The sequence below is a fragment of the Clostridium sp. genome, from assembly GCF_018372875.1.
Classification (GTDB): domain Bacteria; phylum Bacillota; class Clostridia; order Clostridiales; family Clostridiaceae; genus Clostridium.
The window spans coordinates 1-90177 of sequence record NZ_JAHAIF010000017.1; the positions used below are offsets into that span (position 1 = coordinate 1).

Sequence of the window (90177 nt, forward strand, 5' to 3'; positions counted from 1 at the left end):
CTCTTCCATTTCAGCTTCAAGTAACTGTTGAATTACATCCTTTAATAGCTTTTGCATAAGACCATTTTTACCTACGACATCATCCATTGTCTTACACTTTTTTATTTCTGCCTTGTAATCAATATTAGGTATTTCAATTTCTTTCATTTAGAATCCTCCTTAAATTTATAAGTATATTATTCCAAATCTACCACTTAATCATACAAAAAGGACTGTAGTAGATTTGTATTTACACAAATCTATCTACAGTCCCGAGAAGTTCATCATTTCCTTAGCCATATCAACATCTCTTACTCTTGATTCAGCTGCTGTTAAGTTTTCTGAAGTGTTGTTTAATTTAGCAGTTGTATATTCAAGTCTATTTTGGTATGCACCTAATTTAGATCTTTCAGATGAAACAGTATCAATAGCGTTTTGAATAGTTTCTATTGAAGATTCTGCTAACTTATTTGTATCTACTTTTATATTACTAACACCTAATGCACCCGCACTCATATCACCAATTGATAACTCCATGCTTTGATTTTTATTTGCACCTATTTGTAGAGATAATGTTCCATTTCCAACAACAGAAATATCAGCTTCTCCACCAGTTAATCCATCAGCAACTACAAATTCCAATCCTTTATAATCACCTTCTGTTATTTTAATAGTATTACCATTAGCAATAAATTCAGCACCTGTTATTTTAGCATCTTTACCAACCCCAGACAATGTATCGGTATTAGTTCCATCAGCAACTTTAACATCTAACTTAGAATAACTACCAGTCTCTGTTGAAGTAAATTTAAGTTTATTTGTATCTGCACTAACCGTAACATTCATTCCTAATTCTTTAAATTTATCATTCATTTGATCTATTGTCATATCTTTAGCAAAAGTAACACTTTGTCCATTTACACTTATTGTAGTATCTTTCGCTAATTTATCTGTTGCCAAATAATCTTCTGTTGAAGTAAGTTCTGCGCCAGTAGCTGAATTAATACCAGTAAGACTTAGTGATGCCCCATCATTAACTTTAGTATCTGATGTTCCTGCTGTTACGTTTATACTACTTGCATTTGCACCTGTAACATTAGTCTTAATACCAGCAGCACCATTTAATAACTTTTTAGTATTAAATTCTGTAGTTTCAGATATTCTATCAACTTCTTTAGTTAATTGATCAATTTCCTTTTGAATTTGTCCCCTATCTGCAGTATTGTTAGTATCATTTCCTGCTTGCACTGCTAATTCTCTCATTCTTTGAAGAATGTTGTGAGTTTCATTCAAAGCACCTTCTGCAGTTTGAATTAATGAAATACCATCTTGAGCATTTCTAGAAGCTTGATCTAAACCTCTAATTTGCCCTCTCATCTTTTCAGAAATAGCTAATCCTGCAGCATCATCACCAGCTCTGTTTATTCTTAAACCTGAGCTTAATTTTTCCATTGACTTCCCAGCTGAGTTAGTATTAGCTGTCATATTTCTGTGTGCGTTTAACGCATTCATGTTGTGATTAATAATCATAGTAAATTCCTCCCTGAATTTTAATTTTCGCCATCCTTGGCTTTTTATTTATAAAATACTCTTAAGAGTTTTTTATGCTTAAGCTTTATATTTATATATTCGGATTAAAAGTTATTAACTTTATACCTTTTTACAACTTTTTTACTTTTTTTCTTAATAGTACATTTTTATACTTTTGTATTAAAGAAATTCATTTTACCTATAGCATTACCATAGCTTTTATTAGCTTGCTTTTGTTTTTTTAATGTTATAATTTCTTCTTTCACCTTTTGCTTTTCATCATTTAAAACCTTATACGCTTCTTTCTCAAGATTTAATATATCTAATTCCTGGCAGATTTTTTTTAAATCACTTTTATCAAAGTCACAACCTTTAATATCCTCTAATAACTTTCCCCTATCCTCTATAAAAACTTCACCTGTCTCACCACTTTTTATAGCTTGTACAAGCATTTCTGTAGTCTTTTTATATTCCTCTAATATTATTCTTAAACTCATATATTAAGCCATTCCTAACTGTGATAATAAATAGGATTGTTGGGAATTTAATTGATTCATCATAGTTTCTAAAGTGGCATACTTAGAGTATAAAGCTTGTTCTTTTTTGCTAAAGGCCTTTTCCATATCTTCCATTTTTCTTTCATACTTTTCAATACTCTTAGTAAGCTCATTATTTGTTACAGTAGTAGTTCCTTCGTAACCAGCTTTTTTAAGCAACCTAGCAGATACTGTCATAGTTTCATCATACAATATACTCTTTAATCTTTGAGCTATTCCACTCTTACTATTTTTCTCTGCTGATGTTAAATTTTTAGAATCAGTTGGAGTTTCAGTAAATAATCTCATTACTTTATCTGTATCTTCTTCTAATGCTGCAGTTAATTTATCTTCATCTATTGTAAATGTTCCATTTTTAACCCCACCATAGTCCGATATAGGCTTAACCCCAATATCCTCCAAATTAATATCTATTCCATCTACCATTGTAGTCATAGCACTTTTTAAAGAATTTATTATTCTACTTAAATCAGAATCTCTACTTAATTGGCCTTTTTCAACTCTTTCATTCCAAAGTTTTATTTCACTTTCTGACATTTCTTTCTTTTGTTCATCTGTTAATGGACTATAGCTTCTATCTCTCTTCTCCATTGTAAGGGTATTTAGCTTTTCCATAAGTTTGTTATAATCATTAAAGAAATTAACTACCATTTCCTTTGTTTTAGTTACATCCTTTGTACCAGTAACTTTTATTCCATCAGCTGGTATTTTCCCATTAAACTTAAAAGTAACTCCATCTAGTGTTACAGTATTACTATCCCCCTTGTGAGTATAAACTCCACCTTTACTATCTTCTATTATAATATTAGCATCTTTTCCTTGAATAACAGGAATAAAGCCTGCTGCAGGTTTTTCAACTACTATTACATCTATACTTTGACCCTCTCCATTTGCTTTAGAAATTAAAGATAATTTCCCATCCTTTATTTCTGCTGAAACATTTAGTTTCCTTTCTTCTAATAAACTATTAAGAGCATCATTGTCTATTGAGCCATCTTCTTTTAATGGTAGTTCTATTTTAGATCCATTAATAAACAGAACCTTTCCTTCCACATCTGATAAGTTCATTGATTTAACTAAAGGTGTGGCATTTTTCCCATTTTCAAAAGTTCCTTTTACAAGAGAGCCACTCTCTAAAGTAATTTCTAAAGTTGGTAAATCAGTAAGCTCACCACTTTTAGCACTTACTAAAGTAACATTATTATCCTCATTTGCTTTAGCTCTAAAATCTATTTTTTCCTCTTCAAGCTTCTTATTTAACTCACTAATTAGTTCATCCTTAGTATATTCCTTTGAAGAATCTAGGTTTAAACTAATAACTTTATCACCAATCTTTATTTCTTTTGAGTCTTTTATATTTTCAATAGTTATTCCAGTAAACTTAGCTTCTGTTGCATTACTTCCCTTAACTTCTTCTATATTTACCGCTTGTATACTTCCACCTAGTGTAAAAGTTCCTTTCTCTCCCAATACTGTAGACTCAAAAACTAAACCTTTTTTATTTTCTCCATCTACACTTCCTGCAAAATCAGTATAGGATACTGAAACTTTTATACCTGCTTTTTGCAGTTCCTTATTTAGATTAGAAGCTCTTTCCCTATCTGTACTACCACTTAGAGTAAATTCTTTACCATCTACTACTATTTTATCTCCCTCACCTATTCCTTCAGTTAAAGTAGCTTTTGTAGCAGTAGCTGAACTCCCCTTTATTGTAAAGTTTTTGTTTGTAGCTTCACTATTGGCTGAAACCGACACAACATTACTATCAGAAGATTCAAATTTAATTGTGCTCCAATTTTTACTTAATATTATGCTATCACTTTTTGACACATCAAAATATTTATTATAAAATTCTCTGCTATCCTTTAATACATCTCTATATAACTTTTGCTTTATTTCTACTATTTCTTTTTGCTGTTGCTGCTGCTGAATTTTAATCCTATATGGCCTCATACTTTCCTTTATGACTTCATCCATATCTAAGCCAGTAGCTAACCCAGTTATTCTCATTTTATCACCTCATTCTCTTATTGCCCCGAAGCTTTTGTTTTCTCATACACTTCATACCACATATTTCTTATATCTTCTATAAAAGGCATAACCTCATCTATCTCTTTTAAATCCTTTTTCAAATTAGCTTGTCCTAACTTATAATTTATAAACTCATAAACCTTAAATATTTGTTTTGCCCATTCTCCAGCTCTTGTATCAAGACTTGCCATAAGTTCTACAAATATATCTTGAGTTCTTGTAAGACTTTCATGTGCTTTACCTATATTTTTCTCTTCAATAGCTGCTCTTCCTATTTTTGCATATTTAACAGCTCCATCTACTAGCATTAAAAGTAGTTGTTCCTTTGATGCATAATTAACACTATTGTTTTTATAAGCATTATATCCGTTGTTGTACATATTCCCCTCCTATTTAACACTATCAATTACATTACCAATAGGCACTTTTTCAATATAATTTTCATCTCTTTCTGCATTTATGGTAATTTTTTTGGTACTTTCCAATGTTCCTTCTACTGTTATATATTTTTTAGATCTATTTCTGTCATTTTTATCTTCAGTATCTAACTCTACAAAAGGTTTCTTAACTTTATTATCTATCTCAGGTCGAGTTTTGCCATTCACTTCTTTCTCTTTTACCTCTTTAGCAAGTTTTCTTCTAATATCAGTATCAATTTTATTCAATCTAAATTCCATGGTTTAGGCCTTCTTATCAAAAACCACACCTGATATTTCACAAAGCTTAGCTATCATGTCAAGAATTTTCTTTGGAGGTACTTCAACCAAAACTTCTTTAGTATCCTTATCTACAATTTTTATCATTATATCTCCAAACTTTTCATGAACATTATATTCTGCATAAGCATTATCATCCTTTAAGAAACCATTAAGCTTTTTTATTGCCTTATTTAAGTTTTCCTTAGTATATCTGTTCTCATCTTCAGAATTTGTGTTTAATTCTTTTTCTACATTATTAACTTCCGTGTTTGGTTTAATAACATTAAGGTTAGTTTGTCCTCCTTGACCTATAACCCTCATATCCATTTTACTTCACCCCTATTTTTTTAAGTTCTTAAGTAAATCTAGATTAACTTTTGCTGCCTCTATATTTTCTTTTTCTACTTCCTTGTATAATTCTTTTCTTAAAATAGACATTTCTCTTGGAGCTTGTATAGCAATTTTTACGCTTCCATCCTCAATTTTAGAAACTGAAATTTCTATATCATCTCCAATTAAAATTGACTCACCTTGTTTTCTTGTAACTACTAACATAAAATCACCCCTTAAATATAGGATGCTTTATTTTATATTTTTCATTCTCTGTAATTAACTGTTCTGCTAACCCAGTATGTACATTAATTAAAATTGGCGCCCTTAAATTTACAGTAATTTTCTTTGGATCTGAATTCAAAGTAACTGTTGAATATACTAGTACATCTTCTGGTGATGTTATACTTAAGTTCTTTATAACTTCATCAGTTATTTTTATTTCATATTCTTTTTCTATTTGAAATGGAGATATAATCACTAACCCAAGTTCTTCTTTTTCATTACATTGAAGCAACTTGAATTCTTCTCCACCCTCTATTTCTTTTATTTCATAATCGTTATATTCCTCTAATCCTGGCAAACCTTTTTTAAATGTAACTTTCATTATTTCACCTCAATTTTATAAATAATCTAACAGGGATGGCGGTAAAATCTTTGCGCTAACCTGTAATGAAGCAGTATAAACTGTTTGTGCCATACTAAACTCTATTGTTTTTTGTGTAAAATCTATATCTTCTGTTTGAGATAAAATATCTGTCATATTAAAATTTTCATCTTCATTCTTTTGTTGAGCTGATTCCATTCTGTTTTGTTTAGCTCCAACCTCTGACCTTGTTTTTAACAGGTTAGTTATAACATCATCTATTGCTGATAGGTTTTCATTTATAAGTTTATTTGAATCTAACTCATCACTTGATTTTAAATTACCAACTATATCTCCAAGTAAATTTAATACATTAACTTCCTCTCCTCTTTCGTTCTTAAAAGAAAGTAGCTCTTTAGCAGTAACGTTATATTCAATAGTAACTCCTTGAGAAACTTCAACATTCAGCTTACTTCCAAGCATATCTAATTGACTTTTCATATATACATCGTCACTGTTTAAATCTAACTTATTGCCCTCTTTGTCAATGAATATTATGTCTTTATTTCCTGTTATAGCATCTGTTACTATATCTACAGGCTTTGAAGAAGCTTTTGTACCTCCAAATATATATTTACCGTCAAAGTTTGTATTCATAATTTGAGCTAGTTCTTCTACTCTTTCATTCATTTCATCTGCTATAGCATTTCTTTCATCAGAACCATATGCCGCATTTCCTGATGATACTAATAATTCTCTAATTCTTTGCATTGTATTAGTTGCTTGATATAATGCTTGATCTGTAGAGTCTAACCAATTTATAGTATCCTTTATATTTTCATTGTATTGCTTATTTGTACTTATATCTGTATTAAGTTGCATACTTCTTGCTGTTTTATATGGATTATCTGATGGCCTACTTATTTCTTTACCAGTGCTAAGTTGGCGGTTTAATGTTTGCATATTAGTTAAGTTTTTATTCATATTCCTTAAATAATTGTTTGCAAGCATTCTATTAGTAACTCTCATATCTTCACTTCCTCATTAACTTAATATTTATTAATTAATCTTATCTTTTAAGTCCATTTATTACCACATCAAGTAATTCATCTATTGTTGAAATGATTTTTGCATTTGCATTATAAGCATGTTGATATTGAATTAAGTTGGCCATTTCCTCATCAATGGAAACTCCAGACACCTGTGCTCTACTATTTTCTAATTCGTAGAACAAGTCTTCTTTAGTTGACACCTGTCTAGAAGCTTCTTGAGCCTGTACACCTAACTTATCTATAATATCCTTAAAATAAGAATCTAGTTTCATACCACTAGTATCACTTTCAATAGTCATTCCATAATTAGATAATTTTAAATCTGCTCTAGATGTTATTGTTGAACCAAAATCTTGAACTCTAAGTAGACTATCCCTTAATTGTGCTATTGCAAGAGCTCTTGCCCCATCGCCTTCCCCATCTACATCATTACTTGAGGTATAATCATAATCATTATCATGAGTTTTTGTTTTTAACTTCATAACATCATATAAAATCTCTCTATTAATTGTTATATTCTTAGCAGAAATATGGCTTTCTTGAGTTAGAGTATTATCAAGATTTATCAATATATTATTACTGTTATATTCAGCCACACTCTTATTTACAAAGAAAGGCATATAATCTCTATCTGGATTGCCTCCTGTATATAATGGATCAGAAATTCCACTATGTATGGCATTTACTGAAAATGCTATTGCTTTAGCAAGCTTATCTAGTTCATCCATATATACTTGAACATCATCTTGAACAGTAATATTTCCAGCCACTTCACCATCTGATGGTTTAAATAACTGTAATTCTGATGCATTGATAATATCATTATTTTTTATTGGATATCCATCACCCTTTACTGCTTGTCCTTCTTGATTGGACCATATTATCCTACTAGAATTTAATTCTTTTACTTGTGCATCATTTAATCCTGATACCCTAATTGTCTGTGTACTATCTGGATTATTCATATCCCCTAACTTATGATATGTTATAACATGAATATTAGGATATGTAGGATCCTTTTCCACCTTTGATATATAGGATAATCTTAGTGAATCAGTATTAGGTGAAGCTGATACTAGGTTAGCAACTTTCATTCCATTAGTATCAGTTGGTCTTATATCGATTCCTTCAAATTCTTTTGTATCTACTGTAATATTAAACTTATAGCTTAATTCATCTAAAAGAGTATCTCTTTGATCCATTAAATCATTAGGCATTTGCCCTGAACTTTTCACACTCATTATTTGCTTATTTAAACCATCTATTTGACTTAATAAACTGTTTATATCAGTCACATTTGATTTTAGCGCAAGCTTAGCATTTTGTTGTAATTCTTCTAGCTTTGTATAAGTATGATTTAAAGCATCTGTTAAAGCTAAAGTTTGTTGAACAGTAACAGTTCTCGCGTTGGAACTATTAGGCTGCTTAGATAATTCTTGAAATGAATCAAAGAATTTCCCCATCAAAGTTGATATTCCTGTATCTGATGGTTCATTAAAAATATTTTCTACCTCATATAAAAAATTACTTCTTATATCACTTGAACCTAAACTACTATTTGCTCCTCTTAACTGATAATCAAGAAAACCATCTCTAACTCTCTCTATAGCTTGAACTTGTGAACCTGTTCCTACTTGCCCGTACCCAGCTGTTCCAGTCATAGGTCTTGAAGTAACTATTTTAGCTCTTTGTCTTGAATATCCAACTGTATTTGAATTAGAAATATTATGAGAAGTTACATCAATGGTAGCCTGCGATGTATTAATTCCTCTTTTAGCTATATTAAAAGTTCCAAACAATCCTGTCATGTAACTTCCTCCTATCTTGAAAGATTTCCATATGAATTATATGTCTTAATTTCTCTTCTTGGATTTATTATATTTAATATTTGATTATTAAAACTCATTTGCTGTCTTATCAGCAATTCATTAGTTTCTTTTTGTTGCTTTACAGCTAATATTATCCTGTTAATTTCTCTATATGAGTTATCAAGTTCCTCATCATTAGAAGTATTCACAATTTCTCTCATACTTCTTTGCCCAACTAGTTTTCTTCTCTCAACCTCTGCTTGAGCAACTTCTTTATTTACCAACTTTATTTCATCAACTAAAGCATCTAGCTCAAAAACTTCCTTTTTCATCACATGCTTATATTGTTTTTCTAGTAATGATAAAAGCTTCTTTAGAGCTTCTCCTTCATTTTTTATAACTATAGTTAACTCATTAATCATTTAAACCGTTCTCCTTAATTGTATCTAGAATACTTCTAGCAGTTAACTTAGCATCAACATTATAAGTCCCATTATTAATTTGATTTTTTAGTTCCTGAATTTTTTTAGAATTATCTACATTTACTCCTTCTAATGTATAGTTAGTCAAACACTTTCCTAACTTAGATATTTCTATTCTGTCAGAAACATTATTTACTTTCTTTGTTTGAGATACTCTATTTTTATTTTTTGAATAAAGATTAATAACATTATTAGAATTTATCCCATTAATATTCATAATACCTACCTCCCAAGTAGCTCCTATATATTTATTATCGAATATACGACGATATAATTTATAGTTTTATGTCAATTTTAGCATTTGTTTTTACAATTATTGGAACACAATAAAAGCTACATTGATTTTAATCAACATAGCTTTTATTGCATCATTATTTCTTTAATGAATTTATTCTTTCAGTGTTACTTACTATACTTGTTATTCTAACACCAAAGTTTTCATCTACCACAACTACTTCTCCTAAAGCAATTGTTTTTCCATTTACAAGTACCTCAACAGGTTCTTCTGCTAATTTATCCAATTCTATTAAGGAACCTGTAGAAAAGTTTAATATGTCTTTTATACTCTTTTTTGTTCTACCAAGAACCACAGAGATATCTAATGGAACATCTAGAATTAAATCAATATTTTTATTAGATACTCCAGAACTTTTACTTTCTACTAAAGGCTCAAAACTAGCTTTATGTACTTCCACCTGTGGTTGTGGAGTTTCAATTATTGTTTTTTCTGATACAGGCTGATTTACTTCATAAACCTCTTCATATGATTTATTATAACTTTCAACTGAAATCTCATTATTTACAGTACTATAATTTTGTTTAGAAGCATCGCTATTTTCATCTTCTTTACCTATCATTATAGATACAATTTTCTTTGCAGTCTCAACAGGAAGTATTTGCATTATATTACTATCAACTAAATTTCCTATTGTCATTCTAAAACTAACTCTTACAATTGCTTCTTCCTCTGGAATTTCACTAGAAAGCGGCTCTTCATTATTATTCCATATCTTAGATATGGGTGGTGATATGTTTACTTCTCTTGAAAACATAGTAGCCATTGATGTAGCTGCAGAACCTATCATTTGATTCATAGCTTCTTGTACAGCACTAATTTCTATTTCTGATAGTTCATGATTTTTAACAACTCCATCGCCGCCCATCATTAAATTAGCTATAACAGCAGCATCTTCAGTCTTAATAATAAGTATATTTCTTCCTATTATTCCACTTGTATATTCTACATCTAATACAACAGTTGGTGTTTCAAAGGTCTCTTTGATTTCCTTTAATGTTGTAATTGAAACAACTGGTGTTGTTATATTTACTTTTTGATTTATTATTTGATAAAGAGCTGTTGATGCAGATCCCATAGATATATTTCCTACTTCCCCCAAAAGATCCTTCTCTATATCACTTAACAAATTAACTGAGTTATCATTAGCCCATGCATTACTTGGAGAGTCATCACTTCCATTTAATAGTGAATCTATCTCTTCTTGAGATAAAAAACTGTTACTCATACTCATTCACATCCTTATCTATTATATCCAATACTGCAATCCCCAAATTCTTACCAATAATTCCTGGTCTTGCATAATAACACTCTTGATTTTCTACATATATCTTTATAGGACTAGTACATTTATTATCTAATCTTATTATATCTCCTCTAGATAAATTTAAGAAATCATCAATTGTTAAATGAGTACACCCTAATTCTGCTGACATTTCTATCTCTACCGTATTAAGTCCCTCTTCAATCTTTTCTCTTACCTCATCACCTGATGCATCTTTTTCATTTTGGAACCAATATTGAACAACTAATTTATCCAGTACCTTTTCAATACTTAGATATGGAATACATATATTAATAAATGTATTACTCTTACCCATTTCTACAGAAAAAGTAACTAAAGCAACTGGTTCATTTGGTGCTAATGTTTGATTTATAGCTGGATTTGTTTCTAAAGATTCAACTTCTGGTTCAACACTTAATATGTCTTCCCATGCAAGCTTCAAATTAGAAATCATTCCTGAAATAATTTGCATCATTATGTTTTTATCTATATCTGAAAATTCCTTACTAACCGTATTTCTTTCTCCCGTTCCCCCTAATAGTACATCTATTATTTTAAAAGAGAATTGTGGATTCGTTTCAAATAATATAGTTCCTGTTAGTGGTTGCATTCTAAACATAGTCATTATTGTTGGATTTGGTATTGAATGTATAAATTCCTCATAGGTTATCTGCTCTACAGTTTCTATTTTCACTTTAACGTTTTTTCTTAATTGTGCTGTTAAGAAATTAGATATTATTCTTGCATAATTATCATGAATTAACTCTAACGTTCTAATATGATCTTTTGAGAATTTTTGTGGACTCCTAAAATCATATATTTTTACCTTATGTTTTTCTTCTTCTTTTTGAAGCTCATCCGGTTCTAACGATCCTGTAGATAAGGCAGACAACAAGGCATCTATTTCGCTTTGTGATAAAACATCTGCCATACTTGTCCCTCTTTTCTATATATTTAATAGTTTGTCTATATCAATTATAGTAAGAAGTTTTTCATCATGTTTATAAATGCCCTTTATATATTGATATTCAACTTCTGTTTCTAGTCTCTGGATAGAAGTTTCTTCTATATCTAAAACCTCTTCTACCTCATCTACGCAAATTCCTATTTCCTCTTCTCCAACATTAAGAATTATTATGTTTTCTTGATTATCAGATGTATCTACATTTAAAAGTAGATTAATATCAACCAATGATTTTATACTCCCCCTCAAGTTAATTAACCCTTTAATATAATTAGGCGCTTTAGGTACTAGAGTTATACTCATCATATCATTTATTCCTTGAACCTTTTCTGTTGCAACAGCAAAATGTTCATCACCTAACTTAAATACTACTATTTGCATTTGTACCCCTCCTATAATTAGGATAATTAGCCTATTACTTTTTTAATTGCTTCAAGTACTCTATCTGCTTGGAAAGGCTTAACTATAAAATCTTTTGCTCCTGATTTTATAGCATCCATTACCATTGATTGTTGTCCCATAGCTGAACACATTATAATCTTTGCATTAGGATCAAATGCTCTTATTTGCTTAACTGCTTCAATACCATCCATATCTGGCATTGTTATATCCATAGTAACAACGTCTGGCTTCTCCTTTTTATATAAGTCTACTGCAACTAGCCCATTGCTAGCTTCTCCAACAACATCATATCCATTTTTCTCTAAAATGTCCTTTATCATCATTCTCATAAAAGCTGCATCATCAACTATTAATACTTTATTTGCCATATCTTTAACCTCCAAATTAATATACTCCAATTGATTTTAATATCTTTTCAAACGAACCAGGAACAGGTATGTAATAAAAATGTGCTCCTATATTACTATTTAATTCATCTGAAAATACTGTTTCTATATCTAATATATTTTCGTCATACTGACCAGACTCCACGAAAGTTGTTGCTAAAATTGCACCCAACATATCATGAGCTACAGCTGGTACTGATGGTATAACACATAATCCAGTGAATTGCGTTATTGCATTCATATATGATCCAGAAAGAATGTTTCCTATTTCACATAGGGCTGAATCACCTAATTCTGATATCTCATTTTCTTTAACTCCAGTTAACATTTCCACAATATCGTGAGCTACACTTTCTTTAAAAATAATTAATATATTTCCTTGAATATCTCCAAGTACTCTAACTACAATTCCACAGAACAAAGATTCTGCTTCATCATTGTACATTTCACTCAACTTTATCATATTAACTGAAGGTACAGTCATGTCAATCTTTTTTCCAAGCATCATTGATAATGCAGTTGCTGCATTTCCTGCTCCTATATTAGTAACTTCTTTTAATGCATCAAGCTGTATATTGCTTAAATTCACATGATCCATTACGTACCTCCTAATATATTTTTTATATCAAGGCTCCTACATCAAGAATTAATGTAACTAATCCATTACCTAATATAGTTGCACCTATATACTCTTTTAAAGAACTTAATGTTTTACCTAATGGCTTAATTACTATCTCTTGTTGTCCCATTAATGAATCAACAAGAAGTCCAATAGTCTTTTCACCAACCTTAACAATAATTACAAACTTCTTCTCTGTATCTACAGATTCTATACTTAATCTTTCATTTAGTCTAACCAATGGTATTACATTATCTCTATATATTATTACTTCTTTACCATTGCTCTTTTTAATATTATCCTTCTTATAATCAATAACTCTATCTATAAATCCTAGAGAAATTGCTAAAGTTTCATCACCAACAGTAACTAGTAATGCTTGTATTATTTGTAATGTAAGTGGCAACCTAATTACAAATGTTGATCCCTTACCTTCTTCACTAATTAAATCTACAGTACCTCCAAGAGCTGAAACTTTTGCCCTAACAACATCCATTCCTACTCCTCTACCAGATATATCTGTAACAACTTCATTAGTGCTAAATCCTTGTGCAAAGATTAAATTTTTAATATCATCATCACTTAAGCCTTCTGTATTAATACCAACTCTTTCAGCTTTTACTTTTTCAACATTTATTCCTGCACCATCATCTATTACTTTTATTAAAGCTTTTGTTCCTTCTTGATATGCAACAAGCTTAATTGTACCTACTGCAGGTTTTCCTTTAGCTATTCTTTCTTCTTTAGTTTCAATTCCATGATCTGCTGCATTTCTTAATAAGTGTATTAATGGCTCACCAATTTCATCTATAACAGTTCTATCTAGTTCTGTTTCAGCACCTTCAATAACAAAATTAATTTCCTTATTTAATTCCACTGATATATCTCTAATCATTCTTGGGAATCTATTAAATACAGTATCTAAAGGAAGCATTCTAATTTTCATAACTAAATCTTGAAGGTCTGTAGTTGTTCTTCCCACTTGCTCCAAAGTTTCTGTTAGGTCAGATGATTTATGGTCTACTACTATTTGCTCAAGTCTTGTCCTATATATAACTAATTCAGAAACCATATTCATAAGTTTATCTATTCTTTCTAGATCAACTCTTACTGATTGATGTGATTTCTTGCGCCCTTCTTTTTTTATATTTTTTTTCTTCTCTTGAGAAACCTCTTTGGAATCCAGTTTAATCTCTTGGGGCTTAACTGCACTCTCTTCTATCTTTTGGAACTCTATTAATTTAGTCTTAACCATTCTAACTTCAGAAATATTTTCAACTAACTTCTTAACTTCATCTTCTGAGCTTGTAGTAATTAAAACGAAATCTAATTGAAGTTCAAAATCCTCATTCTCTATATCTTCTGTAGATGGTTTAGATTTAATTATCTCACCAATCTCCTCTAAATCCTTTACAATTAAAAAAGCTCTAGCAGATTTTAATAAGGTATTTTCACTTAATGTTATACTCAACTCTATAGCATTAAAATCTTTTTCTTGGGCTTGTTTTATTATTGACACATCATAATCATTTAGTTCCATACTACAATTATCTTTTTCTAATGTAACTAAAGTTTCTACCTCTTTGTTTTCAGCTACATCTTTTACCTTCGAAATATTATGTAAAGATTTTATTATTGCATCTATATCTATATTAGAATCTGTGCCATCTTCAATATTACTTACCATTCTTTCTAATGTATCTAGACAATCAAATAATACTGTAATAACTTCTTGAGTAACATTTAACTGACCATCTCTGAATTTTGATAAAACATCTTCCATCTTATGAGTTAATTCAGCTATATCATTAAACCCCATTGTTGCAGCCATTCCCTTAATTGTATGGGCCACTCTAAATATTTCATTAATCTTATCAACATCATTAGGATTCTTTTCTAATTCTAATAATGATTCATTTAATGTTTGAAGATTATCCATGGATTCTTCTAAGAACATATTCATATATTGTGATGTATCCATTCATATCCCCCCCCTATAGCTTTTTATAAATAAATGTAGACACTCGTTCTAGACCAATTTTATTATAGTCATATATACTCTCTGTGCCTCCTACAAATAAGAAACCACCCTTATTTAAGGCATCAGATAAATTACTATACACTTCCATCTTAGCATCTCTTTTAAAGTAAATAACTACATTTCTACATACAATTAAATCAAACCCACCCTCATACTTCTCTGTTATTAAATCATGCTTTCTAAAAGTAACCATTGATTTTATTTTTTTACATACACAATAATTATCGTCTATTTTTTCAAAATATTTATCTAAATCTTCTTTTTTTACATTTTTAATTTCATCAAATGTATAAATTCCTTTTCTTGCCTTAGCTAATGCATTCCTATCTATATCTGTAGCAATTATTTTCACATTATTTTTAACGGATAACTTGTCTAACATTATTGCTAAGCTATAGGGTTCACAACCGATGGAGCAAGCAGCACTCCATATTTTTAAGCTTTCATTTTTATGTATTAATGACTTTTTTATTATCTGTTCTAACTCCTTAAAAAGCTCAGGATTTCTAAAAAACTCAGTTACATTTATCGTTATAAAATCGAAAAACCTCTCTCTTTGCTCTTTATCACTAACTATTACTTTTTTATATTCATCTAAGCTTGAAATATCCATTCTTCCCATAAGACTAGATATTCTTCTATTTAACTGCTCTGACTTATAAGCAGATAAATTCATCCCATACTCTCTATGAACCCACTTATGAAAATCATTGAATTCCATAATACTTTTTATCTCCCTCTCTAAGTTCATCTTTAGTTCTAATTAACTAAAGCTTTCATAAAATATATGTATTTTATATAGTTAATACTCCTTTTCCTATAATTCTAATTGTAACCTCTCCATTATTAGAATCAATTATCATTGTTCTCCCTTTGTTACCTCCAGTTTCCTCAGCTAATATAGGAATTTTATGTAATTTTAATGACTGTTTTACTGCTTCTGTATTCCTTTTACCAATATCACTAATCATTGTTTTATCACTAAAATTAAACATAGATGCCCCACCTGCAATTTTAGCAACTATATTTTTTCTTTTGCATCCTTTTGATACCATTTTTTCTATCAATATTGGTATGGCTAAATCTGCAAATTTTAAAGGTTGCGTTACCTTTCTAAATTGGGTACTATCAGGCAACATTATATGTGCTAATCCTGTTACCTTAGATTCTGACTCATAGAGTCCTATTCCCACACAAGACCCTAACCCTATAGTTATAATTTTCTGAGGAGGAAGAACTACATTCAAATCTGATATTCCAACTTTAACTTCAGTATATTCCATAAATCCCCCTAAAATATTTGATCACTATCTTCTTTTGATAAAATCCTTTCCATATCTAAAAGAATTATTATTTTCCCATCAATCTTGACTAACCCTTTTATATAATTATTGTTTTCCGATAAAGTTATAGATGGCACTTTTTCTACCATTTCATTACTAACATTGGAAACCTCATATACATTATTTACAATCACACCAAATTTTCTATTCTCTCTTTTTACCACAATAATTTTAAAGTCTTTAAAATCATTATTGCAACAATCCAAATTAAACTTTTTGCATAAATTTATAATAGGTATAACATGTCCCTCATAATTTATTACCCCTTCAACAAAGTTTGGTGAATCTGGAATATGTACGGTTTCAGTATATTCTAATATTCTTTCTATTTCACTAATATTAGTAGAATAAAGTTCTTCTCCTAGCCTAAATATTAGTATTTTACTTTCTATATTATCCATATACGCCTCCTAAAATACAAACTTTTCTACAACTATTTCCCCATCTTTATCTAGATAGGCTTTTATGTTTTTTGAATGAGCTTCTAATATATATTGTCTTTCTTCAAAACAGAAAACTGTATTTTGATAAGCTACAATATTTACTGGTATTATTGTTTCCAATTCATTAACTTCAACTTCTTTTTCTATAGCTCTAATAAAATCGTATAGCTCATTGACAAACTTAATTTTTAAAGGCCCTAATCCAATAAGTTTTTCCTTAATAAAGTCATATATATATATTTAGAGGCATTTCCAAAGCTACTTGATATACTCATTATTAGAATAGAAACTCTAATAACAGAATTAAATTTAGTTTCAATTAATAATTTAATAATTTCTCCATCTTCTTTTTCCGTACCTATAATACTACTTTCTTTTATTTGTTTAACTGAAGAAATTAACAGTTCTAAGTCCCTCTTTAAACTTCTCAAGTTATCTATATATAACTGCCTATCTAAATCTTTAGTTCCTGCAGTTACATTGGAACTAATTACACTTCCATATATTCTTAATTTTCAATAGAGTTTTCATCTCTACTACTTTTGTAATAACACTTTCATTAATACCATAAACTATTTGCCTTAAAGACAACACTTCTAATATATCTTCTTTAGTGTATTTAGGAGGAAACTCTCCATCCTCAAATTCCTTTTTCATTTTAATTCTACTTGCAACATTTTCATACTTTAAAACATGCCTATATTCTGGAGTATATAAAATAAATATTTTAGCTTGTACTTTATCTGATGTGTCCATTTTTATTTCTCTTTTTGCTTTTACTTCTATAATTATTTTGTTATCCACTATATCTATTAAATTACTATTCTTACTTTTCTCTATAACTTTTATTTCACAATGTTTCCTAAATATACTTTTCTCTTCTTTTATTATCTTATATACAAGTTTATTCCTTGGGATAGATGATTGTCTTTCTGCTTCACATAAACATTCTTCTAGGTTTTTCCCCATAAAGTTACAACTAATATACATCATCTCCCATTTTACCCTTTTATTAAGTATATCATATAAGAATACTTTGTAAAATATATGAAAATTATTTAGTTTATCGTATTTCTACAAATTAATTCATCGAATAAACTCATTAATTTTCTTAATAAATAATTTTCAACATCAAACTCTAACTCATTTACCTTTCTTATTGGTAAAATATTAGGTGATGTTCCCGAAATAAACAACACATCAAACTTTTCTAAGTCAGTATATCTTATATTTTCCTCTATAATATTAATGTTATTTTCTTTTGCCACCTTAATTATTTCTGTTCTAGTAACTCCAGGTAAAACAGCTTCAACCTTAGATGTATAAACATTAGAATCTTTTATAAGAAAAATATTTGACCTACTACCTTCTGTTATACATCCATTTCTATCAACAAGAATGGCTTCATGAGCATCATTTTTCTTTATTTCTTTATTTACCTTTTCCCTAAAACTATTATTAATAACCTTTGCATTTGGATTTTCTCTTTCTCCAAAATACAGTATCGTTTTTACCCCCTCTTTATACATTTCGTCTGTAGGATAAGAATGCTTTATAAAAAATATTTTAAATTCATTAGAATCAGTATTAAAAATTATTTTTATGTTTCCTAAAGTATTACCATTTGATATTACTAGGTCATTTATATAATTCAACAATTCATCATATGTAATATCATTTTTATAGTTATTTAATTTAAATGAGTTTATCATTCTGTCATAATGTTCTTTATAAAATAGTGGTTTCCCATTAATTATTCTAATAACTTCATATATTAGTTTTCCTTTCTCCTCTTCTCTCCATTCTTCTACCTTTCTTAATTGGCCGTTATCAATATAATATTCATTAATAGCTTCAACCATTTTTTATTCCTCCTTTTAAATCCATTTTAATATTTCTATCTCATGCTTTTTCTTATAATTAATTAAATAAGGTTTACCAACCAAATCTAAAAGTGGTTTGTCTGATAAAGAATCTGAAAACATATATGATTCTTTAAAATCCACTTCAATATTTTCTTTTGATAACACTTCCTTTAACCTTCTTACTTTTTCTTCACCTTTGCAATTGCAGCCTAACATCTTTCTAATAAATTTTCCTTCTTTAAATTCAAACCTAGTTCCAATAACTTTATCTACAACATCAATGTTATAAAACTCATTTATGTAAAATTCAGGGGATGCAGATATTAAATAAATATCATATCCTTCCTTTTTTAATTTATACATCATATCTACTGCATCTTTATATAATATTTTACTTAGCCTATTCTTATAAAATCTTTTCACTAAATCTTGTAATTTTTCTTCTTCAATATTATCAATAAACTTTAAAAAACACTCCTTAACCCTTTTCTCATCATATATACCAACACCATACATTAAGCCACTATATAAAGCTCTTGGTAAAAACCTAATATTTTTTATATCTTCTTCTAAAGAATATTTATAAAATTCCATTAATGTTTCTTTCTTTGTAATAGTATAATCAATATCAAATATAGCTAACTTTTTCATTTTATTCCTCCATATATCTTTGTGTTTATTATATAATATCTATTCAAAAAAATAAAAGGCGGCATAGCCACCTCTTTACTTTAATTTATTTAAGAAACTTTCAATTCTGTCTAAACCTTTTAATATTAATTCTTCTGAAGTCGCATAAGACAACCTAATATACTTGTCTAACCCAAAAGCAGATCCTGGTATAACAGCAACCTTTTCATGTTCTAAAAGTTCTCTTGAAAAATCTACTGAGTTATTAATGACATTCTCATTTATACTCTTTCCTAAATAATTTTTCAAATTAATCATTACATAAAATGCACCTTCTGGTCTAATTACGCTTAATCCAGTAATGTTTTTAATTCTATCTATCATTAAGTTTCTTCTCTCTTCAAACTTCTTAACCATTTTTTCAATTTCATCTTTTGGACCATTTAGAGCTTCAACTCCTGCATATTGAGCTATTGAATTAGTATTAGAAGTAATGTGGCTTTGAACACTAGTCATTAACTTAATCACTTCTGCATTTCCTGCTGCATATCCTAATCTCCATCCAGTCATTGCATAAGATTTAGAAAAACCATTTATTACTATTGTTCTATTATAAGCATCTTCAGAAAGAGAAGCTACACTTACATGTTTTTTACCATCATATATTAACTTCTCATATATTTCATCAGATATAATTATTAAATCATGTTTTTGGGCAAACTCAGCTATCTCTTTTAGCTCTTCTATAGAATAAACAGTTCCTGTTGGATTGTTAGGACTATTTATAATAATTGCCTTGGTATTATCGTTAACTACTTTATTTAAAGATTCTAAAGTATATTTATAATCATTTTCCTCTTTGCCTTCAACAAAAACAGGTACCCCGTCAGCAAGTTTTATTAATTCGGGATAACTTACCCAATATGGAATTGGTACTATAACCTCATCTCCTGGATTTAAGATGGCCATAAAAGCATCTGCCAAACATTGTTTTGCTCCTGTAGAAACAATTATCTCATTAGAATTATAGGACAAATTATTATCCTCTTTAAGTTTTTTACATATTGCCTCTCTTAACTCTATTATTCCAGAAGTAGGGGTATACTTTGTTTTCCCTTCTTCCATAGATTTTATAGCTGCATCCATTATATTTTTAGGTGTGTTAAAATCAGGTTCTCCTGCCCCAAAACTTACAACATCAACTCCCGCCTCCTTAAGCTCTTTAGCTTTGGCAGTAATTGCAAGGGTTATTGATGGAGTTATGTTCATAGCCTTTTTTGAATAATTCATTTTATCTCCTCCATTTATTGCTTTTGCTTATAATTAATTTATCTAAAAGTAGTTCATTTATCCCCTGTGTGCCTAATAAAATAGGTTTATTACAAGATCCATGAAAATCACTACCACCTGTTATCAACAATTTATATTTCTTACTTAAATTATAGAAACTATTTATTTGTTCTTTGCTATGACTTGGATGATATACCTCTATTCCATTTAAACCATAGCATTTTAACTCTCTTACTACATTCTCTATTTCCATACTTCTATATATCTTACCAGGATGAGCTAGCACTGATACTCCTCCAGCTTCATTAATAACCTGCATTGTTTCTTTATAGGAAAGTTTTTCACCTTTCACATAGGCAGATTTCCCTTTTATTAAATATTTAGAAAATGCTTCTTTATAATTTTCAGCATAGCCTTTGTCTACAATTGCTTTTGCAATATTCCCCCTACCTATAGATGAATCTTTATCAACTGCTATTTCATCTATATCAATATATACTTTGTTTTCTTTTAACTTTTCTAAGATTTTGTATGTTCTCTCTACCCTTGATCTTCTTAATCCACTTACAACTTCATTTAACCTTCTATTATTTATATCAATAAAATACCCTAGAATATGTATCTCTAAATCATTATATTCCGTACTAAATTCAATTCCAGGTATAATATTCACACCAGTATTATTTTTATTAATAATATACTGAGCAGAAATAGAGTCGTGATCAGTTATTGATATATATTTAATCCCTTGATTTTTAGCTAACTCTACTATTTCCTCTGGTGTTAATACTCCATCAGAGTAGGAAGAATGAATATGTAAATCTGCATATTTCATATTGTACACCTTCCTTCCTATCTATAAAAAATATAGCATTAATGAACTACCTTGTAAATCATTTATTATAATTTTCCATTTAGTTTTCTATTGTCTCAATAGTTCTTTTTTAATACTTTTATAGTTTTTAACATATGAATATAAAATATTTTAATACCTTATACTTTTATAAATAAAAAATGTGGAGTAAATATTTATTTTGCTTGTTCCGTCGCAAACTCCAAGTCACAGAAAAATAAATATCTATTCCCTTCGTACTAAAGGTAAGGAAATTATAAAATTATTATCCTTGATTTTATATTTTTTAACATGAAAGTGTAATAATACCTTAGATTTATAGCTGATTAAAATTTTATAATGTCCTAGACATTAAAAAAAGAGTGGTTTTACCACTCTCTTTCTACTTTTCTACTAATTCATCATTGTAATAAGTAGCAACTCTGTCGAACTCTTCTTCTTCAGGTACTACTAACTCTTCTCCATCAGCTCTGAATAAGTATACAGAGTCATCTTCTGGGCTTTGAGCTAAAACATATTCCTTATCTTCAAATTCAAAAGCATCTATAATAGGACAAGATATTACGTTTCCGTTATCATCTTCTAAATCAATTACAAAGCTTTCATGCTCTTCACATCCACAACCATGTTCATCATGATCGTGTCCACACCCACATCCTTCATGGCCGTGGTCATGTCCGCATCCACATTTATTTAATTCATCACTCATTTTCAAATCCTCCTTTTAAATAAGTAGTTGTTTTAATTTTACCCTTATTTCTTATAAATTAAAAGCTAAATTTTAAAATAAATAGAATTTTATTTTATGTAATTAAAAACATTAGCAAATAAACTAAATATTATTGAATAAAAACTTACCAATACACCTTTACTGGTTTTTAATTTTTCACAAATTCCGTATGTGATAAAAAAGTTACTTTTGGTATTCTGTGGTGTCACTATGATTTTTATTTTTAATACCTTAACACATTTTCACCACTCAAACTCTGTATCCATAAGGTTTTGCTACTCAAAATTTTCATAACTGGTCTAGATGTTAAAAAAAGCTGTATCATAAAATGATACAGCTTTTCATATTTAAAGAAATTATTCTTGTTCAGCTAACTTCTTATATCCTGCTAATCTTTCCATAGCATCATTGTAAGTCTTTTCAAATAAAGCATCTGCTGCTTCTGGGAATGCCTTAGCTAATGAAGCATATCTTACTTCACCCATTAAGAATTCCTTGAAGTCTGCCTTTGGTTCCTTAGAATCTAAAGCAAATGGATTCTTAGTTCCCTTTAATTGAGGGTTGTATCTGTACATAGCCCAGTATCCACAATCAGTAGCTCTCTTAGCTTCTTGTTGGCTGTTACCCATACCAATCTTAATACCGTGGTTAATACATGGAGCATAACCGATGATTAATGATGGTCCTTGGTAAGCTTCTGCTTCAGCAATAGCCTTAAGAGTTTGGTTCTTATCTGCACCCATATTTACTTGAGCAACATATACATAACCATAGCTCATAGCCATCATTCCAAGGTCTTTCTTCTTAGTCTTCTTACCTGAAGCTGCAAACTTAGCTATAGCAGCTGTTGGAGTAGCCTTAGAAGATTGTCCACCTGTATTAGAGTAAACTTCTGTATCGAATACGAATATATTTACATCTTCTCCAGATGCTAATACGTGGTCAACCCCACCGTATCCAATATCGTAAGCCCAACCGTCTCCTCCGAAGATCCATTGAGATCTCTTAACGAAGTAGTCTTTTTCATCTAATACTTTCTTAGCTAATTCTGAATTAACTGTAGCTAAAGCTGCTTCTAACTTTTCAGCTCTATCTCTAGTTCCTTCACCATTGTTCATATTAGCTAACCAGTCTTCAACAACAACCTTAACGTCGTCATTTACACCTTCTTCTAATAATGCATTTAAGTTATTAGCTATTCTTTCTCTTATAGCCTTAACACCTAAGAACATACCTAATCCGAATTCAGCATTGTCTTCGAATAATGAGTTAGCCCAAGCTGGACCATGTCCTTTATGGTTAATTGTGTATGGAGTTGAAGGAGCTGATCCACCCCAGATTGATGAACATCCAGTTGCATTAGCAATCATCATTCTGTCACCAAATAATTGAGTTATAAGCTTAGCATATGGAGTTTCTCCACAACCTGCACAAGCACCTGAGAACTCAAGTAATGGTTGCTCGAATTGGCTTCCCTTAACTGTATTCTTATTCATTGGGTTCTTCTTAGCTGAAACTTCTTCAACTGCATAATCCCAAGCTTCCATTTGATCATGTTGAGATTCTTGTGGCTTCATTATTAAAGCTTTTCCTGGAGCTGGACAAACTTGAGCACAGTTTCCACATCCAGTACAATCTAATGGAGTTACTCCAATTGAGAAGCTTAATGGTTCTTCTGTCTTTAATGCCTTAGCAGGAACTAACTTCATTGATTCTGGAGCAGCTGCCTTTTCAGCATCATTTAATAAGAATGGTCTAATTGCAGCGTGTGGACAAACGTAAGCACATTGGTTACATTGAATACACTTTTCTGGAACCCATTCAGGAACATTAACTGCAATTCCTCTCTTTTCGTAAGCTGCAGTACCAGCTTCAAAAGTACCATCTTCCATTCCCATGAATGTAGATACTGGAAGAGAATCTCCTTCTTGTCTGTTCATTGGGATAACTATATTCTTAACGAATTCAGTCATCTTGTGGTTGTTTTCAACTTCTTCGTCTTTAGCATCCTTCCATGATTCTGGAATATCTATCTTAACGATTGATTCAACACCCTTATCGATAGCTGCGTTGTTCATATCAACAACCTTTTGTCCCTTCTTACCATAAGAAGTTACAACTGCATCCTTAAGGTACTTAACAGCATCTTCAACTGGGATAATGTTAGCTAACTTAAAGAAAGCTGATTGCATTATCATGTTGATTCTTCCACCAAGACCTATTTCTTGAGCTATTCCAACAGCATTGATAGTGTAGAACTTAATGTTGTTGTTAGCTAAGAATCTCTTATATGAACCTGGTAACTTTTCTTCTAATTCTTCTGGAGTCCAGATAGTGTTTAGTAAGAAAGTTGAACCTGGCTTTAATCCATCAAGTACATTGTACTTATGAACGTATGATTGGTTAGAACATGAAACAAAGTCTGCCTTGTTTATTAAGTATGGAGACTTGATTGCCTTCTTACCAAATCTTAAGTGAGATACTGTTATACCACCTGACTTCTTAGAGTCATAGAAGAAATAACCTTGAGCATACATGTCTGTATGGTCACCTATAATCTTGATAGCACTCTTATTAGCACCAACAGTACCGTCTGATCCTAATCCCCAGAACTTACATGCTGTAGTTCCTTCTGGAGTAGCATCTATATCTTGATGAACTTCTAATGAAGTATTTGTCACGTCATCAACGATTCCTATTGTAAATCCATCCTTTGAATCTTCCTTTGCTAAGTTTTCATAAACTGCAGCAATGTGACCTGGGTTTGGATCCTTAGAACCTAGACCGAATCTACCACCTACGATAACTGGAGCATTTTCCTTACCATAGAATGCATTCTTAACGTCTAAGTATAATGGTTCACCAGCTGATCCTGGTTCCTTTGTTCTATCTAATACAGCAATCTTCTTAGCAGATGCTGGTATAGCTTTCATTAATTTTTCAATTGAGAATGGTCTGTATAATCTTACTTTAACAACACCAACTTTTTGTCCATTAGCATTTAAGTAATCTACAGTTTCTTCACATACGTCTGTTACAGAACCCATAGCAATGATTACTCTATCAGCATCTGGTGCTCCATAGTAGTCGAAGCAGTGATATTCTCTTCCTGTTAACTTAGTTATTTCAGCCATGTATCCTTCAACTATATCAGGAACTGCTTGATAGAACTTGTTAACTGCTTCTCTTTCTTGGAAGTAGATATCAGCATTTTGTGCAGTACCTCTAGTTACTGGATGGTTAGGATTTAACGCTCTAGCTCTGAAAGCTTCAACTGAATCCCAATCAACTAGGTTTGCTAATTCATCATATTCAAGAACTTCGATCTTTTGAATTTCGTGAGAAGTTCTGAAACCATCAAAGAAGTTAACAAAAGGTATTCTAGACTTAATTGCAGTTAAGTGAGCAACTGCTGATAAATCCATAACTTCTTGTACTGATCCTTCTGCAAGCATTGCAAAACCTGTTTGTCTTGCAGCCATAACGTCTTGGTGGTCACCAAAAATATTAAGAGCTGAAGTAGCTAATGCTCTTGCTGAAACATGGAATACTCCTGGAAGCATTTCACCAGAAATCTTGTACATATTTGGAATCATTAATAATAAACCTTGAGATGCAGTATAAGTACTTGTTAATGCACCTGCTTGTAATGATCCATGAACTGCACCAGCAGCACCTGCTTCTGATTGCATTTCCATAACTTGTACAGGTTGACCGAATATGTTCTTTCTTCCTTGTGCTACCCATTCATCAACGTGTTCAGCCATTGGTGATGATGGTGTGATAGGATAGATAGCTGCAACTTCAGTAAATGCATATGATATATGAGCAGCTGCAGTATTACCATCCATAGTTTTCATTTTTCTCATCGCGTAGACCCCTCTTTCTTTATATAAAAATTAATAAGAAACATGTTTGTTTAAACTGTAGAGTGTATTTTAACATAAAAATACACCGAATTATTCATTTAATTTAGTAATGGGTATTAAATATATTAATAACCACATTGTTAAAAAAATAACTTTTGTATCTCCTAGTAAAACAAACCTACGTATATAATTATATATCAGAATATCAATTTTGCAAGGGAATTGTAAATTAAAAACATTTAAGTAATATTATAAATTTTCTGCAAATTGTACTACTTACTCATAGCTTCCATAATTGTCTTTATCACAGCAGGGGTTCCAACCTCCCCTTGTTTAGCATTCATTTTACTAATTAACTCCCTCTTTCTAGTCCTTAATTCCTCTAAATGTGATAAAAAGCTTTCTTTAGTTATCTCTTCTTCCTCAAGCACTAGAGAATACCCTTCCTTTTTGAAAGAATTTGCATTTAAAATTTGATCTCCTCTACTAGCTTTTCTAGATAATGGTATTAGTAGTGTTGGCTTTTTTAATGCTAAGAACTCAAAAATAGAGTTAGCTCCTGCTCTAGAAACTATATAATCTGCTGCTTTCATTAAATGAGGTAGCTCCTCACTTACAAATTCAAATTGTTTGTATCCAATATAATTTTGTAATTTACTGTCTAAATTTCCTTTTCCGCATATGTGAATAACATTAAACTTTGTTAAAATTTCATCCAAATTTTCTCTAATTACATCATTTATAACCTTTGATCCAAGACTCCCCCCCATAATAAATAAAATTTCTTTTTCATCTTTAAATCCACATATTTGCTTTCCTTGTAACTTACTTCCACTTAATATTTCGCTTCTTATAGGACTTCCCGTTAAAACTCCCTTATTATCTTTTACAAAACTTAAACTTTCTCTAAAAGTAACACATAGCTTATCGCAAAATGGTGCTGATAACTTATTAGCAAGTCCTGGAGTTATATCTGATTCATGAGCAACCACTGGTATTTTCTTTATACTAGCTGCAATAACTACAGGTACTGCAACAAAACCGCCTTTAGAAAAAACTATATTAGGCTTTTCATTTGTTAATATTTTTTTAGCCTCAAGTATTCCCTTGAATACTTTAAATGGATCAGTAAAATTTTTAATATCAAAATACCTTCTTAACTTACCTGATGATATTCCATAGTAAGGAATTCCTTTTGATTCTATTATTTCTTTTTCTATTCCATCCTTACTTCCTATATATTTAATTTCAAAACCAGCTTCTTTTAAACTTGGTATTAGCGCTAAGTTTGGAGTTACATGCCCTGCTGTACCTCCACCTGTCATTATAATTTTATACTTACTCAAAAAATCAACTCCTAAACTTTTATTTTATAAACAACTTGTATAGCTTTTCCACCTTTCCCTCTAATTATATAAAATAATCATAAAAAAATTACACAAGCTATGATTACAAAGATGCGGATAGGTGAATTTAAATATCAAACCAATCATTAGTTCCAGAATAAAAACAAGAATTAGCTAAATTCAAAAACGAAGTTGCTAGTGCAATGAACGTACCTTTCTCTGACTACAACGGAAATCTTACATCTAAACAATGCGGTAGTGTTGGTGGAGAAATGGTTATAAGAATTGTGGAACAACATGAAAAAGGGCTTTAATTTTCTCTAATCCTTAAAAATCAAGGATAGCTTCAAGCTATCCTCTTCAAATTATAACCTAAAGTTCTTAACATTAAGTTGTATATTTCTTTTTCCATTAAACTCATTAATACTTGGATAATAAATTATATCCATATAAAAATCTGCATATCCACTATCTACCAAGTGCAAAAACTTTTCTTCCCCATACTTATCTGTAAACATATCTTTAAAATCTTCATATTTATCAAAGTTTAGTCCTTCAACATATCCAAATGTTCCTGGAACAACAAATCTAAACTTCATAAAATTCTTCTCTTTTCCTATGAAAAACACTCTTGAAACCTTGATATTTTTCACAGCAAACAATGGACTACCATTGCCTTTTCCAAAAGGTCTTAAATTTTCAATTTTCTCTACTAAGCCTTCATCTAAATATTTAATTTCTAGTGGAGAATCTATTTTTATAACTGGAATAATATCTTCATCTGAAAGAGTACATTTAGAATTAAGAGCCTTCCTTAAAAGAGATATATTCTCCTCCTTTACAGATAGACCTGCTGCCATAGGATGGCCTCCAAACTTCTCTATATATTCTTTACACTTATTTAATTCTTCAAACATATTATATCCTTCAATACTACGAGCAGAGCCTTTTGGCATATCTTTTCCTCTTGTCATAACTATTGTTGGCAAATTAAATCTTTCTCTCACTCTACCTGCTACTATGCCAGCTATACTTTCATGTATCCCCTCATCATATACAAGTATAACCTTTTCTCCATTTGTTATTTCTTCCTCAACCTTAGAAATAACACTTTCAACGCTATCAAAAGTTAATTCTTGTCTTTCTACATTTAATTCATAAAGCTTTTTAGCTAGTTCTTCTGCATATTTCTCATCTTCAGTTATTAATAACTCTACTGATAAATCTGCTGTTTCTAATCTTCCTGTAGCATTTATACATGGTCCAAGTACAAATCCAAAGTGGTACTCACTTATATCTTTTCCGTCTAGACCAGTTGCTTTTATTAATGCTTTAAGCCCTATACTAGAGGTGTTATTGATTAGCTTTAATCCCTCTTTAACAATTATTCTATTTTCACCTAAAAGCTCTACAACATCACAAATGGTTGCAATAGCTGCATATTGGAACAAATCATAAAATTCCAAAAAGCTTCTTCCCATTTCATTAACTAATTCCATAGAAAATTTCAATGCAACTCCTGCTCCACAAAGTTCTTTAAATGGATACTCACAGTTTCCTTGTTTAGGATTTATAACACAATCACTATTAGGAACAACATTTATTCTGTTACCATCTTTTTCAATATAAGGTATATCATGATGGTCTGTGATAATTACAGTGAGACCTAGTTCCTTAGCCACTTCAACCTGCTCCATAGCAGATATTCCATTATCACAAGTTAGAATTACTTCTGCCCCTTCTGATTTAAGCTTTCTAATTCTATCACTATTCATACCATAACCTTCATCTTCTCTGTTAGGTATGTAATAATCAAAGTTTGCTCCTAGTTTCTTTAAGGTTCTATAGAGAATAGTTGTACTACATACTCCATCACAATCATAATCACCATAAATAACTATCTTTTTCTTTTCTTCTATAGCATCCTTAATTATAGATACTGCTTTTTTCATATCCTTCATCAAGGATGCGTCATTTAAATCATTAACTGTACCTTTTAGAAAAAGAGAAGCTTCTTTTTTATTTACAATTCCTCTATTGGCCAATAATCTTGCTATTAGTGGATTAATTTCATATTCACTAGTAAGTTTTATAAAATCTTCTTTTTTATTAATTACCATCCACTTTTCTTTCAAAGCTTCTCCCTCATTTCTTCTCTATTTCATTAAGGAGTTAAATAACATTCCCTCACTTAAGTTTTCCCATTTATCACATTGTAATAACTCTAAAATTTTATAGGCAAATAGCATAGCAGTTGCCGGACCTCTACTTGTAATAATATTACCGTCAACAACTACATGATCTTCTAAATAACTTCCTTTTACTAGTTCATCTTCAAATCCTGGATAGGAAGTTACCTTCTTTCCTTCAATAATTCCTGCTTTTCCAAGAACAATAGGAGCGGCACAAATTGCAGCTACTATTTTTTTATTATCATTAAACCATTTTACTAAAGCAATTATCTCTTCATTATCTCTTAGATTAGTAGCACCAGGCATTCCTCCTGGAAGCACTATTACATCATATTCCTTAACTTCTTCACTTATTAGTTTATCTGCTTTAACAACTATATCATGAGCACCTTTTACTTCCATACCAGATATACTAAACATATCACAAGTAATATTAGCCCTTCTTATAATATCTACAACTGTTAAAGCTTCAATTTCCTCAAAACCATTAGCTAGCATTACAGCTACTTTTTTCATAAGAATCCCTCCTAAAAGCCATATATTAGATTATATTTATACTCTTTATTTCATCATCAAGAGAAACTAGCATAACACCTGACCCTCTACCTGCTCTATTTTGAAGTTTAACATCAGATAATTTAATTTCTGCTGTCTCCTTATTCTTTGTAACTAATTGGAACCTATATTCTGATAATGATGAAATAGCAATTTCTCCATTTAAGTCCTGTTCTATATTTACAAAGCATTTACCATAAACAACTTCGTCTTCATCCTTTAAGCTTATTCCTGTAACACCTGATGCTATTTTACCCATTGCATTAACATTAGATACAGGGAATCTTATAGCCATCCCCTTTTTAGTAAATAATACAATGTGACCTATTTTTTCATTAGATATATCTATGCTAACCACTTCATCATCTTCATTCTTAAATTTGTACGCTTGTTGTATTAAGTAGTCTCCTGCAAACTCACTAAGAAGTGTCTTTTTAACTAATCCCTTATTAGAAATTGTATATACTGCATATTCTTCGCTATAAGATTTTATAGAGTATATTGCAATTACTCTTTCTTTTTTACCTAGTCCATAAACTAAATCTTCAATAGAAATTTCACTATTTTTAATTGCTTCTTGAAGCATAAATGATGCTATTTTTATAACGTTACCTTTATTAGTAAACATTAATAATTCAGATGAAGAGTCTGTAGTTACTTTTAATGAATCATTTTTATTGGCTCTTGCAAAAGTTTTTAATGTTCCCTTAGCTGTAACTCCTAAAGTATATTCAACAAACTCCATACTTTCTACATATTCAGCATTTATAACCTCATCTTTAGAAGATAAGTTAAATAATTGAGTTCCTAATATATTTCTAGGTAAATCTTCTAATTGTGGTATTTCCAGAGTAAAGTCTAACCCTAACTTAGTTGAAATTTTTAAGAATTTATTTTCTCCTTCTAAAATATCCGTTCTAACCACTCTTTCTCCATCTCTAAGCTTAACAGCTTGAACCTTTGAGTAATTAGTTTGGAATTTATCTAAAGAACTTCTCTTAATGCACCCACTATTTGTTACAAATTGTACAAATCTATCTGATGACATTACATTAACTGAATTAACTCCAATTATTTTTTCCTCATCAAGGTTAAGAGCTTTGATTAATGTATCAAGCCTTTCACCTTTCTCTTTCCACTTTCCTTCTGGAACATTTATTCCTTTAAGTTGATACATTATTCCTCTATCTGTAAATATAAGAATATTATCAGTAGTATTAGACTTAACTAAAAATCTTAGTTCATCCCCTTCTCTATATTCAATTTCAGAAGGTTCTGCATTTGCTCTAATGTAATTTTTATACGGAATTCTCTTTATAAATCCATCCTTTGAAATAGTAAGCATAACATCTTCTACAACTATTAATTCTTCAAGATCAATCTTTGCCTCACTATCATCTTCAACTATTTGAGTTCTTCTAGGATTTCTGTATTTATCTGTTATTTCTTTAAGTTCAGATTTCACTACTTTTAGAAGTTCTTTTTCTTCTGATAAAATCTTCTTAAACTTCTTTATTTGTTTTTCTAATTCTTTATATTCCTTTTGGAATGTACTTATTTCCAGCCCTGTTAATCTGTATAGCATTAACTCTAAGATTGCAGTGGCTTGCACATCTGTAAAACCAAACTTATTAATTAAGTTTTCCCCTGCATCCTTCTTAGACTTAGATTCTCTAATAGTTTCAATAACTTCATCTAAGATATTTATTGCCTTTATAAATCCTTCAACTATATGAAATCTCTTTTCCGCTATTTCTAATTCTTTCCTTGTTCTTCTTGTAACTATTTCTTTTTGGTGATTTATATAATGACCTAAAATAGTCTTAAGTCCCATAGTTTCTGGCTTACCATCTGCTAAAGCAACCATATTAAAGCTTATATTACATTGTAAATCAGTCTTTTTAAATAAATATTTTAAAATCTTGTCTGCAGTAGCTTCATCAGCAGCTTTCTTTAGTTCAATAACTGCTCTAATACCACTTCTATCAGATTCATCTCTTATATCTGTTATCGCTTCTAATGCCTTTTGATGTCTCTTATCACCAGTCATTTCAGATATAGTTTGTAGCAGTTTTGCCTTATTTCTTCTATAAGGGAATTCTGTTATTACTATCCCTAATCTTCCGTTTTCTAATTTTTCTATAGAAGTTTTAGCTCTACATGTTACCTTACCTTCACCTGTTTCATAAGCAGAAATCATAGATTTTTTTCCAATTAAAACTCCACCTGTAGGTAAATCTGGTCCTTTAATATAATTCATTAACTCTTTTGTAGTAATTTCAGGATTATCTATGTATGCAAGAACACCGTCAGTTACTTCTCCAAGGTTATGTGGAGGTATATTAGTAGCTAAACCTACAGCTATACCGAAAGACCCATTAACCAAAAGATTAGGATATCTGCTTGTTAAAACTCTTGGCTCTAATTCACTATCTGAATAGTTAGGTACCATATCCACCGTGTCTTTATCAATATCTTTTAGCATATCCATTGCAATAGAAGTTAATCTTGCTTCAGTATATCTCATAGCTGCCGCACTATCACCATCAATAGATCCCCAGTTTCCATGACCGTCTATTAAAGGTTCTCTTGTGGAGAAGTCTTGTGCTAATATTGTTAATGCGTCATATACAGAACTATCTCCATGTGGGTGAAATTTACCTAAAATATCCCCAACTATTCTTGCTGACTTATAGTATGGTCTATCTGGAAAGGCTTTAAGTAAATATGCACCATATAGTATTCTTCTATGAACTGGCTTTAAACCATCTCTTACATCAGGAAGAGCTCTTTCTTTTGCAACCTCTACCGCATAAGGTAGGTAGTTGTCTGGCATAGCTTCTTCAAGAAGTACTGGAATTATATTATTATCTTTTGGAATATTATTATTAACTTTTTTAGCCATAAACTATCCCTCCCTTTCTAGAACTCTGCGTATTTGTACATATATTTTTTCCTTGGTTCAACCACATCTCCCATAAGTAGAGATATCATTCTTTCAGCCTTTGCAGCGTCCTCTATAGTTACTTGAAGTAAAGTTCTTGACTCTGGGTTTAATGTAGTCTCCCATAATTGATCTGGATTCATTTCTCCAAGTCCCTTATATCTTTGAATAAGAGCCCCTTTACCTATTTCCTTCTTAACTTGTTCTAATTCTTCATCACTATAAGCATACTTTTGAACCTCTCCTTTTTTAGTATGTTTATATACTTTATACAGAGGCGGTTGCGCTAAATATAAGTGCCCATTAGCAATTAAAGGCCTCATATATCTATAAATATAGGTCATCCAAAGCGTCCTAATATGATAGCCATCTACATCGGCATCACTCATAATAATTATTTTATTATATTTCAAATCATCTTCATTATAATTATCTAATGTACCTGTACCTACAGCAGCATTAAAAATCTTAAGTTCTTCAGATGCTAATACATTTTCAAGCTTTTGCTTTTCAGTATTCATTATTTTACCTTTTGAAGGCATTATTGTTTGGAATCTTCTATCTCTAGCTTGTTTTGCAGAACCACCAGCGGAATCTCCCTCAACTACTATAAATTCATTTACATCTTTATTTTTCAAAGTACACACCGCAACCTTACCTGCAAGAGGTGCTGTACCTTTTCCAATCTTTTTCTTTTCTGCATCATTAATCTTTTTTATTTTTTCTCTTCTTTGAGCAGCAGCAAGAGCATTGTTTATTATCATTGTTGCAAGCTCTTTATTATCCTCTATCCACTCACCAAGCTTAGTGTAAGCTAAATCATTCATCATAGTATAAGCTTCATTATTTCCTAGCTTTGTTTTAGTTTGTCCTTCAAAAACAGGATTAGTTATTTTAATTCTAACTATGGCCGTCATACCTTCTCTTAGGTCATCACCTTCAAATTCCTTGTCTTTTCCCTTTACTAACTCTAGCTTTCTTGCCCATTCCTTAAAAGCTCTAGTCATACCAGTTTTAAAACCAGTTTCATGGGTTCCAGCTTCTGTTGTTGGAATATTATTAACATAGCTTGCAATATAATCTGTAGTTGAATCAGTAAATTGAATACATACTTCTCCATACATTTGAAGTCCACCAACTTCTCTCTCACCCTCAAATAAAATAGGTGCTTCATGAAGCTTAGTTTTACTTTCATTTAAATAATCTATAAAATCTAAAAGTCCTCTTTCAGAATAATATTCTTTTCTAACTTCTTCATCTTTTCTATTATCTATTAATTCAAGCCTAATACCTTTATTTTGGAAAGCTAATTCTTGTAATCTCTCATCAATTACATCAAACTTAAAATCTATTGTAGAAAATATTTCTCCATCTGGCATAAATGTAATTTTAGACCCAGTCTCCTTACTTTTACCTACTATATCAAGTTTTGTAACAGGGGTACCTGGCATATCTCTTTTTAGCTCTTTATCATATGCATATTCAAACCTTTGACGATAAATATTTCCGCTTTGATAAACTTCAACTTCAACCCATCTCCAGAAGTTTTATAATTCTTATTATTAAATTTTCCTCCTGTGTGAAGCTCTGTAAATACCATTTCCACCCCACTTTTTTTCTTAATTGGGTGAATTCCCGTTGGTATTCCTCTTCCATTATCTTTTATAGTAACACTCTTATCTTTATTTAAAATAACTTGAGCCTTATTCCCATATCCATTAGAAATTTCATCTATAGCATTATCTAATATTTCCCATACACAGTGATGTAAACCCTTACTTCCGATTGAACCTATATACATACCTGGTCTTACTCTAACAGGCTCTAATTTTTCTAAGGAAGTCAAATCAGTAACATCATAAGTAGTATTATTCTTCATAAACTTTTGCCCTCCACATATATTTTCTATCTCTATAGTTGTCTACATTAAAATATACTTATTTTTATTTACTATGTCAAAATTTATTTATTATAAATGTTTTTTTAGTTTATCCATATTTTTTAAAGATATTATAAAAATCACAACAACCATTATGTATCTATGAAAATTTTTAACACTCTATCCAACAGTGCAATTCTTTAAAGAACAAAAAATGGAAGCTAATATTCTTAACTTCCACTTTAAATTTATTAAATATTTACTTATCTAAACATCACAAATTTCAACATTTCTTACATGCTTAGTTGGATTCCACTCCTTATTATTCTTTCTTAATATACCTTGGATTGTAATTGGCACCCAAGTAACAGTATATAGAGCATATAATAAGAATCTAAAGAAGAAAACTAAACCTTTCTTCCCACAGAATATAAATGTGGCAACTAAGAATATTGCATAGAACCCAAAATTAGCTGCTGTAATAATTAATCCATCAGTAACACCTTCTAATAAAATAGGCATTATAAAAATATTAGTAGAGAATAATACAATCAACGCAAAAAGTCCTTTAGATATCTTTTTATCTAATATTAATACTAATGGTGTTATAACAAACTGAACTAATGTTATAGCTTGATATCCAGCACTTCCAAGAAGATCACTCATAATAAATATATTAGCTCCTTCTGGCGCATTTGCTTGAATTAAAGTCAATATTGCTGATATAGCCATTAATAAAGTTGCAAATGGTTGTAAAACATATAATGCGCAATCAAATATATACCATTTTCTTTCCTTAATAGCCTTTTTAACAAGCTTAAAGAAATACCTTGATGCAACATCTGTAAACCCTTGCATCCATCTTCTTCTTTGAACCCAAGAAGCTTTTAATCCTAATGGCTTTTCATCATAAATTTTAGCATCATGTGCCCAACCTATTTTTCCACCATTTAGAACAACCTTACATGTAAACTCTAAATCTTCTGTTAAACATGTAGCTCCCCATCCAAATTTCTTTAAAGTATCAAAATCAATTGCAAATCCAGTACCACCAATTTGATTAGAGAATCCAACATTATTTCTTGCAAGTTGGAACATTCTATTTTGTGACCAAAATGCTATTGAATATGAAGTGGCAATCCATGAATCTTCAGGATTTTTACTATCTATATAGCCTTGTACAACTTTATAGCCTTCCTTCATCTTAGAGTTTATTTCTTTTAAAAAGTCTGGATGCACTAAGTTATCTGCATCAAATATACAAATGGCATCAAACTTTTCATCCATATTATAAATTTTATCGAACATCCACTCTAATGCATATCCTTTACCTCTTTGGTCTTTATTAAACCTTTCAAATACTTTTGCTCCTGCTTCTTTCGCAACTTTGGAAGTATTATCATCACAATTATCAGCTATTACAAAAACTTCAAATAATTCCTTTGGATAATTTTGTCCTAATATACTTTTTACTAATTTCCCGATTACTACCTCTTCATTGTGTGCAGCAACAATCATAGCAAATTTACGCTTAGGAGCATAGTCCTTTTTTTCTTTTTTTCTATAGGTTCCAAATAACCCCAATATCAAGTAATAGCATAAAACTACAAATGCGAACACTTGAAACACCGCTATTGCTGTATACATTACTTTTTCCATTATTTTCACTCCTAATATTAAATGAGAAATTCCCATTATATTATTGTTGTCTTTTTTTCTCGTTAATGCGTTCTTATTAATACTAGTTCAATTATATCAAAAAATCAAGGGCAAAAATCTTAATTTTAAATTAATGTTAATTTCTTGTATTTTTCCTTATATTTGTTTTTTGTCTTTCATTATTAAGTTTCCCTATTTCTTATTACTATATAAAAATTTTTAGAGGTATATTGAAAAAAAAAAGGAAATCTTTTTTGTTAGATTTCCTTTTGAAAATAAACTTATTTAATTAAACAATTCCTTGAGCCATCATTGCATCAGCAACCTTCATAAATCCAGCAATATTAGCTCCCATAAGAATATTCTTATCTTTTCCATATTCCTTAGCTGCAGCACTTGCATTCTTATAAATATTCTTCATTATTCCTTGAAGCTTTTCATCTACTTCTTCAAATGTCCAAGATAATCTCATACTGTTTTGTGACATTTCAAGAGCAGAACATGCAACACCACCTGCATTAGCTGCTTTTGCTGGACCAAACATTAATCCATTGCTTTGGAATACTTCTATAGCTTCTAATGTTGAAGGCATATTAGCACCTTCTGATACAGCAATTGTTCCGTTAGCAACTAATATTTTAGCTGCTTCAGCATTAACTTCTCCTTGAGTTGCACAAGGTAATGCTATATCACATTTTATAGTCCAAATTCCTCTGCATCCTTCTGTATAAGTAGAACCTGGAACTCTATCTGCATATTCCTTAATTCTTCCTCTTTTAACTTCCTTAATATCTTTAACTACATCAAGATTTATTCCATTGGGATCATAAATATATCCATTAGAATCACTTAATGCTACAACCTTTGCTCCTAATTCAGTCGCCTTTTCTGTAGCATATATTGCAACATTACCAGAACCTGAGATAACTACTGTTTTCCCTTCAAATGATGTTCCATTGTCTTTTAACATTTCTTCAGTAAAATAAACCAATCCATATCCAGTAGCTTCTTTTCTAGTTAAGCTTCCACCATATGTTAAGCCTTTTCCAGTTAAAACACCTTGGTCATTAGCTCCTCTTAACTTCTTATAATATCCATACATATATCCTATTTCTCTAGCACCAACACCAATATCACCTGCAGGAACATCAGTGTCTAATCCTATATGTCTATATAACTCAGCCATAAAACTTTGACAGAACTTCATTACTTCATTATCAGATTTTCCTTTCGGATCAAAGTCTGATCCACCTTTTCCTCCACCTATAGGAAGACCAGTTAATGAATTTTTAAATATTTGTTCAAACCCTAAAAATTTAATAATGCTTGCATTAACTGATGGATGAAATCTTAAGCCACCTTTATAAGGTCCTATAGCACTGTTAAATTGAATTCTGAAACCTCTGTTAACTTGAACATTTCCTTCATCATCTACCCATGGAACCCTAAACATTATTTGTCTTTCTGGTTCAACCATTCTTTCTAATAGCCCCGCTTTTATGAACTCAGGATGTTTATCAAATACAGGCACTAATGAATTTAAAACTTCAGTAACTGCATCTAAAAACTCTTTTTCTCCCTTGTTACGGCTTTCCACCTTCTCTAGAACAGATTCAACATATTGCTTACCGTTCATTTTTCCATCCCCTTTTTAATTTTAATTTAACTTAATAATACATTATTTTCTTTATAATTACTACAAAAAAATATTAAAAGGACTGTTTTTTAACGAATTTCATACTTATTTAATAATTTATTTAACAAAATATCAATTTAATAACAAGATGCTTTCCCTTTATATTCTTTTAATAAATAACAAATACTAATCTTAGAAGAAAAATAACAAAGAGGTGATAAATTGAAAATAGGATATGCATGTACGCCTTTATCAACATCATTAAAAACTACGAGAAAATTTACATTAAACTCATATAATGAAGACATACTTAAAACTACAATATCTCATAATTTATTAGATTTATACAAAATATTAGAGTTTAATAATAAGCTTGGAATAAAACTATTTAGAATTAGTTCAGATATAATTCCCTTTGGAAGTCATAGTATAAATACCTTCAATTGGTCTCAGTATTTCTCTGACGAATTAAAGTCCATAGGTGAATTTATTAAAAAAAATAATTTGAGAGTTTCTATGCACCCCGGTCAATACACAGTTCTCAATTCTACTAATGATGAAATAGTTCATAAGGCAATTGAGGATTTAAATTACCATACTTCTCTATTAGATTCTATGGGATTAAATGATGACCATAAAATTATTCTTCATGTAGGAGGAGTATACGATTCAAAGATTGAGTCAACAGAAAGATTTATGAATAACTATACTTTACTTTCTAAATCAATAAGAAATAGATTAATTATTGAAAATGATGAGAAGAATTATTCATTTAGTGATGTATTAAACATTTGTAAAACTATTAATGCCCCTATGGTCTTTGATAATCTTCATAATGAATGTTTTGGAGATAATAACTATACTCTAGATAAACTATTTGAACTAGCAAAATCAACTTGGACAAATGAGAAGTGTAATATGAAGGTACATTATAGTCAACAAGATATAAAAAAGAAAAAAGGCTCCCACTCTCCCACTATCTTTATAGAGGACTTCTTTAAATATTATTCAGTTGCAAAAAATTATGATTTAGATATTATGCTAGAGGTAAAAGATAAAGACTTTTCTGCTATTAAAATTATAAATCTAATAAAAGAATCCCAAAATACTTTAACAGAAATTGATATATTAATGGAAATTGAACGTTATAAGCTATATTTTACAGAAAAAGGAGAAGATACATTTGAGAAAGCTAAGGACATAATTTTATTTAATAGCATAAAAGACTTCTATCTATATGTAGATAGTCTTTATTATAAGAAACCAACTTCTACTTCATCTAATAAAGCATTAGTTGAAGGCTTTAAATTAATTGAAGAAAATATAAATTCTCGTGAGACAAATCACTTTTTCAAATTAAAAAATGAAAGAAACTATAGTAAAGCTAAAGAATATCTTCATAAGCTTGCACAAAAATATCTTTGCTATGAGCTTTTAAACTCATATTTTTTTTATAATTAAATTTATATTATTTTTATTTTTTATATTATAAAAGAATATATATTATTCTTATTTTAAAAGAATATATATTCTTTTAAAAAATATATTCCTTATGGTATAAAAAATGTGGTTTGGATATTTATTTTGCTTGTTCAGTAGCTACGCTCCAAGTCACATCAAAACAAATATCCAAACCACTCATACTAAATGTAAAAAAAGAAGCACCAATAACGGCGCTTCGTTTACTTCATCTCATTCATTATGGCTTGAATAAATTTTATATTCTTAAACTTAATATGTATATAAATAAATGTGCAAGAAATCATTCCTCCAATAGTTCCGCAAATAATATCCCACATAGTATCATTTAATGATCCGTTTTGAGCTGTTAATCCAAATATACTATCAGTTGCAAACTCCCATAATTCCCATATACCTGCACAAGCAACAGAAAATAAAAATGGGAATGCCACTAAAATTATTTGGTTAATAGATTTATTGCTATGATCTCCACATAGATACACACAATAAATAAGTCCATAGAATGCTAATAATATTCCAGATGTAAAATGTAAGATCTTATCATATGATTCAAATGCATAAAAGTTCATTACATTAGCTAAATACATTGCAAAGAATATAAATACTAATGTAACAACATAAGCCCCTTTAGATTTTCTTAAAAATGTTTTTGAAAATAAAAATCTTGCAGCAAATATAGTTATATATATTAGCCCAATTCGCCATAACTTTTCTCCATCTCTATAGAAATAATCCCATACAAAAGTAACTGCTAAAAGTACATAAAAGATATATGTACATAATAAATGATAACCTAACCTCTTCTTCATATCTAATCTCCTATATTTCTATTACATTTATATAATAATGTATAAAGGTAATTTAAACAACTTTTCCTTGCTTCTTTAATAGGATATAAATCAAGTAGGATGATATTCCTCCAATAACTATCCCACCAATATGTCCATAATTATCTATATTAGGCATACTTATCCCAAATAAAAGATTAATACCAATAACAAATAGTAAATTTGAAATTACTCCTTTTTGTATTCTTCCTCTTTCATTATAAGCATATACTAAAAGCGCACTCAACAAACCAAATATAGCTCCAGAAGCACCAACTGATAAAGATGTTGGAGCTAAATAATAGCTTAATATGCTACCTCCTAATCCTGATAATGAATAAATTATAATATATGCTTTTTTACCGTATAAATCTTCTATTTGCTTTCCTATAATGTATAGTGCATACATATTAAATACTAAATGCAATATTCCTCCATGTAAGAAATTACAACTTATTAATCTCCACCATTCATTAGTAAAATACATAAGAGGCCTATACTTTGCTCCCATCTCTAATAATACGTAAGGATTTATATCAAAAATATTTCTTGATTTTAAAGCACATATAATAAAAAGAGCTACATTAATAATTATAAGTGTATATGTTATATAATATCTTTTAAACTCACTCACTATCTTTTCATCATTGCCTGTAGCATTTCTTATTATTCCTACAATAGGTTCACACCCTTGATCACAATATAAGATTTTCTCAGATGAATAATCTACTACAACTTTATTAGTAATAGAATATGAAGGATTATATATACTCTCACTTGTAAAAACTATAGTATGTAAACTAAAAGCCTCCCCCTTTTGCTTAAGGTAATATAGGGCTTCGTTATAATCTATATTTTCATACTTATCATCTGTTAGTATTATTGCATAAATACCTTGGGGAAATCTTTTTAATGCAATAGTCATTTGGGTATTCCTATACTGACTGATATAAAATTCTACATAAAAACCTTCTTTAGCTGTAATATAACTAAAGAACTTATCTTTCAATCTATTCATATTCCTCTCCTCATCACTTTATTATGTAACACTTTTTATATAATTATATAATAGATCTCCTTTAAGGAGAATATATATCAAAATAAATAAACTTAATAAAATATTTAAAAATATACTAATACTCTATAATATATTTTCACATTTAGCAGCTTTTTTATTTTTCTTGAGAAAGAACGTATATTCGTATATAATATTAGTTAATATAAGAACATACATTCTCACTTAAGGAGGTACCTTTTCCATGGACCTTATGGATAAATTAAAAATTCTTTCTAACGCTGCTAAATATGACGTTTCATGTTCCTCTTCTGGATCAAAAAGAAAAAACAAGATTAACGGTATTGGTAATGCATCAGAAAGTGGAATATGCCATAGTTTTACACCTGACGGTCGCTGTATATCTTTATTAAAAATACTTTTTTCTAACGATTGTATCTATGACTGTAAGTACTGTATAAATGGATATTCCAAAGATTTTCAAAGAGTTAGTTTTACACCTAATGAGGTGTGTGACTTAACTATAAACTTTTATAGAAGAAATTATATTGAAGGATTATTTCTTAGTTCAGCTATAGTTAAAAATCCAAATTATACAATGGAGCTTCTTTTAAAAACAGTAAAAAAGCTTAGGTTAGAAAAAAACTTTAATGGCTATATACATTTAAAAGCTATTCCTGGAGCTGATGAATACTTAATTAAAGAGGCAGGTTTATATGTTGATAGAATGAGTGTCAATATAGAATTACCATCAAGTAATAGCCTAAAACTACTAGCTCCTCAAAAAAGTAAAGAAAAAATACTTTTGCCAATGAAAACAATTAAAAATTCTATCATTAGCCATACAGAATTAAAGAAGAGTATTAAATCTACTCCTCTTTTTGTTCCTGGAGGACAGAGTACTCAACTTATAGTAGGTGCTACTCCTGAAAGTGATTATAAAATACTAAATTTAACTCAATCTTTATATGATAGATTCAAGTTAAAAAGAGTATATTTCTCTGCCTATGTACCAGTTATAAAAGATAACCCACTTTTGCCTCAAATCACTCATCCTCCTATGGTTAGAGAGCACAGGCTTTACCAAGCTGATTGGTTATTACGATTTTATGGTTTTAAAGCCAGTGAATTATTAAAAAATGAGAATGATAACTTTGACTTAAATTTTGATCCTAAAACCTATTGGGCATTAAATAACTTTAATGAATTTCCTGTAGAAATTAATAAAGCATCTTATGAAACTTTACTTAGAATCCCTGGAATTGGAGTAACATCTGCAAGAAGAATAATTAAAACCAGAAGGGTTTGCCGATTAACTTATGAGGATTTAAAAAGATTAGGAATTGTTTTAAAAAGAGCTAAATACTTTATAACCTGTTCAGGTAAATACTATGGAGATATAGCCTTTGATGATTATAAAATAAAGAAAAAATTATTATCTCAAAATATAAAGAAAAATTCACCTGAGCCAAATCAAATTTCTTTTTTTGATGACTATAGTCATGATAATTCCACATCATCTGGAATTATTCTTCCATCAACTAATATTGATATATTAAGTGATAAATTATCATCTTTTAACGGGGAGTTATAATTTATGAAGACATTTTTATATGATGGTACCTTTGAAGGATTATTAACAGCTATATATGATAGCTTTTACTCAAAAGTTCCTCCTATTGGTATCTTTAAATCTGAAAACTACAGCGCTCTATTATTAGACGAAATTATTTATATAAAAACTGATGAAATCAAAGCCAAAAAGGTAATGAATGCAATAATAACAAAAATTGATTCTAAAACTTTACAAAACTTGTATATAATATTTCTTAGTAATAACAAAGATGCTAGTACTATAGCACTAAAATACACAAAAACTGCTTTTAAGCTCGGAAAGGATATTCATGCTTTTCTTAATTTAGATATAGTTAAAATGGTAGAAGATATTAGAAGAAGGGTTTATCTAGAAGCTCATAGATTTGAAGGATTTATACGTTTTTCTTTAATTGAAAATAAATTCTTATATTCTTCTATTGAACCTGATAATGATATCTTAGAACTAATTGCCCCCCACTTTAGTTCTAGATTTTCTAATGAGTATTTTATAATTCATGACATAAATCGTGAAAAAGCTTTAATATATAACAAAAGATCCTGGGAAATTACTCATATGACAGTAGATGACTATAATCTTTTTAAAAGCACTAAAGATGAATACGTAGATTTATGGAAGTGCTATTTTGAATCTACTACAATAAACGAACGTAAAAATCCAAAATTACAAAAACGTATGATGCCTATAAGATATTGGAAACACTTAAGTGAATTCCAATAGAAATGATACTAAAATAATACTATAATAAACTATAGTTATATAATAGAAAGGGATGTTTTTATGTTAAAGATATCTTCTATAAAAGGAGGAAATAAAATGTGGATAGTTTTTGCTTTATTATCTGCCCTTTTTGCGGCATTAACCTCCATTCTAGCTAAAATAGGTATTGATGGTGTAAATTCTAATTTGGCCACTGCAATTCGTACAATTGTTGTACTTGTTATGGCCTGGGGACTAGTTTTCCTTACAGGTGAACAATATGGAATTAGCAATATTACAACTAAAGGATGGATATTCTTAATATTATCTGGAATAGCAACAGGTCTATCTTGGTTATTTTATTATAAAGCACTTCAATTAGGAGAAGCTTCAAAAGTTGTACCTATAGATAAATTTAGTGTTGTTATCAGCATGGTTTTAGCCTTTGTAATCCTAAAAGAAGCCATAACAGCTAAAACTTTAATAGGTGGACTACTTATTACCATAGGTACTTTCGTTCTTATATTATAATATTTCTTTTAAGAATGGATAAGCTATTAGTGTACAAACTTTTAGCTGTTCTAGGAGGAAATTTTATGGATAATAATAAAAATAGGCTTAAAGATCATCCTAAATCTAATGCTGAACTTAGAAAAATGTATTCTGAAGCTGGATCTGAAATAGGTATCGAAAATGGTAAGAAAATAGGTGCCCATGCTAATGGTAAAAAATACACTAAGAGATCTAAGTTATCTCATAATAAATAGGAGGAATCAATATGTCATGTAATTGTGGTTGTAAACATAAAAAAACTAAGTCTGACCCTACTTCATCAAACTATTCTAAAGAAATGAATAATAAGGCTCATCAAAAAAGTCCTTTCGGAGAAGATGAACCTTCAACTCACACAACATATAAATAATATAAGGGATGTAGATTATACTACATCCCTTATATTATAATATTATTTCTAACTACTTTTCTCTGTTTTCTTGTAATATTTTCTTTAACTTGTTTTGAACTAGCCAAAGACTTTTTTGCTTTCTATTATAAGCCACCATCCTATTTTTATTATTTCTATTCTCTTCTAATAATCTCATATATTCATTATCTGCAATTTTTAAAGCATCTTCTATAACCAAAAGTTCTTCCTTACTAAACATAAAAATCCTCCTTATGAATATGAAAATCTTTAGATATTATATCATATACATTAAGGCTATTGAATTTTTATTTTATATACTTTGATATTTCCCCTTCTCAATATATATATCCTGCTTTTCTACATTTCTATAGTTTCTGTAGCCATTCTATATACTCACTATCATCACTATTTTTTAATATCAGCTCTTTTCTACAATGTTCAAATTCTGTATTCATATCATATATTTTATATACTAATGGCATCATTTTCTCTGATAATCCAATTTCATCCTTCTCCTTAAATAAGGTTAAAACCTGATTTTTCAATTCTAAGTATATTGAAGAACCATATTCCTTAGCAGTAGCTATGCCAGATAACAAAATAAGCTTAAAATGTGGATAATCTCTATTTTCAACTGCTTTATTCAAGTACAAGTTTAGAATATTTCTTTCTCCCCATAAGGAATCCTTTTTACAGTATTCATTTCTCACTAAATTTTGGCTTAATAATTGAGCTAATGATTGTATATATAGGCTAACTAAATTATCTTTTGGAGTTTTGTAATTCTCGCTATAATTTCCCCCCCCAACCTTTAAGCTATCTATTATTTCCTTAATCATCTCATTAAATTCACTACCAAAGCTCATCTTTTTTAAATTCTTATTTATTTTAAGCTTATTTTCAAACTTATCATAAATATAACTTTCTATATAAATAGAATCCTCTTCTTCTCTTATGCCGCCTGTTACTATATAATCACCATCATTTTTAGACAATAAATCCCTTATATAATTATCCTCATATACTTTTCTTGATACTACCGGTCCCACATCTTTTATTGTAGGTATTATAACATTTAAGGATAACTCTGTTTCATATTGTATTTTTTCTCCTAAATAAAATGGAAGAGCTCTTGTTAACCTTCCTATTGAGTCTTCTCTTTGAATACGACCTTTACTTTCCTCTTTTATTCCTTCATTTGCATAAGATAAAACTACAACCTTTTTGCAATCCTTAGATTTTTTAGGAAGTAACCAAGTTGGATCCCCTAAAGAGTAGTACCATAAAGGAGAAACATATGTTAGTAAAGATATAGATATTTCACCTAACTCTTCTCCTGTTGATTCACCCTTCATTTTTTCAAATTCATTATATATATTCATAAGATAGTTCTTTAAATCAGGTCTTTCCAACTTTAAAAGTGTGCTTAAAAGTTTCTCTCCATTTTCAATATCTTTTGTAACTAAATAACCTCTTAGCAAATTCATTCCCAAATCAATCCCATGAATATCTAATTTATATATTGGAGATATCATTCTAACCATAATATCAGCATATCCAGAAGCCCCTAAATCACCTGAAATCATAGAAAGGGCATAACCATTATCCTTTACTATTTCCATTATGCTCTCATATTCCTTTAATGCTTTATCTATTTCTTTATTATCTAAGTACATTTTCCCTTTTAAAACTTGAGGAAACCAACTTCCACTTACCTTACTTACCTTATCTAAGACTTTAATTTCAGCTTCCTTACCTTCTTTTTCATTATAAAGCGCTTTAAGCCACATTAATCCATTAGTTTGATTAGGATCTAAATATATACCTTCCCATAAAGTATTTAATCCCTTATCTTCATACCCTTGTCCATAATATACTTTTGCTAAGTTAGTAAGTATAGTCCCTGTCTTCCCATACTTATCTATATACTCTAGTAATACCTTCTCAGATTTATCATATTGTAATAACTTCATATATACTATAGCTAAAATAGTATATCCTCTTTCTTTTATCCTATCTATTTCTTTTAAATGTTCAGCAGACTCAACTACTTCATCTATAAATCCATCATTTATAGATGATAGTATTATATTGTATAGTGCATTATCATCATCTTTGTATTTCTTTAACTGATCAGGTAATATTTTAGTTCTCCATTCATTCTTAGAGATAACTATCTTTCTTCCATAAGCATCATAACACTCTATTGTTTCTTCTTTTATGCTTCTCTCCCCTTTTACTTCTTCCTTAATATTTTTCCTCTTTTTTAACTTATCAATTATTCCCATAGTATCCTCCTATATAAATTCTCATTATTATTTTACCATTAATTGATTATATAAAAAAAGTTGGGTAGATATTTATTTTTCTTGTTCCGTCACTGCTCTCCAAGTCACATCAAAACAAATATCCCCCCACTCATACTAAAAGTAAGAAAAAAAGAAACTGCCTTAACAGTTTCTCAGAATTTATTAAATATATTACTTTCTATCTTTGGAACATTTCTGCTCTTCTTTTCTTAGCTACATAATTAGTTATTCTCATTTTTATTCTTGCAAATTCCTTAACTTTATAAAATGCTATTACATCTCTTGTAAATAATAATGCATCAAATAAAAAATATTTTAAATCTTTTATATTATCATCCTCAACTTCTATAGCATTGCATTTATCAAACAGATACTCTAAATTACTCTTGAAAGATGACAACATATTAATTACTGTTTCTTCATCTTCACCTTCAAACTCTTTTTTAGCTAAATCTTCTACATAAATAACTAACATATTATTTAAATTATTATATTCATTATATATTTCTGCTATGTTCATCTACTTCTCCTGCCTTATTATTAAACTAAAAAAAGTGTAGCGGATATTTATTTTGCTTGTTCCGTCGCAAGCTTCAAGTCACATCAAAACAAATATCCACCCCACGCGTACTAATGGTAAGGAAATTATAAAATTACTATCCTTTATTTTATATTTTTTAATATGAATATGTAATAATACCTTTGATTTATAGCTAATTGAAATTTTATACCTTCCTAGACAGTGAAAAGGTGTTACAAGATTATCAATCATTTTGTAACACCCCTTTATTATTCTTGACCCTTATCTAAAACCTTCTTTAACTTTTCTAAACCAAGTATTAATCCTCCTCCTAATAAGAAGAATAAAATACTAAACTCCCCAAATCCCATTGGAGCTTCAGGAATTTCTAAGGTAGTTGGTCCCATAACAACTGCGTATAATGACCCAATCATTAAACCAATAATTGTATATATTACTTTTGATCTATGGTTTGCTAATAAATATCTAAGAAGTCTTATAATACTTACTATACCTGTAATTACTCCTAGTCCAAAAACTATAACTATTGGTAAATAGCTAAAATCAAATTTAATAACACTTTTTACAGCTGTCATAATTGGAGCATATATTCCAAATATCAGTAATAGTGTTGAACCTGATATACCAGGTAATATCATGGCACAAATTGCTATAGCTCCAACTACAAATACATAAGCTATTAACCCAATATTTAAATTGTCTAATGAAAGATTTGTACCAGTTCCACCACTTGTTGCTGGATTAAAATATGTTATCGCAGCAACTACTAAAATACCTATTACTGCGAAAATTATATTCTTGTACTTACCTACTATTTCTGACTTTTCTTCTCTAAATATTAATGGTAGAGAGAAAATTATAAACCCTAAAAATAAAGAACTTATTTTATAAATATGTGTTGTAAACACTGATGATATAAATAGCACTGCTAGTACCATACCTACAGCCCATCCGATACCTATCTTTATTAAGAATTTTAATGACTCTAATTTTTCTTCCTTATTACTCTTTGTTGAAACTAAAGAATTTAATGAATTAATAAACTTATCATAAAATCCTAATATAAATGCTATAGTACCACCTGAAACCCCTGGAACACTATCAGCTAGTGCCATACAAAAGCCTCTTATAAAATTAATAATGAACACCTCTTACTTCCTCCGTTACTACTATTTTTACATATTTTAAAATTTGTCACTAGCTTTAATTATATTGTCAAAATTTAAAAATTACAATTCATATTTGGAATCTTAAAAAAGTTTTAATATAACAAAGCTCACATTTATAATCTGCAAGCTTTATTATTAGTTTTAATTTTATAAGTTTTTATAATATTTTATTAACTCTTCTTTAGTTTTTATCCCTTTGGCTTGTGGTATCATTAATTCACCTTTATCTCTTCCATTAAGATGTCCATTAACTAAATATTCTTTTCCTACTAACTTTTGTCCCCATTCAATAATCTTATCAACAGTTGGAGTTTTAACATTACACAGTTCAGCAAAGGCTTTAATTATGCAAAGGCCAAACTGAATATCTTCAACAAAATATCTAGAATTTTTATTTGGAATAAACCCTCCTTCTACCTTTACCATTGGTGAATCTATTCCTTGAAATCCTGGAGCTGTATTTATTTTTTTAGACAATTCTTCAGCTATAGATATTCCGTATCTCTTCTTTATTTTTTCCATATCTTCTTCATAAAACTCATTATTATAATTTAATGAATTAAAAATTTCTGTTAATTCATCATCTAAATCTAATAATGTTTGAGAAGCTAAAGTTCCCCACTCTTCATAAAAATATGGATTTCTTGGATATACCTTTTCTCCTTCAACATAATCATTAAACAATTCATATAATCTTGATGGATGCATTGTTGGATTTGATGGGGACAATGTTATAGCTAAATAATTACTTAAAGGTAAACATGGAATATCAATAAAGCTTGTCATAACCTCACATACCTTATCAGAATACTTGCTTGGTATAACTCTTAACTTCATAAATTCATTTTTTTGCTTTAACAGAACACACTCACCGTACTTTTCTAATCTAATAATTGAAGGTACTCTTTGACTTCCAAAGAAAATACAACCTTTCTCTAGCAATTCATCTATTAAATATTCCTTACCTCCAAACCCTGGTATAACTCCAACTACAGTTCCTTTATTTAAATATGGAATTATTTTTTTTAATGTTTCTTCTATCATAAAAGATGGATATGTTATTAATACATAATCTGCATTTTTAACTGCCTCTTCATAACTTGATGTTATGGAATGCACCTTAACATTATGTCTTAATTTTTTTCCTCTTCTACTAAAGTTATTTCTTCCTTAAAAACTTCTGGCTTAGAGGTATGAAGCCATACCTTATTTCCTTCTTTCATAGATATATACGTAGCTAAATATGTACCTATATTTCCTGCTCCAACAATACAAATATTCATAAAATCATCCTTCCTAATATTGTGAATATATCTTAATAACAAATAATAAAAAGGGACGCTATAAGAGCCCCTTTTTATATAATTAATATTTCTTATTAAAACTCCTCTAACATATCTAACAATTCATTAAATCTATGAATTGTAGCTTCAAGGGGCCCTGATGTTGTCATATCAACTCCTGCATCCTTCAAAATATCTATTGGATACTTACTTCCACCAGCTTTTAAAAATCCTTTATATTTTTCTACTGCATTTTCTTTACCTTCTAAGATAGCATTTGCAAATGCTGATGCTGCTGCATATCCAGTAGCATATTGATATACATAGAAGTCTGAATAGAAATGAGGTATTCTTGCCCATTCCATATCTATATCTTCATCAACTACCATATCTGGTCCAAAGTAATTAACATTTAACTCATGCCATTTTGCTGAGTAATCTGCAGCTGTTAAAGCTTCCCCTGCATTTAATGCATTATGTGTATATAGTTCAAATTCTGCAAACATTAATTGTCTAAATACAGTAGTTCTAATTTGCTCTAATTCTTGGTTTATTAAATAAAGCTTCTTTTTCTTATCTTGTTCTTTTTCAATTAAATAATGAATTAGAAGTGCTTCATTTGTTGTTGATGCAACTTCTGCACAGAATAAAGTATACCCTGCATAGTAATATGGTTGAGTCTTTCTTGAATAATATGAGTGTAGTGAGTGTCCCATTTCATGTACAAGAGTTGAAACATCATTTAATTCGTTATGGTAATTTAGTAGTACATATGGCATGGTGTCATATCCACCCCAAGAATAAGCTCCACCTCTTTTACCCTTATTTTCATATTTATCAATCCAACCACTATTAATACCTTCATTAAATAGATTTAAATATTCTTCTCCAAGTGGCTTAAGACCTTCATTAGCAAGCTTAACACCTTCATCAAATGATATCTTTTCTTTCTCCACCTCAATTATTGGTACATATAAATCATACATATGCATTTCTTCTAAACCTAAAAGCTTTTTCTTTATCTTTACATATCTATGAAGAGAACTTAGATTATCATTAATAGTCTTAATTGCATTTTCATAAACTGATACTGGAATATCATTAGGAGAAAGTGATGCTTCAATTGGTGATGAATACTTTCTCACCCTTGCACTAAAGTTAAAACTCTTAACTGATGAAGTTAATGTAGTAGCTAATGTGTTATCAAACTTTTTATATTCACCAAACAATCTTTTAAATGCAGCTTCTCTAACACTTCTATCCTTACTCTTTATAAAACTTGAGTAATTGCCTTCTGTAAGCTCTACTTCATCTCCATCTTCATCCTTTATGTTTCCAAAAGTCATATCTGCATTAGTAAGCATATTATGTATGCTTGATGGTGCATCTAAACAATCAGATGCTAATGCAAGTAATTCTTCCATTTCCTTAGTTAATATATGTGGCTTTTCTTTTAAAATATCCATTAACATAAACTCATAAAGCTTAAATCTTTCGTCATTCTTTATAAGATCTTTAATAAATCCATCAGGTAATGCAAGTATCTCTGGCACAAAGAAAGCTCCATAACTTGCAAACTCAGCCATAAAAGCATCAATTTTATTCATATATGATTGATACTTTTGGTTTGAAGTATCTTCATCTGATTTCATATGAGCATAAACATATAATGTTTCTCCAAGTCTTGATACCTTTTCATTTAACTCTAGATATTTAAGAATTTCTTCTTTATCATTTAATTTTCCAGCAAACTCTCTTAGCTTTGGACTTTCTTTCTTTAAGATATTAAAATCCTTTTCCCAAGCATCCTCATTTGCATAAATTTTTTCTAGTTTCCACTTATCTTCTAAGTTTATCTCTTCTCTTTTCTTTACAACTTTATTATCTTCCATATTTTCGCCTTAAATTAAAGGCTACCTCCCTTCATATATTACCTTCTATATGTATTCTTCTTCCTTGCCTTCTATAGCTAAAAATACTTTTTTCATTTCTTCATTGATTAATTCTACAACCTTATCTAATACATCTTTCATTTCTAAATGTTCTTCTTTATAAGGGAACTTAAGAATAAACGTTGGGTTATATTCATCTAATTCCTCTTTAATTTTAAAACCTTCTTCTTCAAATCTTTTTATATTAAAAAGATCATATATTGCTGAGTATTCCCATTCCTCAACATCTTTATTTGTATCAAAATATAAATTCACTTCATTATCTAAAACAAATAGCTTTTTAACATATAAAGCTCCTTCATTAACTTCAAAGCTTCCAAGCTCTTTAGTTATAAATCCTGTTTCCTTATCTTTCTCCATTAAAACTAAACTTGAAAAATCCATATAATTTCTTCCTTTCAATTTTGCTTACATTATATTATCTTCCTTTATTATAGAGTTTATTAGTCAAATTAGGCAATAGTACCAATAAAAATATGATAAAAATCCAACTTTTTTAAAAGATACTCGAAATAATTGTTAAATATTGAAAAATATTTATCATTTCATCATTTGTAAAAATATGGTAATATTTTCTTATGCAACAATTAGGAGGGTTATTTATGGAAAAACAACAAAAAGTAATAAAAAATAATATATCAAGAGTAGCTAGATTAAAAAAACAAAAAAGAAAAAGAAGAATATCCTTATTAATATGTGGTGTATTAGTTATTGGAATTGGATTCTTTATAGGTTATAAACTTTACATAAAAAATAAATGTAAAGACCTTGGATATGCTGTTGAACACTATCTTACTTCAAAAAAAGCAGATAACGGATTACTAAGAGTGCAAAATATGACTCTGGTTTTCTCTGATGATACTACAGCAATAGTTAAAGCTTATGGTCTTTCAAAAGAAGAACCACATGAAAAAAGTGCTGTTGAAGGTATGTTTAGGAAGGACTCTCTAGATTCTTGGGATTTAGAGAGCACAACTTTATTAAATACTCTTAGTTAGTATTTGCAAACAATTCGCAAATAGGTGTATAATAGGGTTAGTTAATCCAATTTATGCGTATTTATAGACCAATAATGCATAATATATAGCATATTGGTCTATTATTTTGTTAAGAAAGGATATTATGGGAGCTGATAACTTGATAAAAATTGATAATTTAAGTTTTGCTTATAGCAAGAATACTCCTCCACTATTAAAGGATGTAAACTTAGATATTCCTAAGGGGGTATATCTTTCTATAGTAGGAGAAAACGGTAGCTGCAAAACTACACTAATAAAACTAATACTAGGACTACTAACCCCTATATCTGGGTCAATAACTGTAAATACAGATAATATTGCTTATGTACCTCAAAGATTAGATGGATTTAATTCACAATTTCCTATTTCAATTTATGAAATATTAAAAATACATGCAAAATCATTAAAACTAGATCCTAAATCATCTTCTATGGATGTTTTAGAAAAGGTTAATATGGTAAAGTTTAAGGAAAACCTAATTGGTAACCTATCAGGAGGACAACAACAAAGAGTTTTTATAGCAAGAGCTCTTATAGGTAATCCCGATTTGATAATCTTAGATGAACCTTCTACAGGTGTTGATATTAAAAATCAACAAGAAATATACTCTCTTTTAAGTAAAATTAATAAAGAACAAGGGACAACTATAATTTCAATTGAACATAATATGGACATAGCTTTAAAATATTCTACACATATATTAACAATAAACAATGGAAAGTTAACTCTTCAATCTAACAAAGATTTTAGAGAAAACTATACACTTCCAGGGGCTTAATTATGTTTGAATTTGATTTCATGAGAAATGCCTTTATGGCGGGAGTAGTTGTTTCAATTTTATGTCCAATCATAGGTTTATTTATAGTACTTAGACGTAATTCAATGATAGGTGACACCCTATCACATTCATCCTTTGCTGGAGTTGCTATTGGGCTAGTTTTTGGTATGAATCCAATTATATCAGCATTTTTATTCACTACTATTTGTGCAGTTATAATTGAATTTTTAAGAGGATATTATAAAAAATATGCTGAACTAGTTATGTCAATAGTTTTAACCTTAAGTTTAGGTATAGCAATAATTTTAATTAGCACAGGAAAAGCCAATGCTAATGTTAATTCATATTTATTTGGTAGTATACTAACTGTTTCAAAAAGTGATTTACTTATTATAGCTACAGCCGGTATTATTTGTCTATTAATACTTAAAGTAATTTATAATAAACTTATTTACATTACCTTTGATGAAGAAGGTGCAAAAACTGCTGGTATTAACGTTAAATTTATTAATTACTTATTTACTATTCTAGTAGGTGCAACAATTTCTCTTTCTATAAGAATAATGGGTATATTAGTTATTTCATCAATTATTGTTGTTCCAGTTGCTACAGCTATTCAGCTAAAAAAGAATTTTAATAAAACTTTAATTTTATCAGTATTATTTGGATTAATTGATATTCTACTTGGATTATTTTTATCCTATCATTTTGATAGTGCTCCTGGCGGTACTATTGCATTAACATCAGTAATAGTTTTAGTAATTACCTTAATACTAAAAAGAAATGATAATTAAAAAAATAAGGCTACTTTGAAGTAGTCTTATTTTTTTGTTCCAATTTATGTAAACATATGTTATATTCTTATTGAGGTGAATATATATGAACGACTACTTTAACGAAGACTTTTTAACAGATGAAGAAGTAAAAAAATCCAAGAAAAAAGTTCTTATTGGTACACTAGTATCTTTATGTATATTAATATCACTTATCATATTTGCACTATATGAACTAATATCAACTACCGTTAAAATGTTTCCTCAAAATGAAGAGTTACTATCAGAATCCTTTTCCCCTGATAATAAATATAAAGTTGAGGCCTATTTAGTTGATAGTGGAGCTACAACAGATTTTGGTGTGAAGTGCATTTTATTTGTAGATAATAAAAAATCTAAAACTATCTATAGTGATTATCATATTAGAGATGCCAATATAGAATGGATTGATAATGATACAGTTTCTATAAACTCTCATATAATCGACTTGCCTGATGGAAAATATGATTGGACCATTGATAAAACAGGAACTGATTAACAGTTTCTGTTTTTTTAGTTCGCTATATTTTTTTAATATGAAATTGTACTAATACCTTTTATTTATATCTAATTAGAATTTTATATTTTGCTATACAGCAAAAGAAACCGCCTTTGCGGTTTCATACTTACTTATGCCTTTTACATTCCTCGCATACACCTTTCATAATTAAATTATGCTCTGTTAATGTAAATCCTGTTTCGCTTTGAACTAACTCTTCTATTTGTTTCATAGGACATGGAACTTCAATCTCTTTATGGCAAACACTACATTGAAGTAAATGCTTATGTTCATCTCCTTTAATTCTATATGAAAATCTTCCATCATTTAAGGAAAACTTGTCTATAATTCCCTTTTCTTCAAAGGCCTCTACCCCTCTATAAACAGTACTTAAATTAATATCCACACCAAACTTCTTACATTCTTCTAATATATTTTCTACACTTAAGCTTCTATCTGCCTCATATAAAACTTTTAAAATTGCTATTCTACCTTTAGTAACCTTTAGTTCCTTACTCTTTAAAAAGCCATCAAAATTCATCATCTCACCTACGATTCAAGAATAATTAGTATATTTATTATATTATATCATATGAATATATTTTTTTATTTAAAAAAATATCATCTTTATAGCAAATAATATTAATGCTATACCCCCTAAGAAATTTGCATACTTTGAAATAAAACTTATTTTTCTTAAATATCTACATGAAAAAAATGCAATTGTACAAAAAAATAATGTTATTAATCCAATAAGAACAGAGTTTATAAGTAGTATAAGCAAGCTTCCTAACTGATGGAATGTAGTAAAACCAATTATCAAAGCGTCAATACTTACCGAGATACCAAGTATCACCACCATACTATTTTTTATCAAAAGAGAATTTCCCTTTTCTTTAACTCCATCCATTATCATTAGTATACCAATAGCACCTACAATAATTCCTCCAAGTACAGAAGGAATAGGCAATATGTATGTATCAAAATAATATCCCCCTCCTCCTCCTATCAAAGTAAATAAAAATTGAAAAAAACCAAAAGACAATATATATCCTATTTTCTTTTTCCTAGTTATTATTGAGTTAACTCCTATTCCTATACTAATACCAAAGGCATCCATAGCTAAAGCTATCCCTATTACAAAAACTCCAAAAATACTCATTTCCTCAACTCCATAATTTTATCTATACATTCTATAAATAGTTACACATATAACTTATTATGCAAAAAATTTTAAAAAGACTTTATTATTACTACTTTTTATTGTATAGTATTAAATAGAGTAGATGTTTTATTAAATAGTATATCACATTTAAAGATATTAGTATAAATTTATAGATATAAGGAGAGTTAATATGCCAAATTGTATAATAGCCCAATCAGGTGGACCTACCTCTGTAATTAATTCTAGTGTTGTTGGATTAATTAGAGCTAACGAAGAATTCAAGATATTCGATAAAGTTTATGGTGGATTAAACGGAATTGAGGGAATTTTAAATAAAAACATTATTGATTTATCCCAAATATCTTCTGAAGATATAGATATATTTAAACTTACTCCATCTTCTGGATTAGGTTCTTGTAGATATAAAATGAAAAACATAGAGGAATCTACTGAAGAATACGACAGACTTTTAGATATTTTAAAGAGTTTAGATATAAAAGCCTTCTTTTATGTTGGCGGAAATGATTCTATGGATACTACAGCTAAACTTGGAAAATACGCTAAAGAAAATGGACTAGATATAAACTTTATAGGTATTCCTAAAACAATCGATAATGATTTAATGTATACCGACCACACTCCTGGATTTGGTAGTGCAGCAAACTTTATTTCTACAGTTGTTTTAGAGACATATTTAGATTCTTCTGTATACATAAATAATGGTATATTTATAGTTGAAACTATGGGTAGAGATACTGGATGGCTAGCAGCTTCTGCTTGTACAGCTAGATATAATGGTAAACCTGTAGCAGATTTTATTTATCTTCCAGAAAAAGCTTTTAATGTTGAAGACTTTTTATGTGATGTAAGAGCTAAATTTAAGGAACAAAATCAAGTATTTATAGTTGCTTCTGAGGGTCTAAAAACAGAAGATGGAAAATTCTTATCAGAAATGAACGTAATTTCTCAAGATAACTTCGGTCACTCTCAACTTGGTGGAGTTGGACAACACTTAAGACAATTAATACTTGATGCTGGAATAACAACAAGAGTTAAAGCTTTAGAATTAGGAGTTCTACAAAGATGTGCAATGCACTGTGCATCTCAAATAGATATTGATGAAGCATTTAATGCTGGATATGAGGCTTTAAAATATGCAGCTGAAGGACATAATGGATACATGGTAGCAATAAATAGAGAAAGTAATTCTCCTTACTCAACTTCATTCTTTTTAGTAGAAGCAAATAAAATAGCTAACAATGTTAAATACTTCCCTAAAGAATGGATAAACGAAAAAGGTAATGGAGTAACAGAAGAAGCTTATGAGTACTTTATGCCTTTATTAAATGGTGTTCCTACTTTATACAGAACTAACAACGTTCCACAGTATAAAGTTTTTACTAAATAAATACCACATATAATTTGAAGAGGATTTATTAATCCTCTTCATCTTTTTCTTTATAAATATATAAAAACACTGGCAAGTAATATACGGAAATTATAGCCCATACAATTTGAATACATAATTTACTTATAATTTTCAAGGGAAGTATCCAAAAGATTACAGAAAGCATTAAAAAAAAGCTTAGAGTTACAACTTTACTTAAATCTGTAGCCACTAGTTTTCTACCACAGTTAGGACATATAATTTCGTTAACTTTTTCTTGTTCTAATACTTGGGCAATACTTATATTATACAGACATCTCTCACATTTCTTTGTCATACCCCTCCCCCCAAAAAATTTTAGCTTCTATTTTTTCATAGAAATATCTTCTACTGCATTTAAAAAATAATCAACTTCACTAATATCATTATATATTCCAAAACTTGCTCTTATCATTCCTGGCATTCCTTTATCTTTATCATTCATCAACATCAAAGTATCTTTTTCGCTTATATTCATTAGTCTTCTACAATAAGGATGTGCACAGAACCAACCTTGTCTTACTGATATACCATAATGTTTTGCTAGTTTTTCTGCAACTTTTTGATGATAGATGGAATCTATATTAAATACTCCAATACCTAATCTATCTTCCCTATTTACTATATCCCCATAGGTCTTAACTCTTGGTATAGAGCACAATCCACATAACAACCTATCTCTTAGATGAATTTCATGGTTCTTTATATTATCAAAACCAATCTTATCAAGTTCTTCTAATGCTTTTGTAATTGCTATTACTCCAAAATAATTTGGAGACCCTGCTTCATCTTTTTCTGGGGGAGGTAAATATTCTATAGATTTATCTAGTACTATATTTACAGTCCCTCCACCTTCATTATCTGGAACTTTTTCTTCAAACTCATTCTTCAATCCAACAATTACACCAGATCCAAATGGTGCATATAATTTATGACCTGAAAAAACTAAAAAATCGATACTTTCATCTTTATCTTTTCCACTCATATCCACCCTAATATGAGGAACCAGTTGTGCTCCATCAACTATTATCTTTGCTTTATATTTATGGACAACTTGTGCTATTTTATGAATATCATTTATATATCCTGTTACATTTGATGCTCCAGTTACTGTAACATACTTTACTCTACCTTTATATTTTATAAGCTTTTCTTCTAACTCATGAATTTTTAACCTACCAAGTTCATCTACTTCAATGTAGTCTACCTTGCACTGTCTTCTCCATGGTAAATCGTTAGAGTGATGCTCCATTCTTGTAGATATAACAACATCATTTTTATCTTTAATTAAAACTCTTGCCAAAGTATTAATACCATCTGTTGCATTATTTACATATATTACTGTATATTTTTCTTTATCTTTTATATTAAAAAAATCCAATAGATACTCTCTAGTTTCATTATAGATTCTAGTTGTAACTTCAGCTTTTTGTCCTGCACCTCTGCCTATGGACCCATAATACTCACTTAAATTAATAATAGAATCTAAAACACATTTAAATGGCGGAGTTGTTGCTGCATTATCAAAATTTACCGCCCTAATTTTAACCCCTCCTAGGATTTCCACCTTAGAGTCTACTCCCATTAATATATCATGAAAGTTAACCACTTTTTCATTCATATGCATCTCCTCCACTATATCTTATTCAAAAATCTATATTTAGGTTCTATGTTCTATGAAAGGTTACAAACTCATAATATTTAAGGTAACAAGTGACTTTTTAAGTCATATAATTATATTAAACATTCTTTTGGAGGTAAGAAATGAAACCCGATGAAAAATATATGCCATCCAGTTATAGAAAATCAGATGATGACCTGACTTTTGTACCTTTTACTGCTCCTTCTCCACTAATTGGATGGACACCCCAGAATCTGTTTGATGGTTCATCAGTTAATAATATTCCTAATAGTATGATTATGACACCTCAAATGAATTCTCAATTAAATCTTCCTAATTTAGGAGTTAATCCAAATATGAATATGCAACCTCAGCAACCTAATTTATATCCTAATCAAAATTATATGGGATATAATAAACCTATTAATACATGGCAATTACCTAGTCAATCAATAGATACCAACCCAAGTAGTATGAGCTATGGTGAACAACTTTCTGCTTACTATAATCCACAAAATAATACTCCTACCAATCAAGGAATAGATACAAATCCAAGTAGCATGGGGTATGGTGAACAACTTTCTGCTAATTATAACAATAATTATTCTAATCAATCTAACAATAATACTAATAGCTATGCTGGTGGATTACCTTCTTCAAAATATAATGCTAATAATATGAACACCATGAATTCACAAAGTCAAGGTACTGGTACTAACCCAAGTTATGCTAATAATTCAGGCTATACACCAAATCTTATTAATAACCCTAACTCTCCTCAAAACAAGGATTTAAGTATTCAGTATCCTGATGATACTAGTTCAGATATTTTGTATTCTTACAATAATTCAAATGTAAATACTACTGATACATCAAATAATACGCCTAATACATCTACTAATAATATGAATAACAATATCACCAATAACACTAACGTTAAAAATCCAGCTGAGTTACTAAGAAGCTTGAATTTAGACGTTGATGAAGATATTGATTTAATTAGATGTTGTAAGGATGATGATATTAATAAGCTATACAAAGAAATTGAAAATGACTGTCCTGGAATATTATCTTTGCTTGAAGCCTATAATATTCCCTCGCCAATTGCTAAACTAATCATAAGGCGTATTATTAAAATAACAATGCGTTATTGTAAAAAGTAGGTGAAAGGTTATAATTATGTTTAATGAATTTCTTCCTAGAATAACATCTACAATTAGACTATTACACGCTGCACCCGGTGCAGGCAATATTGATATTTATAGTAATGGTAACCCACTTGCTATGAATATATCTTTCAGCAATATAACTGAATATTACAACATTAATCCTGGAAATAATGAGATTCAAATATATAAAGCTGGTACCTATGACAATCCTATATATACTGAAACCATAGATATAGAACCTAATACAACCTCAACACTTTGCATTGTATTACTTGAAAGTACATTACAATTACTAAAACTAAAAGATGGTACTCCAACAAGTTCAGCTAATGAATCTTATTTAAGATTCATAAATTTATCACCTGATTCACCTTTACTAACATTATCTTTACCAAATGGTGATACTCTATTCAATGGTGTTGAATATTTAGAGACAACAGGATATTATCTACTATCTCCTGGTATATATAATTTTAAAGTTGAAGCTACTGATGCTACAGCATTAAGTAAGTTCATAAGTGAAACCACATTAACAGATGGTTTATTTCACACCTTATTTATAATAGGATTATTTGATGACACTCCACAAATAGGTTCTTTATTTGAAAAAGATGGTACAAAAAAATAGTAAAAAAGAAGTTCGCTTTGCGAACTTCTTTTTTACTATTTTTTCTTGCTAACTCTTATTCGTATTTTTTCCTTTCACAATAATTATTTCCTTTTACTTTGTTATATCTATTATTTTTATCTTTCTTATCGTTATTAATATCTACATAATATTTATTGGTAAATAATTAGGCCCTAAAGAAAAATCTGTAGGGCCCTAATAATTTAAATTACTTTCTTTTTTTTAGTACAAATCCAGAACCAAGAAGTAATGCTGCACTTACTACTAATGCAAATGTCGAGCTATCACCTGTTGCAGGCAAGTTATCATTAACATTATTATCACTACTATCATTATTAGTATTATCATTGTCTGTATTTCCGCTATTATTATTGTTATTTCCTTGTGCTAATTCTAAACTACCTAAAGCTAACTCTAAGCCTTTTAACGCTTCATCTACTTCTTGTTGAGTAGCTTCTTTATTATCTAAAACCTTAATAGCTTCTTTTATTTTTTTATTAGGCTATGTTAGCTAACTTTGTGATTAATTATATCTAAAATAGGCTATAATATAGGTATAGACTATATTTCAACTAATTTACAGAAAGGATACCTAATATTATGTCAAAAATAGATATAAAAGCTATGATAAAAGATTTAAAAAAGAATGAACTTACAGAGTTAATTTCAGTAGCACAAGAAGTATTAAGTACTTTATTTAATTCTTCTGAAATTAGAGATAATGTTAAAGAAAGTAGATTTTCTAAAGGATACGAGTGCCCAAAATGTCAATGTAAAGATGTAAATAAAAATGGGAAATCTAATGGAAGACAAAGATATATATGTAAACGTTGTCGTACAAGTTTTGATGAGTTTACTATGTCCCCATTCTCTAATACAAAATTAGGGTTAGATAAATGGATAAAATACTGCGAATTAATGATATTAGGACTTTCTATAAGAAAATGTGCTGAAGAAGTAGGAGTAGGTGTTAAAACGTCTTTTTACATGCGTCATAGGATACTTGATGTAATCAATTTATCATTAAAAAATGATAAAGTTGAAGGTATAGTTGAAGTAGATGAATGCTTTATTAAGGAGTCTTTTAAAGGGAATCATTCTAAAAGTACTACATTTGTAATGCCTAGAAATCCTAGAAAAAGAGGTAAAGGTAAAAATGATAAGAAGAAAAGAGGAATATCAAAAGAGCAGATTTGCATAGAGACAGCAATTGATAGAAAAGGAAATATCCTTATGAGTGCTGTTTGTAATGGCAGAATTACAACAAATCAAATAATTAACTTCTTTGACAATAAAATATGTGAAGATGCTACTTTTTGCGTAGATTCACATAAATCATATATGGCAATAAAGGATAAGTTGAATATAGAGTTAAAGCAAGTTCCTAGGGGAAAATCAATGATAGATAGTGTTTATCATTTACAGCATATAAATGCTCTTCACAGTAGCTTTAAGAGATGGTTAATGACTTTTAATGGTGTATCCACAAAATATATCAATAATTATTTGGCTTGGTTTAAATTTCTACAACTAAGTAAGAAAAATAAAAAGAATGACCGAATTAAAGATATGCTAGTGAATGTAGCTACTAAGGATACTTATGTAACTAGAGCCACTATTAGAAATAGATTCATTGAGTTAATATAAAATAAGGAACTTTACTTAGAATTAATGAAACCATTTTATAATTGGAAAATAATCGAATACTTTGTATAATATAATTAAGTTCACAATTGTTATATAATGTGAAGTGAAGATATTATTAATATTATATATAAATAGAAATTTCTAGAGGTGATAAAGTGATTGGAATAAATGATGCTTGTGAAATATTGAGTTGGGCATATAATAATAATATAGAAATATGGTTAGATGGTGGTTGGGGTGTAGATGCTTTACTTGGAAAAGAAACACGTCAGCATAATGACATTGATTTATTTGTAGAAGAAAAAAACTATAATAAATTTATTGAAATAATTAAAAATAAAGGATTTAATGAAATTGTAGTGGAGTATACAAGTGAAGTGCATACTATTTGGTCTGATAATAAATTACGAATTATTGATTTACACATGTTTAAAGATAACTGTGATGGAACCATATGTTATGAAGGCGAAGTTTTTCAAAAAAATATATTCGATGGTGTTGGAAAAATAGGAAATATTATGGTTTCTTGTATAAATGCTAAAAATCAAGTCTTATTTCACTTAGGGTATGAATTTGGAGAAAGTGATATTCATGATGTAAAATTATTATGTAAAGAATTTAACATTCCGATACCTAAAGAATATGAAAATTTTTAAATTAGCGATAAATTATAATCTTTAGATTTAATAATATTACTATATCACGAAGAATTTATAATAAGTCATAAAAACAACCACATCTTATAATTCAATGTATTGAAAAATCTAAGGCGTGGTTGTTTTTATGTCATATCTATCACGAAGATAGCTAACATAGCCTTTTATTAAGTTCATCAACACTTTCCTTAGTATACTTAGATGTGTCTATTAACTCAGCTTTATTTATTAATTCTTCTAACTTAGATTTGTCTGGTAATATTCTTAAATCTAAATAAGCTTTAATTAACTTATTGTACGCATCTTTTACTTCTGCTTCCATTGCATTTTCATCTAATATTACTTTATTAGCTTTTTCAAGTTCAACTTGAAGTTTAGACCAAGTTGATGGTATATATCTGCTTTCATTTAAAGCTTTTATTATTGTAACTAATTTTTCAAGTTGTTCTTTATCACCTTTCTTAAACTCTAGCATATTAATTACACTAACTAATCTCTTTGAAGCCTCATCAACTTGAAATTCTGTAGCACTTTTATCTGCTAAAACAGCTTTAGCATTTTCTAATGCCTCTTCAAACTCTTTACCTACTGCTGGATCAACATCTTTAAGAGCTCCTTTTGATTTCACATCCTCAGCATAATCTATAACCATTTCTAATACTGTCTTATCAGCTTCTACTTGAGTATCATCTTTAGGAACAAGGTTATCCATTGCTTCCTTTAATTCAATTATTGCTAACCCAATTTCACTATAAGTAGCTTTAGTATTTATCAATACCTCTTTTGATCTTTCAATAGCTCCCTTAAATATTTTTACACTCTCAGTAGTATATAAAGATTCATCAATTGCATCTGCCTTCTCTATTAATTTTTCCAACTCAGCAATTAATTCCTCTATTGGTGCTTTACTTATACTTTTCTCAAATTTAGCATCTGCCCAATTAGCGTGATCATATCCATTATTAGAACCTGCATCTGCAACTAATGTAATTTTATTTACATTAGTTATATCAAGATCGATTTCTACCGCTGCCGAATCTCTCCTCATCTCTTCACTTATCCAAGCTGGTTCAGTATTTTCATCAAAATAAACCTTAAATGTTACTGAACTTGTAGCTATTGGATTCTCATATTGATAATAATCTATTCCTACAAAACTCTTAAACCTTGTATATCCTTTACCTTCAATATTATAAACTAACCTTGATGTTGCATGAGCTCCTAATCCCTTTTCATAAGATATGGCATTTCCATTTTCATCTGGCAATCTAATTGTTCCACCGCTACTACTTTTATCAAGTTCTAAATTGCCATAGCCAACTTCAACGAAATCTGCTTTTAAGTCTGACAAATAATGATATCCATTTGCATCTACAACTATAGTATATGTCTTAACCGTATTATTAGGTGAGGTTACCTTAACCAACACATCATTCAATCCTTCGTATAACTTAATTGTTCCAGTTACTGAAGATACACCTTCAAACTTTTCTTTACCAGCTATAATCTCCACTTTTGCATCACTATGCTGTGTTGTTGCTGTAAGTTTAAACTCTTCTTTATTTGTTTTAGCAGTATAATTTAAATTTTCTGGATTAAACTTAGGTAAAAATACTATATCATCTGAAGTAATATCTAGTAAATTAGCATTTTCTTCTGATTCAACAATAATATTTAAAGTATAATTAGTAGTTGTAACTAAGTCTTCTGCCTTTACCGAAATAACAACAGTATTTAACCCTGATTTAAGGTTATCTGCTAATCTACTTTCCCCTTCAGTTCTTACTCCATTAACTGTAATGCTTGTCATAACATCTTTATTAGTAACTGCTGATGCATCTATTAATAATTCCTTTGCTTCTTCAGAATTAATACATACTCTATATTCTGTCTTATCTTTATCAAATCCTTCTATTAATTTACCATCTATATTTATACCTGTTAAATAAGAATCGTTATATCCTGAACGGAATACATGCACTCTATGTCTTCTAACAAAACCATCTTCAGCTGTAACATCAATATTAAAGATATTTAACCCACTATATAAATCAATATCTTCTGTACTATATTTATTTCCTTCTAATATTCCACCTATTGGATTCATATAGAACGAACGATATACTTTAACATCATTAACTCCATTATCTACATCAAAGCTTAATTTCTCTATATTTCTATCATCTGATAAAGAAACAAAGTAACTATCTACATTTTCTTTAATTACTTCAGCTTTCTCACCAGCTATAGAAGGGTTTGAAATACCTGCTTTATTACTTAAATATGATACAAAATTAATTACATAAGTTGCTTTTACTACATCTCCATCTAATCTTAATATCTTAACAATTTTATCTTCCGGTAATGTATAAGCTCCATTCTTTTCAACTAAAGGGATACCATTCGAATCTACAACCTTAACTGTTCCTAAGGATTCATTAACAAGATCATACGACAAATTAAACTTCTTTACCTCTTTAGGAATATCATAGTTATATTTATACTTATCTTTATCAAATTCTTTTATTGCATTGCCATTAATACATAAAGATTTTAACAAATAGCTTTCTTCTGAATTTTTATTAACTTCAGTTACTAAAGTTACAGCTTCTTTATTTGGTTTACCATATTTATCTGTAACATAAATTTCACACTCTAATTTACCTAGTGCTTTTGTCTTAAAGCTCGGAGTAAATGTATATTCAGTGACAGTACTACCATTCTTTGTATATGTCCACGCATATAAAGATGATCTATTGTCATGATTTTCAACATCAACATAGTCATAAGTTACATTTACTGTATCTCCAATAACTGGATTTCTAGTAATAGTTTCATTTTCTATAGTTGGTGCGTTATTAATCATACCTTCAAATATAGCAACTCCATCTTGAACTTCTAAATCTTCTGTATCTACTTCTGAAGCTACTCCAACCTTTAAATTTGAGAAGGTTGCTACCATTGGAACTACATCTTTAGTCCATGCTACGAAAGCAATTTTATAGTCATCCCCAAGCCCAATATTTTCTCCTACTGTATATTGTGATGACCATTCTCCATTCCCATCAACATCTTTATAACGCACTTTAATTTTTCCATTTAATTTTTCAATTTCAAACGTAGCCTTTCTACCGGTTAATTTTTGGCCAAATGTTGATTCTATATCATTTGCAGCAATTTCATTATCTAATGCAATGTTACTTTGATGACCTTTTGTTCCTACCCTAACATAGTTATCGTTATCTTTATATAGCAATAGTCCTGCCGAATTATAACTTTCTCCATTTTTAGGTAATCCATCTATTGTTACTTGTACCCTTATATCATCCTTCGGAATATTGTCTGGGATATCATAAGTTATAATATTCTTAGCACTATTGTTACCACCATAAAGATCTCCCATTTCCCCAGTGATTACCACTTGATCTTCTTCTCCATTACCATCCCATTTTGATGAATTTTCTCCAACTACATTAAATCCTTCTTTAAGAGCTACATTATTTTCACCCTTTATACCAAAACTATCTGGAAGTGATACTACAACAATCTTAGTATCATTTACTCCTGCTACTGAAGCTTTAACTTTATATATACCATCTTTATAACCAGTTATAGTTCCATTTTCATCTATTGAAGCTCCATTAGTATTCAGTCCAGTTATAGCATCTTCTACTGACCATTTTATATTTTCTTCCCCTGTATAATCTGTAGTAAGATTAATACTTGCATTTCGACTATTTATCAATTTATCGCCAATAATTGTAAGAGAATCAATCTTTGATCCACCTACTACATTTATTTCTATTGGCTCTGATTTTATTAAATGACCTTCCCAATTATAATAAGCAATAAGCTCTGCAGTCCCTTCTTTTAATGCTACTGCATTTTTATCTTCATCTATTTTAACTATTTCTGGATTTAATGAGGCTAATTGAATTTTATCATCTACAGTAGTAATATTAGGAGGACCATTTACAGAAAGCTTATCTCCTTTAATTTTAAGTTCGTTGATATCCATTCCTTTAAGTTTAACATTCATATTTATACCAAAATCATAAGTATTATTTTCTATATTGATATCTTTACAATTTTCAAATATAAATGCATCTACATCTAAAATTGTTTCATCTGCTACAGCCTGTACCTTTGTTGATTCTCCAACAGCTAAGTTATTATTGTCAGCAGATAATTCTAACCCCATGCTTGCACCATCACGAACTATTTTATTATTAGTGAAATTCATCCCCTTAACACCTTTTGCTGTTATTAAATTAAATGCAGCCATATTAAATGTATTTCTATCAATTGTAATATTTTGATGTATAGGATCTCCTTTTACCTCTGGTAGCGTATATCCTGGAGCTGCAACAGCCTGATTTACTACAACCGGATCAACAAATATCGGACTTACTGTTCCCCATTCCGTTTGACCAGTAGGCTTTACATTAAATGTATTATTTCGAATTGTCATATTTCGAATAGGACCAGATTCATACCAATAATCAGCATCGTTTGAAAGATATATACTAGCCATAGCAAGACTTTCAAAAACATTGTCTTCAATTATAACTTCGTTTCTAGTTGTACATAATATACCTCTTGTTGGTATAGATCGCATAACATTTCCCTTTATATGAACATTTGGAGCATAAGTTACATTTTCAGCAACATATAATGGCTCCACATCTACATTCGCATTAGGATCTGTTCCTCTTTTTATTTTGACTTTTAGTGAATTTAATACCTCTTCATTAAAAGGCTCATCAAAAATTACAACTGATTCCCTCATACTTAACTTTTCACCATTATAATCTTCACCTGGATTAATCACATCTTTTACAGTAAAAGTATCACCTTCATTTGCACCAGTCGGAACTTCTAAATTTAGTCTACTATAAAACGCCACTTCATCTCCTGGAAAGTATGGTTGGAATCCACCTTGTTGGGAATGTATATATTTTAACTTTAAAGTTTTATTATCTATTACCTCCTCAACACGAAGGTATGTCCCATGTACGTTTATAGGATCATCATGTGCCATAGAAAAATTACAACCTATTACATTAAAATATCCACTAGCGCCAGCTACATGAATTTGATCAGCATTACTTGTAGTATACTTCCCAGTTCCTTCTCTAGGTAGAAAATCAACTCCATTAAACTCAGTATTTTCACTCATTTGAGTTAGCCAACCAAATCCACTTAAATAATGAACATCTATATCTTTAACTAATGTATCTTTACTTTCCCAAATAAATGCCCCTGCTGTTCTTCTTCTAGCTGAATTGCTAAGCAATGCTACATTACCTGACTCTTGATCATTTGGTCTTCTATCTTTATATTTAAATCGTAATATATTTTCGCCTTGTTCAACAATTTCTTCTAATCCTACAAATGGATCCGCATCAAGATATTCTTTTCCCTCATATATTACTTTAGTTTGATGTCTTCTTACAGTTTCATCATAGCCCTTATATATAACTAGATACCCACCAAGAGTATCTTGGTCTGACCAATAAGGTTTCCCTGTATATGGACTATTTTCACTTAACCATGTTATATGCTTTCTATCTTCAGAAATTTCATAATTATAATTTGCCGGAACATAAATATCAGTATACGGTTTTCCATCTTCTTCACCTTGTCCAACAAATGTAATATCCATCGTATCAGGAACTTCATAGTCTAATACAAAATTCTGTAAAACAACATTTTCTGAACGAACAACAGCAATTGCCATTATGTCACCATGCATATTAAAAAGAGATCCATTTCCCTCAATTGTAAGATCTTTTTGATCCTCAATTAAAATACCAATCCATTTTGTCGGATTATCTAAACTACTAGTGTTGGATGTATGATACTGACGTTGAGATGCATAATCCTTATAAAAATCATATTCTCCATGTGGAAAACTTAAAGTAACACTTCCATCGATTTCCTTTGCCGCTTCTAAAGCTTTCTGAATTGCGATAGTACTATCATTTTTACCACTTGGGTCTGCACCAAAATCAGTAACATCTATTATCGTAGTTTTTTTATCTATAGTACTTGCAGACACTCTATCTATAAATATATTCATGCAAATATTAATTACCATAAAAAAAACTATAATAGATGCTATTACCCTATTATTCTTTTTCATAAATTACTCTCCTTCCCAACATTAAACATAATTATTTACCTTCACCACTTGTGTAATATAGTTATAATTTTCCTAATAAACTCCCCCCTAATAATAAATTTTCCCACTTAATGTTTATGTAAACATTTACTAAATTGTATCATTTATCTAACAGTTAATCTATATAAATTTATTAACTAATATATCAAATTTTTTAATCAAAACATTCTTAATATGTTATTATAAAAATCTCCTTAATCAAATCTTTATATTAGCTGAGGGGATTTTAAATTTAAAATTACTAATTTATTTTTATCTTATCGAGATAATTATCATAGGTACCTATAATCATGAAATATTACTTTATTTCATATAAAAGATTAATATTTTATATTTCTTAAAACTACGCCTGCTCCAATAATTACAACTGCTAATCCTCCAACTGCTACTGATGAAATTTCTCATTATAAATGAAATTGAACTAATAAAAAATCCATAGTGGATTATTCTGTGTTATGATTTAATCGCTAAACCAAAACATACACTAAGGATAATCACTATGAACCACTTAAATATTAACTAAAATTGATATAGTTAATGTAAAAATACAGATTTACCAATAAAACCACGCAGAAATAGAGAGCCTTCTAAAGTAAATAAACGCAAGAAAAAACTTTGCCCTAGCATATCTGAAGATTCATTAGATATAGATGCCGTGTAGAATTTGAGCCTTAGGAGATAGATAATGTTATTGGAGCAAAAATCCAATTTTGCTACTTTATCCACAACTGAAACAATGAAAAAATATACTTTACTCATCCATAATCTTCTTTTGAGAATTATATATTTGTATATAACTTAAGACTGCTGACACTTTGTCAGCAGTCCAGAAAGAAGTTCACAAAGCGAACTTCTTTTTACTAATCTTCTCCAAATATTAAGCTCTTAAGCCATGCAAAAAAGCCTTTCTTTTCTTCCTTAACTTCCTTCTTTTCTTCTTTTGCTTTATCTTCTACTTTTACTTCATCTGTCTTCATAATGAACTTAACACTTCCGTCCATCTCTTCTCCCTTACCTGTAAAGGAAGAAAACTCTTTTGAAGCTTTAACTAATTCATCCTTTACTGCAATTACATCATCTATTGAAGATATAGTATTATTACCTTCTGTATATAATTTATTTATTCCATTATCATGGAAAGTCTTCATTCCATCACTTAACTCTTTACTTCCTATAGACAATTCACTTATTCCCTTTTCTAGTGATGGTAGTGCAGAAATTAAATTTCTTGCTTGGGATACATTACCGCTCCTTAATGCATCATTAGTAATTCTTAATATATCCTCACTATTTTTCAAATCATTTTGCATAGACATTAATTGTGAAGATAAGCTTCTAATTTTTTCAACATCGCTAGGCTTTGTATCTTTTAATAGTCCCTCTAATTCTGAAATCAATTCACTAGAGCTTTCTATATCAGCTTTAAACTTAAACAGATTATTTTTTAATTCAGTATTATTACTTAATCCACTTACCAATTCAGTTATATTTTCAATATTAGACTTATTAGTTTCCAAATCCTTTGCTAAATTATCTATATTATTTAATGTTTCTCCTATTGCAGATAAATCTTCATCCGATAAGCTCATTATTCCCTCCCCAAAGGACTTAATTAATCCTTGAGTTGTTGGGTCATTAACATCATTAAAGAATTTACCTAGAGCATTAACACTATCTTGATTTGATAGTACACTACTTGTAGTATCTATTAATGGTTTCATACTCTCCATAGACTTTACACCTTGAACAAGAGAAGGTAGTATTGAATTATATTCATTAATTTTTGCTCCATCTTGTGCTAAAGCATTAGAACTTACAGAAGATATATTTAAACTATCAATGTAGTTAGTTAATGATTTTGCAACTTCTGTACTACTTTGAGAATATACAACATTAATCATATATTTTAATTCCTCTTTCTTTTGGGCAAATCCTGTTTCTCCACCTTGTGATGCAGCAGCTGCTAACTGAGCTTTTAGTATCATATAAGATGATGCATATGCTGTCATATCTCCTTGCAAGCTTTCTAATTTGCTAGAACTATCTATAAGTGATGATGCTGTTTTTAAATTCTTATTTAACCCATAAAGGTAATTTGAGGTTCCTCCTGCACTCTTTATCTCTCTACTTATCTCTTCTATAATAGGAGAAGTAGCTGTTTTAGCAGCATTAACATCTACTAGTAATCCTTGTACAGCCTTTATATTTGTAGGATTTATTTGAAATAAAAGTTGTTGTATCTTTATCTTTGTAGTTTGGTCAATGCTATCATATCCATCTTTTGTCTTAATTATATCTGACATTAATCTAGTAAAATTATTATCCTTTTCTAAATCTTCTACCATATTTAAAGTGGACGATAATAGTTCCTTATTCTCTTTAGTTGCAAGCCTTTGATAGTCTTCCATTAGTATCATAGCTTTATTAACATTTTCAGCATTTAACATAGAAATCAATACATTTGCTTGATAAAAATCTATATCTTTAGCAAAATATGCATCCTTTATTAATTTCCTAGCTCTTTCAGTTTTATCTTCATTAGTTATTAATGATATTTTTTCTTGTAAACTTTGAGTTTTTAACAAATTACTAGCTGTAATAAGTTTTGTCTTTGCTAGATCTATTCCATCTTTTAACTTTCCAGTTCCATCTAATAACTTATCACTACCATCTTTTAATTGATTCAATGAATCTTTTAACTCATCAATAGAGTTAGCCTTGTCTAGTGCACTTAAATCTGGTAGTTCAGGTGTTGCAGTTATCATTATTGGACCCATTTCAAAATTATCTACATCTGCTTCTACAACTAATTTATCCTTTAAGTCTACTCCAATATCTAAATTATCTATTCCTAGACTTTCTTGCAAGCCTGGAAATGCAACAAAGCCAATTATATTATTATTTCCTTCAGAAATTATTACACCACCATCACTTTTAACATTCTTAAACTTATCCACTGGCAATATAATAGAAGATGCTGTTGTAAAAGGTGTATATATCTTTCTAGTTTTACCATTTATGCTTGTCTCTTTATAAATCTTATTCTTTATTTCTAATTCAATTTTAACCCTACCTGATTTTCCTGCTAAATCTTCTGCTTTAATTTCTTCTCCATCTAATGAATACTTTATACTTACATCTAAAGGTAACTCTTTGTCAGTTTTTCCTTGATAATATATATCACTGCCCTCTACCTTCCAAGTTAAATTTTCACCATCTTTAACTGGTTCATCATCAGTCTTTACATTTTTTATATCACTTAAAGAAGATTTGTCTTTAACCTCTAAATTTGACTCGCTTGAATGTATCCAATTAGATACTGTGCTCTTTTCTAATTTTCCATCTGAACTTAAATTTACAAATACAGACTCATCCTTTTTTATTTCTACTGCTGGTACTACTGTTGTACTCATTATTGTTGCTGCCACTACTAATGCAACAACCTTCTTAGACATTGCTTTTCTCATATTCAATTCCTCCCTACATAGCAACTTTCTTTGGCTCTATAGAGTCAAGTTTATTAATTTTCCAACCTTTTGTTGTCTTATCAATAATGCCTTCACTTATTAATAACAGTGCAGGTAAAACAAATATTATAACTATCATACTAATAATTGCTCCCCTAGCCATTAAGAAGCATAAGCTCTTAATTAATGCCATATCAGATACTAATGCTACACCACCTGTAGCTCCAAAAAATGTTAATCCACTTGTTACTATAGACTTCGCTGACTCTTGTACTGCTATTCTCATTGCTTCTTTCTTTTCATATCCATTTCTCATTTCTTCCCTAAATCTAGAAGTTAACAAAATAGCATAATCAACTGTAGCCCCTAATTGAATAGTTCCTATTACTATACTGGCTACAAATGGAATAACTGTTCCTGTGTAGTATGGAATACCCATATTTATAAATATTGCAAATTCTATTGCAGAAACTAGTAAAACTGGTATTGACACTGATTTAAACACAATTAAAATAATTACAAATATAGCTGCTATAGATGCAACTGATACATTCTTAAAATCTTGATCTGCAATTGTAGTTAAATCTTTAGTTAATGCTCCCTCTCCTGTTACCATTGCACCTTCATCATAACTCTTAACTATATCTGTCATCTCTAAAATTTGATTGTTAAGTTCATCTGATGCAGATTTATACTCAGAATTAACTAGCAAAAGATTATATCCACCTTGTTTAAATATTTCTTTTATATCTCTTGGAATAAAATCTTCTGGAATATTAGGTCCAATAAATTTATCATATGATAATACTGTAGTTACACCTTCTAAATTTTCTATTCTATCTGTCATCTCTTTCATCTTATAACTCTTAATATCATCTTTAACGATTATAAAATGTGTAGATGTCATATTAAAATTATCCTTCATTTTATTAAGAGCAACTATTGAAGACATATCAGGTTTTAATGTTTCATCTAGGTTATAATATACCTTTGCGTTTGCTTGTCCAAAAAATGCTGGAAGCATTATTACCAAAAATGCTACTATAAATGCTTTATGATGCTTTGTTACTAAGGTTGATACCTTTTTAAACTCTGGAATTATTGTTTTATGCTTGAATTTATGAATTGCTTTATCGAAAACTAAAACAAATGCAGGTAATATTGTAATTGCACATATTACGCCAATCACAACTCCTTTCGCCATAACAAGACCTATATCTTTGCCCAATGCTAAGTCCATTGTACAAAGAGCTAAGAATCCTGCTATTGTTGTAAGGGAACTTCCTGATATAGAAGTCATTGTTGCTTTTATAGCTTGGGTCATGGCCTCTTCTTTAGTACTCCACTTACCTCTTTCTTCATCATACCTATGCATCAAGAATATAGAGTAATCCATAGTTACCCCTAATTGAAGTACAGCTGCTAGTGCTTTAGTTATATAAGATATTTCACCTAGAAATAGGTTAGTTCCTAAATTATACACAATACCTATTCCTATTGAAACTAAGAATATAATTGGTACAACTGTAGATTCCATTGAAATTAATAAAACTACAATTGACAATGCTACTGCAATTAAAACGTAAAATGGAGCTTCATGTTCGGCAAGCTCTTTTGTATCCTCCATAATTGCAGACATTCCACTAAGAAAACATTGCTTATTTAATATTTTTTTAACTTTAGAAATGCCATTTATAGTTGAATCGGATCCTGGTGCCCCATCAAACTTTATAACAAACATTGTTGAATCTTCATTATAAAGTTGATTTTTTATCTCATCAGGTAAAATATCCTTAGGGATACTTTCATCTAACACATCAGTTAATCCTAATGTTGTAGTGACACCATCCACCTCTTCAATTTTATCTTTTAAAATGTTAATATCTTTATTTTCCATTCCTTCTACTATAACAATACCTATCGACGCATCGGAATAAGTTTTGTCCAAGATGTCCTCTCCCTTTGTTGAATCTAAGTTCTGAGGTAAATAACTTAATAAGTCATAATTTACTCTTGTATTTATGAAACCTATCACTGATGGGATTAATAAAAGTAATGAAACTACTATGACTGATTTAGCATGATCTGAAACAAACTTACTAATTCTATTCACCCTTAACATCCCCTTCGTTTTTAGTAACTTATCATAGCTAAAACTTTCTTAAAGAGAATTGGCTTAATTTCATCTATAGTTGTAGGCTCTTCTAAAATTATAGAGCTATAACAAACACTACCTACTAACTCAAATATCATGAACAATGTCAATTCCGCTTCATCTAAATTCATATTTTTTTCAACTAGATTTCCTATAAAGATTTCTACTATCCCCTCCATTTCTTTATATTGCTCCGGATTTCTTAATGCTCTTCTGAATAGTCCCCAGGAGAAATTTTTATTAATTAACTTTAACATAAGCTTATTTTCTTTAAAGTAATTAATAACATAATCAATAAAAAATAATGTTCTGTCTTCAAACTTCTCTAATTTTTGTTCTTCCGTTTTTTCTACTGCTTCTTTTATAACTTGAGAACTTTTTTGAAGTATAAGTCTATTGATTATGTCATACTTATCTTTAAAGTATAAATAAAATGTTCCTTTTGCTACCCCTGCTCTCTTAACTATGTCATCTATTGCTGTATTTTGTGTGCCTTTTGTAGTAAACAGTTCATATGCAGCAGAAAATAGTTCTATTTCTTTTTTTCTTTTCTTTTCCCCTACTTTACTGCTTACACTTTTATCCCTCGTCATTTCTTCCTCCTTTATGACTATCAGTCATTTTATATTTCTATTATATTCCTTTATGACTAACAGTCAATTTATATTGTGCTATATTTTCTTTTTGTTTAAAAAGTTTGCTTTTTGTTTAAAATTGCTATGATTTAAGTTCAATAGTATAATTAATTAGGATGTTAAGGTTAATTAATTTACTTATGTAAACTTTCTTCTATATTAGTTTACCCAATAAAATTCCGGAGGAAAAGATTATGATTGTTTTAAGTTGTAAAAATATTAGCAAAAGCTATGGAATAGATGAAATATTAAAGGATGTTACTCTATCAATTAATGAAGGGGATAGGGTTGGTATCATAGGCGCAAATGGAGAGGGTAAATCAACTCTATTTAAAATTCTCTCTAAACAACTCTCATTTGATGATGGTGAAATATTTATAGACAAGAATAAAACTTTAGGTTACTTAGCGCAACACCTGGATTTAGATACAAAAAATACAATATATAATGAAATGCTTTTAGTTTTCTCTGACTTAACAAGGTTAGAAGAAAAACTTTTAGATTTAGAAAATAAAATGAATGAACCTTATGATGAGAGTAAAGCAGATTATCACAACAAGATAATTAATGATTATAATACTTCACAAGAACTATACTCACATAGAGGTGGATATACTTACAAAGGAGAAATAAATAAGGTATTAAAAGGTTTAGGCTTTTCCGAAGAAGACTTTGATAAAGAAATTTCAAAGTTAAGTGGTGGCCAAAAAACCAGAGTTGCATTATGTAAATTATTATTACTTTCACCAGATATATTACTTTTAGATGAGCCTACTAACCACTTAGATTTAGAAGCAATTGAATGGCTTGAAGAGTATTTAAAATCTTATAAAGGTACTATTTTAGTTATTTCCCATGATAGATTTTTCCTTGACTCTGTAACTAACAGAACTTTCCAAGTAATTAATGGTCATGTTAACTGCTACAATGCTTCTTATACAAAATTTTTAGAACTTAGAGAAAAAGATTATGAATCACAGCTAAAGGCATATAATCTTCAACAAGCTGAAATAAAGAGACAAGAAGCAATAATTGAGAAATTTAGATCTTTTAATAGAGAAAAAAGTATTAGAGCTGCTGAAAGTAGAGAAAAAGCCCTCGATAGAATGGAGAAAATAGATGCTCCAGATGAGGAAAAGGGACCAGCGAAAATTAAATTTGAGACCTCAGTTAAAAGTGGATATGATGTTTTGCATGTTGAAAAGTTAAGTAAGAGCTTTGGCGATAAACATTTATTCTCTAATCTTTCCTTAGATTTAAAGAGAGGAGAGAAAATCGCCTTAATTGGTGAAAACGGTAGAGGTAAGACTACTTTCTTCAACATTCTTATGGATAAAATTAAAGCAGATAGCGGTGTAAAAGTATTAGGTACTAACGTAAACATAGGATATTATGATCAAGAACAATCTAACTTATGTGAAGATAAAACTATAATTGATGAAGTATGGGATGACTTCCCTGAATTAACAACATCACAAGTTAGAGGGGCATTAGCAACCTTCTTATTTACTGGTGAGGATGTATTTAAAACCATTAATAAACTTAGTGGTGGTGAGAAATGTAGAATCAACTTGCTAAAGTTAATGCTTTCAAGATCCAACTTATTATTACTAGATGAACCTACTAACCACCTAGATATTTTATCTAGAGAAGCTTTAGAAGAAGCTATATTAAGCTATGATGGTACATTAATAGTAATTTCCCATGATAGATATTTCTTAAATAAAGTTATAAACAGAATTGTGGAGCTTCAGGAAGAAGGAACTACTGAATATTTAGGGAACTATAGTTACTATGTTGAAAAGAAGCTTAATCCATTAAGATTTGAAACATATGAAGAACTAGCAAATGGTAAAACTAAAACCCAACTAAAAGAAGAGAAAAGAAAAAAACGTGAAATGGAAAAAGAGGAAAAAGCAAAGAAACTACAAATTAAAAAGTTAGAAGATGAAATAAGTAAAAATGAAGAATTGCTTTTATCCCTTCAAGAAGATTTATGCAAAGAAGAAATATACTCTAATCCTTCAGAAAGTGAAAGAGTAAATAAAGAAATAAGAATTCTTGAAGAAAAAATAGAAGACCTTTATATGAAATGGGAAGAAATTACTGAATAATATTAGAAAGAGAAATTGCTACTGCAATTTCTCTTTAACTTTATTTCCTATATTATCCTTACTTAGCTCCTGTACTTCCAAATCCGCCACGATCAAGATTTCCAAAAGACTCTACTTCATCAAACTCTATCTCGGGCATTACTTCCATTATTCTAAATTGTGCTATTTTATCCCCTTTTCTTATCCAAGTACCCTTTATTTCTTCTCCATCTATACTCTCTGTATTTTTTCCTTCTAAACAGTACACAGGCATGTGCCATTGATCATTATCACCTATATATGTATCATCAACTACACCAACTGAATTTGTTTGAATTATTCCCCAAGTTTTAAATGTTGAACTTCTTGGAGCAAGATGCGCTTCCCATCCTCTTGGTAATTCTAATGCAAACCCTAGCGGAATCATAGCTCTTTCATTAACTTTTACGAATACATCCTTATTAGCATACACGTCAATCCAGTTACCTTTTGCTATCTTTTTCAACTTAGTTGACTCTTCAAAATACTTTATTCTTATTTTCATAATTCATCTTCCATTCCTTACTCTTTAGACTATTTTAATATAATTATAACAATAACAGACATATATTTCTACAAAATAAAAAAGGCTTATTCTTCAAAGCCTTTTTTATTGATTAATTAACTATCGTCTACATTTTCTTTTATTCTTAACTTTATTAATTACATAAATACAACTTTCTGTTGTACATTCATCAATAGTGACCTCATTCCAATTTATATATTGAGGTTTTTCAAAGTATCTCTTATCAATTAATTCTATAACCCTATATGCTCCCTCAGGAACATTGCAAAATACAACTTTACCATCACAATCAGTAACCTTTGAATCTACTAGCTCTGGACATATTCCATTAAGTTTATAAAGATTAACTTTTACGCCCTTTATTTTTGTTCCTTCTTTACTATGCAAAACTGAAATTACAGTTATAACTCCCTTTACCTCTTTTTTGCATTTATATTTCTTATCCTTAACTGAGTATCCGCAATTATTATTTTCACTCCACTCATCTTCACAGTTTAACCACTTTTGACTTTCATACTCTTCATAATATTCACTAGTATTTAAATTGCACGGCTGTTGTTTTACATGTTCTTCCTCTTTACACTCATTGCAAATATGATCATCTTCTGACGCATCATATTCCTTTTCTGTAACATTTATGTCTGCATCACTATAATAGCACTTCATTTCTTCTGCTTCTATCTTGCTATTAATACAATTATCATCATTTTCTCCAAAAACATAACTTTCTGACCCACAAGTATGAGTTTCGCATCTACCATCTGGATATGATATATCAAAATTTACTACTATATCTTCTGTTTTTCCTTCTTGTTTTACCTCTTCCTTTTCCTGTAAATATTCTTTCATAAACTTCTCTATAATAGGGTCATCATCTTGCATGTTAGTACAATAAACTCTTTTCCCCTTTTCTTCGCTCACAAAAAAACCTCCTTAGTTTTCCTATATTAATAAAATATGACAAACTAAAGAGATATGTGATTATTTTACCTGTTAAATACTAGCCTCTTATCTTCTTCAAAACCTTTAACTAACTTATCGAATCCTAAAGGTTTACTAAAATAATATCCTTGAATTATATCGCAATTAACTTTTTCTAAATAATTAAGTTGGTTTTTAGTTTCTACACCCTCTGCAACAACTTCTAAATTAAGCATATGAGCTAATTCAATAATTTTTTCAATTATAAATTCACTTCTTAAGTCAATTCCTATATCTGATATAAAGCTTTTATCTATTTTAACTTTATCTATAGGTAACCTTTTTAAATAATTTAAAGATGAGTATCCTGTACCAAAGTCATCTAAAGCTATAGTTGTACCTAACTCTTTTATCTTTCTTAACATCTCTATATTACGCTCTGCTGATTTCATTATAATACTTTCAGTAACTTCAAATTCAATGTTTGCAGGGTCTATATCATACTCATAAATCTTTTGCTTTATATATTCTAAAAGTTTCATATCTCGTATTTGTACTTGTGAAAGATTTATTGCCACTTTAAATTTATCATCTACAATACTAGTTAAATATTTACACTTTTTAAATGCGTCATCTATCAGATATTTACCTATATCAATTATAGCTCCCGTACTTTCTGATGCAAGTATAAACTCATCTGGATACACATAACCTAATTCACTACTTTTCCATCGTGCTAAACATTCAAATCCTTCTATCTTTTTAGATTTACACCAATACTTAGGTTGTAACTCAAAATATATTTCTCCATTATCTAAGGCATTTCTTAGGCAACGTTTCACAGCTAATTCTCTATTTATTTCATCTGAAACTTCCTTGTTAAATACGCAGAATCTATTTTTTCCATTAGCTTTCGCTTTATACATTGCAATATCAGCTTTCTTCAACAATGCTTGTACAGTTTTTCCATCAGTTCTGTAAAAACTAACTCCTATACTTACTGTACAATAAATTTCTTTACCTACCACTTTCAAAGGTCTATTAAATGTATCTAGTATATCATTAAGTATTTTTACTACTTCTTCTTTTGCTTCTATATCTCCTATTGCTATTATAAATTCATCTCCACCAAACCTAGCTAATAAACATTTTTCATTTACAACACTATTTAAACTATCACAAAAACTATTTAAAAGGTTATCTCCTGCATCATGTCCAAAAGTATCATTAACATATTTAAAATTATCTAAATCTAAAAAAACAATTGCAAAATCCTTTTCATCTCTCTTAGCCCGAATTAGCATTTTTTTAGATTTTTCTATAAAATATCTTCTATTTGGTATTCTAGTAACTTCATCAAAATGACTCATATAATATATCTTCATTTCTTTTTCTTTGCTATCACTTATATTACTAATAGAACCATATATGTATAGTCCATCATCCTCTAATATCCTTTTCCCTTTTTGTTTTATCCATATAATTTCGCCTTTTTTACTTTCAACCCTAAACTCTACTGAAAAATATTCTTTCTCTTCTCTCAAGAATTCTTCATACCTTTGTATATAAATCCCTCTGTCCTTTGGTAAAATACAATTTACCCAACTCTCATTTGAGATTTTACATTGAGCTTCATGATTATTAAACAATAGACCTTCCCTATCATTTATAATATACTCTCCTGTATCAACCTTTAAATAAAACATTATATCTTGACTACCTTCTAAGGCTCTCCTATAATTTCTTTCACTTATCCTTAGTAATTCGTCTTGTTTTTTCTTTTCTGTTATATCAATAAAAATACCATTTAACTCATATTTGTTATCTTTTATTTTTCCTTTTCCTGAACATTCTATATATAGTTGTTGCCCCTCTATATCTATAGTCTTAAATTCTAATATAAATTCATCCTCAATTTTTTTATCTATCATTTCTGTAAAAAAGTTTTTTATATATTCCCTATAACTATTATCTATAAACTCATATAACCTATCGAATGAGTCAATATTATTTTCAGTCTTAAACACTTTTTTATATCTACTAGATATAAAAAGTAATTTATAGTCATCAAACCATTCCCATACTGCTCCATTTAAGGCACCTAATGCTTTTTCGTATTTTCCATGGTCTATAGATAACTTAAGGAAATGAATTTTTCTATAAATAAAAAATTGATAAGATAATATACCTAACAGTATAAGATTAAAAATTGTATTTCCTTTATATAAAGTTATAGCAGTTACTATAATAGTTGTTGCTACGAGCATATTAAAAGTTTTATCTAAGTCCCTCATAAAGCCCTCCGTAATATTGAACTTTCCATTCCCTTAATTAAATTTTACCATATCACAACTTTATTTTATATACAAATGTGTTATATAAAGGTAATACTTGATAATAATTAATCAAAAATAAAAGTCTTGAAATTATTAAATAATCTCAAGACTTTTATTATCAAAACTATTATTTATTTCTATTTAACAAATTGCTTATCCATGTTAAAACTAAGTTTAATATTACTCCAACTAATGCTGCAAAGCTTAATCCTGTAATAGCTACTTGTTCAGTAATCTTAATTCCTAAAATTATATTGTAATTAGTTTCTACATATGAAGCTCCTAATCCTAGGAATAATATAACAACCATAACTATTATGTTATTCCATGAAAATTTAACTTTTTCACTCTTTATAGTCTTAGGTCCTACTATTGCAATCATTGTAAATAACATTAAACTTATTCCACCCATAACAGCTTCTGGTACAGTTCTTATTGCAGCTCCAAACTTAGCTATAAAAGCTAATCCTATTGCAAATACTGCTGTTATTCTAAGAATAGATGGGTCATAGTTCTTAGTTACTGCTAAAACCCCTGTATTTTCACCATAAGTTGTGTTAGCTGGTCCACCACAAAGTGATGCAGCTATAGTTGCTAATCCATCTCCAAGTAATGTTCTATTTAAACCTGGATCTTCTATAAAGTTTTCGCCTACAACTTGTCCATTAGTAGTAATATCACCTATATGTTCCATAAATACTGCAAGTACTACTGGTGCAATAATCAGTATTGCACCAACATCAAATTTTGGTAATGTAAATGATGGTACTGATAATACTGCTGCGCTTGCTATTTCAGCTGTTTGAACTTCTCCCATTATTAAAGCTACTATATATCCAACTGTTACACCACATAATATTGCAATCTGCTTTGTAAATCCTCTTCCAAAGAATTTTATTATTAAAGTAACACCTAATGTTATAATTGCTAATGTCCAGTTATTTGCTGCCATATCTATAGCTGTTGGCATAAGATTTAATCCAATTACCATAATCATTGGTCCAACAACTTGTGCCGGTAATATTGCTTTTATTTTTCCAACTCCAACCTTCTTTATTATTAAAGATACTATTACATATATAAGTCCTGCTACAAACATACCACCTTGTGCATAACTTAAATCACCATATGCATCGCTAACTGCTTTAATTACTGGTATAAATGCAAAAGATGATCCTAGAAATACAGGAACCTTTCCTTTAGTACATAAGTGAAATATTAATGTTCCACATCCTGCTGTAAATAGAGCTACTGATGGGTCTAATCCAGTTAAAAATGGTACTAATACAGTTGCTCCAAACATTGCAACTAAATGTTGTAATGCCAAAATGCATCTCATTACCTTTTCCTTTAAGGTTCTACCTTTTGATTTTTCAATTGCTGAAAGTATCATTTCTGACATCTTTTTACCTCCTTAATATTTATAAGGAGAAATTTCTTTCTCCCTTTTTCAGTCTCTCTGGACTTGAATTAAAAGGTTTTAATAAAATAAAAAACTTCTTACATGGCAGTAAGAAGTTATAATATGCCTATATAACCATAATTTTTTCTTCTTACTAGCCTCTCTGGACCATTTTAAAGAATTTTAATTTTTTATTTAAACTTCCATAAGTATATCATAGTAACCCAAGTAATTCAACAACAAAATATTACACTTTTCTTTAATGGATATTTTTTTTTTATAGGAACATACTAAGTAATAAATATTTATAGAGGGTGATACATATGAAAAAAAATAAATACTCTTTTCTAGCTTTTGTATGTGTTTTTATTTTTACATTAAGCTTTTTTTCAATTTATACAATGGCTGAAGAAGAAAAGGTAATTTATCTTACTTTTGATGATGGGCCTGGTGGTAAAGTAACCACTGAGGTACTAGACATATTAAAAAGAGAAGAAGTTCCTGCTACATTCTTTTTAATTGGTGATCAAATAAAAGGACAAGAAAAACTAATTAAGCGTATGGTTGATGAAGGACATTCACTTGGACTACATAGTATGTCTCATAGTAAATCAAAGCTATATTCTTCAGATAAAGAGTTTTTAAAAGAAATGTTAGAGTGTCAAAAAACCATAAATAATGCATGTGGTATTAGTCCTTCTATATTAAGATTTCCTTTTGGTTGCAATAACAATTCTTATCATTTAAAGAAAACACTTGTTGACTCATTACATGAAAATAACCTAAAAATTTACGACTGGAATGTAGATAGTACTGATGGTGCTAATCACAATGCTAGCCCAAGCACTTATATAAAACATGCTAAAAGTGATAAAAATAATATAATTTTGCTTATGCATTGTGGTTACATGAATAAAAACTCTGCAAAAGCTTTACCTGATATAATAAAATACTATAAAGATAATGGCTATACATTTAAAACAATTTCAAGTGATACTGATGAAATGTTTCATTTTATGAAACATTAATAGAAAAAACCTAGAATAACTTCTAGGTTTTTTCTAATTAACATGAAACGTTAGAATTATCTATATATTATATTTAGTAATTCTCATAGCTTGTTCGACTATCTTATATATAATCATTCCTGCAATAACATTTACCACTGCTGTAGGAACTACCACTGCAAATATAGTTGTTAATATAGCTCCTTCCAATCCTGATATAAGTGCTAACGAGGTTAAAAATACAGTCCCACTTAATAATGTTCCAAAAACAAATAGTACTATCCCTTGAATATTATTGCTTACTTTCTCCCTTAATGGAATCATTAATAAATACATTACATTACAAGTTATAACTTTATCTATAATATTAGGTAATTGCCCACCTGGTGATTTAGTTGTTAATGCAGTAAATATACCTATTATTATTCCTGCAAATATAGTTGTTTTATAATCTCTATTAATTAACATTATTATAAAAAGCATTGCTAGTGCAAAATCCGGTTGAGCTGGTAACCCAAAAGATGGGCTTATTGCGTGTAATATTACTCCTATTGCAATTAAAATTGCGTTTAATACCATTTTCTTTGTATCCATTTTAAATTCCCCCTAATTTTAAATACTTCTTATCCTGATTTCCACTCTTCATTTCATAACATATCAATCACGCCCCAAACTTATTAAATAGAATAAAAAAACCGCCCTAAATTAATAGGACGGATATGTTCCGCGGTACCACCTAAATTGTGTATAACACCTCTCTAATTTCAAGTACTAACATACTCTATTTGCTGTAACGTGCAACCCACGGCTTAACTACTCTCTCTAAAGATTTCATCTTGCTCCTCAAAGGCCCATTCACCATTAGCTACAGTACTGATATTCCACCACCATCAGCTCTCTTTAACCTTGCACCTGGTTACTATCCCTCTTCAAAGGATTTATCTTAATATTATAATATGCATCTTTTGTATTTTTGTCAATATATTACACTTGCTTTTAGTAATTCTTTTAACCACTACAATATTAGAATTTATAATACAACTTTTTATTTTTTCTGTAACCTAATTATTGTTTTCTCCTTGTGCTTTAGTTTTTTTATCATTAACTAATGATGCTATTAAAGCTGCTGATGCTCCTAAAAGTACTAAAACTTTTCCTGTTTTTTTCATATTCATACTACGACCCTCCAAACATAAATTTTACCTATATTAGTATTATAACCCATAGACTTGCCTATATACTATAGTTTGAAATTTTTAAATATTTTTTATCTAAATTGATTTATTTCTCTTATATAAGTACATCCAATAGTATTTAATTTTTCGCAAATTTCTTTTTCTGAAATATCTATATCTTCACATAGCTCTTCTAATGAAGAAAAAGTATCTCTAAGTTTCATATTTATAACACTTAATAAAATATTAGGGTCCATAGCCATTATTGATTCTCTATCCATTCTTTCACCTTCTTAGTTTAACTATATAATTTATATTTTACATATACAAAAAATCATTTCAACTTTTATTTTTGTAGATATATAGATTTATCTCTCTTTATGATAATAATTGTATATATCAAAGTGATGCTTTCAACTATTGGTACAGTTAACCATGCCCCTGTTAATCCCATAATATATGACATAATTACTATTACTATAGAAATTAATATAAATCCTCTAACTAAAGATATTATAGTTGATACCTTTGACCTTTCTATAGATTGCATAAACCCTATAGATACTATATTTACCCCCATTACAATAAAGGATAAAAAATATATTCTTATTCCACTACAAGTAATATCTAGAATCCCCTCTATATTACTAGAAAATATTCTCGCTATAAATTCAGGATTAGATACCCCAACTATAAAAAATACAACTCCAGAAACAAATGAAATTTTTCTAGCCAACTTAAAAGCAGATATAACTCTATCTATCTTTTTTGCTCCATAATTCATACTTATAATAGGTTGAATCCCTTGAGAAATTCCATTAAATATTGCAGTAAAAATTAATGCTACATTTGAAATTATACTATAGGCGGAAACTGCCTCTACTCCACCTATTTTTACCAAAACTATATTAAATATAAAAATAACAACTCCTGCAGACATTTCATTAACTAAGCTTGGTATACCATTTAAGATAATTCTTTTTGAATATCTTAATGACTTTTTGTATTGTAATATATGTAAATGTATAGAATTCTTTTTTAATATAAAATGTAATAATAGTATACTTACCCCTACTAATTGAGCTATCGATGTAGCTAGAGCTGCCCCCCTCATTCCTTTATTTAATGGAAAAATTAATACATAATCTAAAATAATATTAGTTAGATTAGTACAAATAACAGCCCACATTACCAATTTGGGATTATTATCGTTTCTAACAAATACAGAAAGAGTTTGTATAACAATAAAAGCTATTCCAAATGATAATATAGCTGCTAAGTATTCTTTTACTAATGGTAAAGTTTCTTGTGACGCACCTAAAAATAATGAAAGTTGCTCTAAAAAAATAATTCCAAATACAGATAATATCGCCCCTGATATAAATGATGATATTACTGAAAATGTAAAAATACTGTTTGCTGAATCCAATCTTCCTTTTCCTATTGAAATTGAAAGTGCAGTGGCTCCTCCAACTCCAAATATTAATCCTATACTATTAAATATACTGTACATAGGAATACCTACATTTAGTGCTGCTAAACCTAAGTTTCCTATTCCTCTTCCTATAAACATAGTATCAAAAAATATACACATAGATAACCCAAGCATTCCTAGAACACTCGGAATCATATATCTTACAGCTAAAGATCCTATACTGTCTTCTAATAAATTAATTTTCTTCATATGTACCTTCCTTACTATCTTTTGTAATCAATTTTCCTAAACTCTATATTAAACCTTTCATCATCAATATCAATTACTGCAAAGCTTATCTTTTCATCGTATGATAACCCTAACGATCCAGGATTAATCATAACTTTGCCTTCATAAAAGGATAAATAACATTGATAATGAGTATGACCAAATAATACATAATCCCATTCCCCATTATAATCACTTAAAAATTCTTCTAATATCCTTCCATTATATAAGTAAGGTATATCCGTATTACTATTCATCCTGCTATGTACCATTAAAAACCTTTTTCCTGCTACTTCTTCTACTCTTTTTAAAGGTATATTTTTTATCCATCTTAGCTCTTCTTTTGAAAGCTCTTCATCTATATAATATAAATTACTCTCATGATTACCACATACATTTATGAACCTGTTGTCATTCATTATTATCTTCAACACCTCTTTAGGATTAGCTCCACCCATTATATCACCTAAATTAAGAACAGTTTCTATATTATTCTCATCTATATAATTTATAAAATATTTTAATGCTTCTACATTACCATGTACATCAGATATTATAGCAACCTTCATAATAAAATCACCTTCTTAAATACTATTATCTTTATATTATAGTTTTTTGATACTTATTTTTCCATATTTAATCCCAACTTTAATCTAATACATTTTGGGATAAAACATCATGTAGTCCATATACTTTTTTATCCAAAAATAGTACAATATAAATATAACATTTTTCGTAGGGGGACTTTTTTAATGAAACTAATTGCAACAGATTTAGACGGCACGCTACTTCAACCAGATTCAACCATATCAAAATATGACTTAGAATGGATTAATAAAGCTGAAAATTCAGGTATTAAAGTCATTGTAGCTACAGGAAGACAATACACTGCAGCTCTTGAACTTTTATCTAAATCTAAATTCAAACCTGATTACATAATCACAGATAATGGGTCATGTGCTTACTCAGTTAGAGATAACAAAAAAATTTGCTCATATCCAATAAAAGAAGATACAGTGAAGGAAATACTAGATTTTTTAGAATCGAATAATTATCCTTATAGCCTTTCTTCGGATGAATATAGAATACACTTTAAAGATATTTCAAAACGTCTTACTGATGAATTTCACAGAAATAAATTAGTTATTCCTGACTTAGATAGAAATCATTTAGATTCTCTAGTAAGTTTAATCGAAAAGGATGGTAAAGATGTACTATTCGTAGATTCATATAGGGATATATTAAATCTAAATACTGATTTATTTAATATATCTGCTCTTTCATTTGATCCTAATAGAATAAAAAATGGAATTGCTGAATCCTCTAAAATTAAGGGGGTAAATGTTGTTTCTTCAGCATATAACAACTTTGAATTTCAAAACCATGAAACTTCTAAAGGGAAAGCATTGTCATTTATTGCAGACCACCTTAATATCTCTTTAGATGATACAATGGCAATTGGCGATAACTATAATGATGTATCAATGTTTGAGCATGCATATCATAGTGTTGCAATGGGAAATTCTAATAATGAAATAAAAAGCTTATGCAAATACACAACGCTAACTAACTTAGAAAGTGGTGTTGGACATGCTATTAAAACTTTCGCTTTAAATAAATAAATAAATAAAAAAAGGTGGAGTGGATATTTATTTTGTTTGTTCCGTCGCTACGCTCCAAGTCACATCAAAACAAATATCCCCCCACTCATACCAAAGGTAAGGAAATTATAAAATTACTATCATTGATTTTATATTTTTTTAATATGAAATTATAATAACGCCTTTGAGTTATAGCTAATTAAAATTTTATACTTTTCTATACATCAAAAAAGAAGTCATATATATGGCTTCTTTTTTTACATACAACTATTCTTCAAAACGCTCTAAAAATGAATGCTTTTCTCCATCTACTTCCCATCCCAAAATAGAATCCATAGCTACATTTTCAGCAGCTTTGAATATAGACTTATCTACATCGTTAAAGTTTTCCTTTAGATTTGCAATAAGCTCTTTTATTTCATATCTCTTACCGCCTATTTTTTTTGCTGCTACCATACAAGCACAATTTAATGGCCATATTCCACTATAATTTATAAATCTCTTTATAGCTTCTTCTTCTATAAGATATAAAGGTCTTATTAACTCTATGCCTTCAAAGTTTTGAGATTTAAGCTTTGGTAACATTGTTTTAAAGTTACCTGCATAAAGAATATTTAACATAGTTGTTTCAATTACATCATTGTAATGATGTCCTAAAGCTAATTTATTACACCCAAGTTCCTTAGCCTTTTCATAAAGTGATCCTCTTCTCATTCTTGCACATAAATAACATGGGTAATCTTGTGCTTTTTTATCTATAACTTCAAATATTTTAGAATCATAGATATGAGCTGGTATTCCTAAATAATCTAAATTTTCTTTATGTAAAGCCTTTATTTGTGGATGATATCCCGGATCCATAGCTATAAATTCTAAATCGAACTTAACATCACTATATCTTTGAAGCTGCTGGAAACATTTAGCCATAAGTAGGCTATCTTTCCCCCCTGAAATTGCTACAGCAACTTTATCTCCATCTTGTATTAAATCATATTGCTTTATAGCTTTTATAAACTTTGACCAAATTGGCTTTCTATATCTTTTTATAATGCTCTTTTCTATTTCTTCTAAAGGTTTCTTTTCCTCTGTTGGAATTATTCTTTCACAACCTGTTCCTGCTATTCCACTCATCTATATCACCTCGTACACATGATATTATATCATCACATAATATTTTTTCAATTGAAATAATATTATCTTTGTTTCCAAGTAGCTTTTTACTATATATTTATATATTTATATATTTTTATATTTACATGTTTTTATATTTATATATTGTCGCACAATTTTAAATGGTGTTAGTATATTTTTATGGACACATTTTAGATAAAACAATTAAACTATAAATAGAGAGGTGTGTTCAAAGATGAGAGAAACAGGAAAAAGATATACTGATGATTTTAAAAAGATGATTGTCG

General features: G+C 29.4%; 82 protein-coding genes, 3 pseudogenes and 1 other annotated feature. Of the genes and pseudogenes, 19 read left to right on the top strand and 66 right to left on the bottom strand.

The window, feature by feature from the left end:
• The 32 genes and pseudogenes from KIB46_RS07340 to KIB46_RS07495 all read right to left on the bottom strand — a co-directional run.
• Positions 1-147: pseudogene (locus tag KIB46_RS07340) on the bottom strand (IS256 family transposase); the annotation flags it as partial.
• A 96-nt stretch (positions 148-243) separates the two neighbouring features.
• A complete protein-coding gene (locus tag KIB46_RS07345; protein WP_291671306.1) occupies positions 244-1509 on the bottom strand; it encodes a flagellin in 1266 nt (421 codons plus the stop codon).
• Positions 1510-1676: 167 nt separating this feature from the next.
• Positions 1677-2006 carry a hypothetical protein gene (locus KIB46_RS07350; protein WP_291671307.1) on the bottom strand — a complete coding sequence of 110 codons (330 nt, stop codon included), beginning with the start codon at positions 2004-2006 and terminating at the stop codon, positions 1677-1679.
• 3 nt (positions 2007-2009) lie between these two features.
• Positions 2010-4076, bottom strand: coding sequence for a flagellar filament capping protein FliD (gene fliD, locus KIB46_RS07355; protein WP_291671308.1), 2067 nt, complete (start codon positions 4074-4076; stop codon positions 2010-2012).
• Positions 4077-4093: 17 nt separating this feature from the next.
• The gene (gene fliS / locus KIB46_RS07360; RefSeq protein ID WP_156563343.1) at positions 4094-4477 is read right to left on the bottom strand and encodes a flagellar export chaperone FliS; all 384 of its coding nucleotides are present in this window, start codon (positions 4475-4477) and stop codon (positions 4094-4096) included.
• A gap of 9 nt (positions 4478-4486) precedes the next feature.
• Positions 4487-4774, bottom strand: coding sequence for a hypothetical protein (locus KIB46_RS07365; RefSeq protein WP_291671309.1), 288 nt, complete (start codon positions 4772-4774; stop codon positions 4487-4489).
• Positions 4775-4777: 3 nt separating this feature from the next.
• Complete coding sequence (locus KIB46_RS07370; RefSeq protein ID WP_156563345.1) at positions 4778-5122, bottom strand: flagellar protein FlaG; 345 nt, start codon at positions 5120-5122, stop codon at positions 4778-4780.
• A 12-nt stretch (positions 5123-5134) separates the two neighbouring features.
• A complete protein-coding gene (gene csrA / locus KIB46_RS07375) occupies positions 5135-5350 on the bottom strand; it encodes a carbon storage regulator CsrA (protein ID WP_156563346.1) in 216 nt (71 codons plus the stop codon).
• Between the two features lie 4 nt (positions 5351-5354).
• Complete coding sequence (gene fliW / locus KIB46_RS07380) at positions 5355-5732, bottom strand: flagellar assembly protein FliW (RefSeq protein WP_291671310.1); 378 nt, start codon at positions 5730-5732, stop codon at positions 5355-5357.
• Positions 5733-5747: 15 nt separating this feature from the next.
• Positions 5748-6740: a flagellar hook-associated protein FlgL gene (flgL, locus tag KIB46_RS07385; RefSeq protein ID WP_291671311.1), complete on the bottom strand. Its 993-nt coding sequence runs from the start codon at positions 6738-6740 to the stop codon at positions 5748-5750.
• A gap of 40 nt (positions 6741-6780) precedes the next feature.
• Positions 6781-8571 (bottom strand): flagellar hook-associated protein FlgK, encoded by a 1791-nt coding sequence (flgK, locus tag KIB46_RS07390; RefSeq protein ID WP_291671312.1) that lies wholly within the window; start codon positions 8569-8571, stop codon positions 6781-6783.
• Between the two features lie 11 nt (positions 8572-8582).
• Positions 8583-8993 carry a flagellar export chaperone FlgN gene (gene flgN / locus KIB46_RS07395; protein ID WP_291671313.1) on the bottom strand — a complete coding sequence of 137 codons (411 nt, stop codon included), beginning with the start codon at positions 8991-8993 and terminating at the stop codon, positions 8583-8585.
• Positions 8986-9270, bottom strand: a complete 285-nt coding sequence (flgM, locus tag KIB46_RS07400) for a flagellar biosynthesis anti-sigma factor FlgM (protein WP_291671314.1) — start codon at positions 9268-9270, stop codon at positions 8986-8988. Before flgM ends, flgN begins: the two co-directional genes overlap by 8 nt.
• Positions 9271-9424: 154 nt before the next feature.
• On the bottom strand, positions 9425-10576 hold the full coding sequence (gene fliY, locus KIB46_RS07405; protein WP_291671315.1) for a flagellar motor switch phosphatase FliY: 1152 nt from the start codon (positions 10574-10576) through the stop codon (positions 9425-9427).
• Positions 10569-11564, bottom strand: coding sequence for a flagellar motor switch protein FliM (gene fliM / locus KIB46_RS07410; RefSeq protein WP_156563353.1), 996 nt, complete (start codon positions 11562-11564; stop codon positions 10569-10571). Before fliM ends, fliY begins: the two co-directional genes overlap by 8 nt.
• A 15-nt stretch (positions 11565-11579) precedes the next feature.
• The gene (locus tag KIB46_RS07415) at positions 11580-11978 is read right to left on the bottom strand and encodes a chemotaxis protein CheW (RefSeq protein WP_156563354.1); all 399 of its coding nucleotides are present in this window, start codon (positions 11976-11978) and stop codon (positions 11580-11582) included.
• A gap of 26 nt (positions 11979-12004) precedes the next feature.
• Entirely contained in the window at positions 12005-12367 is a 363-nt protein-coding gene (locus tag KIB46_RS07420) for a response regulator (protein ID WP_156563355.1), read from the bottom strand.
• Positions 12368-12383: 16 nt separating this feature from the next.
• Entirely contained in the window at positions 12384-12983 is a 600-nt protein-coding gene (locus tag KIB46_RS07425) for a chemotaxis protein CheC (RefSeq protein WP_291671316.1), read from the bottom strand.
• Between the two features lie 22 nt (positions 12984-13005).
• A complete protein-coding gene (locus tag KIB46_RS07430; protein WP_291671317.1) occupies positions 13006-14985 on the bottom strand; it encodes a chemotaxis protein CheA in 1980 nt (659 codons plus the stop codon).
• Between the two features lie 13 nt (positions 14986-14998).
• Positions 14999-15766 carry a protein-glutamate O-methyltransferase CheR gene (locus tag KIB46_RS07435; RefSeq protein ID WP_291671318.1) on the bottom strand — a complete coding sequence of 256 codons (768 nt, stop codon included), beginning with the start codon at positions 15764-15766 and terminating at the stop codon, positions 14999-15001.
• Between the two features lie 73 nt (positions 15767-15839).
• A complete protein-coding gene (locus tag KIB46_RS07440; RefSeq protein ID WP_156563359.1) occupies positions 15840-16328 on the bottom strand; it encodes a chemotaxis protein CheD in 489 nt (162 codons plus the stop codon).
• Between the two features lie 8 nt (positions 16329-16336).
• Positions 16337-16789: a chemotaxis protein CheW gene (locus KIB46_RS07445; RefSeq protein WP_291671319.1), complete on the bottom strand. Its 453-nt coding sequence runs from the start codon at positions 16787-16789 to the stop codon at positions 16337-16339.
• A gap of 9 nt (positions 16790-16798) precedes the next feature.
• Positions 16799-16951 carry a hypothetical protein gene (locus KIB46_RS07450; protein ID WP_291671320.1) on the bottom strand — a complete coding sequence of 51 codons (153 nt, stop codon included), beginning with the start codon at positions 16949-16951 and terminating at the stop codon, positions 16799-16801.
• A gap of 77 nt (positions 16952-17028) precedes the next feature.
• Complete coding sequence (locus tag KIB46_RS07455) at positions 17029-17262, bottom strand: hypothetical protein (RefSeq protein ID WP_291671321.1); 234 nt, start codon at positions 17260-17262, stop codon at positions 17029-17031.
• Between the two features lie 55 nt (positions 17263-17317).
• A complete protein-coding gene (locus KIB46_RS07460) occupies positions 17318-17824 on the bottom strand; it encodes a hypothetical protein (RefSeq protein WP_291671322.1) in 507 nt (168 codons plus the stop codon).
• A gap of 65 nt (positions 17825-17889) precedes the next feature.
• Positions 17890-18693: an aminotransferase class IV gene (locus KIB46_RS07465; protein ID WP_291671323.1), complete on the bottom strand. Its 804-nt coding sequence runs from the start codon at positions 18691-18693 to the stop codon at positions 17890-17892.
• Positions 18694-18708: 15 nt separating this feature from the next.
• Positions 18709-19347, bottom strand: coding sequence for an HAD-IB family hydrolase (locus KIB46_RS07470; protein WP_156563364.1), 639 nt, complete (start codon positions 19345-19347; stop codon positions 18709-18711).
• A gap of 75 nt (positions 19348-19422) precedes the next feature.
• Positions 19423-20616 (bottom strand): pyridoxal phosphate-dependent aminotransferase, encoded by a 1194-nt coding sequence (locus tag KIB46_RS07475; protein ID WP_291671324.1) that lies wholly within the window; start codon positions 20614-20616, stop codon positions 19423-19425.
• 1 nt (position 20617) lies between these two features.
• On the bottom strand, positions 20618-21451 hold the full coding sequence (locus KIB46_RS07480) for a PHP domain-containing protein (RefSeq protein ID WP_156562164.1): 834 nt from the start codon (positions 21449-21451) through the stop codon (positions 20618-20620).
• 400 nt (positions 21452-21851) lie between these two features.
• Positions 21852-22178 carry a DUF1292 domain-containing protein gene (locus tag KIB46_RS07485; RefSeq protein ID WP_156562166.1) on the bottom strand — a complete coding sequence of 109 codons (327 nt, stop codon included), beginning with the start codon at positions 22176-22178 and terminating at the stop codon, positions 21852-21854.
• Positions 22179-22555: 377 nt separating this feature from the next.
• Positions 22556-26068 (bottom strand): pyruvate:ferredoxin (flavodoxin) oxidoreductase, encoded by a 3513-nt coding sequence (nifJ, locus tag KIB46_RS07490; protein WP_156562168.1) that lies wholly within the window; start codon positions 26066-26068, stop codon positions 22556-22558.
• Between the two features lie 272 nt (positions 26069-26340).
• A complete protein-coding gene (locus KIB46_RS07495) occupies positions 26341-27414 on the bottom strand; it encodes an undecaprenyldiphospho-muramoylpentapeptide beta-N-acetylglucosaminyltransferase (RefSeq protein WP_291671325.1) in 1074 nt (357 codons plus the stop codon).
• A 131-nt stretch (positions 27415-27545) separates the two neighbouring features.
• Between KIB46_RS07495 and KIB46_RS07500 the strand changes: the two are divergent.
• Positions 27546-27728, top strand: a pseudogene (locus KIB46_RS07500) (alpha/beta-type small acid-soluble spore protein).
• A gap of 51 nt (positions 27729-27779) precedes the next feature.
• On the opposite strand, the gene recJ reads toward KIB46_RS07500, so the two are convergent.
• The 6 genes and pseudogenes from recJ to gdhA form a co-directional block, all read right to left on the bottom strand.
• Positions 27780-29549: a single-stranded-DNA-specific exonuclease RecJ gene (gene recJ / locus KIB46_RS07505; protein WP_291671326.1), complete on the bottom strand. Its 1770-nt coding sequence runs from the start codon at positions 29547-29549 to the stop codon at positions 27780-27782.
• 21 nt (positions 29550-29570) lie between these two features.
• Positions 29571-30122 carry a DJ-1 family glyoxalase III gene (locus KIB46_RS07510; protein WP_291671327.1) on the bottom strand — a complete coding sequence of 184 codons (552 nt, stop codon included), beginning with the start codon at positions 30120-30122 and terminating at the stop codon, positions 29571-29573.
• A gap of 25 nt (positions 30123-30147) precedes the next feature.
• The gene (locus KIB46_RS07515; protein ID WP_291671328.1) at positions 30148-33066 is read right to left on the bottom strand and encodes a DNA topoisomerase IV subunit A; all 2919 of its coding nucleotides are present in this window, start codon (positions 33064-33066) and stop codon (positions 30148-30150) included.
• 17 nt (positions 33067-33083) lie between these two features.
• Positions 33084-34984: pseudogene (locus KIB46_RS07520) on the bottom strand (DNA topoisomerase IV subunit B).
• A 267-nt stretch (positions 34985-35251) separates the two neighbouring features.
• Positions 35252-36643, bottom strand: coding sequence for a glycosyltransferase family 2 protein (locus tag KIB46_RS07525; protein ID WP_156562185.1), 1392 nt, complete (start codon positions 36641-36643; stop codon positions 35252-35254).
• A 289-nt stretch (positions 36644-36932) separates the two neighbouring features.
• The gene (gene gdhA, locus KIB46_RS07530) at positions 36933-38279 is read right to left on the bottom strand and encodes an NADP-specific glutamate dehydrogenase (protein ID WP_291671329.1); all 1347 of its coding nucleotides are present in this window, start codon (positions 38277-38279) and stop codon (positions 36933-36935) included.
• Positions 38280-38501: 222 nt separating this feature from the next.
• Between gdhA and uvsE the strand changes: the two genes are divergently transcribed.
• The gene (gene uvsE / locus KIB46_RS07535; protein ID WP_291671330.1) at positions 38502-39740 is read left to right on the top strand and encodes a UV DNA damage repair endonuclease UvsE; all 1239 of its coding nucleotides are present in this window, start codon (positions 38502-38504) and stop codon (positions 39738-39740) included.
• 221 nt (positions 39741-39961) lie between these two features.
• Here the strand turns inward: uvsE and KIB46_RS07540 are convergent, their stop codons facing one another.
• Positions 39962-40570: a hypothetical protein gene (locus tag KIB46_RS07540; protein WP_156562191.1), complete on the bottom strand. Its 609-nt coding sequence runs from the start codon at positions 40568-40570 to the stop codon at positions 39962-39964.
• A 52-nt stretch (positions 40571-40622) separates the two neighbouring features.
• The gene (locus KIB46_RS07545) at positions 40623-41606 is read right to left on the bottom strand and encodes a rhomboid family intramembrane serine protease (RefSeq protein WP_156562193.1); all 984 of its coding nucleotides are present in this window, start codon (positions 41604-41606) and stop codon (positions 40623-40625) included.
• A 241-nt stretch (positions 41607-41847) separates the two neighbouring features.
• Here KIB46_RS07545 and KIB46_RS07550 point away from each other — a divergent pair, with 241 nt between their 5' ends.
• The 5 genes from KIB46_RS07550 (at position 41848) to KIB46_RS07570 (ending at position 44839) form a co-directional block, all read left to right on the top strand.
• Complete coding sequence (locus KIB46_RS07550) at positions 41848-43197, top strand: putative DNA modification/repair radical SAM protein (RefSeq protein WP_291671331.1); 1350 nt, start codon at positions 41848-41850, stop codon at positions 43195-43197.
• Between the two features lie 3 nt (positions 43198-43200).
• Complete coding sequence (locus KIB46_RS07555) at positions 43201-43938, top strand: TIGR03915 family putative DNA repair protein (protein ID WP_291671332.1); 738 nt, start codon at positions 43201-43203, stop codon at positions 43936-43938.
• A 96-nt stretch (positions 43939-44034) separates the two neighbouring features.
• Complete coding sequence (locus tag KIB46_RS07560) at positions 44035-44448, top strand: EamA family transporter (RefSeq protein WP_156562201.1); 414 nt, start codon at positions 44035-44037, stop codon at positions 44446-44448.
• 65 nt (positions 44449-44513) lie between these two features.
• The gene (locus tag KIB46_RS07565) at positions 44514-44684 is read left to right on the top strand and encodes a hypothetical protein (RefSeq protein WP_111937766.1); all 171 of its coding nucleotides are present in this window, start codon (positions 44514-44516) and stop codon (positions 44682-44684) included.
• 11 nt (positions 44685-44695) lie between these two features.
• Positions 44696-44839: a hypothetical protein gene (locus tag KIB46_RS07570; RefSeq protein ID WP_291671333.1), complete on the top strand. Its 144-nt coding sequence runs from the start codon at positions 44696-44698 to the stop codon at positions 44837-44839.
• Between the two features lie 52 nt (positions 44840-44891).
• On the opposite strand, the gene KIB46_RS07575 is transcribed toward KIB46_RS07570, so the two are convergent.
• The 8 genes from KIB46_RS07575 to KIB46_RS07610 form a co-directional block, all read right to left on the bottom strand.
• The gene (locus KIB46_RS07575) at positions 44892-45080 is read right to left on the bottom strand and encodes a hypothetical protein (RefSeq protein ID WP_027099457.1); all 189 of its coding nucleotides are present in this window, start codon (positions 45078-45080) and stop codon (positions 44892-44894) included.
• Positions 45081-45207: 127 nt separating this feature from the next.
• Positions 45208-47130, bottom strand: a complete 1923-nt coding sequence (locus tag KIB46_RS07580) for a hypothetical protein (RefSeq protein WP_291671334.1) — start codon at positions 47128-47130, stop codon at positions 45208-45210.
• Between the two features lie 199 nt (positions 47131-47329).
• The gene (locus KIB46_RS07585) at positions 47330-47671 is read right to left on the bottom strand and encodes a hypothetical protein (RefSeq protein WP_156562205.1); all 342 of its coding nucleotides are present in this window, start codon (positions 47669-47671) and stop codon (positions 47330-47332) included.
• 269 nt (positions 47672-47940) lie between these two features.
• Entirely contained in the window at positions 47941-48840 is a 900-nt protein-coding gene (locus tag KIB46_RS07590; protein ID WP_156562208.1) for a DUF368 domain-containing protein, read from the bottom strand.
• A gap of 168 nt (positions 48841-49008) precedes the next feature.
• A complete protein-coding gene (locus KIB46_RS07595; RefSeq protein ID WP_291671335.1) occupies positions 49009-49980 on the bottom strand; it encodes an NAD/NADP octopine/nopaline dehydrogenase family protein in 972 nt (323 codons plus the stop codon).
• A 14-nt stretch (positions 49981-49994) separates the two neighbouring features.
• The gene (locus KIB46_RS07600) at positions 49995-50144 is read right to left on the bottom strand and encodes a 2-dehydropantoate 2-reductase N-terminal domain-containing protein (protein ID WP_291671336.1); all 150 of its coding nucleotides are present in this window, start codon (positions 50142-50144) and stop codon (positions 49995-49997) included.
• A gap of 95 nt (positions 50145-50239) precedes the next feature.
• Positions 50240-52036: an oligoendopeptidase F gene (gene pepF / locus KIB46_RS07605; protein WP_291671337.1), complete on the bottom strand. Its 1797-nt coding sequence runs from the start codon at positions 52034-52036 to the stop codon at positions 50240-50242.
• Positions 52037-52081: 45 nt separating this feature from the next.
• Complete coding sequence (locus KIB46_RS07610; RefSeq protein ID WP_291671338.1) at positions 52082-52480, bottom strand: DUF6762 family protein; 399 nt, start codon at positions 52478-52480, stop codon at positions 52082-52084.
• A 218-nt stretch (positions 52481-52698) separates the two neighbouring features.
• Here KIB46_RS07610 and KIB46_RS07615 point away from each other — a divergent pair, with 218 nt between their 5' ends.
• From KIB46_RS07615 to KIB46_RS07630, 4 genes are all read left to right on the top strand, one after another.
• Positions 52699-53094, top strand: a complete 396-nt coding sequence (locus KIB46_RS07615) for a hypothetical protein (protein ID WP_291671339.1) — start codon at positions 52699-52701, stop codon at positions 53092-53094.
• 139 nt (positions 53095-53233) lie between these two features.
• On the top strand, positions 53234-53893 hold the full coding sequence (locus tag KIB46_RS07620; protein WP_291671340.1) for a metal ABC transporter ATP-binding protein: 660 nt from the start codon (positions 53234-53236) through the stop codon (positions 53891-53893).
• Between the two features lie 2 nt (positions 53894-53895).
• Positions 53896-54687, top strand: a complete 792-nt coding sequence (locus tag KIB46_RS07625) for a metal ABC transporter permease (protein WP_156562221.1) — start codon at positions 53896-53898, stop codon at positions 54685-54687.
• A gap of 85 nt (positions 54688-54772) precedes the next feature.
• Positions 54773-55204: a DUF5412 family protein gene (locus tag KIB46_RS07630; RefSeq protein ID WP_291671341.1), complete on the top strand. Its 432-nt coding sequence runs from the start codon at positions 54773-54775 to the stop codon at positions 55202-55204.
• Between the two features lie 127 nt (positions 55205-55331).
• On the opposite strand, the gene KIB46_RS07635 is transcribed toward KIB46_RS07630, so the two are convergent.
• Positions 55332-55745, bottom strand: coding sequence for a Fur family transcriptional regulator (locus KIB46_RS07635; protein ID WP_027099447.1), 414 nt, complete (start codon positions 55743-55745; stop codon positions 55332-55334).
• A 69-nt stretch (positions 55746-55814) separates the two neighbouring features.
• Complete coding sequence (locus KIB46_RS07640; RefSeq protein WP_291671342.1) at positions 55815-56366, bottom strand: manganese efflux pump; 552 nt, start codon at positions 56364-56366, stop codon at positions 55815-55817.
• 193 nt (positions 56367-56559) lie between these two features.
• On the opposite strand from KIB46_RS07640, the gene KIB46_RS07645 reads away from it, so the two are divergent.
• On the top strand, positions 56560-57777 hold the full coding sequence (locus KIB46_RS07645; protein ID WP_156562229.1) for a 6-phosphofructokinase: 1218 nt from the start codon (positions 56560-56562) through the stop codon (positions 57775-57777).
• 28 nt (positions 57778-57805) lie between these two features.
• Here the strand turns inward: KIB46_RS07645 and KIB46_RS07650 are convergent, their stop codons facing one another.
• A complete protein-coding gene (locus tag KIB46_RS07650) occupies positions 57806-58093 on the bottom strand; it encodes a hypothetical protein (RefSeq protein WP_156562231.1) in 288 nt (95 codons plus the stop codon).
• Positions 58094-58120: 27 nt separating this feature from the next.
• A complete protein-coding gene (locus tag KIB46_RS07655) occupies positions 58121-59422 on the bottom strand; it encodes an aminotransferase class V-fold PLP-dependent enzyme (RefSeq protein WP_156562233.1) in 1302 nt (433 codons plus the stop codon).
• A gap of 137 nt (positions 59423-59559) precedes the next feature.
• Here KIB46_RS07655 and KIB46_RS07660 point away from each other — a divergent pair, with 137 nt between their 5' ends.
• Both KIB46_RS07660 and KIB46_RS07665 read left to right on the top strand, forming a co-directional pair.
• The gene (locus KIB46_RS07660; RefSeq protein ID WP_291671343.1) at positions 59560-60579 is read left to right on the top strand and encodes a hypothetical protein; all 1020 of its coding nucleotides are present in this window, start codon (positions 59560-59562) and stop codon (positions 60577-60579) included.
• 16 nt (positions 60580-60595) lie between these two features.
• A complete protein-coding gene (locus tag KIB46_RS07665; protein WP_156562235.1) occupies positions 60596-61213 on the top strand; it encodes a DUF4397 domain-containing protein in 618 nt (205 codons plus the stop codon).
• Positions 61214-61421: 208 nt separating this feature from the next.
• Here the strand turns inward: KIB46_RS07665 and KIB46_RS16380 are convergent, their stop codons facing one another.
• The gene (locus KIB46_RS16380; RefSeq protein ID WP_363290389.1) at positions 61422-61703 is read right to left on the bottom strand and encodes an LPXTG cell wall anchor domain-containing protein; all 282 of its coding nucleotides are present in this window, start codon (positions 61701-61703) and stop codon (positions 61422-61424) included.
• A gap of 110 nt (positions 61704-61813) precedes the next feature.
• Here KIB46_RS16380 and KIB46_RS07670 point away from each other — a divergent pair, with 110 nt between their 5' ends.
• Both KIB46_RS07670 and lnu(P) read left to right on the top strand, forming a co-directional pair.
• Positions 61814-62860 (top strand): IS1595-like element ISCpe8 family transposase, encoded by a 1047-nt coding sequence (locus KIB46_RS07670; protein ID WP_032492483.1) that lies wholly within the window; start codon positions 61814-61816, stop codon positions 62858-62860.
• A gap of 155 nt (positions 62861-63015) precedes the next feature.
• Entirely contained in the window at positions 63016-63516 is a 501-nt protein-coding gene (gene lnu(P) / locus KIB46_RS07675) for a lincosamide nucleotidyltransferase Lnu(P) (protein WP_022071788.1), read from the top strand.
• A 151-nt stretch (positions 63517-63667) separates the two neighbouring features.
• Here the strand turns inward: lnu(P) and KIB46_RS07680 are convergent, their stop codons facing one another.
• The 4 genes from KIB46_RS07680 to KIB46_RS07695 all read right to left on the bottom strand — a co-directional run bounded on the left by KIB46_RS07680 (position 63668) and on the right by KIB46_RS07695 (position 75915).
• Positions 63668-69661 carry an NPCBM/NEW2 domain-containing protein gene (locus KIB46_RS07680; RefSeq protein ID WP_291671344.1) on the bottom strand — a complete coding sequence of 1998 codons (5994 nt, stop codon included), beginning with the start codon at positions 69659-69661 and terminating at the stop codon, positions 63668-63670.
• A gap of 899 nt (positions 69662-70560) precedes the next feature.
• Positions 70561-73167 (bottom strand): hypothetical protein, encoded by a 2607-nt coding sequence (locus tag KIB46_RS07685; RefSeq protein ID WP_291671345.1) that lies wholly within the window; start codon positions 73165-73167, stop codon positions 70561-70563.
• Positions 73168-73180: 13 nt separating this feature from the next.
• Positions 73181-75289, bottom strand: coding sequence for an MMPL family transporter (locus KIB46_RS07690; protein WP_291671346.1), 2109 nt, complete (start codon positions 75287-75289; stop codon positions 73181-73183).
• An 11-nt stretch (positions 75290-75300) separates the two neighbouring features.
• Entirely contained in the window at positions 75301-75915 is a 615-nt protein-coding gene (locus KIB46_RS07695) for a TetR/AcrR family transcriptional regulator (RefSeq protein WP_156562242.1), read from the bottom strand.
• Positions 75916-76151: 236 nt separating this feature from the next.
• Here KIB46_RS07695 and KIB46_RS07700 point away from each other — a divergent pair, with 236 nt between their 5' ends.
• Positions 76152-78071 (top strand): ABC-F family ATP-binding cassette domain-containing protein, encoded by a 1920-nt coding sequence (locus KIB46_RS07700; protein WP_291671347.1) that lies wholly within the window; start codon positions 76152-76154, stop codon positions 78069-78071.
• 58 nt (positions 78072-78129) lie between these two features.
• Here KIB46_RS07700 and KIB46_RS07705 read toward each other — a convergent pair whose 3' ends face one another.
• The 4 genes from KIB46_RS07705 to KIB46_RS07720 all read right to left on the bottom strand — a co-directional run bounded on the left by KIB46_RS07705 (position 78130) and on the right by KIB46_RS07720 (position 83274).
• On the bottom strand, positions 78130-78594 hold the full coding sequence (locus tag KIB46_RS07705; RefSeq protein WP_156562246.1) for a deoxyuridine 5'-triphosphate nucleotidohydrolase: 465 nt from the start codon (positions 78592-78594) through the stop codon (positions 78130-78132).
• A gap of 120 nt (positions 78595-78714) precedes the next feature.
• Positions 78715-79536 (bottom strand): SpaA isopeptide-forming pilin-related protein, encoded by an 822-nt coding sequence (locus KIB46_RS07710; protein WP_291671348.1) that lies wholly within the window; start codon positions 79534-79536, stop codon positions 78715-78717.
• A 65-nt stretch (positions 79537-79601) separates the two neighbouring features.
• On the bottom strand, positions 79602-81830 hold the full coding sequence (locus KIB46_RS07715; RefSeq protein WP_291671349.1) for an EAL domain-containing protein: 2229 nt from the start codon (positions 81828-81830) through the stop codon (positions 79602-79604).
• 169 nt (positions 81831-81999) lie between these two features.
• Positions 82000-83274: a uracil-xanthine permease family protein gene (locus KIB46_RS07720; RefSeq protein WP_156562254.1), complete on the bottom strand. Its 1275-nt coding sequence runs from the start codon at positions 83272-83274 to the stop codon at positions 82000-82002.
• A 323-nt stretch (positions 83275-83597) separates the two neighbouring features.
• Here KIB46_RS07720 and KIB46_RS07725 point away from each other — a divergent pair, with 323 nt between their 5' ends.
• Positions 83598-84302 carry a polysaccharide deacetylase family protein gene (locus KIB46_RS07725; RefSeq protein ID WP_156562256.1) on the top strand — a complete coding sequence of 235 codons (705 nt, stop codon included), beginning with the start codon at positions 83598-83600 and terminating at the stop codon, positions 84300-84302.
• A gap of 60 nt (positions 84303-84362) precedes the next feature.
• Here the strand turns inward: KIB46_RS07725 and KIB46_RS07730 are convergent, their stop codons facing one another.
• The 4 genes from KIB46_RS07730 to KIB46_RS07745 all read right to left on the bottom strand — a co-directional run bounded on the left by KIB46_RS07730 (position 84363) and on the right by KIB46_RS07745 (position 87727).
• Complete coding sequence (locus KIB46_RS07730) at positions 84363-84875, bottom strand: tryptophan transporter (RefSeq protein ID WP_156562258.1); 513 nt, start codon at positions 84873-84875, stop codon at positions 84363-84365.
• 112 nt (positions 84876-84987) lie between these two features.
• Positions 84988-85223, bottom strand: a binding site (T-box leader).
• A 325-nt stretch (positions 85224-85548) separates the two neighbouring features.
• Positions 85549-85737, bottom strand: coding sequence for a DUF4250 domain-containing protein (locus KIB46_RS07735; RefSeq protein WP_156562260.1), 189 nt, complete (start codon positions 85735-85737; stop codon positions 85549-85551).
• A 65-nt stretch (positions 85738-85802) separates the two neighbouring features.
• The gene (locus tag KIB46_RS07740; RefSeq protein WP_156562263.1) at positions 85803-87140 is read right to left on the bottom strand and encodes an MATE family efflux transporter; all 1338 of its coding nucleotides are present in this window, start codon (positions 87138-87140) and stop codon (positions 85803-85805) included.
• A 14-nt stretch (positions 87141-87154) separates the two neighbouring features.
• A complete protein-coding gene (locus KIB46_RS07745; protein ID WP_291671350.1) occupies positions 87155-87727 on the bottom strand; it encodes a metallophosphoesterase family protein in 573 nt (190 codons plus the stop codon).
• 183 nt (positions 87728-87910) lie between these two features.
• Between KIB46_RS07745 and KIB46_RS07750 the strand changes: the two genes are divergently transcribed.
• Complete coding sequence (locus KIB46_RS07750; protein WP_291671351.1) at positions 87911-88780, top strand: Cof-type HAD-IIB family hydrolase; 870 nt, start codon at positions 87911-87913, stop codon at positions 88778-88780.
• 246 nt (positions 88781-89026) lie between these two features.
• On the opposite strand, the gene KIB46_RS07755 is transcribed toward KIB46_RS07750, so the two are convergent.
• On the bottom strand, positions 89027-89890 hold the full coding sequence (locus tag KIB46_RS07755) for an ATP-binding protein (RefSeq protein WP_156562269.1): 864 nt from the start codon (positions 89888-89890) through the stop codon (positions 89027-89029).
• Positions 89891-90177 lie beyond the last annotated feature (287 nt).

Excerpts from the sequence above, each read along its gene's own strand:
- KIB46_RS07345 (WP_291671306.1), bottom strand. The coding sequence starts at position 1,509 with ATGATTATTAATCACAACATGAATGCGTTAAACGCACACAGAAATATG.
- KIB46_RS07350 (WP_291671307.1), bottom strand. The coding sequence starts at position 2,006 with ATGAGTTTAAGAATAATATTAGAGGAATATAAAAAGACTACAGAAATG.
- fliD (WP_291671308.1), bottom strand. The coding sequence starts at position 4,076 with ATGAGAATAACTGGGTTAGCTACTGGCTTAGATATGGATGAAGTCATA.
- fliS (WP_156563343.1), bottom strand. The coding sequence starts at position 4,477 with ATGTACAACAACGGATATAATGCTTATAAAAACAATAGTGTTAATTAT.
- KIB46_RS07365 (WP_291671309.1), bottom strand. The coding sequence starts at position 4,774 with ATGGAATTTAGATTGAATAAAATTGATACTGATATTAGAAGAAAACTT.
- KIB46_RS07370 (WP_156563345.1), bottom strand. The coding sequence starts at position 5,122 with ATGGATATGAGGGTTATAGGTCAAGGAGGACAAACTAACCTTAATGTT.
- csrA (WP_156563346.1), bottom strand. The coding sequence starts at position 5,350 with ATGTTAGTAGTTACAAGAAAACAAGGTGAGTCAATTTTAATTGGAGAT.
- fliW (WP_291671310.1), bottom strand. The coding sequence starts at position 5,732 with ATGAAAGTTACATTTAAAAAAGGTTTGCCAGGATTAGAGGAATATAAC.
- flgL (WP_291671311.1), bottom strand. The coding sequence starts at position 6,740 with ATGAGAGTTACTAATAGAATGCTTGCAAACAATTATTTAAGGAATATG.
- flgK (WP_291671312.1), bottom strand. The coding sequence starts at position 8,571 with ATGACAGGATTGTTTGGAACTTTTAATATAGCTAAAAGAGGAATTAAT.
- flgN (WP_291671313.1), bottom strand. The coding sequence starts at position 8,993 with ATGATTAATGAGTTAACTATAGTTATAAAAAATGAAGGAGAAGCTCTA.
- flgM (WP_291671314.1), bottom strand. The coding sequence starts at position 9,270 with ATGAATATTAATGGGATAAATTCTAATAATGTTATTAATCTTTATTCA.
- fliY (WP_291671315.1), bottom strand. The coding sequence starts at position 10,576 with ATGAGTAACAGTTTTTTATCTCAAGAAGAGATAGATTCACTATTAAAT.
- fliM (WP_156563353.1), bottom strand. The coding sequence starts at position 11,564 with ATGGCAGATGTTTTATCACAAAGCGAAATAGATGCCTTGTTGTCTGCC.
- KIB46_RS07415 (WP_156563354.1), bottom strand. The coding sequence starts at position 11,978 with ATGCAAATAGTAGTATTTAAGTTAGGTGATGAACATTTTGCTGTTGCA.
- KIB46_RS07420 (WP_156563355.1), bottom strand. The coding sequence starts at position 12,367 with ATGGCAAATAAAGTATTAATAGTTGATGATGCAGCTTTTATGAGAATG.
- KIB46_RS07425 (WP_291671316.1), bottom strand. The coding sequence starts at position 12,983 with ATGGATCATGTGAATTTAAGCAATATACAGCTTGATGCATTAAAAGAA.
- KIB46_RS07430 (WP_291671317.1), bottom strand. The coding sequence starts at position 14,985 with ATGGATACATCACAATATATGAATATGTTCTTAGAAGAATCCATGGAT.
- KIB46_RS07435 (WP_291671318.1), bottom strand. The coding sequence starts at position 15,766 with ATGGAATTCAATGATTTTCATAAGTGGGTTCATAGAGAGTATGGGATG.
- KIB46_RS07440 (WP_156563359.1), bottom strand. The coding sequence starts at position 16,328 with ATGGAATATACTGAAGTTAAAGTTGGAATATCAGATTTGAATGTAGTT.
- KIB46_RS07445 (WP_291671319.1), bottom strand. The coding sequence starts at position 16,789 with ATGGATAATATAGAAAGTAAAATACTAATATTTAGGCTAGGAGAAGAA.
- KIB46_RS07460 (WP_291671322.1), bottom strand. The coding sequence starts at position 17,824 with ATGATGTATATTAGTTGTAACTTTATGGGGAAAAACCTAGAAGAATGT.
- KIB46_RS07465 (WP_291671323.1), bottom strand. The coding sequence starts at position 18,693 with ATGGTTGAAGCTATTAATGAATATTATATTGATAACGGCCAATTAAGA.
- KIB46_RS07470 (WP_156563364.1), bottom strand. The coding sequence starts at position 19,347 with ATGAAAAAGTTAGCTATATTTGATATTGATTATACTATTACAAAGAAA.
- KIB46_RS07475 (WP_291671324.1), bottom strand. The coding sequence starts at position 20,616 with ATGAATTATTCAAAAAAGGCTATGAACATAACTCCATCAATAACCCTT.
- KIB46_RS07480 (WP_156562164.1), bottom strand. The coding sequence starts at position 21,451 with ATGAAATATGCAGATTTACATATTCATTCTTCCTACTCTGATGGAGTA.
- KIB46_RS07485 (WP_156562166.1), bottom strand. The coding sequence starts at position 22,178 with ATGAGTGATGAATTAAATAAATGTGGATGCGGACATGACCACGGCCAT.
- nifJ (WP_156562168.1), bottom strand. The coding sequence starts at position 26,068 with ATGAGAAAAATGAAAACTATGGATGGTAATACTGCAGCTGCTCATATA.
- KIB46_RS07510 (WP_291671327.1), bottom strand. The coding sequence starts at position 30,122 with ATGAAAAAAGTAGCTGTAATGCTAGCTAATGGTTTTGAGGAAATTGAA.
- KIB46_RS07515 (WP_291671328.1), bottom strand. The coding sequence starts at position 33,066 with ATGGCTAAAAAAGTTAATAATAATATTCCAAAAGATAATAATATAATT.
- KIB46_RS07525 (WP_156562185.1), bottom strand. The coding sequence starts at position 36,643 with ATGGAAAAAGTAATGTATACAGCAATAGCGGTGTTTCAAGTGTTCGCA.
- gdhA (WP_291671329.1), bottom strand. The coding sequence starts at position 38,279 with ATGAACGGTAAGCAATATGTTGAATCTGTTCTAGAGAAGGTGGAAAGC.
- KIB46_RS07540 (WP_156562191.1), bottom strand. The coding sequence starts at position 40,570 with ATGAAGAAGAGGTTAGGTTATCATTTATTATGTACATATATCTTTTAT.
- KIB46_RS07545 (WP_156562193.1), bottom strand. The coding sequence starts at position 41,606 with ATGAATAGATTGAAAGATAAGTTCTTTAGTTATATTACAGCTAAAGAA.
- KIB46_RS07550 (WP_291671331.1), top strand. The coding sequence starts at position 41,848 with ATGGACCTTATGGATAAATTAAAAATTCTTTCTAACGCTGCTAAATAT.
- KIB46_RS07555 (WP_291671332.1), top strand. The coding sequence starts at position 43,201 with ATGAAGACATTTTTATATGATGGTACCTTTGAAGGATTATTAACAGCT.
- KIB46_RS07560 (WP_156562201.1), top strand. The coding sequence starts at position 44,035 with ATGTGGATAGTTTTTGCTTTATTATCTGCCCTTTTTGCGGCATTAACC.
- KIB46_RS07565 (WP_111937766.1), top strand. The coding sequence starts at position 44,514 with ATGGATAATAATAAAAATAGGCTTAAAGATCATCCTAAATCTAATGCT.
- KIB46_RS07570 (WP_291671333.1), top strand. The coding sequence starts at position 44,696 with ATGTCATGTAATTGTGGTTGTAAACATAAAAAAACTAAGTCTGACCCT.
- KIB46_RS07575 (WP_027099457.1), bottom strand. The coding sequence starts at position 45,080 with ATGTTTAGTAAGGAAGAACTTTTGGTTATAGAAGATGCTTTAAAAATT.
- KIB46_RS07580 (WP_291671334.1), bottom strand. The coding sequence starts at position 47,130 with ATGGGAATAATTGATAAGTTAAAAAAGAGGAAAAATATTAAGGAAGAA.
- KIB46_RS07585 (WP_156562205.1), bottom strand. The coding sequence starts at position 47,671 with ATGAACATAGCAGAAATATATAATGAATATAATAATTTAAATAATATG.
- KIB46_RS07600 (WP_291671336.1), bottom strand. The coding sequence starts at position 50,144 with ATGAATATTTGTATTGTTGGAGCAGGAAATATAGGTACATATTTAGCT.
- pepF (WP_291671337.1), bottom strand. The coding sequence starts at position 52,036 with ATGGAAGATAATAAAGTTGTAAAGAAAAGAGAAGAGATAAACTTAGAA.
- KIB46_RS07610 (WP_291671338.1), bottom strand. The coding sequence starts at position 52,480 with ATGGATTTTTCAAGTTTAGTTTTAATGGAGAAAGATAAGGAAACAGGA.
- KIB46_RS07615 (WP_291671339.1), top strand. The coding sequence starts at position 52,699 with ATGGAAAAACAACAAAAAGTAATAAAAAATAATATATCAAGAGTAGCT.
- KIB46_RS07625 (WP_156562221.1), top strand. The coding sequence starts at position 53,896 with ATGTTTGAATTTGATTTCATGAGAAATGCCTTTATGGCGGGAGTAGTT.
- KIB46_RS07630 (WP_291671341.1), top strand. The coding sequence starts at position 54,773 with ATGAACGACTACTTTAACGAAGACTTTTTAACAGATGAAGAAGTAAAA.
- KIB46_RS07635 (WP_027099447.1), bottom strand. The coding sequence starts at position 55,745 with ATGAATTTTGATGGCTTTTTAAAGAGTAAGGAACTAAAGGTTACTAAA.
- KIB46_RS07640 (WP_291671342.1), bottom strand. The coding sequence starts at position 56,366 with ATGAGTATTTTTGGAGTTTTTGTAATAGGGATAGCTTTAGCTATGGAT.
- KIB46_RS07645 (WP_156562229.1), top strand. The coding sequence starts at position 56,560 with ATGCCAAATTGTATAATAGCCCAATCAGGTGGACCTACCTCTGTAATT.
- KIB46_RS07650 (WP_156562231.1), bottom strand. The coding sequence starts at position 58,093 with ATGACAAAGAAATGTGAGAGATGTCTGTATAATATAAGTATTGCCCAA.
- KIB46_RS07655 (WP_156562233.1), bottom strand. The coding sequence starts at position 59,422 with ATGCATATGAATGAAAAAGTGGTTAACTTTCATGATATATTAATGGGA.
- KIB46_RS07660 (WP_291671343.1), top strand. The coding sequence starts at position 59,560 with ATGAAACCCGATGAAAAATATATGCCATCCAGTTATAGAAAATCAGAT.
- KIB46_RS07665 (WP_156562235.1), top strand. The coding sequence starts at position 60,596 with ATGTTTAATGAATTTCTTCCTAGAATAACATCTACAATTAGACTATTA.
- KIB46_RS07670 (WP_032492483.1), top strand. The coding sequence starts at position 61,814 with ATGTCAAAAATAGATATAAAAGCTATGATAAAAGATTTAAAAAAGAAT.
- KIB46_RS07680 (WP_291671344.1), bottom strand. The coding sequence starts at position 69,661 with ATGAAAAAGAATAATAGGGTAATAGCATCTATTATAGTTTTTTTTATG.
- KIB46_RS07685 (WP_291671345.1), bottom strand. The coding sequence starts at position 73,167 with ATGAGAAAAGCAATGTCTAAGAAGGTTGTTGCATTAGTAGTGGCAGCA.
- KIB46_RS07690 (WP_291671346.1), bottom strand. The coding sequence starts at position 75,289 with ATGTTAAGGGTGAATAGAATTAGTAAGTTTGTTTCAGATCATGCTAAA.
- KIB46_RS07695 (WP_156562242.1), bottom strand. The coding sequence starts at position 75,915 with ATGACGAGGGATAAAAGTGTAAGCAGTAAAGTAGGGGAAAAGAAAAGA.
- KIB46_RS07700 (WP_291671347.1), top strand. The coding sequence starts at position 76,152 with ATGATTGTTTTAAGTTGTAAAAATATTAGCAAAAGCTATGGAATAGAT.
- KIB46_RS07705 (WP_156562246.1), bottom strand. The coding sequence starts at position 78,594 with ATGAAAATAAGAATAAAGTATTTTGAAGAGTCAACTAAGTTGAAAAAG.
- KIB46_RS07715 (WP_291671349.1), bottom strand. The coding sequence starts at position 81,830 with ATGAGGGACTTAGATAAAACTTTTAATATGCTCGTAGCAACAACTATT.
- KIB46_RS07720 (WP_156562254.1), bottom strand. The coding sequence starts at position 83,274 with ATGTCAGAAATGATACTTTCAGCAATTGAAAAATCAAAAGGTAGAACC.
- KIB46_RS07725 (WP_156562256.1), top strand. The coding sequence starts at position 83,598 with ATGAAAAAAAATAAATACTCTTTTCTAGCTTTTGTATGTGTTTTTATT.
- KIB46_RS07730 (WP_156562258.1), bottom strand. The coding sequence starts at position 84,875 with ATGGATACAAAGAAAATGGTATTAAACGCAATTTTAATTGCAATAGGA.
- KIB46_RS07735 (WP_156562260.1), bottom strand. The coding sequence starts at position 85,737 with ATGGATAGAGAATCAATAATGGCTATGGACCCTAATATTTTATTAAGT.
- KIB46_RS07740 (WP_156562263.1), bottom strand. The coding sequence starts at position 87,140 with ATGAAGAAAATTAATTTATTAGAAGACAGTATAGGATCTTTAGCTGTA.
- KIB46_RS07745 (WP_291671350.1), bottom strand. The coding sequence starts at position 87,727 with ATGAAGGTTGCTATAATATCTGATGTACATGGTAATGTAGAAGCATTA.
- KIB46_RS07750 (WP_291671351.1), top strand. The coding sequence starts at position 87,911 with ATGAAACTAATTGCAACAGATTTAGACGGCACGCTACTTCAACCAGAT.
- KIB46_RS07755 (WP_156562269.1), bottom strand. The coding sequence starts at position 89,890 with ATGAGTGGAATAGCAGGAACAGGTTGTGAAAGAATAATTCCAACAGAG.